The organism is Nocardia altamirensis NBRC 108246 (assembly GCF_001612685.1).
Taxonomy (GTDB): Bacteria; Actinomycetota; Actinomycetes; order Mycobacteriales; family Mycobacteriaceae; genus Nocardia; species Nocardia altamirensis.
Window position 1 is genome coordinate 56,515 of sequence record NZ_BDAY01000009.1, and the last position, 111,450, is coordinate 167,964.

Annotated in this window: 120 protein-coding genes and 4 tRNA genes (1 of these 124 only partly in view); 40 read left to right on the forward strand and 84 right to left on the reverse strand. The window is 67.4% G+C overall.

Features of this window, described 5'->3' with window-relative positions; all coding sequences use genetic code 11:
• The 4 genes from NA11_RS05035 to rplJ form a co-directional block, all read right to left on the reverse strand.
• A protein-coding gene (locus NA11_RS05035; protein WP_245745736.1) for an MlaE family ABC transporter permease crosses the window boundary here: on the reverse strand, window positions 1-280 show its 5' portion. Its footprint begins 419 nt before the window's first position; the window shows 280 of its 699 coding nt (coding positions 1-280); its start codon is at window positions 278-280; its stop codon lies off the left edge, out of view.
• A 107-nt stretch (window positions 281-387) separates the two neighbouring features.
• Complete coding sequence (locus NA11_RS05040; RefSeq protein WP_174567660.1) at window positions 388-1,464, reverse strand: ABC transporter ATP-binding protein; 1,077 nt, start codon at window positions 1,462-1,464, stop codon at window positions 388-390.
• Between the two features lie 242 nt (window positions 1,465-1,706).
• Entirely contained in the window at window positions 1,707-2,087 is a 381-nt protein-coding gene (gene rplL, locus NA11_RS05045; protein WP_069160568.1) for a 50S ribosomal protein L7/L12, read from the reverse strand.
• Window positions 2,088-2,152: 65 nt separating this feature from the next.
• Window positions 2,153-2,698, reverse strand: a complete 546-nt coding sequence (gene rplJ / locus NA11_RS05050) for a 50S ribosomal protein L10 (RefSeq protein ID WP_069160569.1) — start codon at window positions 2,696-2,698, stop codon at window positions 2,153-2,155.
• Window positions 2,699-3,179: 481 nt separating this feature from the next.
• On the opposite strand from rplJ, the gene NA11_RS05055 reads away from it, so the two are divergent.
• Complete coding sequence (locus NA11_RS05055; RefSeq protein WP_069160570.1) at window positions 3,180-4,802, forward strand: MFS transporter; 1,623 nt, start codon at window positions 3,180-3,182, stop codon at window positions 4,800-4,802.
• 10 nt (window positions 4,803-4,812) lie between these two features.
• Here the strand turns inward: NA11_RS05055 and NA11_RS05060 are convergent, their stop codons facing one another.
• From NA11_RS05060 to NA11_RS05110, 11 genes are all read right to left on the reverse strand, one after another.
• Complete coding sequence (locus NA11_RS05060; protein ID WP_069160571.1) at window positions 4,813-5,343, reverse strand: NADPH-dependent FMN reductase; 531 nt, start codon at window positions 5,341-5,343, stop codon at window positions 4,813-4,815.
• Window positions 5,344-5,439: 96 nt separating this feature from the next.
• A complete protein-coding gene (gene rplA / locus NA11_RS05065) occupies window positions 5,440-6,159 on the reverse strand; it encodes a 50S ribosomal protein L1 (RefSeq protein ID WP_069160572.1) in 720 nt (239 codons plus the stop codon).
• Between the two features lie 76 nt (window positions 6,160-6,235).
• On the reverse strand, window positions 6,236-6,670 hold the full coding sequence (rplK, locus tag NA11_RS05070) for a 50S ribosomal protein L11 (RefSeq protein ID WP_069160573.1): 435 nt from the start codon (window positions 6,668-6,670) through the stop codon (window positions 6,236-6,238).
• A gap of 95 nt (window positions 6,671-6,765) precedes the next feature.
• Window positions 6,766-7,566 (reverse strand): transcription termination/antitermination protein NusG, encoded by an 801-nt coding sequence (nusG, locus tag NA11_RS05075; protein WP_069160574.1) that lies wholly within the window; start codon window positions 7,564-7,566, stop codon window positions 6,766-6,768.
• A gap of 154 nt (window positions 7,567-7,720) precedes the next feature.
• A complete protein-coding gene (gene secE, locus NA11_RS05080; protein WP_069160575.1) occupies window positions 7,721-8,107 on the reverse strand; it encodes a preprotein translocase subunit SecE in 387 nt (128 codons plus the stop codon).
• Window positions 8,108-8,137: 30 nt separating this feature from the next.
• Window positions 8,138-8,210: transfer RNA gene (locus NA11_RS05085), tRNA-Trp, on the reverse strand.
• Window positions 8,211-8,457: 247 nt separating this feature from the next.
• Window positions 8,458-9,522 carry a fused (3R)-hydroxyacyl-ACP dehydratase subunits HadA/HadB gene (locus NA11_RS05090; protein ID WP_084654213.1) on the reverse strand — a complete coding sequence of 355 codons (1,065 nt, stop codon included), beginning with the start codon at window positions 9,520-9,522 and terminating at the stop codon, window positions 8,458-8,460.
• A 273-nt stretch (window positions 9,523-9,795) separates the two neighbouring features.
• Entirely contained in the window at window positions 9,796-9,966 is a 171-nt protein-coding gene (gene rpmG, locus NA11_RS05095) for a 50S ribosomal protein L33 (protein ID WP_014988500.1), read from the reverse strand.
• Between the two features lie 42 nt (window positions 9,967-10,008).
• Window positions 10,009-10,084 (reverse strand) — tRNA-Met (locus tag NA11_RS05100).
• Between the two features lie 72 nt (window positions 10,085-10,156).
• Window positions 10,157-10,229 (reverse strand) — tRNA-Thr (locus tag NA11_RS05105).
• Between the two features lie 223 nt (window positions 10,230-10,452).
• A tRNA-Tyr gene (locus NA11_RS05110) sits at window positions 10,453-10,535 on the reverse strand.
• Window positions 10,536-10,703: 168 nt separating this feature from the next.
• Here NA11_RS05110 and NA11_RS05115 point away from each other — a divergent pair.
• Complete coding sequence (locus tag NA11_RS05115) at window positions 10,704-11,195, forward strand: YajQ family cyclic di-GMP-binding protein (RefSeq protein ID WP_069160576.1); 492 nt, start codon at window positions 10,704-10,706, stop codon at window positions 11,193-11,195.
• Window positions 11,196-11,266: 71 nt separating this feature from the next.
• Here the strand turns inward: NA11_RS05115 and htpX are convergent, their stop codons facing one another.
• Entirely contained in the window at window positions 11,267-12,148 is an 882-nt protein-coding gene (gene htpX, locus NA11_RS05120; RefSeq protein WP_069160577.1) for a zinc metalloprotease HtpX, read from the reverse strand.
• A gap of 85 nt (window positions 12,149-12,233) precedes the next feature.
• Window positions 12,234-13,256 (reverse strand): polyprenyl synthetase family protein, encoded by a 1,023-nt coding sequence (locus tag NA11_RS05125; protein ID WP_069160578.1) that lies wholly within the window; start codon window positions 13,254-13,256, stop codon window positions 12,234-12,236.
• A gap of 162 nt (window positions 13,257-13,418) precedes the next feature.
• Between NA11_RS05125 and NA11_RS05130 the strand changes: the two genes are divergently transcribed.
• The 3 genes from NA11_RS05130 to NA11_RS05140 all read left to right on the forward strand — a co-directional run bounded on the left by NA11_RS05130 (window position 13,419) and on the right by NA11_RS05140 (window position 15,695).
• Window positions 13,419-14,684 (forward strand): geranylgeranyl reductase family protein, encoded by a 1,266-nt coding sequence (locus NA11_RS05130; protein WP_069160579.1) that lies wholly within the window; start codon window positions 13,419-13,421, stop codon window positions 14,682-14,684.
• 91 nt (window positions 14,685-14,775) lie between these two features.
• On the forward strand, window positions 14,776-15,204 hold the full coding sequence (locus tag NA11_RS05135; RefSeq protein WP_069160580.1) for a helix-turn-helix domain-containing protein: 429 nt from the start codon (window positions 14,776-14,778) through the stop codon (window positions 15,202-15,204).
• A 53-nt stretch (window positions 15,205-15,257) separates the two neighbouring features.
• Entirely contained in the window at window positions 15,258-15,695 is a 438-nt protein-coding gene (locus tag NA11_RS05140; RefSeq protein WP_069160581.1) for a VOC family protein, read from the forward strand.
• 61 nt (window positions 15,696-15,756) lie between these two features.
• Here the strand turns inward: NA11_RS05140 and NA11_RS05145 are convergent, their stop codons facing one another.
• Window positions 15,757-16,263, reverse strand: a complete 507-nt coding sequence (locus NA11_RS05145) for a DUF2505 domain-containing protein (RefSeq protein WP_069160582.1) — start codon at window positions 16,261-16,263, stop codon at window positions 15,757-15,759.
• A gap of 39 nt (window positions 16,264-16,302) precedes the next feature.
• Between NA11_RS05145 and NA11_RS05150 the strand changes: the two genes are divergently transcribed.
• From NA11_RS05150 to NA11_RS05165, 4 genes are all read left to right on the forward strand, one after another.
• Window positions 16,303-16,785 carry a DUF3592 domain-containing protein gene (locus tag NA11_RS05150; RefSeq protein WP_069160583.1) on the forward strand — a complete coding sequence of 161 codons (483 nt, stop codon included), beginning with the start codon at window positions 16,303-16,305 and terminating at the stop codon, window positions 16,783-16,785.
• A gap of 166 nt (window positions 16,786-16,951) precedes the next feature.
• Complete coding sequence (locus tag NA11_RS05155) at window positions 16,952-18,091, forward strand: glycosyltransferase family 4 protein (RefSeq protein ID WP_084654215.1); 1,140 nt, start codon at window positions 16,952-16,954, stop codon at window positions 18,089-18,091.
• 74 nt (window positions 18,092-18,165) lie between these two features.
• Complete coding sequence (locus NA11_RS05160; RefSeq protein ID WP_069160585.1) at window positions 18,166-18,870, forward strand: demethylmenaquinone methyltransferase; 705 nt, start codon at window positions 18,166-18,168, stop codon at window positions 18,868-18,870.
• 112 nt (window positions 18,871-18,982) lie between these two features.
• Window positions 18,983-23,155, forward strand: coding sequence for a bifunctional nitrate reductase/sulfite reductase flavoprotein subunit alpha (locus NA11_RS05165; RefSeq protein ID WP_069160586.1), 4,173 nt, complete (start codon window positions 18,983-18,985; stop codon window positions 23,153-23,155).
• 4 nt (window positions 23,156-23,159) lie between these two features.
• Here NA11_RS05165 and NA11_RS05170 read toward each other — a convergent pair whose 3' ends face one another.
• Window positions 23,160-24,194: an aldo/keto reductase gene (locus tag NA11_RS05170; protein WP_069160587.1), complete on the reverse strand. Its 1,035-nt coding sequence runs from the start codon at window positions 24,192-24,194 to the stop codon at window positions 23,160-23,162.
• A gap of 83 nt (window positions 24,195-24,277) precedes the next feature.
• Here NA11_RS05170 and NA11_RS05175 point away from each other — a divergent pair, with 83 nt between their 5' ends.
• Window positions 24,278-24,901: a TetR-like C-terminal domain-containing protein gene (locus tag NA11_RS05175; protein ID WP_069160588.1), complete on the forward strand. Its 624-nt coding sequence runs from the start codon at window positions 24,278-24,280 to the stop codon at window positions 24,899-24,901.
• Between the two features lie 73 nt (window positions 24,902-24,974).
• On the opposite strand, the gene NA11_RS05180 is transcribed toward NA11_RS05175, so the two are convergent.
• Window positions 24,975-25,274: a MarR family transcriptional regulator gene (locus NA11_RS05180; RefSeq protein WP_084654182.1), complete on the reverse strand. Its 300-nt coding sequence runs from the start codon at window positions 25,272-25,274 to the stop codon at window positions 24,975-24,977.
• A gap of 83 nt (window positions 25,275-25,357) precedes the next feature.
• Window positions 25,358-25,936, reverse strand: coding sequence for a TIGR03086 family metal-binding protein (locus tag NA11_RS05185; protein ID WP_069160589.1), 579 nt, complete (start codon window positions 25,934-25,936; stop codon window positions 25,358-25,360).
• Between the two features lie 172 nt (window positions 25,937-26,108).
• On the opposite strand from NA11_RS05185, the gene NA11_RS05190 reads away from it, so the two are divergent.
• Together NA11_RS05190 and NA11_RS05195 are read left to right on the forward strand one after the other, a co-directional pair.
• Entirely contained in the window at window positions 26,109-26,345 is a 237-nt protein-coding gene (locus NA11_RS05190; protein ID WP_069160590.1) for a DUF8836 family protein, read from the forward strand.
• A 141-nt stretch (window positions 26,346-26,486) separates the two neighbouring features.
• Window positions 26,487-26,726 (forward strand): Rv3202a family protein, encoded by a 240-nt coding sequence (locus NA11_RS05195; protein ID WP_069160591.1) that lies wholly within the window; start codon window positions 26,487-26,489, stop codon window positions 26,724-26,726.
• A gap of 48 nt (window positions 26,727-26,774) precedes the next feature.
• On the opposite strand, the gene menD is transcribed toward NA11_RS05195, so the two are convergent.
• The 3 genes from menD to NA11_RS05210 form a co-directional block, all read right to left on the reverse strand.
• Window positions 26,775-28,418 (reverse strand): 2-succinyl-5-enolpyruvyl-6-hydroxy-3-cyclohexene-1-carboxylic-acid synthase, encoded by a 1,644-nt coding sequence (gene menD / locus NA11_RS05200; RefSeq protein WP_069160592.1) that lies wholly within the window; start codon window positions 28,416-28,418, stop codon window positions 26,775-26,777.
• Between the two features lie 161 nt (window positions 28,419-28,579).
• Window positions 28,580-29,026, reverse strand: coding sequence for a DUF6918 family protein (locus NA11_RS05205; RefSeq protein ID WP_069160593.1), 447 nt, complete (start codon window positions 29,024-29,026; stop codon window positions 28,580-28,582).
• Window positions 29,027-29,111: 85 nt separating this feature from the next.
• The gene (locus tag NA11_RS05210) at window positions 29,112-29,756 is read right to left on the reverse strand and encodes a PaaI family thioesterase (protein ID WP_069160594.1); all 645 of its coding nucleotides are present in this window, start codon (window positions 29,754-29,756) and stop codon (window positions 29,112-29,114) included.
• Between the two features lie 240 nt (window positions 29,757-29,996).
• Between NA11_RS05210 and NA11_RS05215 the strand changes: the two genes are divergently transcribed.
• From NA11_RS05215 to NA11_RS05235, 5 genes are all read left to right on the forward strand, one after another.
• Complete coding sequence (locus NA11_RS05215; RefSeq protein ID WP_069160595.1) at window positions 29,997-30,890, forward strand: 1,4-dihydroxy-2-naphthoyl-CoA synthase; 894 nt, start codon at window positions 29,997-29,999, stop codon at window positions 30,888-30,890.
• A 1-nt stretch (window position 30,891) separates the two neighbouring features.
• Complete coding sequence (locus NA11_RS05220; protein ID WP_069160596.1) at window positions 30,892-31,272, forward strand: VOC family protein; 381 nt, start codon at window positions 30,892-30,894, stop codon at window positions 31,270-31,272.
• A 436-nt stretch (window positions 31,273-31,708) separates the two neighbouring features.
• Window positions 31,709-32,842, forward strand: a complete 1,134-nt coding sequence (gene menE, locus NA11_RS05225; RefSeq protein ID WP_084654217.1) for an o-succinylbenzoate--CoA ligase — start codon at window positions 31,709-31,711, stop codon at window positions 32,840-32,842.
• A gap of 70 nt (window positions 32,843-32,912) precedes the next feature.
• Complete coding sequence (locus NA11_RS05230; RefSeq protein ID WP_069160761.1) at window positions 32,913-33,902, forward strand: ATP-binding cassette domain-containing protein; 990 nt, start codon at window positions 32,913-32,915, stop codon at window positions 33,900-33,902.
• Window positions 33,899-34,738 (forward strand): ABC transporter permease, encoded by an 840-nt coding sequence (locus NA11_RS05235; protein WP_069160598.1) that lies wholly within the window; start codon window positions 33,899-33,901, stop codon window positions 34,736-34,738. The genes NA11_RS05230 and NA11_RS05235 overlap by 4 nt, the downstream gene beginning before the upstream one ends.
• A gap of 78 nt (window positions 34,739-34,816) precedes the next feature.
• On the opposite strand, the gene NA11_RS05240 is transcribed toward NA11_RS05235, so the two are convergent.
• A complete protein-coding gene (locus NA11_RS05240; RefSeq protein WP_245745723.1) occupies window positions 34,817-38,203 on the reverse strand; it encodes an AfsR/SARP family transcriptional regulator in 3,387 nt (1,128 codons plus the stop codon).
• A 44-nt stretch (window positions 38,204-38,247) separates the two neighbouring features.
• On the opposite strand from NA11_RS05240, the gene NA11_RS05245 reads away from it, so the two are divergent.
• The gene (locus tag NA11_RS05245; protein WP_069160599.1) at window positions 38,248-38,715 is read left to right on the forward strand and encodes an SRPBCC family protein; all 468 of its coding nucleotides are present in this window, start codon (window positions 38,248-38,250) and stop codon (window positions 38,713-38,715) included.
• 51 nt (window positions 38,716-38,766) lie between these two features.
• On the forward strand, window positions 38,767-39,636 hold the full coding sequence (locus NA11_RS05250) for a 1,4-dihydroxy-2-naphthoate polyprenyltransferase (RefSeq protein WP_069160600.1): 870 nt from the start codon (window positions 38,767-38,769) through the stop codon (window positions 39,634-39,636).
• 140 nt (window positions 39,637-39,776) lie between these two features.
• Here the strand turns inward: NA11_RS05250 and NA11_RS05255 are convergent, their stop codons facing one another.
• From NA11_RS05255 to NA11_RS05275, 5 genes are all read right to left on the reverse strand, one after another.
• Window positions 39,777-40,157: a phage holin family protein gene (locus NA11_RS05255; RefSeq protein WP_069160601.1), complete on the reverse strand. Its 381-nt coding sequence runs from the start codon at window positions 40,155-40,157 to the stop codon at window positions 39,777-39,779.
• A 77-nt stretch (window positions 40,158-40,234) separates the two neighbouring features.
• Window positions 40,235-40,813, reverse strand: coding sequence for a Clp protease N-terminal domain-containing protein (locus tag NA11_RS05260; RefSeq protein ID WP_069160602.1), 579 nt, complete (start codon window positions 40,811-40,813; stop codon window positions 40,235-40,237).
• Window positions 40,813-41,034 carry a hypothetical protein gene (locus NA11_RS05265; RefSeq protein ID WP_069160603.1) on the reverse strand — a complete coding sequence of 74 codons (222 nt, stop codon included), beginning with the start codon at window positions 41,032-41,034 and terminating at the stop codon, window positions 40,813-40,815. The genes NA11_RS05260 and NA11_RS05265 overlap by 1 nt, the downstream gene beginning before the upstream one ends.
• A gap of 223 nt (window positions 41,035-41,257) precedes the next feature.
• Complete coding sequence (gene cds1 / locus NA11_RS05270; protein WP_069160604.1) at window positions 41,258-42,340, reverse strand: L-cysteine desulfhydrase Cds1; 1,083 nt, start codon at window positions 42,338-42,340, stop codon at window positions 41,258-41,260.
• Entirely contained in the window at window positions 42,337-42,693 is a 357-nt protein-coding gene (locus NA11_RS05275) for a DUF4229 domain-containing protein (RefSeq protein ID WP_069160605.1), read from the reverse strand. Before NA11_RS05275 ends, cds1 begins: the two co-directional genes overlap by 4 nt.
• A gap of 183 nt (window positions 42,694-42,876) precedes the next feature.
• Here NA11_RS05275 and NA11_RS05280 point away from each other — a divergent pair, with 183 nt between their 5' ends.
• The gene (locus NA11_RS05280) at window positions 42,877-43,089 is read left to right on the forward strand and encodes a BldC family transcriptional regulator (RefSeq protein WP_069160763.1); all 213 of its coding nucleotides are present in this window, start codon (window positions 42,877-42,879) and stop codon (window positions 43,087-43,089) included.
• 118 nt (window positions 43,090-43,207) lie between these two features.
• Complete coding sequence (locus tag NA11_RS05285) at window positions 43,208-43,417, forward strand: hypothetical protein (RefSeq protein WP_069160764.1); 210 nt, start codon at window positions 43,208-43,210, stop codon at window positions 43,415-43,417.
• A 45-nt stretch (window positions 43,418-43,462) separates the two neighbouring features.
• Here NA11_RS05285 and NA11_RS44630 read toward each other — a convergent pair whose 3' ends face one another.
• Window positions 43,463-43,675, reverse strand: a complete 213-nt coding sequence (locus NA11_RS44630; protein WP_141717420.1) for a hypothetical protein — start codon at window positions 43,673-43,675, stop codon at window positions 43,463-43,465.
• A 186-nt stretch (window positions 43,676-43,861) separates the two neighbouring features.
• Complete coding sequence (locus NA11_RS05290; protein WP_084654184.1) at window positions 43,862-45,055, reverse strand: serine hydrolase domain-containing protein; 1,194 nt, start codon at window positions 45,053-45,055, stop codon at window positions 43,862-43,864.
• Between the two features lie 166 nt (window positions 45,056-45,221).
• Between NA11_RS05290 and NA11_RS05295 the strand changes: the two genes are divergently transcribed.
• Window positions 45,222-48,341, forward strand: coding sequence for an ATP-binding protein (locus NA11_RS05295; RefSeq protein WP_069160606.1), 3,120 nt, complete (start codon window positions 45,222-45,224; stop codon window positions 48,339-48,341).
• On the opposite strand, the gene NA11_RS05300 is transcribed toward NA11_RS05295, so the two are convergent.
• The 11 genes from NA11_RS05300 to hemL all read right to left on the reverse strand — a co-directional run bounded on the left by NA11_RS05300 (window position 48,338) and on the right by hemL (window position 57,828).
• A complete protein-coding gene (locus NA11_RS05300; protein ID WP_069160607.1) occupies window positions 48,338-49,132 on the reverse strand; it encodes an ABC transporter permease in 795 nt (264 codons plus the stop codon). The two genes, NA11_RS05295 and NA11_RS05300, sit on opposite strands and share 4 nt — an antisense overlap.
• Complete coding sequence (locus tag NA11_RS05305; RefSeq protein WP_069160608.1) at window positions 49,129-50,079, reverse strand: ATP-binding cassette domain-containing protein; 951 nt, start codon at window positions 50,077-50,079, stop codon at window positions 49,129-49,131. The genes NA11_RS05300 and NA11_RS05305 overlap by 4 nt, the downstream gene beginning before the upstream one ends.
• 179 nt (window positions 50,080-50,258) lie before the next feature.
• On the reverse strand, window positions 50,259-50,534 hold the full coding sequence (locus tag NA11_RS05310; RefSeq protein WP_069160609.1) for a hypothetical protein: 276 nt from the start codon (window positions 50,532-50,534) through the stop codon (window positions 50,259-50,261).
• Between the two features lie 160 nt (window positions 50,535-50,694).
• On the reverse strand, window positions 50,695-51,144 hold the full coding sequence (locus tag NA11_RS05315; RefSeq protein WP_069160766.1) for a DUF4189 domain-containing protein: 450 nt from the start codon (window positions 51,142-51,144) through the stop codon (window positions 50,695-50,697).
• A 142-nt stretch (window positions 51,145-51,286) separates the two neighbouring features.
• Entirely contained in the window at window positions 51,287-52,255 is a 969-nt protein-coding gene (gene ccsB / locus NA11_RS05320; protein WP_069160610.1) for a c-type cytochrome biogenesis protein CcsB, read from the reverse strand.
• A 2-nt stretch (window positions 52,256-52,257) separates the two neighbouring features.
• Window positions 52,258-53,916, reverse strand: a complete 1,659-nt coding sequence (resB, locus tag NA11_RS05325; RefSeq protein ID WP_069160611.1) for a cytochrome c biogenesis protein ResB — start codon at window positions 53,914-53,916, stop codon at window positions 52,258-52,260.
• Complete coding sequence (locus NA11_RS05330) at window positions 53,913-54,755, reverse strand: cytochrome c biogenesis CcdA family protein (RefSeq protein WP_069160767.1); 843 nt, start codon at window positions 54,753-54,755, stop codon at window positions 53,913-53,915. The genes resB and NA11_RS05330 overlap by 4 nt, the downstream gene beginning before the upstream one ends.
• Window positions 54,756-54,783: 28 nt before the next feature.
• Entirely contained in the window at window positions 54,784-55,035 is a 252-nt protein-coding gene (locus NA11_RS05335) for a hypothetical protein (RefSeq protein ID WP_069160612.1), read from the reverse strand.
• Complete coding sequence (locus NA11_RS05340; protein WP_245745724.1) at window positions 55,032-55,673, reverse strand: TlpA disulfide reductase family protein; 642 nt, start codon at window positions 55,671-55,673, stop codon at window positions 55,032-55,034. The genes NA11_RS05335 and NA11_RS05340 overlap by 4 nt, the downstream gene beginning before the upstream one ends.
• On the reverse strand, window positions 55,670-56,314 hold the full coding sequence (locus tag NA11_RS05345) for a histidine phosphatase family protein (protein ID WP_069160768.1): 645 nt from the start codon (window positions 56,312-56,314) through the stop codon (window positions 55,670-55,672). Before NA11_RS05345 ends, NA11_RS05340 begins: the two co-directional genes overlap by 4 nt.
• Before the next feature lie 176 nt (window positions 56,315-56,490).
• A complete protein-coding gene (hemL, locus tag NA11_RS05350; protein ID WP_069160613.1) occupies window positions 56,491-57,828 on the reverse strand; it encodes a glutamate-1-semialdehyde 2,1-aminomutase in 1,338 nt (445 codons plus the stop codon).
• A gap of 190 nt (window positions 57,829-58,018) precedes the next feature.
• Between hemL and NA11_RS05355 the strand changes: the two genes are divergently transcribed.
• A complete protein-coding gene (locus NA11_RS05355; protein WP_245745725.1) occupies window positions 58,019-58,375 on the forward strand; it encodes a hypothetical protein in 357 nt (118 codons plus the stop codon).
• A gap of 10 nt (window positions 58,376-58,385) precedes the next feature.
• Here the strand turns inward: NA11_RS05355 and NA11_RS05360 are convergent, their stop codons facing one another.
• The 6 genes from NA11_RS05360 to hemB form a co-directional block, all read right to left on the reverse strand.
• Complete coding sequence (locus NA11_RS05360; protein ID WP_069160615.1) at window positions 58,386-58,607, reverse strand: hypothetical protein; 222 nt, start codon at window positions 58,605-58,607, stop codon at window positions 58,386-58,388.
• A gap of 156 nt (window positions 58,608-58,763) precedes the next feature.
• Entirely contained in the window at window positions 58,764-58,955 is a 192-nt protein-coding gene (locus NA11_RS05365; protein ID WP_069160616.1) for a hypothetical protein, read from the reverse strand.
• 88 nt (window positions 58,956-59,043) lie between these two features.
• The gene (locus tag NA11_RS05370; RefSeq protein WP_069160617.1) at window positions 59,044-59,292 is read right to left on the reverse strand and encodes a hypothetical protein; all 249 of its coding nucleotides are present in this window, start codon (window positions 59,290-59,292) and stop codon (window positions 59,044-59,046) included.
• Window positions 59,289-59,810, reverse strand: coding sequence for a transport-regulating membrane protein Mce1N (mce1N, locus tag NA11_RS05375; protein WP_069160618.1), 522 nt, complete (start codon window positions 59,808-59,810; stop codon window positions 59,289-59,291). Before mce1N ends, NA11_RS05370 begins: the two co-directional genes overlap by 4 nt.
• 333 nt (window positions 59,811-60,143) lie before the next feature.
• Entirely contained in the window at window positions 60,144-60,671 is a 528-nt protein-coding gene (locus NA11_RS05380) for a hypothetical protein (protein WP_069160619.1), read from the reverse strand.
• Window positions 60,668-61,645, reverse strand: a complete 978-nt coding sequence (gene hemB / locus NA11_RS05385) for a porphobilinogen synthase (protein WP_069160620.1) — start codon at window positions 61,643-61,645, stop codon at window positions 60,668-60,670. The genes NA11_RS05380 and hemB overlap by 4 nt, the downstream gene beginning before the upstream one ends.
• A gap of 213 nt (window positions 61,646-61,858) precedes the next feature.
• Between hemB and NA11_RS05390 the strand changes: the two genes are divergently transcribed.
• The 5 genes from NA11_RS05390 (at window position 61,859) to NA11_RS05415 (ending at window position 66,484) form a co-directional block, all read left to right on the forward strand.
• Complete coding sequence (locus tag NA11_RS05390; protein WP_069160621.1) at window positions 61,859-62,647, forward strand: hypothetical protein; 789 nt, start codon at window positions 61,859-61,861, stop codon at window positions 62,645-62,647.
• Between the two features lie 10 nt (window positions 62,648-62,657).
• Window positions 62,658-63,740: a tetratricopeptide repeat protein gene (locus NA11_RS05395; protein ID WP_069160622.1), complete on the forward strand. Its 1,083-nt coding sequence runs from the start codon at window positions 62,658-62,660 to the stop codon at window positions 63,738-63,740.
• 477 nt (window positions 63,741-64,217) lie between these two features.
• Complete coding sequence (locus tag NA11_RS44635) at window positions 64,218-64,736, forward strand: hypothetical protein (RefSeq protein WP_141717421.1); 519 nt, start codon at window positions 64,218-64,220, stop codon at window positions 64,734-64,736.
• Between the two features lie 554 nt (window positions 64,737-65,290).
• Window positions 65,291-65,671, forward strand: a complete 381-nt coding sequence (locus NA11_RS05410; protein WP_069160625.1) for a hypothetical protein — start codon at window positions 65,291-65,293, stop codon at window positions 65,669-65,671.
• A 540-nt stretch (window positions 65,672-66,211) separates the two neighbouring features.
• Window positions 66,212-66,484 (forward strand): hypothetical protein, encoded by a 273-nt coding sequence (locus NA11_RS05415; protein WP_141717422.1) that lies wholly within the window; start codon window positions 66,212-66,214, stop codon window positions 66,482-66,484.
• Window positions 66,485-66,598: 114 nt separating this feature from the next.
• Here NA11_RS05415 and NA11_RS44640 read toward each other — a convergent pair whose 3' ends face one another.
• The 7 genes from NA11_RS44640 to NA11_RS05445 all read right to left on the reverse strand — a co-directional run bounded on the left by NA11_RS44640 (window position 66,599) and on the right by NA11_RS05445 (window position 72,867).
• Window positions 66,599-66,865: a hypothetical protein gene (locus NA11_RS44640; RefSeq protein WP_141717423.1), complete on the reverse strand. Its 267-nt coding sequence runs from the start codon at window positions 66,863-66,865 to the stop codon at window positions 66,599-66,601.
• Between the two features lie 229 nt (window positions 66,866-67,094).
• Window positions 67,095-67,250 carry a hypothetical protein gene (locus NA11_RS45500; RefSeq protein ID WP_167837575.1) on the reverse strand — a complete coding sequence of 52 codons (156 nt, stop codon included), beginning with the start codon at window positions 67,248-67,250 and terminating at the stop codon, window positions 67,095-67,097.
• 141 nt (window positions 67,251-67,391) lie between these two features.
• Window positions 67,392-68,960, reverse strand: coding sequence for a bifunctional uroporphyrinogen-III C-methyltransferase/uroporphyrinogen-III synthase (locus tag NA11_RS05425; RefSeq protein ID WP_069160627.1), 1,569 nt, complete (start codon window positions 68,958-68,960; stop codon window positions 67,392-67,394).
• Window positions 68,957-70,015 carry a hydroxymethylbilane synthase gene (gene hemC / locus NA11_RS05430; RefSeq protein ID WP_069160628.1) on the reverse strand — a complete coding sequence of 353 codons (1,059 nt, stop codon included), beginning with the start codon at window positions 70,013-70,015 and terminating at the stop codon, window positions 68,957-68,959. The genes NA11_RS05425 and hemC overlap by 4 nt, the downstream gene beginning before the upstream one ends.
• 43 nt (window positions 70,016-70,058) lie before the next feature.
• Window positions 70,059-71,498, reverse strand: coding sequence for a glutamyl-tRNA reductase (locus NA11_RS05435; RefSeq protein ID WP_069160629.1), 1,440 nt, complete (start codon window positions 71,496-71,498; stop codon window positions 70,059-70,061).
• On the reverse strand, window positions 71,495-72,358 hold the full coding sequence (locus tag NA11_RS05440) for a redox-sensing transcriptional repressor Rex (RefSeq protein WP_069160630.1): 864 nt from the start codon (window positions 72,356-72,358) through the stop codon (window positions 71,495-71,497). The genes NA11_RS05435 and NA11_RS05440 overlap by 4 nt, the downstream gene beginning before the upstream one ends.
• A gap of 248 nt (window positions 72,359-72,606) precedes the next feature.
• Window positions 72,607-72,867, reverse strand: coding sequence for a glutaredoxin family protein (locus NA11_RS05445; RefSeq protein WP_069160771.1), 261 nt, complete (start codon window positions 72,865-72,867; stop codon window positions 72,607-72,609).
• A gap of 185 nt (window positions 72,868-73,052) precedes the next feature.
• Between NA11_RS05445 and NA11_RS05450 the strand changes: the two genes are divergently transcribed.
• Window positions 73,053-74,006: an HAD family hydrolase gene (locus NA11_RS05450; RefSeq protein ID WP_069160772.1), complete on the forward strand. Its 954-nt coding sequence runs from the start codon at window positions 73,053-73,055 to the stop codon at window positions 74,004-74,006.
• A 219-nt stretch (window positions 74,007-74,225) separates the two neighbouring features.
• Here the strand turns inward: NA11_RS05450 and NA11_RS05455 are convergent, their stop codons facing one another.
• The 9 genes from NA11_RS05455 to NA11_RS05490 all read right to left on the reverse strand — a co-directional run bounded on the left by NA11_RS05455 (window position 74,226) and on the right by NA11_RS05490 (window position 82,866).
• A complete protein-coding gene (locus NA11_RS05455; protein WP_069160631.1) occupies window positions 74,226-75,251 on the reverse strand; it encodes a lysophospholipid acyltransferase family protein in 1,026 nt (341 codons plus the stop codon).
• On the reverse strand, window positions 75,248-76,282 hold the full coding sequence (locus tag NA11_RS05460) for an NAD-dependent epimerase/dehydratase family protein (protein WP_245745741.1): 1,035 nt from the start codon (window positions 76,280-76,282) through the stop codon (window positions 75,248-75,250). The genes NA11_RS05455 and NA11_RS05460 overlap by 4 nt, the downstream gene beginning before the upstream one ends.
• A 247-nt stretch (window positions 76,283-76,529) precedes the next feature.
• Window positions 76,530-76,631, reverse strand: coding sequence for a 30S ribosomal protein bS22 (locus tag NA11_RS43745; protein WP_003402602.1), 102 nt, complete (start codon window positions 76,629-76,631; stop codon window positions 76,530-76,532).
• A 195-nt stretch (window positions 76,632-76,826) separates the two neighbouring features.
• On the reverse strand, window positions 76,827-77,111 hold the full coding sequence (locus NA11_RS05465) for a helix-turn-helix domain-containing protein (protein ID WP_245745726.1): 285 nt from the start codon (window positions 77,109-77,111) through the stop codon (window positions 76,827-76,829).
• A gap of 267 nt (window positions 77,112-77,378) precedes the next feature.
• Entirely contained in the window at window positions 77,379-78,236 is an 858-nt protein-coding gene (gene proC, locus NA11_RS05470; RefSeq protein WP_069160632.1) for a pyrroline-5-carboxylate reductase, read from the reverse strand.
• Window positions 78,237-78,258: 22 nt separating this feature from the next.
• Window positions 78,259-79,140, reverse strand: a complete 882-nt coding sequence (locus NA11_RS05475) for a thioesterase family protein (protein ID WP_084654188.1) — start codon at window positions 79,138-79,140, stop codon at window positions 78,259-78,261.
• 152 nt (window positions 79,141-79,292) lie between these two features.
• Window positions 79,293-80,159: a sugar phosphate isomerase/epimerase family protein gene (locus NA11_RS05480; RefSeq protein WP_069160775.1), complete on the reverse strand. Its 867-nt coding sequence runs from the start codon at window positions 80,157-80,159 to the stop codon at window positions 79,293-79,295.
• 128 nt (window positions 80,160-80,287) lie between these two features.
• Window positions 80,288-81,838, reverse strand: a complete 1,551-nt coding sequence (locus NA11_RS46135) for an Rv0497 family membrane protein (RefSeq protein WP_069160633.1) — start codon at window positions 81,836-81,838, stop codon at window positions 80,288-80,290.
• Window positions 81,835-82,866, reverse strand: a complete 1,032-nt coding sequence (locus tag NA11_RS05490; RefSeq protein ID WP_069160634.1) for a Ppx/GppA family phosphatase — start codon at window positions 82,864-82,866, stop codon at window positions 81,835-81,837. Before NA11_RS05490 ends, NA11_RS46135 begins: the two co-directional genes overlap by 4 nt.
• Window positions 82,867-83,009: 143 nt before the next feature.
• On the opposite strand from NA11_RS05490, the gene NA11_RS05495 reads away from it, so the two are divergent.
• Together NA11_RS05495 and NA11_RS05500 are read left to right on the forward strand one after the other, a co-directional pair.
• Complete coding sequence (locus NA11_RS05495) at window positions 83,010-83,798, forward strand: DUF3109 family protein (RefSeq protein ID WP_084654191.1); 789 nt, start codon at window positions 83,010-83,012, stop codon at window positions 83,796-83,798.
• Between the two features lie 78 nt (window positions 83,799-83,876).
• Entirely contained in the window at window positions 83,877-84,209 is a 333-nt protein-coding gene (locus tag NA11_RS05500) for a hypothetical protein (RefSeq protein ID WP_245745727.1), read from the forward strand.
• Between the two features lie 74 nt (window positions 84,210-84,283).
• Here the strand turns inward: NA11_RS05500 and NA11_RS05505 are convergent, their stop codons facing one another.
• The 3 genes from NA11_RS05505 to NA11_RS05515 all read right to left on the reverse strand — a co-directional run bounded on the left by NA11_RS05505 (window position 84,284) and on the right by NA11_RS05515 (window position 86,766).
• Window positions 84,284-84,973: a winged helix-turn-helix domain-containing protein gene (locus NA11_RS05505; RefSeq protein ID WP_069160635.1), complete on the reverse strand. Its 690-nt coding sequence runs from the start codon at window positions 84,971-84,973 to the stop codon at window positions 84,284-84,286.
• The gene (locus NA11_RS05510) at window positions 84,970-86,205 is read right to left on the reverse strand and encodes a sensor histidine kinase (protein ID WP_069160636.1); all 1,236 of its coding nucleotides are present in this window, start codon (window positions 86,203-86,205) and stop codon (window positions 84,970-84,972) included. The genes NA11_RS05505 and NA11_RS05510 overlap by 4 nt, the downstream gene beginning before the upstream one ends.
• Window positions 86,206-86,346: 141 nt before the next feature.
• A complete protein-coding gene (locus NA11_RS05515) occupies window positions 86,347-86,766 on the reverse strand; it encodes a winged helix-turn-helix transcriptional regulator (RefSeq protein WP_069160637.1) in 420 nt (139 codons plus the stop codon).
• Between the two features lie 234 nt (window positions 86,767-87,000).
• Here NA11_RS05515 and NA11_RS05520 point away from each other — a divergent pair, with 234 nt between their 5' ends.
• Window positions 87,001-87,660 (forward strand): NADPH-dependent F420 reductase, encoded by a 660-nt coding sequence (locus tag NA11_RS05520; protein ID WP_069160778.1) that lies wholly within the window; start codon window positions 87,001-87,003, stop codon window positions 87,658-87,660.
• A 94-nt stretch (window positions 87,661-87,754) separates the two neighbouring features.
• On the opposite strand, the gene NA11_RS05525 is transcribed toward NA11_RS05520, so the two are convergent.
• The 7 genes from NA11_RS05525 to NA11_RS05555 all read right to left on the reverse strand — a co-directional run bounded on the left by NA11_RS05525 (window position 87,755) and on the right by NA11_RS05555 (window position 97,260).
• Window positions 87,755-89,779, reverse strand: a complete 2,025-nt coding sequence (locus NA11_RS05525; protein ID WP_069160638.1) for a CocE/NonD family hydrolase — start codon at window positions 89,777-89,779, stop codon at window positions 87,755-87,757.
• 203 nt (window positions 89,780-89,982) lie between these two features.
• A complete protein-coding gene (locus NA11_RS05530) occupies window positions 89,983-92,043 on the reverse strand; it encodes a CocE/NonD family hydrolase (protein WP_069160639.1) in 2,061 nt (686 codons plus the stop codon).
• A gap of 468 nt (window positions 92,044-92,511) precedes the next feature.
• A complete protein-coding gene (locus tag NA11_RS05535) occupies window positions 92,512-93,249 on the reverse strand; it encodes a phosphoglyceromutase (RefSeq protein ID WP_069160779.1) in 738 nt (245 codons plus the stop codon).
• A gap of 58 nt (window positions 93,250-93,307) precedes the next feature.
• Complete coding sequence (locus tag NA11_RS05540; RefSeq protein WP_069160780.1) at window positions 93,308-94,213, reverse strand: ROK family protein; 906 nt, start codon at window positions 94,211-94,213, stop codon at window positions 93,308-93,310.
• Between the two features lie 149 nt (window positions 94,214-94,362).
• Entirely contained in the window at window positions 94,363-94,866 is a 504-nt protein-coding gene (locus NA11_RS05545; protein ID WP_069160640.1) for a type III secretion system chaperone family protein, read from the reverse strand.
• Window positions 94,863-96,293: a D-inositol-3-phosphate glycosyltransferase gene (mshA, locus tag NA11_RS05550; RefSeq protein WP_069160641.1), complete on the reverse strand. Its 1,431-nt coding sequence runs from the start codon at window positions 96,291-96,293 to the stop codon at window positions 94,863-94,865. Before mshA ends, NA11_RS05545 begins: the two co-directional genes overlap by 4 nt.
• A gap of 145 nt (window positions 96,294-96,438) precedes the next feature.
• On the reverse strand, window positions 96,439-97,260 hold the full coding sequence (locus NA11_RS05555; RefSeq protein WP_069160642.1) for an alpha/beta fold hydrolase: 822 nt from the start codon (window positions 97,258-97,260) through the stop codon (window positions 96,439-96,441).
• Window positions 97,261-97,323: 63 nt separating this feature from the next.
• Here NA11_RS05555 and NA11_RS05560 point away from each other — a divergent pair, with 63 nt between their 5' ends.
• Window positions 97,324-98,058: an SDR family NAD(P)-dependent oxidoreductase gene (locus tag NA11_RS05560; protein ID WP_069160643.1), complete on the forward strand. Its 735-nt coding sequence runs from the start codon at window positions 97,324-97,326 to the stop codon at window positions 98,056-98,058.
• Window positions 98,059-98,192: 134 nt separating this feature from the next.
• Window positions 98,193-98,645, forward strand: coding sequence for a large conductance mechanosensitive channel protein MscL (gene mscL / locus NA11_RS05565; RefSeq protein ID WP_069160644.1), 453 nt, complete (start codon window positions 98,193-98,195; stop codon window positions 98,643-98,645).
• Between the two features lie 70 nt (window positions 98,646-98,715).
• On the opposite strand, the gene NA11_RS05570 is transcribed toward mscL, so the two are convergent.
• Window positions 98,716-99,948 carry a L,D-transpeptidase gene (locus NA11_RS05570; protein ID WP_069160645.1) on the reverse strand — a complete coding sequence of 411 codons (1,233 nt, stop codon included), beginning with the start codon at window positions 99,946-99,948 and terminating at the stop codon, window positions 98,716-98,718.
• An 83-nt stretch (window positions 99,949-100,031) separates the two neighbouring features.
• Window positions 100,032-101,126: a UDP-N-acetylmuramate dehydrogenase gene (locus NA11_RS05575; RefSeq protein WP_439957043.1), complete on the reverse strand. Its 1,095-nt coding sequence runs from the start codon at window positions 101,124-101,126 to the stop codon at window positions 100,032-100,034.
• Between the two features lie 25 nt (window positions 101,127-101,151).
• Between NA11_RS05575 and NA11_RS05580 the strand changes: the two genes are divergently transcribed.
• From NA11_RS05580 to NA11_RS05590, 3 genes are all read left to right on the forward strand, one after another.
• Window positions 101,152-101,637, forward strand: a complete 486-nt coding sequence (locus NA11_RS05580; RefSeq protein ID WP_069160647.1) for a DUF2505 domain-containing protein — start codon at window positions 101,152-101,154, stop codon at window positions 101,635-101,637.
• A 109-nt stretch (window positions 101,638-101,746) separates the two neighbouring features.
• The gene (locus tag NA11_RS05585; protein ID WP_069160648.1) at window positions 101,747-102,268 is read left to right on the forward strand and encodes a DUF2505 domain-containing protein; all 522 of its coding nucleotides are present in this window, start codon (window positions 101,747-101,749) and stop codon (window positions 102,266-102,268) included.
• A complete protein-coding gene (locus NA11_RS05590; RefSeq protein WP_084654193.1) occupies window positions 102,238-103,035 on the forward strand; it encodes an SAM-dependent methyltransferase in 798 nt (265 codons plus the stop codon). Before NA11_RS05585 ends, NA11_RS05590 begins: the two co-directional genes overlap by 31 nt.
• Window positions 103,036-103,111: 76 nt before the next feature.
• On the opposite strand, the gene NA11_RS05595 is transcribed toward NA11_RS05590, so the two are convergent.
• Window positions 103,112-103,720 carry a type IV toxin-antitoxin system AbiEi family antitoxin gene (locus NA11_RS05595; protein WP_069160782.1) on the reverse strand — a complete coding sequence of 203 codons (609 nt, stop codon included), beginning with the start codon at window positions 103,718-103,720 and terminating at the stop codon, window positions 103,112-103,114.
• Window positions 103,721-103,850: 130 nt separating this feature from the next.
• Between NA11_RS05595 and NA11_RS05600 the strand changes: the two genes are divergently transcribed.
• On the forward strand, window positions 103,851-104,582 hold the full coding sequence (locus NA11_RS05600) for an LmeA family phospholipid-binding protein (RefSeq protein WP_069160649.1): 732 nt from the start codon (window positions 103,851-103,853) through the stop codon (window positions 104,580-104,582).
• Between the two features lie 106 nt (window positions 104,583-104,688).
• Here the strand turns inward: NA11_RS05600 and deoC are convergent, their stop codons facing one another.
• A complete protein-coding gene (deoC, locus tag NA11_RS05605; protein WP_069160650.1) occupies window positions 104,689-105,357 on the reverse strand; it encodes a deoxyribose-phosphate aldolase in 669 nt (222 codons plus the stop codon).
• Between the two features lie 230 nt (window positions 105,358-105,587).
• Between deoC and NA11_RS05610 the strand changes: the two genes are divergently transcribed.
• Both NA11_RS05610 and purU read left to right on the forward strand, forming a co-directional pair.
• Entirely contained in the window at window positions 105,588-106,148 is a 561-nt protein-coding gene (locus NA11_RS05610) for a GNAT family N-acetyltransferase (RefSeq protein ID WP_069160651.1), read from the forward strand.
• A gap of 91 nt (window positions 106,149-106,239) precedes the next feature.
• Window positions 106,240-107,127: a formyltetrahydrofolate deformylase gene (purU, locus tag NA11_RS05615; RefSeq protein WP_069160652.1), complete on the forward strand. Its 888-nt coding sequence runs from the start codon at window positions 106,240-106,242 to the stop codon at window positions 107,125-107,127.
• 18 nt (window positions 107,128-107,145) lie between these two features.
• Here purU and NA11_RS05620 read toward each other — a convergent pair whose 3' ends face one another.
• The 5 genes from NA11_RS05620 to NA11_RS05640 all read right to left on the reverse strand — a co-directional run bounded on the left by NA11_RS05620 (window position 107,146) and on the right by NA11_RS05640 (window position 111,320).
• Window positions 107,146-108,186, reverse strand: coding sequence for an alpha/beta fold hydrolase (locus tag NA11_RS05620; RefSeq protein WP_167837576.1), 1,041 nt, complete (start codon window positions 108,184-108,186; stop codon window positions 107,146-107,148).
• 93 nt (window positions 108,187-108,279) lie between these two features.
• Complete coding sequence (locus NA11_RS05625; protein ID WP_439957045.1) at window positions 108,280-108,585, reverse strand: DUF2516 family protein; 306 nt, start codon at window positions 108,583-108,585, stop codon at window positions 108,280-108,282.
• A gap of 106 nt (window positions 108,586-108,691) precedes the next feature.
• The gene (locus NA11_RS05630) at window positions 108,692-109,378 is read right to left on the reverse strand and encodes a heparin-binding hemagglutinin (protein ID WP_084654197.1); all 687 of its coding nucleotides are present in this window, start codon (window positions 109,376-109,378) and stop codon (window positions 108,692-108,694) included.
• Window positions 109,375-109,878 (reverse strand): helix-turn-helix domain-containing protein, encoded by a 504-nt coding sequence (locus NA11_RS05635; RefSeq protein ID WP_069160654.1) that lies wholly within the window; start codon window positions 109,876-109,878, stop codon window positions 109,375-109,377. Before NA11_RS05635 ends, NA11_RS05630 begins: the two co-directional genes overlap by 4 nt.
• Before the next feature lie 104 nt (window positions 109,879-109,982).
• Complete coding sequence (locus NA11_RS05640) at window positions 109,983-111,320, reverse strand: DUF445 domain-containing protein (protein ID WP_174567662.1); 1,338 nt, start codon at window positions 111,318-111,320, stop codon at window positions 109,983-109,985.
• Between the last annotated feature and the right edge of the window lie 130 nt (window positions 111,321-111,450).

A 111,450-nucleotide genomic window follows, 5' to 3' on the forward strand; every position in this document is an offset into this window, starting at 1 on the left:
CACGGATGGTGCGCGAACCGAGGTCGGCGGCGACCGCGGACCCGGCGGCACCGGCGATGATCAGCGCCGTGACCACCGGCGCGGCCTGCTGCACCGTGGCAAGCACGCTCGTTGCACCGGTGAAGGATTCGGCGCCGAGCTGCTTGATCAACGAGCCGGTCTGCAGCGCGACGACCGCACCGAACGGGATAGCGACGAGTGCGCTGGGCAAGATCGACACACTCGCGATGAACCACGACTGCTCGATGAACTCCCGCCACTCGAAGGGCCGGCGAAACATCTTGCGCAAGACGTCGACGAAGAGCGCGAAGATGTTGCCGGCCTGGGCAAATCCCGACTCCAATGGAGTCCGCAATCGCGCCAGTGTGGAGTTCACGAACGCAGATGTTACCCGTTAGTTGTGTTGTGTCGAGTGGTGGTGTCGTACGCGCCGCCCTGGTAACTACCCAGGTCGCTGTTGTTGTACGCCATCACCTGCGTCTCGTCGTTCTGCGCAAGTGACTCACGAATCGCCACCTGGGCCGCGTGCGGCAGGGTGTGCATGATCTCGCGAACCCGCTCTTTGCGGCGGATGACGGCCTGCCGCACCGGCATGCCGGGAGTTGCCTGCATCTGCGGGATGATGCCCTCGACCTCTTCGGCGCCGCCGTGGTGATGGCCTGCGTCGAACATCGCCTGCTCGCGCGCCATCTGGGCCTCGTCCTTCTCTTCGGACATGCCGATCGGACCCTGCATGCGGCCGTTGAGGAACTGCTTGACCACCGGCTCGTCCGAGGTGAGCAGCACCTCGCGCGGGCCGAACATGACCAGCTGGCGACGGAACAGCATGCCGATGTTGTCGGGCACGGTGCGGGCCAGGTTGATGTTGTGCGTGACGATCAGGATCGTGGCGTCGATCTGCGCGTTGATGTCGATGAGCAGCTGGCTCAAGTAGGAGGTACGCACCGGGTCGAGGCCGGAGTCCGGCTCGTCGACGAGGATGATCTGCGGGTCGAGCACGAGCGCGCGGGCCAGGCCTGCTCGCTTGCGCATACCGCCGGAGATCTCGCCGGGCAGCTTGCCTTCGGCCCCGAGCAGACCGGTCAGCTCCAGCTTCTCCATGACGATCTTCTTGATCTCGGATTCCGTCTTCTTTGTGTGTTCACGAAGCGGAAACGCGACATTGTCGAAAAGATTCATCGAGCCGAACAGCGCACCGTCCTGGAACAGCACGCCGAAGAGCTTGCGAATCTCGTAGAGCTCCTTGTTGGAGCAGGTGGTGATGTCCGTATCGCCGATATAAATCGAGCCGCGTTCTGGACGCAGTAGCCCGATGAGCGACTTCAGGAAGACCGATTTACCGGTACCCGATGGGCCGAGCAGGGCGCTGACCTCGCCGGACGGCAAAGTCAGGGACACATCCTGCCAAATTCGCTGCGAACCGAAGGACTTGGTAACACCCTCGGTCCTGACCTCGACGCCCACGCCTACCTCCACAATTTCTCAGCGAGCTGGCCCACCGGCGAACCGCGTGCTCGGTCCCGCGGTGTGTCACGTCACAGTGGGTCCGGCCACTGTATCCCATGACCCAGACGGTTCACACCCCTACCTGACTGAAGAGTAACCCCGTTTCACTCACTATTTCCGGATTGTTGGCGCAGGTCCACAGAAATAGCAAACGGGCGGTCCCCCGGAGGGGACCGCCCGTCGGCGATTACGGTCGGGAATTACTTGACCGAAACCTTGGCGCCGGCTTCTTCCAGCTTCGCCTTGGCTGCCTCGGCGGCATCCTTGGCGACCTTCTCCAGGATCGGCTTCGGGGCACCCTCGACCAGGTCCTTGGCTTCCTTCAGGCCCAGGCCGGAGACGATCTCACGGACCACCTTGATGACCTGGATCTTCTTCTCGCCCGCACCCTCGAGGATGACGTCGAACTCGTCCTGCTCCTCCACGGCGTCAACCGCGGCGGCAGCGCCACCGACGGCGGCGACGGCGACGGGAGCAGCCGCGGTGACCTCGAACTTCTCTTCGAACTTCTTGACGAAGTCCGACAGCTCGAGCAGGGTCATGCTGCCGAAGGTCTCCAGCAGTTCGTCAACGTTGGCCATGATTGTTGTCCTTTCGGTAGTTGTTGTCTGCGTGGGGCGTTCGCGCGCGAATCACCCGTAGCGGGTTATTCGGCGGCAGCGGCTTCGCCACCGGCTTCGGCCTGTCGCTTCTCCAGCAGTGCGGCGGCAAGGCGAGCCACCTGCGAAGCGGGAGCGTTGAACAGACCGGCGGCCTTCGCCATGTTGCCCTTCATCGCGCCGGCCAGCTTGGCCAGCAGGACCTCGCGGGACTCCAGGTCGGCGATCTTCTCGACCTCGGACACGGACAGCGCAGCGCCGTCCATGTAGCCGCCCTTGATGATGAGCGCCTTGTTGTCCTTCGCGAAGGTCTTGAGGGCCTTCGCCGCGTTGACCGGCTCACCGCTGATGAAGGTGATCGCGGTCGGTCCGACGAACAAGTCATCCAGGCCTTCGACGCCCGCCTCGGCGGCCGCGCGCTTGACCAGGGTGTTCTTGGCGACGGAGTACGTGGCGTCGGCGCCGAGCGCACGCCGCAGCTCGGTGAGCTTGCCGACCGAAAGACCACGGTATTCCGTGACAACGGTGGCGGTCGAGCTCTTGAACTGCTCCGCGATCTCCTCGACCGCAGTGACCTTCTCGGGTTTTGCCATACTTCGCCTCCTCTCTGATGGTCGGTTCGTAGCGAACTACCGATCAGGGACCGCGCTTGCGACTGCTTGCAGGTCGCTCGAAAGGGCCAGCCGACAAAACTAACGCCCCGGACGCAGGGCGTCTCGGGGCGCAAACAGGAATCATCGATCCGGACTCATCACCCGGATCGGGTTCCCCAGCCTCGACTCTCCCTGCGTGGGCCGCCGGCAATGTGGCCGGACCTTCGACTGCACTCGAATGAGCGCAGCGACCAACGGTCTTCGGTAGAACGAATTGGGTAGTCATCGAACTTGTCGATTACTTCCGCCCACTGTACCTGGACCACCCGCCATCTGCCAAAACGGGGTCGGGGCAACGGAAATCGAGGCCGTCGAGATACCTCTGCGTTATGAGCTGGGTCACAGCAAGGTGGCAGATGTGTCCGAGATCGCCCCTTTAAGATGTTACCAACGGTGACAGTTACTGTTTGACTGCTGAACTATGGCAACCTCCATAGTCGATCCACCGGTGCTGCTGGAACGGCGTAACCAGCGCTTTCTCGCCTTGGCCGTGATCTGCCTGGCCGAACTGCTTGTCGTCCTCGACAACACCATCGTCAACGTCGCCCTGCCCTCGATCGGGGTGGAGCTCGAAACCGGTATCAGCGGCCTGCAATGGGTCGTCGATGCGTACACCCTGACGTTCGCCGGACTACTGCTCGCCTTCGGCAACCTGGGCGACCGGCTCGGCCGCCGCCGGGTCATGATGATCGGCCTGGTCGGCGTCGGCGCGATGTCGGTCGCGGGCGCGCTGTCCGGATCCATGGGCGGCGTCATCGCCGCGCGCGCCGCGATGGGCGTGTTCGCGGCGGCGGTCTTCCCCGCGACGCTCGCCCTGATCATCAATATCTTCCACGACCGCCGCGAACGCGGACTCGCGATCGGCGCGTGGACAGCCATGGCGGGCTTCGCCATTGCGATCGGCCCGATCTCGGGCGGTTGGCTGCTCGAGCATTTCTCCTGGCACTCGGTCTTCTGGATCAATGTGCCGTTGGCGCTCATCGCCCTCGTCGCCACCAGGATCTGGGTGCCCGAGTCACGCTCCACCAACGTCGGGCGGCTCGACGTGCTCGGCATCGTGCTGTCCATCGCGGGCATCACGCTCGTTGTGTGGTCCATCATCGAGGCACCGCGCTTCGGCTGGCTCTCGGCAACCACGCTCGGTACCGGCGCGCTCGGCGCCGCACTTGTCATCGCCTTCGTCCTCTGGGAATTGCGCACGCACTCACCGATTCTCAACATGCGGCTGTTCCGCAATCGGCGATTCTCCATGCCCTCCTTGGCCATCGCGATCGGTTACTTCTCGATGTTCGGGTTCCTTTTCCTGATCACCCAGTACTTCCAAGGCGTTCGTGAATACACGCCGCTCGAATTCGGTATCGCCTCACTGCCTTTCGCATTCTCGGTGGCGGTGGGCGCACCGGTCGCGACCCTGCTCTCGCAGCGGTTCGGGACCGCACCGGTCATCGCTTTCGGCCTGTTGATCAGCGGGCTCGGGCTTTATCTCGGCGGTCAGGTCACGGTGGACAGCCCGTACGTCACCGATGTGCTGCCCGCCATGGTGTTCATGGCGATGGGCGTCGGCATCGTTCAGGGGCCCGCGACCGAATCCATCATGGGTTCACTGCCATTGAACGAAGCGGGCGCGGGTTCGGCGGTCAACGACACCACCCGCGAGATCGGCGGCACCCTCGGCGTGGCGGTGCTCGGATCCATTGTGGCGTCGTACTACACGACGCGAATCGCACCGCGGATCGAGACCATCCCCACCACGATGATGTCCACCAAAGAGAAAGAGCTGGTACAGGCGAGCCCGCTCAGCGTGCTCGAGCTTCGCAAGCGCCCGCTCGCCCCGTTCTTCGAGACCCAGCGCGAGAACCTGATCGTCGCAATGAAAACAGCGGCACTGCAGGGCTCGCACACTGCGTCGCTTGTCGCGGCGGGCGCCGTCGTGACGTGCGCGGTCATCGTGGCCGTCTTCCTGCCGTGGGGCGTGCCGGAAGGCGAGTCGGTCCTGCTGGCCTGGCGGGACAAGTCCGAAGCCGACAAGGACCCGGCGGCCTGACGGCCCTTCGTCAGACCGCGACCCTGGCCACCAGCTTGGTCAGCGTTTCGAGTGCGCCGCTACGGAATTCGGTGGTGGCGACCAGGCCGTCCGGTCCTACCGCATCGCGGGCGACGGGCAACCTGGCGCAACTGTCAGGGTCGAAATCGGCTCCCACATAACCGAGCACCAGCGCCAGGGTCGCGGCGGCACCTTCGCCGCGACCCTGTGCGGCGGCATTGATCCACCCGGTCGGCTTCTCGTACAGATCGGCATTGCCGACGGTCCAATCCAGCAGGTTCTTGAGGCTGCCCGGCAGGGTGCCCGCATATTCAGGGGTGCAGAACAACACCGCGTCCGCCTGCGAAAGCTGTTCGCGCAGTGCGAGAACCGAGGGGTGACCGGTGCCGTCGTCGTCGGGGTTGAACGCGGGCAGCTCGGCGAGCCCGTCGAACCACCGGATGTCGACGGTGTCGGGGGCGAGTGCCTCGACCGTGCGCAGTGCGGCGGTGTTGGTCGAAGCACTGCGCGTGCTTCCGGAGATCAGCAGAACAACCGTCACCTTGCAAGCCAACCACTGTCGCGCCTGGATTAGTCCGGAAACGCACAAGGGCGGGAACGCGATTCGCGTTCCCGCCCTTGCGGACTTATTCAGGTGCTACTGCGTCGCATCCTCGTCGAGGAGGTTGCGGGTGCGGTTCGGGTCCACCGGGATGCCCGGTCCGGTGTTCGTCGAAACCGTCACCTTCTTGACGTAGCGGCCCTTGGCGGTCGACGGCTTCACACGCAGGATCTCGTCCAGCGCGGCACCGTAGTTCTCCACCAGTTTGGCATCGTCGAAGGACGCCTTGCCGATGACGAAGTGCAGGTTGGCCTGCTTGTCGACGCGGAAGTTGATCTTGCCGCCCTTGATGTCGTTGACGGCCTTGGTCACATCGGTGGTGACCGTGCCCGTCTTCGGGTTCGGCATCAGGCCACGCGGGCCGAGGACACGCGCGATCCGGCCGACCTTGGCCATCTGGTCCGGGGTGGCGATCGCGGCGTCGAAGTCCAGCCAGCCGCCCTGGATCCGCTCGATCAGGTCCTCGGCGCCAACGGCGTCCGCACCGGCGGCCTCGGCCTCGGCGGCCTTCTCGCCGGCCGCGAACACGATGACGCGGGCGGTCTTACCGGTGCCGTGCGGCAGGTTGACGGTGCCGCGGACCATCTGGTCAGCCTTGCGGGGATCCACACCGAGACGAACGGCAACCTCGACGGTGGCGTCGGTCTTGGTGGTGGCGGTCTCCTTGGCCAGCCGCGCTGCGGCGAGCGGGGAGTACAGCTTGTCGCGATCGACCTTCTCGGCCGCGGCGAGATACGCCTTGCTTCGTTTTGCCATAATTCTCTGTCCTTAGTTGTCTGGTTCAGCCGTGGTTATCGGGCCTGGCCGGCCCTCCCACCTGTGAGCGATGAGCTCAGCCTTCGACGGTGATACCCATCGAGCGAGCGGTACCGGCGATGATCTTCGCGGCCTGCTCGATGTCGTTGGCGTTCAGGTCTTCCTGCTTGGTCTTGGCGATCTCCCGGACCTGGTCCATGGTGACCTTCGCGACCTTCAGGCGATGCGGCTCAGCCGAACCCTTCTGCACACCGGCGGCCTTGAGCAGCAGCCGAGCGGCGGGCGGGGTCTTCAGCTTGAAGTCGAACGACCGATCCTCGTACACCGAGATCTCGACCGGAATGACGTTGCCACGCTGCGACTCGGTCGCGGCGTTGTACGCCTTGCAGAACTCCATGATGTTGACGCCGTGCTGACCAAGCGCGGGACCCACCGGAGGGGCGGGGTTCGCCTGGCCGGCCTGGATCTGAAGCTTGATGATCCCGGCGAGCTTCTTCTTCTTGGGGGGCATCTTTCTTTCCTAGGTGTCTGTTTTCCTTGCTCTTTGCAAGTCCTGGTGTTGCGATCCTCGGCAGAGTTGTTCCACGCTGCCGAGGACGAACAGTCTTAAATCTTCGCAACCTGGGTGAAGCCGAGCTCCACCGGGGTCTCGCGACCGAAGATCGACACGAGCACCTTGAGCTTCTGCTGCTCGGCGTTGACCTCGGAGATGCTGGCGGGCAGCGTCGCGAACGGGCCGTCCATCACGGTCACCGACTCGCCGACCTCGAAGTCGACCTCGATGGCAGGCTTGGACACCGACTCGGTGGTGGACTCGCCCGCGCCTGCGGCGCCGGCCGGTGCCGCGGCCTTCTTCTGCTGCGCGGCCGGGACCAGGAACTTCACCACGTCATCGATGGACAGCGGCGACGGGCGCGAGGTGGCGCCGACGAAACCGGTGACGCCGGGGGTGTTGCGCACCGCGCCCCACGACTCGTCGTTCAGTTCCATCCGAACCAGGATGTAGCCCGGCAGCACCTTGCGGTTGACGTTCTTGCGCTGGCCGTTCTTGATCTCGGTGACCTCTTCGGTCGGCACCTCGACCTGGAAGATGTAGTCCTCGAGATCGAGGTTCTGCACGCGGGTCTCGAGGTTGGCCTTCACCTTGTTCTCGTAGCCTGCGTAGGAGTGGATGACGTACCAGTCACCAGGGGCGCGGCGCAGGGCCGACTTCATCTCGGCGACCGGATCGGCGGGCTCGGCGTCGATCGGAGCGGCCGCTTCGGCGCTCTCGACCTCGGCGTCCACCGAGCCCTCGGAGTCCACGTCCTCGGAGTCTTCGTCGGTCGCGTCAGCCTCGATGGTGGGATCCACCACCGGCTCATCGACCGAGAACTCTTCGTTTGTGTCGTTCTCCGGGGTGCTCACTGGGGCACTCGCTTCCTGTGTCGTCACGTACATCCTCTGCGTGCCGGGGCCGGGCGCGCGGCGGAATTACTTCCACCCGTGTCCGCCCCGGATCGGCCGGCGTCTGGCCCTGTCGAGCGACCTGCGAGAGTCGCTGGCGCCGGGCGGCGTCGATCTAGCCGAACAGCCAGTTGACACCCTTGATGAACGCCACATCCAACCCGCTGATGAACGCGACCATGAAGACCACGAACACCAGAACAACGGTCGTATAGGTGACCATCTGCTTCCGGTTGGGCCAGATCACCTTGCGCAGTTCCGCGACGACCTCGCGCAGGAACTTGATCAAACGCTTGAACGGATTGACCGTCCCACCGCGTTCGGCCCGATCGGTCTTGGCTGCCCTACGCGACGAAGGTCGATCGAGTGTGGCGATCGAACCTGTATCCGACGATGCACCGCGAGTCCGCCGAGCGGAACGCTTGCCGCTCGGCCGAGCCACCGCGGTGCCCTCGTCCTCGGCCGCATGCGAGCCGTGGCGATTGTCCCGCTCGTCGCTCACGTCGATCCTTTCGTCGCTGGCATTCCAGGGCAGGGGCGACAGGACTTGAACCTGCAACCTGCGGTTTTGGAGACCGCTGCTCTGCCAGTTGAGCTACGCCCCTTCGGTCGGATCCGTGTTGGCTGTCCAACCACTGTTCAATGTTCAGTTGTGCGGTTCCGGTGTCGGCCAGCGACATAACACGCGCGCTGCTTTCGCAGTTGCCGGTCCCGTTGGCGAATCCCTTTCAGGCTCGCCTGGAACCAGCCCCACAGAGCAGCGCGCAGCGGCTGGTGACCCCAGAAACCTCAGTGTACGTCACCGTCCACGTCGTTAGCTAATCAGGGTCACTCGACCAGGTCACGCGGTTTTCAGGCCAGCTGCACGGTCGCGGTCGCGCGCCCGAAGATCTTGCGCCCCGCCGACTTCGCCACGATGGCGACGACCGCGGTCCGCGTCTCCGGATCCACAGACTTCACCTTACCGGTGTACTCGATCTCGGCCGCCTCATCGGTGCCGACGTAGACCGGGCTGGTGAAGCGGACGTTGTACTCCTTGACCGCGCCGGGGTCGCCGAGCCACGAGGTGACGAAGCCGCCGCCGAGGCCCATGGTCAGCATGCCGTGTGCGACAACGTCATCCAGGCCGACGAGCTTGGTGACCTCGTCGCTCCAGTGGATCGGGTTGGCGTCGCCGGAGACACCGGCGTAGTTCACCAGATCGCCGCGGGTCAGCCGGACGGTGCGCGCCGGAAGTTCGTCGCCGACGGTGACGTCCTCGAAGCTGTGCGCGCGCTTGCTCGCCACCACCTCGGGCACCGAGGCGACCGGGGTCGGCTCGGCGATGGCCTGCACCGCGCGCGGACGATGCTGCGGCGCGTCTTCGCCGATGCCGTGCATCAGCACATTGCGCACGGCGTCATTGAGATTGGGGTCGATATCGCCGCCGCTGCGGCCGATCAGCGTGGTGTAGGTGGTGAGCACCAGCTCGTCGTTCTGCGCGGTGACGATGTTCTTGGTGACGATGATGTCGCCGCCGAAGGCCTGCCGGAACGAATGCAGGTACACGTCGCAGACCAGCTGATCGCCGACCCTGATCGGCCGGTGGAATTCCAGGATCTGATCGGTCTGCATGATCTGGCTCAGGTCGTAACCGGTGACGATCTGCTCGAACAGCTTGCGCTGCGCGAGGATTCCGACCAGCGAGATGAAGGTGAGCGGCGCGAGCAGGCCGTCGTAGCCGTACTCCTGCGCGAGGTCCTCGTCCCAGTGCACCGGGTGGTAGTCCTGCACGGCGCGCGCGTATTCGCGCACCTTCTCGCGGCCGACTTCGTAGTAGTCGTCGACGCGATAGTGGTGACCCACCATGGAGGCCGCGTGTGCTGCGGGGTCGAACATGTCGGCCACCTGAACCGCTTCGTCTGTACCGGTGTTGATTGTCACTGGAGGACTGTACCTATCTGACTCCGAACCCGGAGTCGGCGGAGCAATCACAAACTCACCGGGCTCATTCGACGCTCGGTTTCGTCGTGACCGCTGTGGCGGCTGTGACGATAGTTCCTCGCTACGCTCACTCACTGACCGCACCCGACCGTGGAAATGCGTCAGGGCCGGACGAATGTCCGGCCCTCGCACTGGCACGTTCCGAGATTGCCGAGTGCGCGCACGCGCTCGGCGCCGATCCACGCGGCAGTATTCACGCGTGGCGGACTAGCGGGATTCTTTGTGTCCCCGGTGCGTGCCGCAGTTCGGGCAGAACTTCTTCAGTTCCAGCCGGTCCGGGTCGTTGCGCCGGTTCTTCTTGGTGATGTAGTTGCGGTGCTTGCACTGCTCGCAGGCCAAGGTGATCTTTGGCCGGACATCGGTGGACTTCGCGGCCACGATATTCCTTCTTTCGGGTCAACCAGATGGTCTGATCGGTTTTGGTAGCGATGGCCGGACTTGAACCGGCGACACAACGATTATGAGTCGTTTGCTCTACCGACTGAGCTACACCGCCACGGGGTCGCATTGCTGTGGTGCCGCGCCCAAGCTTGGAGATGCCGAGTCGGTCACCACCGGCAATCCGGCGAGCCCCCTAACGGAATCGAACCGTTGACCTTTTCCTTACCATGGAAACGCTCTGCCGACTGAGCTAAGGGGGCATGACTACATCCGCACCAGGCTCCGAACACTCGACCCCGGCGCGGCGAAGTCTTGAACGAGGTTACACACTTACTGGTCCGACCTCCAAACCGGGTGGTCAGGAGGCCTTTTCGACGGACCTTCCCGCGCATCCCCGACGGAGGGCGGTGCCAGGACCCCGATGGGTGACCCCGACAACGGGAAAGCCCCCGTGGATCGAAGTCGATCCACGGGGGCTTCGGGTGGCAGATGTAGGATTCGAACCTACGTAGGCTTTCGCCGACGGATTTACAGTCCGCTCCCATTGGCCGCTCGGGCAATCTGCCGTCGCGCTCTCGGCGCGAAAAGCAGAATACATCCAACCCCGGCCCTCAATGCAAACCGGCTGGCTATCGGCCATGCGCGCACACTAGCGTGCTAGTTCCGGGTACAACTGTCGAGTGCCGGTTTTCCGGTGAAGTGACCCGTCGAACCGTGAGGAACAGGAGCGCAGCGTGGCCGATTCGTCTTTCGATGTCGTCAGCAAGGTCGACCGTCAGGAGGTCGACAATGCCCTGCATCAAGCCGAGAAGGAGCTGACCACCCGCTACGACTTCCGCGGCACCGGTGCGGCGATCGAATGGTCGGGCGAGGACAAGATCGTGCTCACGGCGGAGGCCGAGGAGCGGGTCAAGGCGGCGCTGGATGTGTTCAAGGAGAAGCTGATTCGGCGCGACATCTCGCTCAAGGCGTTCGACGCGGGCGAGCCGATCGCGTCCGGCAAGACCTACAAGATCACCGGCACGCTGGTGCAGGGCATCGACACCGAGCACGCGAAGAAGATCTCCAAGAAGATCCGCGACGAGGGCCCGAAGGGTGTGAAGGCGCAGATTCAGGGCGAGGAGTTGCGGGTGAGCAGCAAGAAGCGCGACGACCTTCAGGCCGTCATCTCGCTGCTGAAGGGCGAGGACTTCGGGATCGCGCTGCAGTTCGTCAACTATCGCTGATTAGATTGCGCCACAGGTGATTTCATCGCACTACACGGCAATGAGCTAGGGGCCGTGCGGATTTCGATGATTCAGAGGCGCTTGGGCCCGCCTGCCATCTCCTCCAACCGCGCGATCCGGTCGGCCATCGGCGGGTGGGTGGAGAACCAGCGAGCGGCCCGCTCGCCCGCCCGGAACGGGTTGGCGATCATCAGGTGGGACTGAGCGGTCAATTGCGGCTCAGGAGGCAAGGGGGCGGCCTGCACGCCGCGCTCCAGCTTGCGCAGTGCCGAGGCCAGCGCGAGCGGGTCGCCGGTGAGCTCGGCGCCCGATTGGTCCGCCTGGTATTCCCGCGAGCGCGACACCGCAAGCTTGATCAGGCTCGCGGCGATCGGGCCGAGCAACGAGACGAGCAGCACGCCGAGCATGTTGGGGCCGTCGCCGTTGCGATTGCCGCCGAACGCCGAGGCGAAGAAGGCCAGGTTGGCCAGGCCGGAAATGACCGCGGCCAGCGCGCCCGCGACCGAGGAGATCAGGATGTCGCGGTTGTAGACGTGCGATAGCTCGTGGCCGAGCACGGCGCGCAGCTCACGCTCGTCGAGGATCTGCAGAATGCCGCTGGTACAGCAGACCGCGGCGTGCCGAGGACTGCGGCCGGTCGCGAAGGCGTTGGGGGCATTGGTCGGGCTGATGTAGAGCCGTGGCATCGGCTGGCGTGCGGTGGTCGCCAGCTCACGCACGATCCGGTAGATCATCGGCGCTTCCAGCTCGCTCACCGGCTGTGCGTGCATGGCTTTCAACGCGAGTTTGTCGCTGTTGAAATACGCGTACGCGTTCATGCCTACGGCCAGCAGGATGGCGATGACCAGGATCGTCGGACTACGGAACATTGCGCCGGCAAGAACGATCAATGCCGAAAGTCCGACCATCAGGCCGAACGTCTTCAACCCGTTCGCGTAACCGTGCCCGTGCATAGAGCGTCTCCCTCGCCACTCCCCCGATCGTTGAGTGCTTTACACGGGATCAACGATAGGAGCCCGAACCAAAGTTCCGCTGAACTCAGCCGACACGCTCGATGGTGTAGCGGACCAGGCGCTCGAGGGCATCGTTGGCGGGGCCTGCGGGCAGCGCGGACAGTTCGGCGTGCGCGATGTCGGCGTAGCCCTGCAGCTTCTCCTTGGCCAGCACCATGCCGTGCGAGCGGGACAGCAGATCGAGCGCTTCCTCGACCTCCGCGTCGGTTTCCAGCGGCCTGGCGAGCAGCTTGCGCAGCCGGTCGCCGTCGGCGCCCTCGTCGCGCAGCGCGTACAGCACCGGCAGAGTGTGCACGCCCTCGCGCAGGTCGGTGCCCGGCGTCTTGCCGGACTGCTCGGCGGCCGAGGAGATGTCGATGATGTCGTCGGAGATCTGGAACGCGGTGCCGACCGCGTCACCGAGGCGGGCCAGCCGCTCGACGTGCTCGGCGGACGCGCCGGAGAAGGTGCCGCCGAACCGACCGGAGGCCGCGATCAGCGAACCGGTCTTCTCCCAGACGACGCGCAGGTAATGCTCGACCGGGTCCTGGGATTCGCGGGCGCCCATGGTCTCGCGCATCTGGCCGGTGACCAGTTCGGCGAAGGTCTCGGCGATGATCCGCACCGCGTCGGGGCCGAGCGTTGAGGTCAGCCGGGAGGCGTGCGCGAACAGATAGTCGCCTGCCAGGATCGCGATGTTGTTGCCCCAGCGCGAATTCACGCTCGGGGCGCCGCGGCGCATCGTCGCCTCGTCCATCACGTCGTCGTGGTACAGCGTGGCCAGGTGCACCAGTTCGACCACGGTGCCCGCGGTGACCAGCGCGGGATCGGTGGGGTTCGGGCCGAGCTGGCCGGTCAGCACGGTGAACAGCGGACGGAATCGCTTGCCACCCGCCTTCGCCAGGTGCAGCGCCGCCTCCTGCAGGAATTCCTCGCCGTCGGACAGCTCGTCGACCAGGAGCTTTTCGACCTCTTCCAGGCGGTTACGCACGATTGCCGCGAGCTCGACGTCACCCAGATCGACCCCGGCAACCACGGTGCTCGCCTCACTCACAGCAGATGTGCTCATTTCTTCTCCCAGCGATGCGTCCGACCCCACGGTAGAGAACCTAGCGTGTCCCCAGCCGAAGCCCCATGAACACCGTCACTATGGGGTGTATCAGACACTTTCGCACACGATTTTCTCCGCGCCCCGATCGCCCGCGCGGCCGGTGATGCAAGTATTGATGCCATGGGTTCACCGGAAGTCACCCCCGCGGACGAGGACGCGCTGCCCACCAGAGCCGAGGTGCTCGTCGTCGGTGCGGGCCCGGCCGGGTCGGCGTCGGCCGCCTGGGCGGCGCGGGCCGGACGCGATGTGGTGCTCCTCGACTCCGCCGTCTTCCCCAGGGACAAGACCTGCGGCGATGGGCTGACGCCCCGCGCGACGGCCGAGCTGGAACACCTCGGCCTCGGCGACTGGGTGCGCGCACACATCGTCAACCACGGGCTCAGGATGACCGGCTTCGGCAAGGAAGCCTTGCTGAGCTGGCCCGCCGGTTCCTTCCCGACATACGGAAGTGCCGTCCCACGAACCGAACTCGACGACAAGCTGCGCGAGACCGCGATGAAGTCCGGCGCGCGGATGATCGACGGCACCAAGGTGGTCGATGTCACCCGCGACGGCGACCGGGTCACCGGCGTGTCGGTGCGCACCGCCAGCGGAACACACACCATCGACTGCACGCTGCTCATCGTCGCCGACGGCGTGCGGTCGCCGATCGGGCGAATGCTCGGCCGCACCTGGCACCGGCAGTACGCCTACGGCACCGCCGCGCGGGCCTACATCAAGTCCGGCCGCAGCGACGACCAGTGGATCACCTCGCATCTGGAACTGCGCGACGCCGACAACGTGCTCGTCCCCGGCTACGGCTGGGTGTTCCCGCTCGGCAACGGCGAGGTCAATATCGGCGTCGGCTCGCTGGCCACCGAACAGCGGCCCTCGCACATCGCGTTGAAGCCGCTGCTCGAGCACTACACCAAGCTGCGCTTCGACGAATGGGAGTTCGAGGGGTCGCTGCGAGCGGTGGCCTCGGCGCTGCTGCCGATGGGCGGCGCGGTGTCGAATGTGGCCGGACGCAACTGGGTGCTGGTCGGCGACGCCGCGGGCTGTGTGAACCCGCTGAACGGCGAGGGCATCGACTACGGCCTCGAGGGCGGCCACATGCTGTCCGAGCTGCTCGACGAGCCGGACCTGACCACGATCTGGCCCGAGCTGCTGCGCGCCCGCTACGGCCGCACCTTCTCGGTGGCCCGCCGGATCGCCGGACTCGCCACCCATCCGCGCATGGTTCCGCTCGGCGGGCCGCCGGTGATGCGGTCGAAGTACTTGCAGCGCACCGCGGTTCGGGTGATGGGCAATCTCGTCACCGACGAGGACGTCGACATGACCGCGCGGGCATGGCGGGCCGCAGGCCGGCTGTCCATGCGCGCCGACGACCTGCCGCCGTTCGCCTGACCTGCGATGGAGACACACCGGCCCGCCGAAGTGCCGACGGTAGGCTGAACCTTGTTTGCCGACCATCGACGCACGCGACAGGGTTCCAGCCATGGGCGGACAACAGTCCGGTGGATTACCCGCGCTGTATTTGCTTCCGCATTTACGACGGGCCAAGGATCACGCGGATCGGCACTATGCCGAACCGCTTCGCCTCGATGAATTGGCCGCTGCCGCTGGAGTTTCCAAATATCACTTTCTGCGTGCCTTCGCCGCGGTCTACGGGCTCACCCCGGTCGCGTATCTGACCGAACGCCGGATCGAGCGCGCACAGGATCTGCTTCGGTCGAGCAATGTGACGGTGACCGAGGTGTGCATGCTGGTCGGGTACAGCAGCCTCGGTTCGTTCAGCAGCAAGTTCCGCCAGCTGGTCGGGGTCACACCGTCGGAGTACCAGGCCAAGTTCGCCGCGGGGGCCCCGCATATTCCTGGCTGCTACGTATTCATGCACGGTCTCAGCGACCGGAAACGCGATTCCTGATCCCGCAATTTTGGAGAAGCCGGGCCCGAACACCGGCCCATAGCCTTGGTCGCATGACGACGATTACGAATGTCTCCCTGGTCACCGTGTATGTCACCGACCAGGACGAAGCGAAGCAGTGGTACATCGACAAGCTGGGATTCGTCGAGACCGCGGACGTCACCATGGGCGATAACGGATTCCGCTGGGTCACCGTCGCGCATCCCGCGCATCTGGAGCTCGAGGTGACCCTGATGGTGCCGGGGCCACCGTTGGACGAAGGCCTGACCGAAGCCATCACGCGTGCCCTGGCCAACGGTACGCACGGCGCGCTCGGGCTGAGCACCGAGAACTGCCAGAAGACCTTCGAGGAGCTCACCGCCAAGGGCGTCGAGTTCATTCAGCCCCCGGCCGAGCGGCCCTACGGCACCGAGGCGATCGTCCGGGACAACTCAGGGAACTGGCTGGTGCTGGTGGAGAAGAAGGCGTACTCGCCCGAGGATTTCAAGTAGCGGACGAGGGGTTCCGTTGCCCCGGCGCGCGCCGGGGCAACGGGTCGTGCGTGAGCAGGAGTCAGGCGGTCGCCTGGGCGGCCACCCACTCCTCGATGAACTTGCGCTCGCTGTTGAGCACCCGATGGTGCAGCTGCTCGGCGAGCGGTTCGATGGCGCCGCCGACCAGCGGCACCTTGACCTGCACGGTGCCGACCACCTCGATCTCGGAACCCTCTGCGGTCGAACGCATTTCGTAGGTGCCCGACATCTCGGTGGTGATGCCGCCGGTGGCGCCCTCGAAGGTGCCCTTGGCGACCTCGCCCGCGAGCGCCTGCCAGTTGTCAGTGCGCGAGAGCATGAGCTCGCTCTTGAGTACCTTGCTCACCACGCTGGGAATCTTGTCCTGCGCGGCCTTTTCGGTCATATGGATGCGAATGGTGCCCGCGCCCTCGGGGTGCGAGAGGTCGAGCGTTGCGGTCTCGGCGTCGGCGAAACGCGCCTGCCAGACCTTGTCGTCGGTGAGTGCCCGGTGAAGATCTTCGACCGGGACGGCGTAAGGCACGGTGAAGCTGAATTTTCGGGACATGCGCGACACCGTATCCGAGTCGCTCGGTAGCCTGTTGCGGTGTTGGAAACCAGCCAGTCTGATCGGCGGTCGAACCGGCTGCGGCGGGCCAGGATCGGCGTGCTCTGGGCCGCGGCGGTGATCAGCGTCCTCGTCGTGCTGCTGGTGCTCGCCGCCTGGCGCAACGACTACCTGATCAGCTCGGACAAGGGCGTGACCAGCGCGGAGGTGCTCTCCGCAGGCAGGCTGCGTTCGGCGGTCATGTACGTGACACCGGACGGCGAGACACACAATCCGAAGGTCGGCGTGCTGTATCCGACCAACCTCACCGCCGGCGAGCGGATCCGGGTCGAGTACTACCGCGCCGACCCCGATCTGGTGCGGGTGGAAGGACGCGATGTGCGCGTCGCCATCCCACCCGCGCTGTCGGTGATCGTGGTGGTGTGGGCACTGGCGCTGCCGACGGTCTGGCTGCTGCTGCGGCTGGACCGGCGCCGTTCGACGGCGGCGGGTGCGGGATCGAAGCCTGCCGATCCGAGCTGACCCTGCCGTCGGGCATGGATGCCGTGATCGGGGCCGGACAGGACACCACGGATTCTCGATTCCGCGCGTTCAACCGGTGACAGAGCCGCGAGGAGTTCGCCGGATCTTTCCGTGTCCTTAACGCATGTTTAGCGCCACGGGCCGTCGTGGCGGTCAACCTGTGGGTGTGCGTGTAGCGATTGTCGCGGAGTCGTTTCTGCCGAATATGAATGGCGTGGTCAATTCCGTGCTGCGGGTGCTCGACCACCTGGACCGGCACGGCCACGACGCGTTGATCATCGCGCCCGACACCGTGCGCGGGTTGCCGCCCGCCCCACGCTGGCACGATCGGTTCCGGGTGCACCGGGTGCCCGCGGTGATGGTGCCCAAGATCAGTTCGCTGCCGGTGGGACTGCCGCAGCCGGGAATCGTCTCGGCCATCGACGATTTCGATGCCGACGTGGTGCATCTGGCCTCGCCCTTCCTGCTCGGCGCAGGCGGCCTCGGCGCGGCACTGCGCCTGGATCTGCCCACCGTCGCGGTGTACCAGACCGACGTGGCCGGATTCGCCAAGAGCTACGGGCTTTCGCTGGCCAGCCGGGCGGCGTGGGCATGGACCCGGCGCATCCACGAGAGCGCGACCAGGACGCTGGCACCCTCGCGCGCGGCCGCGGACGACCTGGCCAGCCACGGCATTCCCCGGGTGCACCGGTGGGGACGTGGCGTCGACATCGCCCGCTTCAACCCGTCGGCGCGGCGCACCGAACTGCGCGACGCCTGGCACAGCGACGACAAGCTGGTGGTCGGCTTCGTCGGACGGCTCGCGCCGGAGAAGCACGTCGAACGGCTTGCGGTGCTGGCGAACGACCCGGACATCCAGCTGGTGATCGTCGGCGGCGGGCCAGAACGCGACCGGCTCGCGCGGATGATGCCGCGCGCGGTGTTCACCGGCGAGCTCGGCGGGGACACCCTGGCCCAGGCGTACGCCAGTCTGGACGTGATGGTGCACGCGGGCGAGCACGAGACGTTCTGCCAGGGCGTACAGGAAGCCTTGGCCTCCGGCATCCCGGTGATCGGGCCGGACGCGGGCGGCCCGCGCGATCTGATCGCGCACTGCCGCAACGGCTATCTGCTCCCGGTCGACCGTTTCACCGAGCTGTTGCCGAGTGCGGTTGGGGCGCTGCACGATCCGATCCTGCGCGCCCGATTCGCCGGAGCGGCACGCAAATCGGTGCTGCACCGCACCTGGCCCGCGATCTGCACCGAGCTGATGGGCCACTACGCCGACGTGACCGGCAGCCGAATGCGCTTACCGCACACGGCCTGATCCCCGCCTCGACTGTGACCGAGGAATCTGTGCACCAGGCTCGGCGTGCCGTGCCACGCGCGTTAGGGTCAGGCGTGGCGAAAACAGAATCCACCAGGGCCTCGCTGGACAAGCAGCCGCATGAGGTCGCGTCGATGTTCGACGGGGTCGCGAAGCGGTACGACCTGACCAACACGGTGATCTCCGGTGGCCAGGATCGCTACTGGCGCTGGGCGGTGCACAAGGCGGTGGCGCCGCGGCCGGGCGAGCGGGTGCTCGACCTCGCGGCAGGCACCGGTGTCTCCACCGTCGATCTGGCGAAGTCCGGCGCCTGGTGCCTGGCCGCCGACTTCTCCCAGGGCATGCTCGCCGCGGGCAGGTTCCGCAAGGTGCCGATGGTGGCGGCGGACGCGACCGCACTGCCGTTCGCCGACAACTCGTTCGACGCGGTGACCATCTCCTACGGCCTGCGCAACATTTCCGATTCCGAGGCCGCGCTGCGCGAGATGCTGCGGGTCACCAAGCCGGGCGGCAGGCTGGTCGTCGCGGAGTTCTCCACGCCGATCGTCCCCGGCTTCCGCACGGTGTACATGGAGTACCTGATGAAGGCGCTGCCGAAGGTGGCCCGCGCGGTGAGCAGCAACCCGGATGCCTACGTCTACCTGGCCGAATCCATTCGCGCGTGGCCCAACCAGCGCCAGCTCGCGATGCGCATCGCCGATACGGGATGGTCGTCGGTGAAGTGGCGTAATCTCACCGGGGGCATCGTCGCCTTGCACCGCGCGTACAAGCTCGGCTGAGCTGCGACCTCCGTCACACCTCACCAGCGCGAACGCGGGTGGTGAGGCTGAATGTGACGTGCCGATAACGCAAGGTAAACCTGGCGCAATCGGCGATGGCCATGATCGAGGCATGGTGGACGCACGCACGGATCGCGCAGGGGGCACTGCGAGAACGGCATGCTCGTACTGCGGTGTCGGGTGTGGCATCACCGTGCAGACGCGGACGGGCGCCGACGGCGCGCCCGTGATCGCCAAGGTGAGCGGCGACAAACTGCATCCGGCGAACGCGGGCAGGCTGTGCACCAAGGGCGCCACCCACCTGGAGCTGATGCGCACACCCGGCCGGATGGCGACCGCGTACCGACGGCCCGAGCGCGGTCAGGAGCCGGTGCCGGTGCCGGTCGACGAGGCGGTGCAGGAGGCTGCCGCGCGGTTGCGGGCCATCCTCGACGAACACGGGCCGGACGCGATCGCGCTGTATGTCTCGGGGCAGATGTCGATGGAGGCGCAGTACCTGGCGACCAAGCTGGCCAAGGGATACCTGCGGACGGTGCACATCGAGGCCAATTCCCGGCTGTGCATGGCGAGCGCGGGTACCGGATACAAGCAGTCGCTCGGCGCGGACGGCCCGCCCGGGTCCTACGACGACTTCGAGCACGCCGACCTGTTCTTCGTGATCGGCGCGAACATGGCCGACTGTCATCCGATTCTGTACCTGCGCATGGTCGACCGGCTCAAGGCAGGCGCGAAACTGATCGTGGTCGACCCACGGCGCACCGAGACCGCCGCCAAGGCCGACCTGTTCCTGCAGATCGCACCGGGCACCGATCTGGCATTGCTGAACGGCCTGCTGCACCTGCTCGTCGAAAACGGGGACATCGACAAGGATTTCATCGCCGAGCACACCGAGGGCTGGGACGGGATGCCCGAATTCCTCGGCGACTACCCGCCCGCGAAAGTGGCCGAGCTCACCGGCCTCGCCGAGGCCGACATCCGCACCGCCGCACAGTGGATCGGCGCGGCAGGCGAATGGATGTCGCTGTGGACAATGGGGCTCAACCAGTCCACCCACGGCACCTGGAACACCAACGCGCTCTGCAATCTGCACCTGGCCACCGGCGCCATCGCGCGGCCGGGCAGCGGGCCGTTCTCGCTGACCGGACAGCCGAATGCCATGGGCGGCCGCGAAATGGGTTACATGGGGCCGGGACTGCCCGGCCAGCGCAGCGTGCTCACCCCCGCCGACCGCGCCTTCGTCGAAACCGCGTGGGGCCTTGCGCCCGACACGATCCGCGATCAGGTCGGGCCCGGCACCGTCGAGATGTTCCGCGGGCTTGCCGCAGGACAGATCAAGGCGGCCTGGATCATCTGCACGAATCCCGTTGCCTCCATGGCCAACCGAAGGACTGTCATCGACGGCCTCGAAGCCGCCGAGTTGGTGATCGCCCAGGACGCCTACACCGAGACCGCGACCACCGCGTACGCCGACCTGCTGTTGCCTGCCACCCTGTGGGCCGAAGCCGATGCGGTGATGGTGAATTCGGAGCGCAACGTCACGCTGTTGCAGCGTTCGGTCGATCCGGTCGGCGAGGCCAAGCCGGACTGGCTGCTGATCGCCGAGGTCGCCACCGCGATGGGGTTTGCCGGCTTCGAGTTCGCGTCCAGCGCCGAGGTTTTCGCCGAGATCAAGCAGTTCGCCAATCCGGTCACCGGATATGACCTGCGCGGCATGGATTTCGATCGGCTCAGCGAAGGGCCGATGCAGTGGCCGTGTCCCGACGGCGCGCGGCGACGCAATCCGATCCGCTACCTCAACGATGGGGTCAGCCAGCAGCTTTTCGTGGACGAGACCGGGCGGCAGCCGCGCCTGGCCTTCGCGACGCCGAGCCGTCGGGCCGTGTTCTGGCCGCGCCCGCATCTGCTGCCTGCGGAAATGCCCGACGACGACTTCCCGTTCCTGCTCAATACCGGTCGGCTGCAACATCAGTGGCACACGATGACCAAGACCGGGAAGATCGACAAGCTGACCAAACTGAACGGGCAGCCGTTCGTCGAGGTCCACCCGGCCGACGCGGAACGCCTCGGGGTACAGGCCGGGGACCAGCTCGAAATCGCGTCCCGGCGGGGCAGAGCGGTGCTGGCCGTGCAGGTCAGCGACCGGGTCCGGCCCGGCGATTGCTTCGCGCCGTTCCACTGGAACGACGAGCACGGCGAGTACTTGACCATCAACGCGGTCACGAACGACGCCGTCGATCCGGCCTCGCTGCAGCCGGAGTTCAAGGCCTGTGCGGTCTCGCTGCGCCGGGTCGCGGTGCCGGAGACGGAGACGCCCGTCGAGTCGACACCGCAGCAGGCCGACCTGCATCCCTTGGCGATCGCGCTCGGGCTGGACGCGGCAACCACCCCGACACTGTCCGAGTACGAACGGGTCTACCTCAGCGGGTATCTCGCTGCCCTGCACGCGGTTCCGGTGACCGGTCAGCCGGTGCTCCCTGCTGCCGCGCCGATGTCCGCGCAGGGCAGGCTCTGGATCGACGGAATGCTCGCGGGCATGTACTCCCGTGCGACGACGCCGGGTGCGGCCGCCGCGCCGGTGCGGTCGGTGACGGTGCTGTGGGCCTCGCAGACCGGGACGGCGGAGGAGCTCGCCGCGGCCACGGCGGCCAGGCTGACCGAATGCGGTTTCGCGCCACGGCTGCTCGACATGGACTCCTGCACGCTGGACGGGCTGAGCGGCGATGTGCTGGTGATCACCAGCACGTTCGGCGACGGCGGTCCGCCGGACAACGGCACCGACTTCTGGGAACGCCTGGAGGCAGGCGCGGTGCGGCTCACCGGCATGCGCTACGCGGTGTTCGCGCTCGGCGACTCCAGTTACGACGACTTCTGCGGGCACGGGCGCAAATTGGACGAGCGACTCGCCGAATCCGGTGCGGTGCGGCTGTTGCCGCGCGTCGACAGCGAACCGGACTTCCATGAGCCCGCCGAGCATTGGCTCGACGCGGTGCTCGCTGTGCTGGGCGACACCTTGGAATCCGATGCGACGGACGATGATCCTGGCCTGCCGACGTCGCCGCAAGGACCGGTACGCCTCGGCGGTGCGACGACAGCGGTGCTGACCAGGGCCACCGCGCCAGCTCCAGGACGGACCCGCAGAGAGGTCGCGTCGTTCACGCGAAGCGCGCCGGTGCGCGCACCCCTGGTGCGCAACGAATCGCTCACCCCGAGCAGTGCGCCGAAAGAGGTGCGGCAGTTCGGCTTCGACCTGCGCGGGCTCGAAGCCGATTACGAGGTCGGCGATTCGCTCGGCGTCTGGCCGACCAACGACGCGGCGCTGGTCAACGAATGGCTCACCACCACGGGGCTCGACGGTCGCCGGATCATCGAGGTCGACGATCGGGAACTGTCGCTGGCCGAGGCGCTGCGCACGCACTACGACATCAGCAAGGTGAGCAACGATCTGCTCTCCTTCATCGCCGACCGCAACCCGAACATCCGGCTGGCGAAGCTGCTGCGGCGCGACAATCGCAACGAGCTCGACAACTACCTGTGGGATCGCCAGGCGGTCGACGTGCTGCGCGATTTTCCGGTGCGCGCCGATCTGGTCGACTGGCTCGGCACGCTGAAAAAGCTGCAGCCGCGCCAATATTCGATCTCGTCGAGCCCGCTGGTCAGCCCGCACGAGGTGCAGCTGACGGTCGGCGTCGTCCGCTACGGCGATCCGGTCGCCAAGGGGTCGGCGGCCAGGCGCGGCGGGGTGTGCTCGACCTTCCTCGCCGATCGGGCGGGCGGCGACCCGGCCGCGGTGCCGATCTTCCTGCAGCGCGCGCCGCACTTTCGCCCGCCCACCGACCCGACGGCGCCGATGATCATGGTCGGGCCCGGCACCGGCATCGCGCCCTTCCGCGGCTTCCTCCAGGAACGCAGAGAACTCGGCTGCACCGGCCGCAACTGGCTGTTCTTCGGTGAACAGCACGCCGCCAAGAACTTCTACTACCGCGCCGAACTCGAAGACATGTTCCGCTCCGGCTTCCTCACCCGACTCGACCTGGCCTTCTCCCGTGACCAACGGGAGCGGATCTACGTGCAGCACCGCATGATCGAGCACGGCGCCGAGCTCTGGTCCTGGCTGCGCGACGGCGCCCACCTCTACGTCTGCGGTGACGCCGCGCGCATGGCCAAGGATGTGGACGAGGCGCTGCTGCACATCGCCCGCGTACACGGCAAGCTGGACGACGCTGCCGCACAAGCCTTCCGGAAACAACTGGTCGCGGAGAAACGCTACGTCCGCGACGTGTACTGACCGACTACACCGCGGGCGGGTTGAGCCTGGTGAAATCGCCGAGGCGGTAGTACGGGTAGTAGGGATACGGCGGGGAGGTCGCACTCGCCTTGTCGAGGCGGGCCACCTGGTCCGCGGTGAGCTCCCAGCCGACCGCGCCGAGGTTCTGCCGCAGCTGCTCCTCGTTGCGGGCGCCGACGATGACGGTCGACACGGTCGGGCGGCGCAGCAGCCAGTTGAGGGCGATCTGCGGGACGGTCTTGCCGGTCTCCGCGGCAAGCTCGTCGAGGACGTCCACCACGTCGTAGAGCTTCTCGTCGTCGACCGGCGGGCCCGCGGCGGCGGTCTGGTGCAGGCGGCTGCCGTCCGGAATGGGTTGGCCGCGCCGGATTTTCCCGGTCAGCCTGCCCCAGCCGAGCGGGCTCCAGACCACGGCGCCGACGCCCTGGTCTTGCCCGAGCGGCATCAGTTCCCACTCGTAGTCGCGGCCGACGAGCGAGTAGTACACCTGGTGGGCGACATAGCGGGTGCGGCCGTTCTTGTCGGCCGCGGCAAGAGATTTCATCAGTTGCCAGCCGGCGAAGTTGGAGGCGCCGAGGTAGCGGATCTTGCCTGCGCGGACCAGATCATCCAGTGCGGCAACGACTTCCTCGACCGGGGTGCCCGCGTCGAAGGCGTGCAGCTGGAACAGGTCGATGTAGTCGGTGCCGAGCCTGCGCAGCGCGCCCTCCACCGCGGCGATGAGCCTGGCCCGTCCTGACCCTGCCTGGGCAGGCCCCGGCCCGGTGGGCAGGGAGGCCTTGGTCGAGAGGAGCAGCTGATCGCGCCTGCCCTTGATGGCGGCGCCGAGTACTTCTTCCGAGGCGCCGTCGGAGTAGACGTCGGCGGTATCGAACATGGTGACGCCTGCCTCCAGGCTGATGTCGACCAATCGCCGCGCCTGCTCGGCATCGGTGTCACCCCATGCGCTGAACAGTTCGCCGCGTCCGCCGAAGGTGCCCGCGCCGAAGCTGAGGGCCGGGACGTGCAGGCCGGAAGCGCCGAGCCGACGGTACTCCATGGTGACTCCTAAAAGGGTCTATAGTTCCGTTAACACGTCGAACACTACACGGTTCCGACGCTAAACGAAACTGGAGTTCCGTTATGACTGAAGAGGGCGCCGTCCCCGGCTCGGTCCGCCCCGGCGGACGCACGGCCAGGGTCCGCGAAGCAGTGCTACAAGCCGCGGGCGATCTGCTGGCCGAACGCGGCTTCGCCCATCTCGATCTGGCCGAGGTCGCCGCCGCGGCTGCAGTCGGCAAGACCACCGTCTATCGCCGCTGGCGGCACCCGGCGGGCTTGATCACCGACCTCCTGGTCGAGATGGCCGAGGGTTCGCTGCCGCACGCCGATACCGGCTCACTGCTCGGCGACCTCACCGCGAATGCCCACCTGGTCGCCGAAACATTGGCAAACCCCCGCCAGGGCAAGCTCTTTCAGGCCGTCATCGCGGCCGCCACCTGCGACGAAGCCGCCGCCACCGCGTTGCGCCGGTTCTACGACATCCGCCTCACCGAATGGTCGATCTGCGTCGAGCGGGCCATCGAACGCGGCGAGGCGCCCGCGGGCACCGACGCGCGCGCCGTGCTTTCCGCGGTATCCGCCCCGCTGTATTACCGCCTACTTGCCAGCGGTGACCCCATCGACGAGACCGCCGCGACCACCGCCGCCCTTGCCGCCGTAAACGCAGTCACCGCAGGCATATTCGTCACCTCCGCACCGACTTAGCCGATCCAGGAGCCGTGCTCAACTCGACATCGGCACGCGGCAGCGATCCGACGGGACCGCATCGTTCGCCCACTCACTGCCGCGCGGCGAGCTGATCGGTCTGCGCACGATGCACCTGCAACGCGGTGCGCAGGAAGTCCAGGATCAGCGCGAGCTGCTCGGAGTCGAACTGCGACAGCGCTTTCGCGCCTGCACGACCCACCGGTTCGAAGATGTCCTCGGCCACCTCGCGCGCGGCGTCGGTGGGCGCGACCAGCACTCGGCGCCGATTGGCAGGGTCCTGGGCCCGAGTGACCAGGCCTGCCCGTTCGAGCCGATCGATCACCGTGGTGGTCGCCGCTGGGCTGAGCTTGAGCTCGGTCCCGTCCACCATGTCTCAGCTGATGGGCCGCATCGCGCGCATGCTTGGCCTCGGTAGGCGCTGACCAGAGCATGGTGCCGCCCTTGTGGTTTCGGCTACGCCGTCCAGTGCAGGCTGCGGCCGGTGAGCGCGAGGACGCGCTCGAGCGCGGAGGCCTCGACGGGTACCGGCACGACCGGGCCGAAGAGGCCAGGGGTGCCCTCGGGCGGGGTGGCGCTCAGCATGTCGAGTAGGACAGCAAGGTCGGTGGCGGTCGGGCTGAACGGCTGGCCGGTCGCCTTGGCCAGATCCCAGCCGTGCACGACCACCTCGTCGAGCGCGATCATCGCCATCGCCGGGGCCTGCTCGCTCACGCCGCCCGCCTCGGTGATCCCGTCCCAGGCCGCAGGCTCACGCCAGGCACTGACCAAAGCCTTGAGCTGAGCCGGGATTCGGGCCCGCCAATCGCCGGCGAGCGCGCGCTCCGGCGCGACGTCGGGCGCGACGGAGCCACCGACTGCTTCCTTCGTCGCGGCCTGACGGAACGCCTCGGTCAGATCGATGACGTGGGCGAGCAGGTCACGCACGGTGGTGTCGGCGCATGGCGTTGCGGCGGCGAGCTGTTCGTCGCTGATGCCACAGACCACGGTCTCCAGCGCGGTCGCGGCCGGTTCGAAGTCGAATTCCGGATTCATCGGTTCTCCTGAGCGAGTGGGCGTCTCCAGGTGTGCAGACGAGACAGCGCTCCGGGATTCATCGGCGCGGGGGCGTCCGCCCGCGTTCGACGCCGTCCGATACCCGCTGGCGGCCGCCCACCGCGACCAAGTCGTGACCGCGAAATGCGCTGGAAAAGAGGAGAATTGGTAGATGAAGGGTGATCGTGTGGAGATAGTCGTCGATTTCGGCGACGGCTCGAGAAGTTACGAAGTAGTCGCTACCCGCGCAGGGCGGCGAGTCGAGGTGCGCATCGCGCGCGGCGTCGTCGAAGTCAGCGAGGTGACCCGCACCGGAACCGCGGTGCGCACCGCGCGCTTCATGGCCGGACGCACGCTGGCACTTGTCGAATTTCCCGCCGACGGCACGGCAGCACTCGACGGCGAGTAGCAGGCGCTGGCGGCCGCAGGCGGGTTGCCCGTGCGCCGGGCAGAGCGCATGCTCGACTGTGCCGGACTGTTGTTCACCTCGATTGCGGCGCGCCACGACGGGTAAGCCGTCGACCGAGGCCACAGCGGAGAGGAGCACACGATGACTGATCGCAGCACGTCACGCGAACTGGATCCGGTGCCGGAGGGCGACCTCGCCGAGCAGTCGATGCCCGCATACCCGAATGAAGCCGGGTACGCGGACGACGGGGATGTTCAGGACGACAGCATCGACCGGGAGATTGCCGCGACGTTGGACCGCGACGGGTGGAACGCGAATACGGCCGATCTGATCGAGCAATCGATTCCGGTGCCGCTGGACGACGAGCCCGACCACGCGTAATCCGGTGCAGCACCGGGCAATGCGGGCGCCCGAACGGGGCCGTTCAGCTCAGGGGTTGATCTTCGCGCGCACCGTGGCATGCAGCTCACGCAGACTGGAGCGTTCGGTGGCCACCTCGAGCACCCGCGTGCCGTGCGCGTGCCCGGCCAACTCCACGGCAAGCTGTTCCGGATCGACTTGCCGGTGCGGGATGCGGTAGGCGGCGCACAGCGCGGCCAGATCCATCCCGTGTGGCGTGCCGAAGACCCGCTCGAAGACGCCAGCGTATTGCGGGTCGCCCTGCTCGAGCAGCTCGAAGATGCCACCGCCGTCGTCGTTGGCCACCACGATGGTCAAGTCGGCCGGGCGCGGCTCGCCGGGACCGATCAGCAGGCCGGAGGCGTCGTGCAGGAAGGTCAGGTCGCCGATCAGCGCGACCGTGCGGCCCTCGTGCCACAGCGCGGCGCCGACGGCGGTCGACACGGTGCCGTCGATGCCTGCCACGCCACGGTTGGACAGCACCCGGATGCCCGGCCGCGGATGCGAGACCAACGCGGCGTCGCGCACCGGGTTGGAGGCGCCGAGCAGCAGTTGATCGCCCTCGCGCAGCGCGTTCATCACGACCCCGGCCACGTGCAGGCCGGTCGGCTTCGGATGCCGGTCGAGTTCCGCGCGCACGACCTCGTTCGCCTTCGCGTCGAGTTCGCGGCAGTACGCCAGCCACTCCGGCCGGGGCGCACCGGTGGTGACCGCCCTGGTTCCGGTGCCGACCACATTGCCGGAGACATCGGGCCAGCGCGGACCGGTGGTCAGCGCGTAGACCCGAACAGCCGGATCGGCAAGGACTTTGGACACCTGGCGGTGCAGGGTCGGGCGGCCGGTGATGATGGCCTGGCGTGGCTTCAGCAGCGGCAGCGCGAGCGGATGCAGCGCCGGGCCGTGCATCGGCGCGGTGGGCTCGGCGACGGTGGGCAGCTCGGCCAGTTCCGGTCGCAGCCCGGCGCCGTGGCCGGAGATGACAACGGTGTCCGGGGTGAGGTCGAGATCGAGCGGCACATCCAGCGTCGCGTACTGGGTTTTGGTCCACGCCTGATCGTCCTCGCGGCCGCCGGGGGCCGACTCGCCGGGCGCGAGGTTCGGCACCAGCGGCTCGCGCAACGGGATGTCGAAATGCACCGGGCCCGCGTTGCCGGAGCGAGTGCCGCGCGCGGCGGCGAGCACCCGGCACACGGCCGAGCGCCACTGGCTGTTCTGGTGGCCGTACGGCGCGCACTCGGCGGTGCCCGCCTCCTCCTCGGCGAGGCCGAGGCTGATGGTGGCACGCACCTGGCTACCGAACAGCCCGAACTGTTCGACGGTCTGATTCGCGCCGGATCCGAGCATCTCGTACGGCCGGTTGGCGCTGAGCACCACCAGCGGGATGCGCGCGTAATTGGCCTCGAGCACGGCGGGCCCGAGATTGGCGACGGCGGTCCCCGAGGTCATCACGACCGGAACGGGGAGGCGGCTTGCCACCGAGAGTCCGATGGCGAGGAAGCCAGCGGTCCGTTCGTCGATGCGCATGTGCAGCCGCAGTCGACCGGCGGCGTCGGCGGCCTGCAGGGCGAAGGCCAGCGGCGCGTTCCGCGATCCTGGGCACAGGACGACATCTCGCACACCCCCACGCGCGAGTTCGTCGACGACGACCTGCGCTTGTGCTGTAGACGGGTTCACGCTTCCAGCCTCTCAGACAGTGCGTCGTCCCGCTGCGTCGCCCTGGTCACACCGGGCCGATCGGGGCGGCACGGGTGAACGACAAAGCGCGCCGCACATCGAAAAACGCGGCCGGGTCCGGCCGCTCGATGTGCGACGCGCTCGACGTGCACGGTGTCGATTCAGTTGGCGTGCTTCTGAATCAGATCGCCGACGCGCGGCAGCGCCTCGATGACGTTCTTCTTCGCCGAGGAACGCATCGACGAGTAGACCTTCTTCAGCGCGGGCCGGGTTGAGGCATCGGCACGCGCGTCGGTCACCGACAGCAACGCCTCGGCGACCTCATCGGACTTGGCGACCAGCAGATCGCCGAACTTGCCGGATCCCGAGGCGGTGAATTCCTGCCAGAACGGGTCCAGCTGTGCAACCAGTTTGGGCGCCAACGACTCCAGGGCATCAGGCACGATCGACGGGCTGATCTTCTTGACCGCCGCGTAGCCACCCTTCACTGCCAGGCCGGACGCACCACCCTTGTCCGATACCTCGGCATCAAGAACCTCGACGGCATCGGCAAGGAAAGCCGGGCGCTTGGCGTCGTCGAGCAGGGATTCAGACAGTGCTGCAACCACTTTCAGGTCCTCCGGAATAGGTTTCGATGAACGAGCAGCCGCAACTATACGCATGACATCGCAACTGGTCGCGACACTCACCCGCTCAGGGCTGCCACGGCAGCAACTGCACCATCAGTCCTTCACAATCGGCGAGCACATTGCCCTGCTCATCGACCAATTCGGCGGTGATGAACGTCTTGCGTCCTTCGATGCGGTCGACACGACCTCGAACAGTCAGCGGCGTTTCCAACGGAGTGATCTTGCGGTAGTTCACATGGAGATACGCGGTGCGGCTGATCGGCCGACCGGCGTAGTGCACGATCATGCCGAGCAGATCGTCGAACAGCAGCGGCAGCACGCCGCCGTGCGCCGCGCCGTTGCCGCCGAGATGGAAGCGGCGGAACTCACCGGTCATCGCGATGCCGTCCGGACCTGCCTCCAGCACGCGCCACGGCAGCAGCAGAAGGCTTCCGCGCCCTGGCAATTCGACGGCACGGCCTGCCGGGCCTTGGAGCTCGGGTGCGCGGTACGGCTCCAGCGTGGCGATCAGCTGTTCGGCTTGCGCGAGCGCGTCACCGAAGACGTCGTCGGGCGCGTCCACGGAGACGGCGAGATCCTGCAACGTGCGCATCGCCTCGACGAACGGCCCGAAGTTCTGGCCGATCTTCGCCCGCGACACCTTGGGGAACCCGCCGTGCCGTTCATACCGAGACTCATCCACCGCACTCCGGTCGATAACCGGTTTCACTCGCTCACGCCCTCCCGCCGCCCGGCCGCCACCCCTCATCGAATCGCTGCGCGATGCTCTTTCCATAGATGCACGGTATCGCGTCGTTTTACACCGTCAAGTCAACATCTGATTACCGGCCAGGCAGGGCCCCGTTATCACCCGAGCCAAGGTCTCCATACCCGCCGGGCCAACGTCCCGTTACCAGCCAGGGCAAGAGCGCGCGCAGCGCAAAAGAGACCGAGGGCAATAATCACTGGGGTGACGTTCAATCCGAAGTTGTGGCGGCCCGTCCCCGGGTTCGAGAACCTGACCGACATCACCTACCACCGGCACATCGAACAGGGCACCGTCCGTGTCGCTTTCGATCGTCCAGAGGTGCGCAACGCGTTTCGCCCGCACACGGTCGACGAACTCTATCGGGCACTCGACCACGCGCGGATGACCCCTGACGTCGGCGCCGTGCTCATCACCGGCAACGGCCCGAGCCCCAAGGACGGCGGCTGGGCCTTCTGCTCCGGCGGCGACCAGCGCATCCGCGGCCGCAACGGCTACCAGTACGCCAGCGGCGAGACCGCGGACACCGTCGATCAGGCCCGCGCGGGCCGGCTGCACATCCTCGAGGTGCAGCGGCTGATCCGGTTCATGCCGAAGGTGGTCATCGCGCTGGTGAACGGCTGGGCCGCGGGCGGCGGGCACAGCCTGCACGTGGTCTGTGACCTCACCCTGGCCAGCCGCGAGCACGCCCGCTTCAAGCAGACCGACTCCGACGTCGGCAGCTTCGACGGCGGCTACGGCAGCGCATACCTCGCGAAGATGGTCGGCCAGAAGTTCGCCCGCGAGATCTTCTTCCTCGGCCGTCCCTACACCGCCGAGGAAATGCATCAGATGGGCGCGGTCAACAAGGTCATCGACCATGCCGAGCTGGAGAACGTCGCACTGGAGTGGACCGCCGACATCAACGGCAAATCCCCGCAGGCGCAACGCATGTTGAAGTACGCGTTCAACCTGCTCGACGACGGACTGGTCGGCCAGCAGCTGTTCGCGGGCGAGGCGACGCGGATGGCGTACATGACCGACGAGGCCGTCGAGGGCCGCGACGCGTTCCTGGAGAAGCGTGCGCCGGACTGGGCCCCCTACCCCTGGTATTTCTGACATGGACATTCTCAACAGCCGCGTCATCCTGCGGCCCGCCGACTACGAACGGACCCTCGCCTTCTACCGCGACACGCTCGAGCTGGCGATCGCCCGCGAGTATCCGGGCGGCACGGTGTTCTTCGCAGGGCAGGCGCTGATCGAGGTGGCCGCGCACGGTGGATCCGGTCGGTCCTCGGCCTTCGAGGGCGCCCTGTGGCTGCAGGTGCGCGACGCCGCGGACGCGGCGGCCGAACTCGCGGTGAAAGGGGTTGTCCTCGACCGGCCGCCGGTTCAGGAGCCGTGGGGTCTGATCGAAATGTGGGTGCGCGATCCGGACGGGGTGCGGATCGTGTTCGTCCAGGTGCCGTCGGACCATCCGATCCGCAAGGATCAGCGCTAGGCGGACGGCAGTCGGCAGGGCGGGTAAGCGCTGGTCAACCGACTGACAACGGATTACGACGGGTTTAGCGGGTCTGGACCGAGTTGCCAAGGCCTGTCCCGGCGAGGACGATAGCGCTCGGATGGCCCCCGACCGCCGATGTCCGGCCCGGCCACCGTGCGTAACCCGTCCGACGAGTGAATCGCAGTCTCGATGCCTGGCGTACCTGAGCCCCATTTCCTGGGGGCGGCCGAACATGTCTCGGTCCGCCCCAGCAAACCGACCACCCGTTCCGCGTTCGGCGACGCGGCCATGACACGATCGCTATCGTGAGCAAGCGAGCCAAAGGCACAGCGCCTCTGGGCACGGAGGGGCCGAGCGTCGACCGGGTGGGGTTCGTATGGGGTTGGGGCCTCAGCGAGGTGAGATCGTGAGCCGCACCCTTCGCACACTGCCGATGTCGAGCGGATCCGGAGCGGGCGAGGTCCTGCCGCATCTGCGAGAAGCGTTGGAGGGCAACGGGCCTGCGTGGCTGCCGATCCCGACCAGCGATCGCCGCGAAGCCAGGCGGCTGAGCGACGCGCTCGCCCCCGGCGAAACGATCGATGACGAAGTCGCGCTCGTGGTCACCACGTCCGGCACCACCGGCGTGCCCAAGGGCGCGATGCTCGGCGCCGCCGCGCTGCGGGCAAGCGGCACCGCAACCCACGAGCGACTCGGCGGGCCAGGCACCTGGCTGCTCGCGCTGCCGACGCATCACATCGCGGGCATACAGGTGCTGTTGCGCAGCATCCTGGCCGGCACGACACCGACCATCCTCGACGTGTCGGAAGGTTTCCTGCCCGAGGCGCTGGCCGGCGCGGTGTCGAGCATGCGCGGCGAGCGCCGCTACACCGCGCTGGTGCCGACCCAGCTGATCAAGGCGCTCGACGCACCGAGCGCCGCAGCCGCGCTCGCCGAACTGGACGGCGTGCTCGTCGGCGGCGCCGCCACCCCGCTTCCGGTGTACGAGCGGGCAAAGGCCGCCGGTATCACCGTCGTTCGCACCTACGGCATGAGCGAGACCTGCGGCGGCTGCGTCTACGACGGCGTCCCACTCGACGGCACTCAGATCCGCATCGAAGACGGCAGGGTGCTGATCGGCGGCGCGATGATCGCCTCCGGCTACCGCGGCCAGCCCGACCATCCGGCCTTCGCCGAGCCGGGCTGGTTCCGCACCGAGGACGCGGGCAGCTTCGTCGACGGCAAGCTCAGCGTCAGCGGCAGGCTGGACGAGGCCATCATGACGGGCGGCCTGCTGGTGGTCCCCCAGGTCGTCGAGGCCGTGCTGATGACCCATCCTGGGATCCGCGAGGTCGTGGTGCTCGGGCTGCCGGACGAGCGGCTCGGCCAGCGCGTCGCCGTCGCGGTGGTGCCCACCGACGGCAGCACCCCGACCCTCGACGAACTGCGCGACCATGTCGTCGCCGAACTCGACGCCATCGCCGCGCCACGGGAGCTCACTCTCGTCTCCGAGATCCCGCTGCGCGGCCCCGGCAAACCCGACAGGGAGAAGCTGCGCGCGCACTTGCGCGCAGGCTCGACCAGCTAGGCCGCCACGCAAGTGGGCACGTCATCGCGGTGCAAGCGGCGTGCAAGACCTCGGCCGCAAGGTTGTGGTCATGACTTCTTACACACCAACCGCAGCGCTCGCCGTCGAGGCGAACGAGCTCGTCAAGGTGTTCGGGGAACAGCGCGCCGTCGACGGTGTGAGCCTGGCGGTGCCGCAGGGCTCCGTGTACGGCGTGCTCGGACCGAACGGCGCGGGCAAGACCACGACCATCCGGATGCTGGCCACGCTCTTGCGCCCGGACGCGGGCAGTGCCCGCATCTTCGGCCACGACGTGGTCGCCGAGCCGACCTCGGTCCGCTCGCTGGTCGGCGTCACCGGCCAGTACGCCACCGTGGACGAGGACCTCTCGGCCACCGAGAACCTGGTCCTCTTCTCCCGCCTGCTCGGCCTGAGCCGGATCGACTCCCGGCGTAAGGCCGTCGAGCTGCTCGAGGAATTCGATCTCACCGAGGCGGCCGACAAGCCGCTGAAGAACTTCTCCGGCGGCATGCGCAGGCGCCTCGATCTGGCGGCCAGCCTGATCGCGACCCCGCCGCTGCTGTTCCTCGACGAACCGACCACCGGTCTCGATCCGCGCACCCGCGCCCAGATGTGGGACACCATCCGCAGGCTGGTCCGCGAGGGCGCGACGGTCCTGCTGACCACCCAGTACCTCGACGAGGCCGACCAGCTCGCCGACCGCATCGCGGTGATCGACCACGGCAAGGTGATCGCCGACGGCACCGCCGACGAGCTCAAGGCCTCGGTCGGCGGCTCCTCGCTGCACCTGACCCTGGTCGACCGCGCCCAGCTCGACGAGGCGCGGCGCATCGTCAGCGACTTCCTCGGCGTCGAAGCCATGATCACCCCGGAGGCCGGTCGGCTCACCGCGCCGCTGCAGGACGCCGGGATGACCGCCGATCTGCTGATTCGCTTGCGCGAGTGGGAGATCGGGATCGACGAGATCACCGTCAGCAAGCCGAGCCTGGACGAGGTCTTCCTCACCATCACCGGCCACCCGGCCGAGAACGACAACGATTCCGAACGGAGTGCGGCATGACTACCATCACCGCAACGACCCCGGCGGCACGCTACGCGGCACCCGCCACCATTCCCGAGGTGAGCAACCGCATCGGAGTCGCCAAGTCCGTGGCGAACTCGTTCACCATGGCCTACCGCGGCCTGCTGAAGCTCAAGCACAACCCGGAGCAGTACTTCGATGTGACCGTGCAGCCGATCCTGTTCACGGCCTTGTTCGCCTACATCTTCGGCGGCGCGATCGCGCACAACGTCCACGATTACCTGCCGATCCTGATTCCAGGCATCATGGTGCAGACCGTGGTCCTCACCTCGGTCGTCACCGGAACCCAGCTGCGCGAGGACATGGACAAGGGCGTCTTCGACCGGTTCAAATCCCTGCCGATCGCGCGCATTTCGGCGCTGGCGGGCGCGTTGCTCGCCGATGTGGTGCGCTACACGCTGGCCACGGTCCTCACCGTGGTCGTCGGGCTGGTCCTCGGCTACCGGCCCGACGGCGGGTTCGCCGGTGTGGTCGTCGCCGGGCTGGTGATCATCTTCTGCTCCTTCGCGGTCAGCTGGATCTGGGCACTCGTCGGGGTGACCGGCAAGAGCGCAGCAGGCGTGCAAGGCATTTCGATGATGATCATGTTCCCGCTGACGTTCCTGTCCGGCGCGTTCGTGCCGGTCACCACGATGCCGGGCTGGCTGCAGGGGATCAACCATGCGAACCCGATCTACTACATGGTGAACGCGGCCAGAGAGCTCATGAACAACAACGCCTACACCAGCAACCTGGCCTGGTCGCTGCTCGGCTCGGTAGCGGTGATCGCGATCTTCGCGCCGTTGGCGCTGCGGGCATACATGCGAAGGGCATGACGACCGCCGACCAATGAGGGGCGCAAACGCCGGACGACACCGTGTCGTCCGGCGTTTGCGCCGTTGGCAGTTCGATTGTCAGCGTTCGTCGTTCAGTTCCCGCACGATGGTCATGATCCGATGGGCCGATTCCATCCGGCGGAGGCTGCCCGCCGCCGCCCTGGCGGCCGCCAACCGTTCCTTGCCGAGCAGCCGATCGACGAACTCCGCGTGCGTGCTCCAGCGCATCGACGGGAAGTCCTGGCGGCACAGCACATTCGGCGCCAGCGCAAGCAGCTCGAGGCCGCGCGCCGGATCCGGTTCGGTGGCAACCAGATACGAGCCGAGTGCACAGGCGATGCCACCGATCTGCGGCAGATCCAGGAACTGCGCCATCGTCAGCAGCGCGCGTTCGAGCAGCTGCTTGACCAGCTCGTCCACGTCATCCGCCGCGCCGTGCAGCACCCGCGCGGCCAGCACGGAGGCGCCGACCATCTGCATCCCGGGATCGCCGTCGCGCGGCCAGCCGTGCAGCGCAAGCGACTGCCGATAGCGGTCGAACCCCTCCTCGATATCGCCTCGGGCCAAGGCTATTTCGGCGGCGCTGTGCAGCACGGTGCCGAGCAGCTGATTCTGCGCGGCAGGCAGATGATCGAGGTCGGAGGAACCGAGCGCGATCTGCAGTTCGTGTTCGGCGGCCGTCAGGTCGCCTGCGCCGACGAGTGCGGCGATCAGCATGCCTCGGGTCTCGACGGTGTCCTCGTATGCGCCAAGTCGCTGCAGCATCTCGAGCGCACGCCGGTAGTGCGCTATCGCGTTCGCGTATTCGGCCATCTGCCCGTAGACCTGGCCGAGGTGCCTGGCCACCATGGCAACGCTCCAGACGTTCTCCGCGCCGAAGAGCTCGAGCGCGCGGACCGCGTCCACGGTCGAACCACGCACATCGCCGAGATTTTCCCGGATGTTCGCGCGCAACAGCAGTGCGGCGGCCCGGGTTTCGAGGTCGGCGGAGCGGACGGCGCGCGCGATCAGGCGCGCCAGCCCTGAACCGTCGGGCCGCGTGAGGATGATGCTGGCGATGAAACGATTCTGCTCCGCGAGATCGGTTCGGCTGCGCAGCAATCGACGCACGCGAGTGCGCAGCCGGGCCAGGTCGCGCGCGCTACCCCGGTTGAACGCCACGTGCATGAACATCGTCTGCAGACTCGCCAGCATCAGATCGGCGGACGGCGCGTCCTGGCCACTGTCTTCCGGATGCAGCTCCGCGATCCGCGGCGCCCAGGCGACCACCTCCGCGTGGGCACCGCGCATCATCCACAGCCCGGAGACGACCGGAAACACCGTGTACGCGATGCCGGCGTGCCCCCGATCGAGCGCATAACGCAGTGCCGCAAGGAGATTGTCCAGCTCGGCCGCGACCGAGGAGGCCAGCGCCTCCTGGTCGCCGGCGCGGTACCGCTGCTCGGCAGCGATGGAATAGTCCCTGGCCCACACCATCATTCGTGCTTCGACCAGGTCGGCTTCGCCGGGCAGGCCGGACAACTGCTCCTCGCCGTATTCCCGCACCGTCTCCAGCATGCGGTACCTGGTACCGAGTTTCGCGTCGTCGAGCACGGTGAGCAGCGACTGGTTCACCAATCCGTCCACCGCCGCGGCGACATCGTCGACCTCGACACCCCGCGCGACCGCCTCCGCCGAGGACAGGGTGAAACCCGCTGGGAATCGGCACAATCGGCGCAATGCGACTTGCTGCGAGGTATCGAGCAGGTTCCAGCTCCAGTCGATCACCGCGTGCAAGGTGCGGTGCCGTTCCGGCGAACTGCGATCGCCGTGACGCAACAGCGCGAACCGATCGATGAGCCGCCGGTTGATCTCCTCGACGCTCATCGCCCGGACGCGAGCGGCGGCCAACTCGATGGCCAGCGGCAGTCCGTCCAGCGTGTGACACAACTGGGCGACGACCTCCGGATCGAGCCGGACTCCAGGCCGCACCGCGCGGGCGCGGGCCGCGAACAACTCGGTCGCGGGCGATCCGGCCGCGTCGATGGTCAAGGGCGACAACGGGTAGACGGCCTCGGCGGTGATCATCAGTGGCGCCCGGCTGGTGGTCAGGACCGTCAAACGATCCGCGACGCCGATGAGGTCGGCGACCACCACCGCGACAGCGTCGATCAGGTGCTCGCAGTTGTCGAGGATCAGCAGCATCGGATACGCGGCGAGGGCGTCACGCAGGCGCTGGCGGACGTCGGCACTCGGCGGACCGAGCAACGCCGCCATGTCGGTCCGTAGATCGCTCAGGCCGAGCACCGCGCCGATCGCCGCCTCGACCTCGCTCCTGGCGTCGGCGCCGTCGGCGCGCACCGACGCCAGCTCCACCATGACCACCGGGCGTCCGCCTGCTGTACGGGCGCCGACTTCGTTGGCCACCCTGGTCTTTCCGGTGCCGCCGGGGCCGAGAATGGTGGTCACTCGCGAGACGCGCAGCAGCTCGTCGAGCGCGGTCAGATCGTCCGCACGACCGAGCAGGGCGTTGGGCGCGGCCCGCAACCCGATCGCCGACGGCATGGCGAATTCGACAGCGGTGTTGGAGGATCCGTTGCCCGACAGCGCTTTCGGCGCAGCAGTCGCGGATCCTTCGCTCTGGCCGACGGATTCGCCGCGCAGGATCGCAGTGTTCAACGCGACGAGCGCCGGTCCTGGATCGGCGCCGAGATGCTCGGCGAGCAGCGCGCGGAAGGTAGCGAACGATTCCAGCGCCTCGTTCGGACGGCCCGCGGCGGCGAGCAACCGCATCAGCGTGAGTTGCGCCGGTTCGTCGAGTGGGCTGATCTCGGCGCGGTTCCGCGCCACTTGGAGCGCACCGTCGACATCGCCGCTCGATTCCCGCGCCACCAGCTCGAGTTCGTCCAGTTCGGTCAGTCGGCTCGCCGCCGCGGCGAGCAGCGCGTCGGCGAGCTCGCCCGGCGGCAGGTCGGCACCGGGCTCGCCGCGCCACAGCGCACGGGCCTGCGCGATCGCGTCGAGGCAGCCCGCGTGGTCACCGGCGCTCTGGCATTCGCGGGCGCGGCGCACGAGTTCGGCGACAAGCGTCAGGTCCACCTGGTCCGGCCGCAGCGTCAGGCGGTAGCCGGCGGGACCGATCTCCAGCGCACCGTCCGGCAGCGCCGAACGCAGCCGGGACACCTGAGTGTGCAGCGCGTTCATCGGTGCGCGCGGCGGCTGCTCGGCCCACACGTCATCGATCAGGGCCTGGGCGCTGCGACTGCGGCCTGGCCGCAACGCCAACGCGGCGAGCAGCAGTCGGGATCTCGTGCCGGGCAGCGCGGTCAGCGCCTCGTCCTTGCGCAGCGCGACCTCGCCCAGCAGGGCCACCACCACGGGCTGACCTGCGGGCGCGCGTAAGACTTGAGCGCGGCCATCCGGGCCGCTCCGAGCAGACAACATCCCCCGGTAATCGTAGGCGAGCATCGCTGGCCTGGCCGACATGGTTTTTCCCCGCTCCCTGTGGTCAGTCGCCTACTCTGTTGCGCATGGCTGAGTTCGAAGTGGTCCGGCAGGCCGTCATCTCGGCTGAGCCGTCGCGTATTCACGGGTTGATCGACAATCTGCACGAGTGGACCAAGTGGTCGCCGTGGGAGGATCTCGACCCGCAGTTGCAGCGCACCTACACCGGCCCCGAGTCGGGGATCGGCGCCAAGTACGCCTGGACCGGTGACCGCAAGGTCGGTGCGGGCAACATGGAGGTCGTCGCAAGCGCCGATCGGGAGATCGGCATCCGGCTGATCTTCGAGCGGCCGTGGAAGGCCACCAATCAGGTGCTGTTCGAGCTGAATCCGACCGAATCCGGCGCCACCGAGGTGGTCTGGCGGATGACCGGCGAGCAGCAAGGCCTGATGAAGGTGCTCTCGAAGATCTTCCCGACGGATCGGATCGTCGGTAAGGATTTCGAGAAGGGGCTGGCCAGGCTGAAGGCGGTCGCCGAGGGCAACGGGGCCTGAGCGCGCGGACGGCGCGCGGCCTTCGTCGGGCCGCGACACTATGCTGCGGGAATGGCTACTGCAGCACAATGGATCGAGGGCGCGCGCCCACGCACTCTGCCGAACGCAATCGCCCCCGTGCTGGCCGGAACCGGCGCCGCCGCCGCGCTCGACGCTGCGGTGTGGTGGAAAGCGGTTCTCGCGCTGCTGGTTTCGCTGGCCCTCATCGTCGGCGTCAACTTCGCCAACGATTACTCCGATGGCATCCGCGGCACCGATGACGTGCGCGTCGGCCCGGTGCGGCTGGTCGGGCAGCAGTTGGCCTCGCCCGCCGCGGTGCGCAATGCCGCGATCCTGAGCCTCGGCCTTGCCGCGGTGGTCGGGCTGATCCTCGTCGCGACGACGGCGTGGTGGCTGTTGCTCGTCGGGGTGGCGTGCCTGGCAGGCGCCTGGTTCTACACCGGCGGCAGTAAGCCATACGGCTACAGCGGGTTCGGTGAGATCGCGGTGTTCGTGTTCTTCGGCTTGGTCGGCGTGCTCGGCACCCAGTTCGTACAGGCGGAGCGGATCGACTGGGTCGGCGCGGTGCTCGCGGTGTCGGTCGGCGCCTTCTCCAGCGCGGTCCTCGTCGCGAACAACCTGCGCGATATCCCGACCGACACCCAGTCCGGAAAGGTCACGCTCGCAGTCAAACTCGGCGACCCGCGGACCAGGACCCTGCAGCTCGCCCTGCTCGCGGTGCCGTTCATCGGCACGCTGGCGCTGGTGGCGCACACGCCGTTCGCGCTGGTCGGCCTGCTCGCCATCCCGTTGGCCGTGCGCGCCAACGCGCCGGTTCGCTCCGGCAAGGGCGGCCTGGAACTCATTCCCACCCTGCGCGATTCCGGCCTCGCCATGTTGGCGTGGTCGCTCCTCACCGCCTTGGCGGTGGGTCTCACCTGAGTCCGCTGACTCGACTACTGATCTCGCAAGAACATGGGTAACTCGTCGGGCACCGGCCAACTCTCCCCGCACCCAGACCGTCGGCCGCCAACGTTTGCCTCGCGGCGCCCGAGTCTGGCCAAGAAACTCGGAGAGGCGGACTAGTCGTCGCGGACCAGGATGCCGAGCACCCAGTTCACGATCGAGACGATGACGCCACCGATCACCGCGGCCCAGAAGCCGTCGACGCGGAGCCCGTAGTCGGTGGTCTCGGTGATCTTCGCGGTCAGCCACAGCATGAGCGCGTTGATCACCAGCAGGAACAGGCCGAGCGAGACGATCACCAGCGGCAGCGACAGCAGCTTGATGATCGGCTTGACCAAGGCGTTCACCACCGTGAACACCGCGGCGACGGCCAGCAGCACCAGGATCTTGCCCAGGTTGCCGTTGTCCTCCGGACTGACGATGTCGATCTTGTCGACCCAGGCGGCGGCCAGCCAGATGGCCACCGCGTTGATGATCAACCGAATCAGAAGCTGCATGCGCCCATGCTAAGGCGGGAAGCCGGACAAGTGCGGTCCCAAAACGCCATTCGCGGCGACCGCACCCGTCCGGCACGTCAGGCGGCCCGGTCGAGCAGGGCGTGCACCTTGGGGCGGAGGTCGTGCACGTGACCGGGGCCGCCGAACAGCCGCACCGTGGTCTGGTTGGGGGCGCGCAGGATGCCGAGCAGCACGTGGCCGGACTCGATGGTCTTGTCCTTGCGGCCCAACGCCTCGCGCAAGGACAGCTCGAGCACCTTCTTCGCGTCCTTGCTGAACGGAATGTGCCCCACCGCGACGCGGCCCCAGCCGAACGGTCCGCGCCGTTCCTCCGGTATCGCGCGATCGAGGGCGTCCTCGCCGAAGGTGGCCTCCAGCGATTCGCGCACGGCGTCGAGGTCGATGCCGATCGACCGCAACGCTTCGGCGTCCTCTTCGCCGAGCGGTTCGCTCTTGGCCTGTGGCGCCAGCGCGGCCATCACCCCTTCGTAGGTGAGGCCTTCCGCCGCGAGCAGCGCCTTCAGGTCCGCGTCGCTGTGCGCGAGCACACCGAGCAGCACGTGCTCGACATTGATCGATGAGGAACCCAATTCACGGGCGTCTTCCTGGGCGGTGACGATCGCCGTCTTCGCCGACTTGGTGAACCGTTCGAACATCAGCGGTCCCTGCCTCTCCGGTTGTACTTCTGGTGGACCGCCTGCTTGCTGACCTCGAGCGCCTCCGCGATCATCTGCCAGGACCAGCCCTGTTCTCGGGCGTTGCCGACCTGGATCGCTTCGAGTCGTTCGAGCAGCCGCCGCAGGGCGAGGACCGCGCGCAACCCGACCTTGGGGTCGGGGCTGCCCGCGGCGGCCGCCAGAGTGGTTGCTTCAGTCATGCCGTCAATTTTGATTGACACCCTGGGCAAGTGTCAACAAAAATTGACGAACCGGAGTTCGCTGAGGGAAGAAGGAGGTTCAGCCGATCGAAACAGGACTACTGATTTCGCGCGAACATGGGTAACTCGTCGGGCACGCCCAAAACCCAATCCGATGCCCGACCGCCGGCCCGGCGCCGAACTGTCGACGCTCTTACGACCGGCAAGAAACCCGGAGAGGCGGTCAAGCCCACTCGCCGGTGGCGGCGAACTTGTCGAGGATCGCGGTGGGCTCGGCGAGGCTCAGGCCCTGCGATTCGACCCATGCGTCATCGAAATACGTTCCGGCGTAACGGTCTCCGCCGTCACACAGCAGGGTGACCACGCTGCCGCCGCGACCGGCGGCCAGCATTTCGGCGATGATCGCGAAGACGCCCCACAGGTTGGTGCCGGTGGAACCGCCCACTCGGCGGCCGAGCACCTTGCTGGCATATCGGGCGGCCGCGATGGAGCCCGCGTCGGGCACCTCGAACATCCGGTCGACCACCTGGCCGACGAATGACGACTCCACCCGCGGACGGCCGATTCCCTCTATGCGCGAAGACATTCCGGTCTCGTAACCCGCGTCGGCGGTCTCGTAGCCGCCGAAGAACGCCGAGTTCTCCGGATCGACGACGGCCAATTTCGTTGCGTGCCTGCGATATCGAATATAACGGCCGATGGTGGCACTGGTGCCGCCGGTGCCTGCGCCGACCACAATCCAGTCCGGCACCGGATGCGACTCCAAAGCCATTTGCTGGAAGATGGATTCGGCGATGTTGTTGTTCCCTCGCCAGTCGGTGGCACGCTCGGCGTGGGTGAACTGGTCCATGTAGTGGCCACCGCACTCGGCGGCGAGCTGGGCCGCCTCGGCGTAGATATCCGGCGGGCGGCGCACGAAATGGCAACGGCCACCTTGCGCTTCGATCAGCGCGATCTTCTGCGGCGAGGTGCTCGCAGGCATCACCGCGACGAAATCCAGGCCGAGCAGCTTCGCGAAATACGCCTCGCTCACCGCGGTCGAACCGGACGACGCCTCCACCACCGTCGTGCCCTCGGTGACCCAGCCGTTGCAGATCGCGTACAGGAACAGCGAACGCGCGAGCCGATGCTTGAGACTGCCGGTGATATGGGTGGATTCGTCCTTCAAGTACAGCTCGATGTGCCACGCCGACGGCAGCGGATAGCGGAGCAGGTGTGTATCGGCGCTGCGCTGGGCATCGGCGTCGATCAGCCGCACCGCGTTGTCGACCCAGTCGCGCGACGCGCTGCGGTCACAGGACCTCACGAGGTTGTCCCCTGATTGTCCTCGGCCGCCTCGCCGCGCAGCCTGGCGCGCAGCTGGGCCTTGTCGTGGCGGCGCCGCTCGTCCACCACCGCGATGTCCTCGTTGACCCGGGTGCGCAGCCGCTTGAACAGCGTCAGCGACAGCGGCATCGCGATGATCAGCGCAAACAGGGCCGCGACCACCAGCGGGATATCCACCGAGACCAGCCGGGCGACCAGCATGATCAGCACGGTGATCACGACGACCAGGGCCAGCCTGGCCAGGGTGTAGAGCCCGAGATCACGGGCGAGCCGACGGCCCGCGCCAGGGGTTTGCTGTCCTGGAACACCCTCAGGTGGAGTTGCGTCACTCACGTCTGCCAGCCTATGCGAAGCTGTTGCCCACCCCTGGCTCGCGCCTCGCGCGGAGGTGGAGAGCGTATCCGTTTTGTCTATTACTTCCCCTTTACCAACTGTAGGTGGTTCGAGTACCTAGGGGTTTCAGTGCAACGATGTCGCCATCTGATGAGGGAACTGTCGAGAACGGAGAGGTTTGCTATGAGTGCGATCACCGTCGGCGGCCAGGACACCCTGCTGACACCAGGGCAGGTTGCTGCCATGTTCCACGTTGACCCCAAGACGGTCACCCGCTGGGCCCATGCCGGGCGTCTCGGGTCGTTGCGCACACCGGGCGGACATCGCCGGTTCCGCGAGTCAGAGGTCATGCAGTTGCTCAGGTCGCTCACCACTGAGGCGACGACCGTACGCTGACTGCGGGCTGCGCGGGCCCATCGTGCCGGGGCCCGCGCCCACCCCGTCGTCGATTTTCGCGGCTGCGGTGTGCGGGAGCTACGCACGGGACTACCCTCGTAACCAGGAGGTGAGCGACGTGACGTACCTGTTGGCACTCATCGCGGTCGTGGCAGTCGCGGTGTTGTGCTGGAAAGCGTTCGGCCCCGAGAAGACCGCCGGACCCACCGCCCCCCACTCGCGTTCGCCGCAGCGCAAGCGCATCGTCGGCCCGGACGACGACCCCGAATTCCTCTGGCGGCTGGCCCGCCAGCATCGCGACGGAGACTCCGGCAGCACCGAACACTGACCTAGCTCGAAACAAGTCAGCGTCGGCCGGATTCCTTTCGCCGCTTCACATCTCACCTTCCACGCAGGTGCGCGCAGGTAGCCCTTCGCTCGCTCGAAGTTGGCTCGCGACCCGCGCCAATTGTTGCTGCGCCTCAGCCGAGAGCCCGATCGAGGTCCGCACCAATCTGCGGAAGGCGCCGTCATTCAATTGCTCGATCACTCGCCCGTCTGCCTGAACCACCGCATCAGGGAGATAAGTAAAGAATTCGGAATCCAAACCGCCACTCCTCGACCCCGTGTGCACCCGATCAGCGCATCGCCTGTTGAGAGGACACGGCGAGTCGTCGAACGGCACGCCACGTCGAGGGTGATTTACGCCACTCTCGGACGAGTACATTTCGCCCCAAAGTAAAGAAATGCCCCACCCGGCGGCGCTCGGGTGGGGCATTTGGGCGATTCTGCGCTAAGCGGCTCGGCAGAATTCGGCGGAGGTGATGGCGAGCAAGGCGCCGATCGGGTTGTTCCAGTCGCCGTTGACCGTGGTGACCAGAGTGTGACCGCCGTCACGTGATGCCATGGCGTAGGTAAAGCCGCCTTGAACCGCGCCGCCGGTTCCGTAGACCGTGACGCCGCAGGGCAGTCGCTGTTCGAAGACGCCGCCGCTGCCGTATCGGGTCTGCGGGATCCACCCTGCGCCGTCGGTGCTGACAGTCGTCCACATCAGGTCGTGCAGTGCGGGCGGTAGCAGTTCGCCGCCGGCCATTGCGGTGACGAAGCGGCTCAGGTCGGCCGTGGTGGACACGATCGCGCCCGCCGCCCCGGCCCACGACGGATTCATATCCGTGACGTCGTAGACGGGAGCATCGGGGTCGGCGCTCCACAGCTTCGAGTACAGCCTGCCGTGCGGGCCACGGACCTCGAATTCCGGTCCGGCCACATACGTGTCAGCGAGGCTGAGCGGGTCGATCACCAGCCGCTGTATTTCGTCGGCATAGCCACGGCCCGTTGCCTTTTCGATGATCATGCCGAGCAGGAAGTAGTTGGTGTTCGAGTAGCGCCAGCCCGCACCCGGTGCATAGTACGGCGGGTACTTCATGGTGATCCTGACAATATCCTCGGCGCCGAGGTTGTCGAAGCGGTGCTGCATGTAGTCCTTGCCAGAGAAGTTGTTCAGCATCTCCTGGTCGTCGACGGACGGGTTGGCGAGGCCGCTGGTCTGGTTCAGCAAGTGCCGCACCGTGATCGCGTTGCCGTCGTTGCCGTTGCCGCGCACCACGCCGGGCAGCCATTTCGCCACGGTGTCATCGAGATTCAGCACGCCGGCGTCGACCAGTCGCAACACTGCCGCGGCAGTGAACGCCTTGGTGATACTGCCGACCCGGAATTGATCGCCGCGCTCCGGCAGGCGCCCGGTACCGGTGTCGGCGAGACCTGCACGGCCCCACCAGGTTCCGGTGCTGTCGTGCACCTCCGCGACCGCGCCGGGGAGGCCGCCCGCCACGGCATGATCCAGTGCCTGCTGCACGGCAGGCTTCGCGGGTGCGGCGGCCGACGAGGGCGCACAGGCCGTCACGCCCGCCGCGGTGCCCGCGATGAGCAGGGCCGCAATGCCTGCGCGAACAGTCTTGCTTGTCGATGAGCGGTGGTTGGTCAACATCTGGTTCTCCTCGAACTCCGCGACCGGGGTGGTCGCTGTCGAGAGAAAGAGTGCGGCGCTGCGGATTCATAGTGGTTGCGTCGCGGTTTCACGCGGTTACCTGCACCGTCTCGCCCGCACGGTTGCCAGGTCAGCCGCATTTCCCTGCGCCGACTAGGGTTTGCGGGTGGGAATCGAGTTGACCTTGCTGTCCGGGGTTGCACTACGCGGACAGGACATCGCGGGGCCGCGCGTGCGCAGTGTGCTCGCGCTGCTGACTACCGAGCTGCGCGCGGGATCCAGTGCGGCCCGGTTGATCGCGGGGTTGTGGCCGGACGACCTGCCGGAGAATCCCACCAAGGCCTTGCAGGTGCTGGTGTCGCGGACGCGAGCACAGCTCGGGGCCGACCTCATCGCGAGCACGCCTACGGGCTATCGGCTGACGCTGCGTCCGGATCAGATCGACGCGACCGCGCTGGACGTGCACGCGGAAGCGGCCGAACGCCACAGCAGGGCAGGCGATCACGTGGCCGCCCTCGAGCAGGCCGCGGCGGGGCTCGCCATGTGGACCGGGGTGGTCGAGGACACCGAAGACCCGGATCCGTTGTCGGAGTTGCGTATTGCCAAGCAGCCCGTACACCGGACGCTGCACGTCATGTTCGCGTTGACGCTGTCCCGGTTGGGCAGGTACGCCGAGGCACTCGGTCCGTTGACGGAGATCGTGGAGCGCGAACCTCGCAACGAGGAGGTGCTCGCCGAGCTGCTGCGCGCCGAAGCCGACACCGCGGGCCCCGCCGCCGCGCTCGCCCGCTACGACGACTATCGGCGGGCGCTGCGTGACGAACTGGGATCGGATCCGGGCGCCGCGCTGCAGACGATCTACAAGCAGCTGCTGCGGGCGAACGAACCCGTTGTGCGGCATGGCATCCTGCACGATCCGAACCCGCTGCTCGGCCGCGAGCCGGACATCGCGGCGGTACAAGTGCTCCTGCGGTCCGCGCGGGTCGTCGCCGTCGTCGGCCCCGGCGGTCTCGGCAAGACCCGGCTCGCCCATGCCGTCGGCAGGACGGCCGAGCAGCGGGTGGTGCATCTGGTGCCGCTCGCAGGCGTCGCGGACGACGGCATGGTGGCTGCCGAAGTGGCCGGTGCGGTCGGCGCCGAGGCCGCCGAGGCCGCCGCCATCGCCAAGTCGCTCGGTTCCGGTCCGACGCTGCTGATCCTGGACAACTGCGAGCAGGTGCTCGACGGCGTCAGCGCGCTGGTCGCCCCGCTGGTGGCACTGACCGCGGAGCTGCGCATCCTCGTGACCAGCCGGGCGCCACTGGGATTGACCTCGGAGGCCGTGCATCTGCTTCCGGTGCTGACGCCCGCGACGGCGGCCGAGCTGTTCGCGCAGCGTGCCCGAGCGGTGCGGCCGGACGTCGTGTTGCCGCACGACGACGTCGCGGCGCTGTGCGCCGATCTGGACGGGTTGCCCTTGGCCATCGAACTGGCGGCGGCGCGGGTGCGGGTGTTGTCGGTTGCCGAGATCTCGGCACGATTGGTGGACCGGTTCGCGTTGCTGCGCAGCGGGTCTCGTGATGCGCCGCAACGCCATCGGACGCTGCACGCGGTGGTCGAGTGGAGTTGGAACCTGCTCGACGAGCATGCGCAAGAGGCGATGCGGTGGTTGTCCGTCTTTCCGGCCGGGTTCACCGCCGCGGCCGCACATCGGATACTCCACGGATCGGGCGGAAAAGTCGGCCAGGATACGACATTGGAGATACTCGAACATCTCGTCGACCACTCGCTGATCCAGCTCGCCGAGGTCGGATCCGGCACCAGGTTCCGGATGCTGGAGTCGGTACGGGATTTCGCGGCGACCCAGCGCGCCGAGGCAGGCGAAAACGACCGCGCATTGGCCGAATTCCTCTCCTGGGCTCGCGATTTCGGGATCAGCGTTGACGAGCTGGCGTTCACCGATCTAGGCGAGAAGAACCCTGTCCGCGCTGAGCAGGACAACCTCGTGCGCGCGCTGCGCCACGGGCTGGATCGGTCGGACGGGCCGACGGTCGCCGCCACGTGGGCGGCATTGGGTCCGTACTGGTACGTCGACGCCAACTACGCGGGCATCGCGGAGTTGGTCGGCGAATGTGCCTGGGTGCTTTCGCATTATCGGCCCGAACCCGCCTACGTGGAGGTGACTCGAACGGCTGCGACGGTCTGCGCGCTGAGCGGAGTGACCCAGGGTGGATTCGAGCTGAGGTCGCTACTCGTCTTACACCGCATGCCCGAAGCGCCGCCGGACACGCTCGTGCGCGCCATGGCGGTGCTGTTCCGCGCGGCGTCCGAGCTGCTCGGCCCCGACACCGCGGCGTTGGATCGGTGGTGCGCCAGCGATCAGCCGCTGCTGGCCGGATTGGCCCACCTCGTCGCGAGTTTCCGTGCGGAGCAGACCGGCGATCGAGCGGAGGCGCTCGCGGCGACGCGGCGGATGCTCGCGGCCTTCGAGCGCACCTCGAACACGTGGATGCGGTACCAAGCCCATTGCCGGATAGGCAAACTCGCGCTGCTGTCGGAACAAGGGGAACTGGCACGACAGCACGTGGAACGGGCGCTGCGACAGATCGAGGGCCACGGGCCGCGACCGGATCGCGTCGATCTGATCGTCGGACTCGTCATGGCCGCACTCCAACTCGACGATATCGACTGCGCTGAGCAGTGGTTGGCGCAGCTGCCCGACCACGCCGATCCGTTCGCGCAGCCGTACAAGGTGATCGCCGATGCCGAGATCCGGCTCGCCCGTGGCGAAACCGACGACGGACTGCGGCGGTGGCGGGCGATCACCGAGCTCGTTGCGAGCACCTCACATCCGTACTATCGCCCGGACCCGCGCGGAATTCAGGTGTGGGCGTTGGAGATTCGAGCGGCGGCCGTTCTCGCGCACGCCTACCACGGCAGGCTCGACCTGGTCGCCGAGCTTGTCGCGGACCTGCCAGGGCAGGTGACCACACTGCTGGCACACCCGGCGACCACGCCGGGCGGCCACCTGGCAGAGCTGACCGCCTGCGGCGCAGTGCTTTCCGCACTGGCGGTGGTGGACATCGACCGAGGTCTCGGCGCGGACGGCGCCCGACTGCTCGCGCTGGCCGAGCGATTCGATCCGCCACGACACATTCAGCCGACCATGTCCAGCAGCCGAGCAAGACACCATGCCGAAAACGCCGATGGGGCGGCGTATGCCGAGAGTGTCTCGACATACGCCGCCCTGGACGTACTCGGTCTGCGTTCCGCCGCGCTGTCCGCACTGCGACAGCGGGTGGATTAGCGGCCCGGCTCGCGGTTCAGCAGTTTGGTTGCGCCGAAGAAGCTCACCGCGGTGATGGCCGCGCACCAGGCGATCGCGATCCACGCGTTGTCACCGACCTCCGTGCCGAGCAGCAGGCCGCGCAGCGACTCCATCACCGGGGTGAAGGGCTGGTGCTCGGCGATCCAGGCCAGCCAGGCAGGCATGGACTCGGTAGGCACGAAGCCACTGCCGAAGAAGGGCAGCAACATGAGCAGCATCGGCAGGTTGCTCGCGGTCTCGACACTGTCGCTGACCAGCCCCATGAGCACCGCGACCCAGGTGATCGCCATCGTCAGCATGGCGAGGATGCCCACTGCGGCAACCCATTCGAGCGGATTCGCGGTCGGGCGGAAGCCGATCGCCACGGCGATGCCGAGCACCACAGCGACGCTGAGCAGCGTCTGTACCACGCTGCCGACAACATGCCCGGTCAGCAACGACGGCCGGAAGATGGCCATGGTGCGGAATCTCGCGACGATCCCCTGCGTCATATCCGTGCACACCGACACCGCGGTGGCCGTGGCCGCGCCCGCCACCGTCAGCAGCAGAATGCCGGGGGTGACGTAGTTGACGTAATCACCGCGGCCCGAGCCATCGCCGAGCCCGGCGCCGAGAGTGCCGCCGAAAACGTAGACGAACAGCAGCAGGAACACCACCGGCCCGACGATCAGCGGAATGGTCATGGTCGGGTACCGCACGATGTGCAACAGGCTGCGCCGCACCATCATCGCCGAATCGGTGGCCGCGTATTTGATGGTTGCGGTGCTCATCGCACAGACTCCTTCTGGTTGCCGGTGAGGGCGAGGAAAACATCGTCGAGATCGGGGGTGTGCACGGAGAGTTCGGCGGCGTGGATGGACGCGGCCTTCAGCTTGTCCAGCAGGCTGTACAGCGCGTCGACGCCGCCGTCGCTCGGCACCTGCAGCGTCAGCTCGTCCTCGTCGCGCAGGTCGGCGTCGAGCAGGCGCGCGGCCGCCTCGTGCGTGCGCGGTTCGGCGAACCGCAAGGTGATATGTCCGCCGGGGACAAGGCGTTTCAACGCTTCCGGCGTGCCCTCGGCGACCACCTTGCCGCCGTCGATCAGCGCGATCCGATCGGCGAGCTGATCGGCCTCCTCCAGATACTGCGTGGTGAGGAAGACCGTGGTGCCACCGGCGACCAGCTCCCTGACCAACCGCCAGACCGCCCGGCGGCTGCGCGGGTCGAGTCCGGTGGTCGGCTCATCCAGGAACAGCACCTGCGGGTCCCCCATCAGACCCATCGCGATATCGAGCCGTCTGCGCATGCCGCCGGAGTAGGTCGACGCCGGCTTCTGCGCGGCCTCGACCAGGTCGAACTGTTCGATCAGCCGGGCAACGCGCCGCTTGCGCTCGGCGCGACCGAGATGGTGCAGTGTCGCCATCATGGCGAGGTTCTCCGCGCCCGTGAGCAGGTTGTCCACCGCGGCGAACTGGCCCGTCACGCCGATGGCGGCCCTGACCGCTTCCGGCTCGCCGGCGACATCGTGTCCCGCAACCCGGATCTCGCCGCCGTCGGCGCCGATCAGCGTGGAAAGGATCTGCACCGCAGTGGTTTTCCCGGCGCCGTTCGGGCCGAGCAGCGAAAAGATGGTGCCTGCAGGGACTTCCAGATCGATGCCGTCGAGCACCAAGTGGTCACCGTAGGACTTGCGCAATCCGGTCGCCGTGATCGCCGGCGGCCGTGGGCTGGTCATCATGTACTTCTCCTCGAATCCGCGACCCGTTGTCGCTGTCGAGGAAAAGAATGCGTGCCCCCGGATTCACCGCGGCAACACCGCGGTTTCACCGGGTTTCCGCAGGTGCCGAAGGAGGCCAGCACGGTCGGCTCGACAGAGCCTGCCATGGTTCCCCCTCATGGCGTCCTTCGGCAGGTAGGTCAGCGCGGCACCAGCATCCACGGACCCGCGTAGGGGCCGGGGCATTCGAAGTCCCACCATTCGCCGGCGAGAATGCCCTGATCCCCGCGCTCGACGCAGTCGAGGTGGTTGACGTACGGCCCGCGGAAATCGTCGCCGATCGCGGTGCCGGTTGCGTTGTCTGCCACGGCGATTGCGGTGGACGGGAGTGCACCGGCGAGCAAAGCACCTGCCAGAGCGACGGTTGCCGCCACACGTCGCGAGTTGATGCCCGATGCCCAGGCGTTGCTCTTCATGCGAGCAAGACTGCCAAGCCGGACTTACACCGGCGTCTCACGCGTGTCTCACGGTGCAGGTGTGGGTATTCGGCGGACACCACCGATGTCCGGCCCGGAACATTCCGCAAACCAAAGAGACCCGGTCCCAAAAGGTTCCGGGTCTCCCTAGCTGACGAAGTCAGGACGCGTTCGCAGTGCAGAGCACCTCACTGATCGCTGTCCCCGACTTGTCCGCGGAACCGACATTGGCCAGCATCGCGGGCGGGTGATGCTGAGCCATCGCAGTGTGGGCGGCGAACAGCGCTGCCGAACGGTTGGGTCCCGTGCCTACCGCGACCGCCCAGGTGGTCGACCGAATGGTGCTGTAGACGAGCGCACCACAGCCATCGGACCATTCAGCCAAGACGGCACAGTCGGAGACGCCGACCGGACCGCACGAGGCGAGCGCCTCGTCCAAGGCTTGCTCGCGGCTCCGCGCATTGACACTGCTGCCGTAACTCCAGTTGTCGCCACTGAACGCGATCGCACCGTAGTAACTCGCCGCATTCGCCGTACCAGCACCGATCACGGACCCCACCCCAAGACCCACCGCCGCCACCGCGACGACAGCCTTACCCATGAACCTCATCAACCACTTTTCCTTCGTGAACACCTACGCGAACATTGATCCCACGAATCATGGCCGACTCCACCCCAATCCCCCCAATCCGCCCCCGCAGCATCACATCCCCCCACCCCCGCCTATCACCACATCGACGAAGACGAACTCGCTAGTTCAGTCCGGCGTAGGAGTGGAGGCCGCTGATGACCATGTTGATGATGAAGAGGTTGAAGAGCATGGCTACGAAGCCTGCGACGTTGATCCAGGCGGCCTTGGTGTCGCGCCAGCCGGAGGTGGCGCGGGCGTGGAGGTAGGCGGCGTAGAGGACCCAGGCGATGAAGGAGCAGGTTTCCTTGGGGTCCCAGCCCCAGAAGCGGCCCCAGGCGGCTTCGGCCCAGATGGCGCCGAGGATGACGCCTGCGCCGAAGAGGGGGAAGCCGATGATGGTGGTTTTGTAGGCGAGGCGGTCCAGGGTGCGAGCATCGGGGAGGCGGCGGGCGATGGTCCCGAAGATGCCGGAGGATTCCGCGCCCTCGGGCTGGCGGACGCGGTAGAGGAACAGGAGGCTGGCAACGCCCGCGAACAGGAAGACGCCGCTGCCGATGCTGACGATGGTGACGTGCACGGGCAGCCAGAAGGATTTCAGCGCGGGGACGACCGGGGCCGCGTCGGCGTAGAGCACGGTGCCTGCGAGGAACAGCAGGATCAGCACCGGGACGAGCAGGAAGACCCACATGGCCCGGTAGCGCTGCTCACGCAGGAAGAGCACGCCCACGAGGATCGCCGCGGCCGTCGCCATGGTGACGAACTCGTACATGTTGCCGAGCGGGAAACGGTGGGTCGCGAAGCCGCGCAACACAATCGAGGCGATGTGCAGGGCGATGGCGACGACGAGCACCGAGAACGCGGTGTTGCCGAGGCGCTCCGAGAGCGACTTCTCCGGCGGCCCGACGACCCGGCCCGGCACCGTGGGATCGATGGCGGGACCGCCGACCGAGACGAGTTCACGCTCGGCGACCTGACGGCTGCGCGCGGTGGCGTACTGCCAGATCAGCAGCACGAGCACCAGCGCGTAGACCACGATCGCGGTCTTGAACGAGAAATCGCTGTAGCGCGCGATGGTCTCGTTGATCGGCATCTCTACTCTCCCGTGGTCTTCGCATCGGCCGCCGAGTCGGGCCGCGTGTCCAGCAGGCGCGTGCGTAGCCGGTCGAACTCACTGCCCCAGCCCGCCTGATCGGTTCGTGCCAGCCCGCCGAGTTCTACTACGGTGCGTCGTTTGTCCAAGGTACCGGCTGCGTCTTCGGCAGGGTAGACCCGCACCCAAATACGCCGCCGCTTCACCAGCAGCGACACCAGCAGGCCAACCATCATGGTCACCGCGGACACCAGCACCCACTGCTGCGCCGGATCGTGCGACACCTGCAGGTTCACGAACTCCTGCGCGCCGTCGAAGGTCACCTTGGTGCCGTTGGGCAGGCTGGTCGACTCGCCGGGACGCAGGTTGACCCTGGCCTCCTTCAGCAGTCGCCCCTGTTTGACCTGCTCGGTGTCGAGCGCGAACAGCGACTGCGGCCGTCCGGTGTCCAGGCCGGTGTCGCCACGATAGATGTCGACGGCGACGGCCGGATCGGTCATCGCCGGGTACGACGAGGTCATCAGCGAACCGTGGAACAGCGCGGTCGGCGCGAACAGCCCCTCGATGGCGATCTGGTTCTTGCGGCGCTCCTCGTCGGTGGCATACATGCCGCCGGGCGGGTCGATGCGCAGCACACCGCTGGACAGGAAGGTCATCGCGTCGTCAGGGCGCCACTGAATGGTCTCGGTGCGCGTCTGCCCGTTCGGGAAGGTGACGGTGAAGGTCGGCGCGAAACCGTGGCCCTGCAGATAGATTCGGTCGCCCGCGACGCGCAGCGGATGGTTCACCTGGAGCCGGGTGGACCGCCAGGTGTTGCTCTGCAGGTCGGCACCGGACTGGTATTCGATGTTCGAGGTGAACATCTCGGCCTGGCCGTTGGTCAGATAGTCGGCCTTGAAGTCCTTGACCCGCACGCAGATCGGGGCGAGCCCGGTGCCGTCGTTGACGTTGCCCGCCTTGAACGAGTCGAAGACGGCGGGTGAGGTGGTGCAGAAACCGGGCCCGTTGTTCGCGATGACGATGACGCTGCCCTCGTAACCGAACAGCTTGCCGACCGCGATGGCGATGAGCAGCCCGACCAGCGCAAGATGGAAGACGAGGTTGCCGAGCTCGCGGGTGTAGCCCTTCTCCGCGGCGAGGGTGAGTTCACCGTCGCGGTCGCCCGGCCTGACCTCGGTTCGCCAGCCGCGCAACTCTTTTCGAACATGCGCGAGGACCTCGTCCGGCGTCTGCTCGGCGGTGCCGGAGTAGTGGTGCGGCAGCCGGGACAGGTTGCGCGGCGCGCGCACGGGCGGGGTGCGCAGCGCGCGGTAGTGATCGACGGTGCGCGGCAGGATGCAGCCGACCAGCGAAATGAACAGCAGCACATAGATGGCCGTGAACCAGAAGCTGGCGAACACGTCGAACAGCTCGAACCGGTCCATCCACGGGCCGAGCGTCGGGCGATCGGCGATGTACTGAGCGACCTTCTGCTCGTTGAGACTTCGCTGCGGCAGCACCGCGCCGGGAATGGCGGCCAACGCGAGCAGGAACAGCAGCACCAGCGCGGTCCGCATGCTGGTGAGCCCGCGCCAGGTGTTGCGCACGAACGCCACCATCCGGCCAGGCAGGGATTGGCGCGGCGGGACCGGGGCGGTCACCGGCTTGTCTTGCACGGTCATATCGGGAGCGTCACCTCGGAGACGAACGCGTCGCGCACCCAGCCGACGAACTGATCCCACATCCCGGAGACCAGCGCGATGCCGACGGCGACGAGCAGCATGCCCCCGACGATCTGGATGGTCCTGGAATTGCGGCGCAGCCAGCCGACACCGCGCAGCGCGCTGGCCGACCCGAACGCGAGGATCACGAACGGCAGGCCGAGCCCGAGGCAGTAGGCGACGATGAGCGCGACGCCGCGCACCGCGGTGGTGCCGTCGGTGCCTGCGGCCACCGCCATCACGCCGGACAGCGTCGGGCCGAGGCACGGGGTCCAGCCGAGCGCGAAGACGCCGCCGAGCAGCGGTGCGCCCGCGATGCTCGTCAGCCTGCGCGGCTCCATTCTGGTATCGCGCTGCAGTGCGGGGACCAGGCCGATGAAGACCAGCCCCATCAGGATGGTGACCACACCGCCGATGCGTTGCAACAGTTCACGATTCACGTTCAAGGTCTGGATGACGCCGAAAACCGTTGCGGTGGCGAGCACGAAGACCACGGTGAACCCGGCGACGAACAGCCCGGCCGCACCGGCGACCCGCAGCCGCCCGGCCCGCGCGGCCTGCTTCGCGGCGTCGACCGCGACCGAACCCGGCTGCGCGGCAGTGGCTTGCGCGACGGTGGCGGGCGGCGCCTCGGCGCCGACGAGCCCGGCGAGATAGGACAGGTAGCCCGGCACCAACGGGACAACGCAGGGCGAGGCGAACGACACCAGCCCGGCGAGCACGCACGCCCCCAGTGCGAGCAGCAAGGGTCCGGTCGCGGCCGTCTGCTGAAAGGAATCCCCTACGGCGGCAAGCACCATCACCGGGTCGCCATGGTCACGCGCGAGCTCACCCGGCCTCACCCTCCGCGGGCTCCTCGGCCGGTTCCTGCTCGCCGCGGAACAGGATCCGCGGTTCGGTCGGCTCGGCCGCCGTGCCGAACAGCACGCCGGGGTCGAGCAGCGAATCGGCCGCGACGCTGCGCGGCACGGTGGCGATGCCCTTCCATCGGTCGTCTACGGTCCAGGCCCCGCCGACACGGCGGGCGCCCTGCCGAGGGCGACAGGCACGCAGGGTACGGGTACGACGATCGCGATTCACTGTGCTTCCTCCGAGGCGATTCTTTGAACGATCGGTTGCAGATCGTCGGCCAGCAATGAGCGCAGGAACACCGCGGCGACGCGGTGCTGACGATCCAAGATCAGGGTGGTCGGTATGACGCTGGTCGGGAAATTTCCGCCGAGCGCCAGCAGGGTACGCATGGACGGGTCGTAGATGGACGGGTAGCCGACCTTGTTGTCGACGACGAAGTCCTGAGCCTTGTCCTGCTGTGGGTCGCGCACGTTGATGCCGAGAAACGCGACGCCGCTGTCTTTCGTTGCGGCATAAACCTTTTCGAGCGCAGGCGCCTCGGCGCGGCACGGCCCGCACCACTGGCCCCACAGGTTGAGCACCACGACCTTGCCCGCGAAATCCTCGACCGACACGGTCTTGCCCTGCGTCATCAGGTCGGGTCCGGCCAGCTTGCCGATGGTGCCCCTGGTGCTCGGCGGATCGTAGAAGATCTCGGTTTTGCCGCCGGGCGAGACGAATTCGAAGGTGCCGCCGGAGGCCACCGCGTCCGTGCCACCCGAGCACCCCGCGAGCGCGGCGATCAACGCCACGCACGCGAGCAGGGCCGGAACTACCCGCCGTGCCGAGCGGGCAGGCGGGATGGCAGCAGCGGTGGCCCAGTTCATGCGCCGTGTACCGAGGGGTCCGAACCGCCTGCAGGCTCGGAGTACACGATGTCGACGAGCGTGTCACCGTGGTAGACCAGCGAGGTCAGCGAGGCGAGCGAGCACTGCCGCTGCCGCGGGTCGTGCCAGAGCCGCTGCCCCTGCAGGAACCGGCGCAGCGTCCACACCGGCAGCTGATGCGAGACGAGCACGGCTTCGCGCCCCGCGGCCTCGACCCTCGCCTTGTTGACCGCGGCCAGCATGCGGTGCGCGATCTGCAGGTACGGCTCGCCCCACGACGGGGTGAACGGATCGCGCAGCTTCCACCAGTGCCTCGGCTTGCGCAGCGCGCCGTCGCCGACGGAAACCCGCAGACCCTCGAACGTGTTGCCTGCCTCGATCAGGTTCTCGTCGGTCCGCACGATCAGATGATGTTGTGCGGCAATCGGTTCCGCAGTTTCCTGGGCCCGCTGCAGCGGCGAGGCGATGACGACGGCGATGTCGTGATCGGACAGGGCACGCGCGACCGCACCGGCCTGCGACCGACCGGCCACCGACAAACTGAACCCGGGCAGGCGGCCGTAGAGAATCCCGTTCGGGTTGTGCACCTCGCCGTGGCGCAACACGTGCACGATCGTCTCGACCGGACCACCGTCGGGCACCCGCTGCTCGGCCGACGCCTTCGGCTTCGACTCGGCGGCGGTCGCTTCGACCGCGGGAACCTGCTCGGCCGGACCCGACGCGGCCGCCGCGAACTGCGCGCCCGCATCGATGACGGCATTGGACGTGGGTTCTTTTAGCTCGCGCTTGTCGGCATCGGGCTGATCGTGATCGGAGCTCACGCGCGGGATCCTTCGGGAGTGGCGGCCGCGGCCGCGTGTGCGGCGGCGGGCAGGGCGGCGGCGATACGGTCGAATGCGTCCTCATCGAGCGCCGCGGAGACGAACCACGTCTCGAACGCGCTCGGCGGGCCATACACGCCACCGTCGAGCATGGCGTGGAAGAACGCTGGGTAGCGCCAGGTCTGGGTCGCCTTGGCGGTGGCGTAGTCGGTGACCGGGCGTTCGGCGAAGAACACGCTCACCATATTGCCCGCGAACTGGACCTGATGTTCGACCCCTGCGGCACTCAGCGACTCCGTGAACAACGCGCCGAGTCGCTGCGCGTTGCGATCCAGCGCGGCATACACCGCGTCGTCGGCCGCACGCAGCGTGGCGAGGCCTGCGGCGACCGCGACCGGGTTACCGGACAGCGTGCCGGCCTGATAGACGGGGCCGAGCGGAGCCAGGTGGTTCATGATGTCGGCGCGGCCGCCGAACGCGGCGGCGGGCAGGCCGCCGCTCATCACCTTGCCGAAGGTGTAGAGGTCGCCCGCGACGCCCTCGTGGCCGAACCAGCCCGCGCGGCTGACCCGGAATCCGGTCATCACCTCGTCCATGACGAGCAGTGCGCCGTTGGCTGCGGTCAGCTTCCGCAGTCCCGCGTTGAAGCCGGGTAGCGGCGCGACCGTGCCCATGTTGCCCGCGGCGGCCTCGGTGATCACGCAGGCGATCGCGCCGGGATGCGCGGCGAACGCGGCGGCGACGGCGTCGAGGTCGTTGTAGGGCAGCACGATGGTGTCGGCGGCCTGCGCGCCGGTGACGCCGGGCGAGGTCGGCAGGCCGAGGGTGGCGACGCCGGACCCGGCATCGGCAAGCAGCGCGTCGACGTGCCCGTGGTAGCAGCCGGAAAACTTGATGATCTTGGCGCGCCCGGTGTAACCGCGGGCCAGCCGGACCGCGCTCATCGTCGCCTCGGTGCCCGAGTTCACCAACCGCACCCGGTCCACCGGAGCCACCCGTTCGGCGATGGCCTCGGCCAGCTCGATCTCCGCCTCGGTCGGGGCGCCGAAGGACAAACCACCCACGGCAGCTCGCCGCACCGCGTCGACCACCGCGGGATGCGCGTGCCCGAGGATCATCGGCCCCCACGAGCAGACCAGGTCGACGTACTCGTTGCGATCGGCGTCGACCAGGGTGTATCCGTTGGCGGATGCGATGAATCGCGGTGTGCCGCCGACGGAGTTGAAGGCGCGCACCGGAGAGTTGACGCCGCCCGGAATCACCGAACACGCGCGGTCGAAGAGTTGAGCGGAAACCGGCACCGATGCGCTGGTCACGCGCGGAGAAGAACTCACGACCTCCAGTGTCGCAGCCCGATCGGAACGGGTCGACGACAGGGTGTAGGAGGGGTGACGTAGACCGCAACACGCCGGGACGATGTTTACGCCGTATTCGATCGCCGCAAGATTGCTGGTGCGTAATCTCGGGCGGCAACATTCCTCGGCCGGAAGGGTTTTTATGCGGTTTTCCATGTTCGGTGCGGCAGTGTCAACGGCACTGGTCGGCGCGGCGGTCATCGTCGGCGCGGGAACGGCCTGCGCGGCGGAACCGGTCGCGCTGCCCGATCGCATCGGCCTGCACCTGACACATGAGGAAACCAAGTCCGTCGCCGACGGCCCCATTCCGGCGGTGATCTCCATGATGGTGCCGCTCAACCGGATCGGCGTCGGGCTGGAAGCCGACACCGGGATCTACAAGGACGAGCACGGTGGCGTGCACGCGTCGCTGCGGCAGGCGATCATGGAGGCGGCCAATCATTCCGATGGAACCGTCACCATCTATCTGAATGCCCCTGGTACCCGCAACGGACGCGTGCTCGATATCTACCAGAACTGGAACTAGCCCAGCGGCGCTAGGCGTACATGCACGGCACCGAGGCCGAAATGGTGTGCAGGTAGCACATGAAGGTGTTGTACGGTCCCGCAGAACCCGAGTCCGGCACCAAGACCGGTGCGTCGATGGGGACCGCGGGCTCCAGTGCCAGTCCGGGGTTCGCACCGGCGGGTGCGGCACCGATCCCGATCGCGGCGGCGATCGCCAGTGCGGCACAGACTTTCACGGCAAACCGGTTCATCAAACCCAATCCTTGTCGAGATGGAGCGCCTGCGAGGCGCGAACGTGCGAGGCGCACACGTACGTTTACGGCCGAAATACTAACGGCGGCAGGGGCATTCCTGGCAATGCTCGGGAGCGATACGGCAGTGCCCACTTTGCCTTGCGACAATGCTCGTTAGGTGATCCCCACGCACCACAGCGCGAATCCGGTGGTCATCAGGCAGGCCAGCGGGGTCGGCATGACATGGGCGAGCAGTCCGGAGCCGCTGTCGACGTATACCGGCGTGACCGGCACCGGGGAAACCTCGGCGGGTGCCGCGGCGGCCGGAACCGCCGTCGCCGCGCCGATCAGTCCGGCCGCCGCCACGCCTAGGAGCGTTCGCTTCAGTGGGTCTGTCGGTTTCATGAGGTTCGGATTCCCGGGATTCCCCTGCCGAAACACCTCGCCGCGATGATCAGTTGTCGCGGCTGTGCCGCACCACGCGGCTGACCGCGTTGATCGCGAACACGCCTGCCAGCGCGACCAGTGCCGCGGCAAGCACCAACCACGGCGCCACGTAGCGCGTTGCCACGAATTCCGGTGTCGGACCCGCCGCCGCGAACGTGGTGGTCTGGATGCCGTGGCGCCAGCTCAGCACCGCCCCGACGAGTCCGAGCACGACCAACCCCAGTTCGACGGCGGTCGCCGCGCCCCATCCCCTCATCGGTCCGCTCCGTTCTCGCTGTGTTCGTCCTCGACATCGGACACCGGTTTCGCTACCGCACCACTGGCCAGTGCGCTGCGGAGTGCGCGATGATCCCTGGCCCAAGCTTGCACCAGGGAGCCGTCGGTCAACCGCAGGCCGATGCCGGTGCGTCGGCGCGGCACGCCGCTCAGTTCGCCTAGTGCGCGCGCCGATTCCCAGTCCTCGTCGTCCCAGGAATCCTCGTCCCGTTCAGGCAAGACGGCGTCGATGGTTGTCAGCGGCAGGGTTTCGGTGCCTTCGCGCAGCGTGGTTCCGGTCAGCTCGACGCTGACGTGTCGCTTACCCGCGACCACCTGCAGCGCAACGAATCCCGCGATCAGCGCGGCACAGAACAGGAGGGCGAACCAGTGCGCGGAGCTACCGGTCGCGATTTCGAGAACGAGAATGAGCAGGCACAGGATCGGCCCGTAGGTGACCGTGCGCCATCGGGCGCCCGGTTCGGCGAACACGACGTCCGCGTCCGACGCCTCCGTCATGCGACGCCGAGCAGCGCACGACGACGGTACGACGCAGCGCGAATCACCAAGGTGGCGTGGAAGATCAGCGAGTGAGGCCGGGCAACAACAACACGGCGACGGTGACCACCCCGAACAAAACCAGCAGGCTCAGCACGGCCAATTCCCGCCGAATGCTCTGCGGCTGTTGGATCACCACTCGCATTGATGTCTCCGATTCCCCGGAGCCATCTGCCGATTTCGCTTACGTAACGCAAGACAACGCCTGACAAACAACTTCCGGTTCCCATGTCCACTGTGACAACCCTCACGATACATGCCGAGGTTTCCGGGACAAACTCCGACGCCAAGCGTTCATCGACGGCTCATCTGGAAATACGCTGTCGCTTCCGGCCGGTGGGATAGGTAAATAGCACCACCCGAAAGCACCGCCTGCACGATCGCCGCGCCACCGGCCACCAGCGAGGCCGTCCCGGTGACCGCGTTGAACGCGAACAGCGCGCCGACCCCGATCACCACCAGCCAGACGCCAGCAATGGTCAGCAGCGTGCGCGCCCACAGCTTGCCGCGCGCGAACTGGTGCACGATCACCAGCGCGACCACGGCGACGACCAGCCCGATCAGCACGACGACGACATAGACAAGCGCGACCATCAGCTCGGCGCTGGCCAAGGTGACCTGCGGGTCCTTTTCCCTGGCCTGATCGAAGACCTGCTTGGCGAAGGTATGCCGCTGCGACAGCGCGGCAACCACCGACGCGACCAGCTGCACGACCCCGAATCCGACCACGCCCCACCACAATTGCCGAGCGGTGCCGACATCCACCGGCGTCGGCGCCTGCGGTGGGGGCGGTGCGCCGATCGGTCTCGGTAGGTTCGTCACGACAACCAGTGTGCGGCCTCGGTAGCCCAGTAGGTGAGCACGAAATCCGCCCCTGCACGCCGGATACCGAGCAGCGATTCGAGGATGGCGCCGCGGCGGTCGATCCAGCCGCGTTCGGCGGCCGCGGTGATCATCGCGTACTCGCCGGAGATCTGATACGCCGCAACCGGGACCGTGGAGCGATCGGCGACATCGCGCAGGATGTCCAAGTAGGACATCGCAGGCTTGACCATGACGATGTCCGCACCCTCGGCCAGATCGAGCTCGAGCTCGCGGATAGCTTCGCGGCGGTTCGCCGGGTCCTGCTGGTAGCTGCGGCGATCGCCCTCCAGCGAGGAAGCGACAGCCTCACGGAACGGGCCGTAGAACGCCGAGGCGTACTTGGCGGCGTAGGCGAGGATGCCGGTGTCGGTGCGGCCGACCGCGTCGAGGCCGCGCCGGATCGCACCGACCTGGCCGTCCATCATGCCGCTGGTGCCGAGCAGGTCGGCGCCGGACGCCGCCTGGGCGAGCGCCATCTCCACGTAGCGGTGCAAGGTGGCGTCGTTGTCGACGGAACCGTCGGCGCCGAGCACGCCGCAATGGCCGTGATCGGTGAACTCGTCGAGACAGGTGTCGGCCATGATCACGGTCGAGTCGCCGACCTCGTCGGCCAGCGCACGCAGGCCGCGGTTGAGGATGCCGTCCGGATCGCTGGCCTGGCTGCCGGTGGCGTCCTTGTCCTCCGGCCGCGGCACACCGAAGAGCATCAGACCGCCGACGCCTGCCGTGACCGCCTCGACGGCCGCTTTACGGAGCGAATCCATCGAATGCTGTGCGACACCGGGCATGGAACCGATTTCCCGCGGCTCTTCCAGGCCGTCGGCGACGAACATCGGCAACACCAATTGCCGTGGCTCCAGTGTGGTTTCGGCCACGAGACGACGTAGCGCGGGGGTGCGGCGCAACCGCCGCGGGCGGTCCAATCCGGTCATAACCGCACCATACGCCCGGCGTTATGAGCTGTCGCGAGCGCCCATCGGCTCTGTGTAAGCCCGCTGTCGCGGTGCCATGCGTCGGTGCTGGCGAAACGACACGAGCGTGCGCGACGAAACCCCGCATCGACAGTAACGGTGTGTCAAATCACACCTGTCGCGCAGGCCGATGGCGCATACTCCGACAGAGGGCGAGACCCCCTGGGGGACACCATGACCGAACCGCACACTGAAATCTCGCTGGCCAGAGCCGCCGACTTCGAATCGTGGGTGGCGGTGCTGCTCGCGGACTGGTGGCCGGTCCTCACCGGTGGGCTCACGCCGCCGGAGACGACATTGCGCGCGTGGCGCGCGGCCGCCGACGGCCACGGCACGATCTTCCGCGTCGAGTTCATCGCACGGCAACTGGCCGAACCCGAACTGATGACGGTGGCCAAGCGGGCCTTCGACAACCTCGGCATGACACCGGACGAACGCGAAATGACGCAGAGCCTCGGCAGGCACCTGGTCGGTCAGACCGAGGACGCCACCGTGCAGATGCGGTTCTCCGATACCGCGCACACCGTTTTCGTGCGGCTGCAAAGCAGGCCGTGCCAGGTCTCGGCGGCCGCAGGGCGGCAATTGAGCGCCATGCCGGACGCCAACCTGCCGTTCCCGAACACCACGACCGGACCGATCGACATCCGCGTGGCCCGCAACAGCGCCAGGCATCTGCTCGCACAGCACAGCGAGCGGTTCGCCGTACCCATCGACCCGTTCCAGCTCGGGCCGCAGGGGCACGTCTCGGATGTGGGCTGGGCGTTCGTCTTTCCCTGGTCGACCACGTCCTGGTACACCGACGGCACACCACCCGCGCTCGCACCGGGCACCAAAGGCCCGATCGTGGTCGTGAAGGACACTGGAGACACCTGGCTGCTCGATAGCCTCAGTAGCTACGACTCCCAACTCGCCGGCTACGCCGACACGTACGGTTACCGGCACGGCACGCCCGACCCGGCCTGAAAGGTCCGCGATGACAGATCGTCCGCTGGGCGCCCGTCGGCTGTCCGATGGGCGACTGCTGATCCCGTGGCACGGTAAGCAGCCCGACGGGACCATCGCCCACGGGATGGTCGAAATCGGACCCGAAGACGAGCGGTTCGCCGAATGGAGCGAATCCATCGCCAGGCGCGAGCGCGGCGAACTCCCCGACGATGCACATCCGGTCGATCCCATCGGGCTGCAATCGTTCCGCGATCCGCGACCCGATCCGGTGCCGACCGCGCACGAACGACGGCTCGACACGCTGCGCGCCATCGCCGAGCGCGGCGATCGCGGCGCGATGGAGCAGCTCGGGCATCTGCTGCGTGACGGGAACGAGCTGGTCGAGGCCGAGCAGTGGTTCCGGCGGGCCGCCGAGCGCGGCAGTGCGACCGCGATGGCGGACCTCGGGCTGCTGCTCGGCACGCACGGCCGGATCGCCGAAGCGGTGCGCTGGTTGGAGTCGGCCGTCGCCGCGGGCTGTGCCGGCGCGGATTTGCAGCTCGGGCTGCTGCATCTGGAACGCGGCAAGATCGACGACGCCGAACGCTGGCTGCGGCCCGCGGCCGAGGCAGGCTCGCCGGACGCGCTGTGCAATATGGGCGTTGTCGCCAATCGCCGAGGCAGCAACGAGGAAGCCGAGGAGTGGTACGAGCGCGCGGCCGCCGCCGGAAACCCAACGGCCATGCGCACTTTGGGCCTCTACGTGGCGCGGCGCGGCGAGTTCGGCCGTGCGGTCGAACTGCTCACCGAGGCCGTGCGCCGTGGCCGCACCGACGCCATGGCGATCCTCGGCTCGCTGCACCTCGACCACGGCGACACGGCCGCAGGCGAGTCCTGGCTGCGGCGCGGCGCCGACGCCGAAGATCCCGACTCCATGTTCCACCTGGCCCTTTTTCTTCGCGAACAAGACACTTTCCCGTTCACCGGCGATCTGACCGAGCCCGGCGTCCTGCGCGCCGCCGCCGCGATCGCCACCGGCCGCACCCCAGCCCAGCAGGAAGCCAGGCACTGGCTCGAACGTGCCGCCGCACTCGGCCATCCTCAATCCCTCCAACTCCTGCACGATCTTTGAGGGACCTAGTCGTCAGGCCTGAGCATCGATCCATGGACGAAATCCGGCAGTCGAGGTAGTTGAAGTCGATGAGCGCGAGCATCTGCTCGCGCTCATCGCGCGGGTATTTACCCCTAGCAGCGACGATCAGCACCGACCAGGCCGGCCCGGTAGTGGCGAGTATGCGGCTCGCCGCCACCGCTTCGGCTGGCCAACATCCCGTCCGGACACTTCGCCGCGAATTCCGCGGAGCCCAACCCGCAACATCACCCAGCCTCACAAAGTTGGAATATTTCGAGATTGATGGAACCGATCTCGACCTCGAAGCGTCAAACCCCATAGAACAGAACGCATCTCGATGCGTTAGCACCACGAGGATGAAGCCCGGGTAGCCGGGGTTCTCGAGGCCTGGTGTCGGGGAGCTGCAACTCCCCAACACCCGGAGCTGCACGCACATACAGCTTTTCGCAGTGCACAACCCGCAGATAGGAACTCGCTATGAACCGTTTCCGCAAAGCCGTCGCCGTAGCATCTCTAATTCTCACCTCAACGCTCGCAAGCGGGCTCGTGGCAAGCGGGGCTCATGCAGAGGCGGCACCGCACCCCGAAACAACATACCGTTTCGCCGATCCGAAGGATTTCCTGTGCGCAGGAAACTGGGAGCACCCGGTCGCTTACGTCAATTTCCAACGATCTCACAATGGCGTGCTGATGTGGGCGTTGAAGCTGACCGGCGTCTCGATCCAGAATCTCGGCGGTCCTGTTGCGACCGTCACGATGTCGACAGCCGCCGTAAACGATGTTGCGATCAACCCGCCGTATGGCCCGCACACCGAGAACGGAAGCTACTACAACTTCCATGGAAGCATGAAGGACTACCAGGTCTTCGGCGGTGCCCGCAGCACGATCCAGACCGGCGACAAGCTGACGCTCCAGTGGCTAATCAAGGGTGTCAACAATACAATCGCGAACCGCTACATCACCTGCAAGATCCCGGCCCCTGGCACCGGGTTGTGACCGAATAGCAAGGTAGGCTGCGCATTCCACACGGAGCAGCGATGGCTGGCGGCGTTCCTCGCCGACCATCGAGGGCCGTAGAGCGAGCCACCCACTCAGCGGAGGTGTAATGAACGCTGTTCCAATCGAAATGAATGTTTCGATCACCATATCGCGACTCGAACTCCTGGTTCATCGGCTAACGCGGGATACCGATTGGTTTTCTGTCGAGTACGCCGTGAAACCGGCCCTGTCAGAGGACATTTCGAACGGCGTCCCACTTGACTTGCGCGTGGAAGCTGCTGACGACACAGGCGACACATACACCGACGGAGGCGGGTTCCGGCAGAACAGCGGAGACGGCACGCAAACAAGGGGAACGGCCATATTGCAGCCTGCCCTGGCGATAAATGCCCGAAAGTTGACGCTACGATTTGTCTTTTCGTCCGAGACCACCCAACTCACATGCTCGGTATCCGTCGATCTGCCGAGCCTGCTGTAGTTGGATAGGCGATCGATGCGTTGCTGTCCACGCCTATCGCTCCTTCCGGGCTCAGATACCGAATAATGAACGGATGGACGAGAAGTACGCTGTGGCGCTGGAGCCGGTACTGCGGGATCTGGCAGCGACCTGTGCCGTTCAGCCCGTTGTGCGTGAGGAAACACATCATGGCACGGACTGGGTGATGTTCTATGAGCCAGAAGGGAGCGGCGTGGGGATCGGGCCGCTCATCGGGGACAACTACCCCGAGCAAGTGGCATGCCTGGCCGACAAGGCTCAAGAATGGGCAGTGGAGGCACTGTGGGCGACCGGCGAGCCAGCGGTGTGGCCGCTGTGTCCGAATCACCCGAACGCCCATCCCCTAACAGCGGGCGTGAGCCGCGGAGTAGCCGTGTGGTCTTGCCCGAAGACACATACGACGGTTGCGTCTATAGGGCAGCTCAGCGCCACCTGAGGTTCCTGGTCAAGCGTCAAGATGAGCCCCAAGTGGCCGAAGTTCCCACAGCTGGATGTTGGGGAGCTGCAACTCCCCAACATCCGGAGCTGCATGCACATGCAGCTTTTCGCAGCGCAACCCACAGATGAGAACTCGCTATGAACCGTTTCCGCAAGGCCGTCACCGCGCGCTCGACCGTACTCGCGACTGTCGTAGACAGTACGGCCGCGGCCTTATATACGGACACGACCGTTGAAATCTATCCATGGAAGCGCAGCTATCGGCACCGACCGAGTACTGGCTCCAGCAGGAAACTCAGCGCCGACTGGAACGCGCAGCCGCCCTGGGGCATCCCGCAATCGCGGCAACTGCTGACGATCGTTGCGGGACATCGCACGGTCGTCCGGTGCGGTGCGCACGTGATCGAGGCGGCGGACAACTGCGCAGCGTATCCACCAAAAACCTTGTGGCCAGGGGTTTTTGTCGGTGGGCGGAGGTATAATCGAAGAAGTGTTCGAGGGGATTCGCCGAGTCCCCGATCGCAACGGGAGGAAGCCTGTGCCCGCGACGAAGACCGTCCTCATTGATCGTCCCTATGCCCCGCTGGAGAAGCAGCGGCTGCCCGCGGGACGCCCGCGGTCGTGGTATGTCCGCCACAACCGCAAGCTCAAGGCGATGCGCTTGACCATCGCGCTGCTCGACTCTGGGGTGTACACGCCGAGTTCGGCCAACAACAAGCGGATCCGGCACACCGCCGAAGTGGTTGGCATCCGCCCGCCCTCCGACACCACCTGCAACATGGTGCGGACGCTGATGCGCAAGCGGTACTGACACTTTCGCACCGAGAAAGAAACGAGTCGCGACGCCGAACCCGGTGTCGCGACTCGTTCGGTATTACGCCGCTGCGCGAATGACAGTGCGCTGCTGCGCGAACGGCAAGAAGTGCTACATGACTTGGATGGAGCAGGGCTGGGCGGTGCCGCCGGACATGGTCTTGAGCAGGCAGGCAAGACCACGGGTCACCGCGGACAACGCGCCCGCCGAGCCGGTGGCGCTGCCGCTGGACGCGTCGATGGTGGATGTGCTGACGGCGGCCGGTCCGGCGGGCTCCAGCGATAATCCGGGCGCCGCCGATGCCGCTGCGCTGCCGGACAAGACAATGACCGAGGCAGCGACTGTTGCGGTAACAACCTGCGCTATCGATCGTTTCATCGAAACCAACTCCTCTTGTGGATTGTGCGCTACGCGCCAGGACAAGTTAGCCCCGACAAGAAGAGATGAGATGCCACCATTTCTAGGGGCATCGATGTAACGGAGACCCGGAATCCGTTGCTGGACAACTGATATCGATACACAAACTCGCGACATCGCGAAGGAACGCGCGCGGCGGGCAATCAGTCGCGGCCAGCATCAACGCGAAAGCGCTGCCGACCCTTGCCTTTTACGATCGAACGACGCCGATCTGCAATGGCACCGAGAAATCCTGCAACCCGAAGATGCTGGTCTGCAACGGAATCGAGAAACTCCGCAGACCGCCGGCCTCCACCGATGCCGCGATGGCACCGATCCCCATCCCGATCCCTGTCGAAATCCCCACGGCTGCAACCGCAGTCGCGATGATACGAAACATGACCGCCCATCCTTTCGCGCACGCACGCCGCGTACGTGAGGTCAGGGTAGGCGCGACCGCGACCAGGCAGCTGCCGACAATTCCGGTGCCACCAACATCATGGGCACGTCAGCGGCTGCGACGGCTCTTCTTCCGCGGCGGGGGCAGCAGGCCCTCGGCGCGCAGCCGAGCCGCATGCTCGGCAAGCGCCTCGACCAGCGGACCGACCTGGGCGACCTCGGGCTGCACGTCGACGCGCAGACCGAATTCGATGGCGGTTTCGGCGGTCTTGGGCCCGATGCACGCGACGATGGTGCGCGCGTGCGGCTTGCCTGCGATGCCGACCAGGTTGCGCACCGTGGAGGACGAGGTGAACAGGACCGCGTCGAAACCGCCGGTCTTGATCATCTCGCGGGTCTCCGCGGGCGGCGGCGAAGCGCGCACCGTGCGGTAGGCCGTGACGTCGTCGATTTCCCAGCCGCGGTCGCGCAGGCCCTCGGCCAGCGTCTCGGTGGCGATGTCGGCGCGCGGCAACAGGACTCGGTTGACCGGATCGAAAACGTCGTCGTAGGGCGGGAAGTCGGCGAGCAGACCCTCGGAGGACTGCTCACCACTCGGCACCAGCTCCGGATTGATGCCGAACGAGCGCACCCGGTCCGCGGTGGCCTCGCCGACGCAGGCGATCTTCACACCGGAGAAAGCCCGTGCGTCCAAACCGAATTCGGCGAACTTCTCCCACACCGCGCGCACCGCGTTGGTGGAGGTGAACACCACCCACTGGTAGCGGCCGTCGACCAGACCCTTGACCGCACGCTCCATCTGGGCCGGGCTACGCGGCGGCTCGACCGCGATGGTCGGCACCTCCATCGGGATGGCGCCGTGGGTGACGAGCCGCTCGCTCATCTCCCCCGCCTGGTCCTTGGTGCGCGGCACCAGCACGGTCCAGCCGTACAGCGCGCGGGACTCCCACCAGGACATCTTCGAGCGTGAGGCGACCACCTTGCCGATGGTCACCACCAGCGGACCGACCAACTCGGAGGCGGCGCTGTTCAGCGTGGCCAGGGTCGCCTCGATGGTGCGCTGCTGGCGGGTGGTGCCGCGCACGGTCACCGCGACCGGGGTCTGCGGCGCCATGCCGTGTTCCACCAGGGCGCTGGCGGTTTCGGCCAGGTGGCCGGAGGTCGCGTGCAGCACGAGCGGGCCGGGGGCCGCGGCCAAGGCGGCCCAGTCGACCTCGCCGCGCACATCGGCTTCGGTGTGCCCGGAGCCGAGCGCGATGCCCGCGTAACTCGGCACCGCGGAACCGTTGGGCAGGCCGGGCAGCACCTCGAACACCATGTGCGAGCGGGTCACCGCGTTGACCTCGGCGATCACCGAGTCGGTGGTCAGCGGGTCGTTCGCGACGACGCGGACCACGTCGTGGCCGTTGCGGGCCTCGGCGATCAGCGTCTTGGCCACCTCGGCGGGCTCGCCGAGCGCGGGGCGCACGTCGACCGGGCGGGTACCGTCGGGGCCCGGCTCGACCGCCGTCCCGATCAGGGCAAGCACACCCTTGTCGACATCGGGGTCGGTGAACGCGAGCGTCGCGCGACCGATCACCTCGCGGGCGCGCACCGTGAGCAACGCAGGGTCACCGGGGCCTGACCCGACGAAAAGGATCCGACCGGGATGCTTCTTGGTAGCTGCTCGACCGCTCATTGGTTGTTCTCCATCGGGCTGGGTTGGGTGAAGTCTGTGGCGGGCGCATTCACCGCCTGTGTGGACGAACCGGCAACCGGTTCGGGGGTGCTGAGCAACTCGCGCGCGCCGAGGTCGAGCAGTTCGCGGGCAAGTGCCCGGCCCAGCTCGTCCGCGTGCGCAGGCGATCCGACCACCGACGCCCGGATCACATCGGACCCGTCGATGGCGGCCGCGCAACCGCGCAGCGAAAGCTCGTCGAAGATCCGCCCGTCGTCGTCGATCGACTCGACCACCTCGGCGAGCGCGCCGATCGGTGCGGAACAGCCTGCTTCCATCTCGGCGAGCAGCGCACGCTCGGCGAGCACCGCGGCGCGGGTCGCGGCATCGTCGAGCGCGCTGAGCACCTCGACGAGTTCGCTGTCGCCGCTGCGGCATTCGATGGCCAGTGCGCCCTGCGCCGGGGCGGGGAGCATCTGCACGGGCTCAAGCGCCTCGGTCACCGCGTCGAGTCTGCCGATTCTGGCCAGGCCCGCTCTGGCGACCACGACGGCGTCGAGATCGCCCTCGCTCACCTTGCGCAGGCGGGTGTCCAGGTTGCCGCGCAGCGGCACGATGTCGAGACCGAGGCCGAGCGCGCGCAACTGGGACGCGCGGCGCGGCGCCGACGTGCCGACCGTGGCGCCAGGAGGCAGCTCGCCGAGCACGAGACCGTCGCGGGCCACGAGCGCGTCGCGCGGATCCTGGCGGGGCGGCACCGCGGCGAGGGTGAAGCGCGGGTCCTGCTCGGTGGGCAGGTCTTTGAAGGAATGCACCGCGATGTCGATATTGCCTGCGGCAAGCTCGTCGCGGATCGCGGAGGTGAAGACGCCGATGCCGATGTCCTGCACCGGCTCCGAGGACAGATCGCCCGCAGTCTTGACGACGACGAGTTCGGCGTCATGACCCGCGGCGATCAGGTCGTCGCGCACGGTGCCCGCCTGGGTGAGCGCGAGCAGGCTGCCGCGGGTGCCGATCCGCCACGGCGCGCCGACGCTACCTGCGGTCACGTTGCCCTCTTCCTGGACGAGTGTCATGCAGGCACCTCGCTCGGGCGCGTGGTGTCGAACCGTCCCCGCGTCATGTCGCCTGTCCTTGGTCGTCACCGCGGTGTCCCGCGGTGAAGTCGTCGGCGAGCGCGATGTCGGCGTCGGTCAGCAGCATGCCCGCGTGCTCGCCGATCGTGGTGATCTCCATCGGCGCGGCAACCGCCTGCGCCGCACCGGGTTTCAGCTCGAACAGTTCGCGAAGCGCCTCGGCGTAGCTGTCGCCGCCCGGGGTGGAGGCCAGCTGCTTGACCCGCACCGTCGGCGCGTGCAGCAGCTTGTCGACCACCCGGCGCACCGTGCGCGCCACCTCGTCACGTTCCGGATCGGCCAGGCTCGGCAGCCGCGAATCCAACCGCAGCAGTTCGGCTTCGACCACTTCGGCGGCGCGCTGGCGCAGCGCGGCGACGGTCGGGGTGACCTCGGCCATCCGCTGGCCGGTCAGGTACTTGGCAAGTTCGTCGGCCACGATCGCACGGGCCGCCGCGGTGTCGTCGGCGGCCGCGCCCGCGGCCGGATCCCGTTGCAGCGTCTCGATATCGATGACCGTGACGCCGGGCAGACCGGCGACGGCGTGCTCGACGTCACGCGGCAGGCCGAGGTCGCAGAACACCAAAGGCCGTTCCGCGCCGCCGAATTCGGCGGCACGCTCCCGCTCGGTCAACGCCCGATGGGTGTCGGCCAGCGTCACCACGTTGCCGACCGCGCCGGTGCAGGTGATCACCACGTCTGCCTCGGACATCGCCTCGGTGAGCCGGGACAGCTCGAGCGCCGACGCGGCGACGCCGTGCGTGCCCGCGGTCTCGGCGAGCCGCTGCGCCCGCGCCATGGTGCGGTTCACCACGATGATCCGGCCGATGCCCGCACGCGAAAGATGAGCCACCGCAAGGCCGCCCATCGCGCCTGCCCCGACGACCACCGCGGTGCGGCCCGCCAGCGGGCCGACCACATGCTGGGCCCGATCCAGCGCAACCGACACCACCGAGGCGCCGGCACGGTCGATCCCGGTCTCCGAGTGCACGCGCTTGCCGACCCGCAGCGCGTGCTGAGCCAGCTCGTGCATGGTGCGGCCGACCGCCTGCTGCGCATCGGCGGAGGCATAGGCGCCGCGGATCTGGCTGAGCACCTGCTGCTCGCCGATCACCATCGAATCCAGCCCGCTGGCCACCGCGAACAGGTGCTCGGCGGCGGCCTCGCTGTAGCGGACGTAGGCGTGCTTGGTCAGGTCGGGCAGCGGCAGCCCGGAATGCTTGGTGAGCAGGTCGCCGACCTCGGCGAGGCCGCCGTGGAAGGCGTCGACTACGGCGTAGACCTCGACGCGATTGCAGGTCGACACGATCATCGCCTCGGAAACGTGGCTGGAGGCCAGCATGCGATCGATCAGCTTGGGCCGGTCGGCGTCGGTGATGGCCACCTTCTCCAGCACGGAAACCGGAGCACTCCGGTGTGAAATTCCGACCAGAAGAACACTCATGGGGTAACCACCGATCCCTTGCTGCTTGGCTCCGTTGCCGTATGCGAGGTCGCCGAATGCGCGGCCGCCGAGTGCTTGAGGGCCGGGTGCGCGGCCGAAGAGTGCGCCGTCCGGCTGATCCGATTCGAGACCGGCCGCGCCACCTCGGCCGGGGCAGGCGCCTGCGGCACGGGTGTCTCGGAGGCGTTGTCCGCGTTGCGTACTCGCTCGAACGAGAGCATCTGCAGCTCGACCGCGAGATCGACGCGGCGGACCTCGACATCGGCAGGCGCGATCAGCTCGCAGGGCGCGAAGCTCAGGATGGACTGCAGCCCGGCCGCGACCAGCCGGTCGCAGGCGTCCTGGGCCGCGTCGTCGGGAACGGTGATCACCGCGATGGTCGGCTCCAGCGTGGCGACCGCGGTGGCCAGCCCGGCCACATCACAGACCACCAGCCCAGCCACCGGAAGCCCGATCATCTCGGGGTCGTTGTCGAAGATGCCGACCACGGTGAAGCCACGCCGCTGGAACCCGCCGTAGCCGACCAGGGCCCGGCCGAGATTCCCGGCGCCGACGAGCACCACACGGTGTCCTTGCGACAGGCCGAGCACGTCCTCGATCCTCGCCCGCAACTTGGCTACGTCATAGCCGACACCCCGTACGCCGTTGGGTCCGAGGAACGACAGATCCTTGCGCAACTTGGCCGAATTGACACCCGCCGCGACAGCCAGTTCCTCACTCGATACGATGGCAACACCGTCGTCGGCCAACGTGGCAAGGACCCGGAGGTACGTGGCCAACCTGGCGACGGTGGCCTGCGGAATATCCTTCTGCAGAGCCCTGCCGGAGACGCCGCCCGGCGCCTCATGCTGCTCTGTCACGTCTTCGGCTCCTCGTCCGGCCCGATCGGGTCCGGTTCGTCGCTGGACCTCTGGCCCGGGACGGTCCGGTGCCATGGTCGAAGTGTCGGATGCTGGATGTCTGTACGCGGTGGGTCCGCAGCCTGGGCAAGCGGGTCCGCGTGCCACCACCGTAACTGCTTGTGCAGCCCTTCACAAAGTCGGTGAAATTGGCCTCATTTTCCGCCGCGACCAGCGCTGCGGCGGAAACGAGCGCCCAAAGCTAGCCCTCAGCGCATCAGGTCGGCGCGCAATCGGCCCTCGTCGACGTCGAAATAGCTGTGCTCACGACCGTCGAGCAGCACCACCGGCAACCGGTCGCCGAACTCAGCGCGCAGGCTCGGGTCGGTGCCTGCGGCCACATCGACGTCCACCGTGGCAGGCTCGATGCCGAAGTCGGCGCAGATCACTCGCAGCTGGTCCAGCGCCACGGTGCACAGGCCACAGCCGGATCTCGTCAACAAGGTCACCGAATGTGTGGGATTGGTCATGGCGAACATTAAATCGCCTCGCCACGCCCGAATCGGTGTGCCAGGTCCTGCCGTGACTGTCACCGGACCCAGTTACTGTGGACGTGGTTCGCGCGACGGGCGGAGGTACGGTGCCGGAACGATCGAAGGTGGCAAGGGCCGGATTCATCGCGGGACGATTCGGCGAGTTTCCGGCACGGTGGAATCTGGGCCCACTCGGCCAGGGTCTGCAGGATCAGCTTGCCCGCATCCCTCGGAGCCCCTTCGGCCCCAGCGAGGAAGAATTGCGCGCCAATCTGGCGGGTGAGGCCAGTGCCGACGCGGCGCTGTCCCTGCACGACGCGGAATTAGCGGCGGCGGAAGCGGATACGACCGGACCCGAGGTGCCGCGCGACCTGACCGCGGCGGCGTTCTTCGACGTGGACAACACGATGGTGCAGGGCGCGTCGATCGTGCACTTCGCCCGAGGGTTGGCCGCGCGCAAGTACTTCAAGACCTCCGACCTGGTCGACGTCGCCTGGAAACAGGTGAAGTTCCGAGTCACCGGGCGGGAGAACAGCTCCGACATGGCCAGCGGCAAGGAGAAGGCGCTTGCGTTCATCGCGGGCCGCCCCACCGCGGAGCTGGCCGAGCTCGGCGAGGAGATCTACGACGAGATCATCGCCGACAAGATCTGGCCGGGGACAAGGGCGCTCGCGCAGATGCATCTCGATGCGGGACAGCAGGTGTGGTTGGTCACCGCGACGCCGGTCGAGCTGGCGCAGGTGATCGCCAAGCGGCTCGGCCTGACCGGCGCGCTCGGCACGGTGGCCGAAAGCGTGGACGGCAAGTTCACCGGGCGGCTGGTCGGCGACATCCTGCACGGGCTCGGCAAGGCGCACGCGGTGCGCACGCTGGCGATCCGGGAGGGGTTGAACCTCAAGCGGTGTACCGCGTACTCGGACAGCCACAACGACGTGCCGATGCTGTCGCTGGTCGGCACCGCGGTCGCGATCAACCCGGACTCCGATCTGCGTGAGGTCGCGAAGAACCGGGGCTGGGAAATCCGTGACTTCCGCACCGGGCGCAAGGCCGCGAAGATCGGCGTGCCAACGGCTTTGGCGCTCGGCGCCGCGGGTGGCGCGGTCGCGGCGGCCGTCACTCGTCGCCGTGATCACTGAGTCGATCCGGCACCAAGAGTCGATCCCACGCCAAGTCGATCCGCGCTGAGTCGATCCCGCACTGCGTCGATCATCGGCCCGTCGGTCCGGCGAACGCCGGAAACCAGTGCGGCCGAGGGGTTTACCGACTGGTGTCCGGCGTTCGCCGGGACGACGGTTGGCGGTGCAGCTGCGGTCGGTGTGCTCCGTTCGGTGGGCGATCAGGGAGGGCGCGGCCGGTCAGCCGGTGAACGGGTTGCGCCGCTTGGTGAGCAGCTTGTAGAGCGTCGACTGGATCGTCTCCCGCACCTGATCGGTGACCTCGAACATGGTCATCGGATCGTCGGCGGCCTCCGGCTCGTAACCGGTGGTCGGGATCGGCGCGCCGAATTCGATGTACCACTTCGACGGCAGCGGCAGCGCGCCGAGCGGGCCGAGATGCGGGAACAGCGGCGTCACCGGGAAATACGGCAGGCCGAGCAGCCGCGCCAGCGGCTTGATGTCGGCCAGCTTCGGGTAGATCTCCTCGGAGCCGACGATCGAGCACGGGATGATCGGCACGCCGGTGCGCACCGCCGCGGCCACGAAACCGCCGCGGCCGAACCGCTGCAGCTTGTAGCGATCGGCGAATTGCTTGCCGACACCCTTGAATCCCTCGGGGAAGACACCGGTCAGCTCGCCGGAGCGGAGCAACCGCTCGGCGTCCTCGCGGCAGGCCAGCGTGTGCCCGGCCTTGCGGGCGAGCACGCCGAGCACCGGGGTTTCGAAGATCAGGTCGGCGGCAAGCAGCCGCAGCGCCCGCTGCTTGGGATGCCGGTCGTGGATCGCCAGCTGCAGCATCAGTCCGTCCAACGGCACCGTGCCCGCGTGGTTGGCGACGATCAACGCACCGCCCACCTCCGGAATGTTCTCCATCCCGCTCACCTGCACCCGGAACCACAGGTCGGACATCGGCCGCAGCGCGGGCAGGATCACGGATTCGAGCAGGTGTTCGTCGAAGCCGAACTCGTCCACCTGGTAGTCGCCGGTGATCCGGCGCCTGGCGAAGTCGGCGGTCTTGCCGATCTGCTTGCCGACCAGGTCCCGCAGCAGATCCGACAACGATTGCGGCGCAGGAGGTTCGGTGGCGGCGAGCCGATCGGTCAGCGAAGTCACCGAGCTGGGCGCTTCGCCCAGTGCATGCTCCGGCCAGCGCCGGGTGGTCGGGCGCGGGCGCGCGTCGATCTGCGTGTCGTGGAGGTGGATGACTTTCGCTACATCGTTCATTGCTGTGCTCCCGTACCGGCCCCGAGCAGGCCGAGCAGTTTGGTTTCTGCGGCATCGATCCACGCGGGATTGATGACGGGCCGCGACGCTGCGCCCCCGATGAAGTCGTCGAAGGCCTGCACCGTCGTCCAGCGCGGCACGAACCCGAGTTCGGCACGCATCCTGGTGGTGTCGAGGCCACAACCGAAATGGAAATAGTCGAGTTGTTCGCCGCTGAATTCGCGCATCACCGGGCCCATCAGCACCCGGCCCGCCGTGCGGAACAGCCCGAACGGCACCGGGAACTCGACGCGGCCCGCCCTGCGCACCGCTTGCGACAGGGTGAGGGCGCCGTCACCGGCGATGTTGTACGTGCCACCGCGACCGGCAAGCGCGGCATGGGCAAGGGACGCGACCGCGTCCTCCTCGTGCAGCAACTGCAGCCTTGCGTCGCGGCCGAACACCGTCGGCGTGATCGGTGAACGGAGATACTGCACACCGCGACCGGCCAGCCGCGGCCCGACGATCGGTGCGAAACGCAAAATTGCCGTGGCGATATCGGGGCGCCGGCGTGCAAGACCACGAACGAAACCTTCGATTTCGATCATGTCGTGCGCGAACCCGCCGCGCGGTGGTGTGCGCGCGCTCATTTCCTCGGTGAATTTCGCCGGGTCCTTTGCGCTGCATCCATAGACCGCGGACGAGGAACGCACCACCACCCTGCGCATGGTCGGCGCCTTGTGACAGACCGCGAGCAGTTGCATGGCGCCGAGCACGTTGAGGTCCTTCATCACCGCGCGGGTGGCGCCGGCAGGCGGCCTGGCCAGCACGGCGGTGTGCACAACGGTGTCCACCGCCGAGCCGTCGATCACCTTACGAATCAATGGATTTCGGATGTCGGCGCGGACAAATTCGGCCCGGCCCATGCGTCGCTGCAGCTCACGACTCGGCGTCATGGTGTCGACGGCGAGAATGCGTTCGATGCCCGGATCCTGCGCGAGACGTGCGACCAGGGCGCCACCGAAGAAGCGACTGGCACCGGTCACCAACACGACCTTCGGCGTGTCTCCGTCCCGAGCGTCAGAACCCACCGGCACCGCATCCCACCTTGACAAGCCCCCATTTCAATTATCCCCGTGTCCCAGGGTAGCCGCTGTGTTCGTGGGTTCCGATGTTATTTACCAGGATCTAACGATGACTTCTATCACCAGGCACAACAGGCGATTTCAAAATTTGGTATTTCAAACGAAAAGGCCCGCCACCTTATTGGTGACGGGCCCTCCAGCTATCGCGTAGCGCTTACTTGCCGAGTTTGCGCCGCTGCACGCGGGTGCGGCGAAGCAGCTTGCGGTGCTTCTTCTTCGACATGCGCTTGCGGCGCTTCTTGATCACAGAACCCATAGGGTTGTTCCTCGCGTTCTCTCTACTCGGCGCGCACGCTACACACGTACGCCAACTGACCGGTCGCTCGGCAAGCCTCACGCCCAGTGTCCGCGCCGCCGGATACCACGGGGCACCACACAGGGGCGCCACCGGCGGGCGAACACGAACCGAGGATCTATCGTACCGGCACGTCCGGCTCCCTTCGAAACCGCCTCATCCGGCGTCGAAGTAGGACGTTTCGAGATAGTCGTGCACCGCCTTGGCGTGCACCCGGAACGAACGACCCACCCGCACAGCGGGCAACTCACCGGAATGCACAAGCCGGTACACCGTCATCTTGGACACTCGCATCAGGCTCGCCACCTCGGCGACCGTGAGGAACTGAGTGCCACCGAGTATCGGTTGACCCTGCGACCCCGCGGCGCCTTGCGCCCGGGAACCAGCTCGGGGGCCTGAGGGGCCGGAGCCGCTCGAGCTCCCTGAGCTACTAGCAGACATCTTGTTAGACATCATTGCACCATTGACCTCCGGCACGTCCGCGCCGCCGGCTTCCCCACCGGCGGAACAGACACGCACGTGCTCCTTGAAGCTTAGCGGGACCAGTGGTGTTACTGCGACGGGAGTGAGAAATCAGCTTTTCCCATCGGGAACCGACCGGTCACCTTATGGATGTGCCGTGTTCGATTTGTCGCTTTCTGGGTGCCGTAGGTGAGCCTGCCCACATCCTGCGGGTCCGGGCACGTCGCGGCGTAGGAGTCCCCGCAGTTACGCGCCTGCGCCTGTCGGCCCGTCCACCACGCCGCCCTGCTCCGCCGAGCGATGTTTGGCGGCGTACAGCGCCTCGATGAACGCCGAGCGGAGGCCGCCGCGCTCGAGCTCGCGCACGGCCGCCGCCGTGGTGCCCGCAGGCGACGTGACCGCGGCGCGCAGCTCGGCAGGCGACTGGTCGGAGTCGTCGAGCAAGGCCGCCGAGCCGACCATGGTCTGCACCACCAGCTGAGTGGCGACCTCGCGGGTCAGGCCGAGGCCGACACCCGCGTCCACCATGGCCTCGACGACCAGGAAAAAGTAGGCGGGGCCCGACCCGGAAACCGCGGTGACCGCATCCATCTGCGACTCCGCGACGGTCACCACCTTGCCGACCGCGCCGAGCACATCGGTCACCAATTCCAGCTGCTGCGGCCGGGCATAACGGCCGGGCGCGAGCACGCTCATGCCCTGGCCGACCAGCATCGGCGTATTCGGCATCACCCGCACCACGGGGAACCCGGCGGGCAGCTTGGCCTCCAGCCGCGAGGTCGGCACCCCGGCGGCCAGCGAAACCAGGATCTGATCACGGTCGTTGCCGACGCTCGCGTTGTCGCTGAGCGCGGCCTTGCCGAGCGCGGTCATCACGGCGTCGACATCGGCGGGCTTGACCGCGACCACCAGCAGGTCGGCGCCCACCGACGCATCGGCGACCGAATCGGTCACCCGCACGCCGAACCGCTCGGCTACCTGTGCGGCGCGCTCGGCCACCGGCTCGACGACGACCAGGTCTTTGGCCAGTCGCCCCGACTCGAGCAGACCGGCGAGCAACGCCTCGCCGATGCGCCCGCCACCGATAACCGCAATCCTTGTCATGAGGGTTAAGGCTAGACGGCGCTCATCCCTGCGGAATCAGGGCCAGTTGCCGACTCTGTGCGACGACCGCACCGGTGGCATCGAGGACGAGGTGATCCTCGTCGAACATCCGGCCGCCGATCTCGTGCGTGGTCGCGATGACGCGCAGCCAGCCGGGGGCGGGCTTGCGGCGCAGATAGGTGGTCATCTGCACGGTGGGCGACCAGCCGAAGAGGCCGAGGTTGGCCGGGACCGGCGGGCTCATATCCGCGCTCATCATCGCGAAGTGCATAGCGACTTCCGGGTCCTGCGCGTCGGCGGCGCGGGGGCGGATCCAGAGGCGAAGGCGCGGCTCGCCCTGCTCGCTGTCGAGGAATCGGGCCCATTCCCGATCGATGTAGAGGTCGGCAGCCTCGCCGACGTGCACGATCTTGCCCATCGGGGAGCCCGGCTCGTAGCCGACGGCGTCGGCGGGCGGCGCGACGGGCATGTCGTCGTACTCGCGCGCATAGCGCGGCGCGGTGTCGTCGAGATGGCCGAAGGTCAGCGCGGTGCGCACCAGTGTGCGGTCGTTCTGGACCAGGTTGACGTCGGCCAGGCAGATCTGGCGGCCGACCTTGCGGATGTGCACCTGGTATTCGACCTCGCCCGGATCGGGCGCGCCGAGGAAGTCGGAGCTCGCGGCGATCGGCGCCATGCCTGCCAGCGCCGGATCGGTGGTGCGCAGCCACTTCAGGCCCGCCGCGGCGGTGGCCGCGACCATGGTGCCGCCGTGCACCTTCTTGCCGATCGTCCAGACTCGATCGATGATGCCGAGGTAGCGACCGGTGTCCGGGCTCGTCGACAGCAATTCGGTCAGCGCGAGCACCCTGCTGAACGGCGCATCGGTCGCGCTGGCCTGTTTGAGGCCGAGCTCCGTCGTCATAATCACTCCTCGCTCACCGCCGCGTCGGCGTCGGGTTGCGGGCACGCGGCGTCTTACAGCGTAGAACGAACAGCGCGGCAACTGGCATTCCCCTTGGCCTCTAGGGCCGAACGCGAGATTTATCACGTCGGCGCAGGCCGGGGCTTTTCGCGTCAGGCGTGATGGGCCGAGGTCGGCGTCGGCGCGGTCTGACCGTTGAGATGCAGGCGCGCGAAGGCGAGCGTGCGATGCAGCATGGCCGCACGATCCGCGGTGGTGCGCGCGGTCTGCGTGTTGATCTCGGCGACCGCCTGACCGGCAAAACCGTTGCGCACCAAGGTGTCGCACACCTCGACGCAGGGTTGCGTGCCTTCGCCGGGCACGAGATGTTCGTCGTGCGCGGCGCCGCGACCGTCGGCCAGATGCAGATGGGCCAGGCCATGACCCATCCGGGCGGCCAGCGCCAGCGGGTCGGCGCCCGCGGTCGCGGTGTGCGACAGGTCGAGGGTGTAGTGCGCGAAACCGGTGTCGGTCGGGTCGTAGGACGGGCTGAACGCGGTCAGGCCGAGTCCGGGACCACCGCGGCGCTCCAGCCGCTTCACCGAGCGTTCGCCGCGCCCGAACAAGGTGTCGGCGCGCATCGGGAACATGTTCTCCACCGCGACGATGACCGGGCTCTGCTCCTCGAGCTCGGCGACCTGGGTGGCGAAGTTCTCGGCGTAGCGGCGCTGCCAGCGGAACGGCGGATGCACGACGACAGTGGCCGCGCCGAGCGCCTCCGCGGTCCGCACGCTGCGCTCGAGCTTGGCGATCGGATCCGGGCCCCACACCCGCTGGGAGATCAGCAGGCACGGCGCGTGGATCGCGATCACCGGAACGGCGTACTTGCGGACATAGGACTGCACCGTGGCGATGCTCTGACTGGCCGGCTCGGCCCAGACCATCAATTCGACGCCGTCGTAACCGAGTTCGGCCGCGTATCGGAAGGCCGCCTCGGTGTTCTGCGGGTACACCGAGGCCGTCGAGAGGCCGACGAGGATCTGCCTGCGGTCCGGCGCACCCGCGAGCTCGCCGGGCGACGTCGCCGCAGGACGCCCGCCAACGCCGGGCGCGTGCCGCACCTTGGTCTCGTCCGCCTGCCCGATCTGCCCCACAGCCGCTCCCTGCCTCAGTTCGTACTGAGGAGAAAGGCTAGCGGCCCGAGCGTGACGAAGACGCCTACGACGACCGCGATCACCGTACTCAGCACGTCGTCGGTGCGGCGAAGGATGCGCACCAGCGCGACCAAGCCGAGAATCACGATCATCGCCAGGGCCAGCGCCACCCAGGGGAGCATCTCCCACATCCGCTCGAAGCCCTTGAACAACAACATGCCTGCGACGGCGGCGCCGGTGCTCTGCCCGCCCAGGATCAGCCACTGGCGGCGGTTGGCGTCGTATTCGGCCTTCGCGGCCTTTCGCCCGACTCTGGAGCGGCGCGGCGCGGCGGCGTCCTCGTGTTCGTCGAGGTCGTCGAGGTGGTCGTGCTCGTCCTCGTCGAGGTGGACCGGCGCGAAATAGTCCGTTTTACCGTCATACATTTCGAGCTCGTCGACCGGGGCGCGACCCGAATCACGCTTGCCCCTGCCACGTTTGGCGTCACGCTCGGCGCCCGCGCGTTCCGCGCGCTCGACACCGTCCCTGAGCAGATCACCCGCGACCGTCTGGCCGGAGAGCAACTGCTGATCCTGGCTCGCCAGCGACCACGCCGCGGTCGAGATGCCCTCGGGCTCCGGCTCGGCCTCGACGCGTGGTGGCGCATCGGATTTCCGTCTTCGCGCCGACCAGGCGGGCAGGCCGCCCTCGGCAGCGCCGTTGCGCGGTGATGATCTTCGCTGCGGTTCCGGCGGCGAGACTGCGGGCAGCGGCGCGGACTCCGGCTCGTATCCGGCGGTCGGCGACCACGCCGCGGTCGACGGTGCGACCTCCTCGTCCGCCTCGGCGGCCCTGCGGCGCGCGGCGCGACCGCCTGCGGCGCCGTTGCGACCGTTCGATCCGGCACGGTCCGGCAGTGCGCCGCCCGCTGCCCCACGGCCGCCGGGATCGAGCCTGCCCGCATCGCGGATCGGGCGTACCTCGGTGGTCTCCTCGTCCGGTTCGGCATGCCTGCGCCTGCGGCCGGAACGAGGCTCCGGCGGCGGCTCGACGGGCGCCGGATCGGACGCGTAGGGATTGGGCGTCGGCGCATACGGATTGGGCGACGGCGCATACAGATCGGCGACCGGGGTGCGCGGCGACAGCGGATCGACCGGCGTGCTGTGCCGCGATCCAGGCATCTCACGTCCCGGCATCACCCGGCTCGACCAGCCAGGCAGCGGATCGGCCTGCGGCTCGGGCGGCGCGTACGCGGCGAGCGGGTCGTACATCGAGATCGGGCCGGATATCGGCGAGTACGACGACGGTTCCGGCGCGGGCGGCGCATACGACACCGGCTCCGGCGCGGGCGGTTCGTAGGCAGGTGGCGGTTCGTACGCGGGTGGCGGCTCGTAGGCGGGCTCGTCGGTGTCCGGTGCGGCGTGCGACGACTGTCCACTGCCGATGGCAGGCATGTCACCGGTCAGTTCGGCCACCGAGATGCCGCGACCACCGCGGCGGCGCCTGCCCCCACCGGCGGACGACGCGCCCTGCTGGCCGTTGCGGGCCAGCAGCTCGGCGACCGATAGCTGTTTATCGTCACTCATGATGAGACCGTCCCTATGGGCCCCGGTAGCGCAGCCTCACCTGAGCCCTTGCGACCACTGTTGGCCGCCGGGCCCGGCAAGATCGTCGCCCGGGGTCCGCCATTCATGTCGGTATCCAGTTTGCGCAGGATCAGCCCTTCCCGCAGCGCCCACGGACAAATCTCGAGGGACTCCAGCGATAGTGCCCGCATACTCGCCTCCGCGACCAATGCGCCAGCCACCAATTGCTGTGACCGATCGGAACTTACGCCTTCCAATTCTGCACGGTCCGCGGCAGTCATCCGCGAGATGAACGCAATCAGTTGCCGCAGACCTGAGCTGGTGAGTGTACGACGCACCCGAGGGCCCGCCGCCGAGGGTGCCGCCCCGGTCAGTCTGGCCAGCGAGCGGAAGGTCTTCGACGTGCCGACCGCGAGATCCGGTTTACCCGCTGCGATCAGCTGTTTCGCCGGTAGCGTCAGTTCCGCGTCGAGCCAGTCGCGCAGCACGTTGACGCGGCGCTTGCCCGGCGGATCCTCGCGCAGCCATTCCCTGGTCAACCGTCCGGCACCGAGTTGCAGCGACAGCGCGACATCGGGTTCCTCGTCGCCGCCGTTCGTCATTTCCAGCGAGCCGCCGCCGATGTCGAGGTTGAGGATGCGGCCCGCGCTCCAGCCGAACCAGCGGCGCACCGCGAGAAAGGTCAGCCGCGCCTCGTCGACACCGGAGAGCACCTGCAGATCGACCCCGGTCTGCGCCCGGACACGCCCGAGCACATCTTCGGAATTCGCGGCCTCGCGCAGCGCCGAGGTGGCGAACGGCATCAGCTCGACGCACTTGGAAGTCTCGGCGATGCTGGCGAATTCGGCGACGGTCGCGATGAGGCGCTGGGCGCCCTCTTCGGTGATTCTGCCCTCGCCGTCGATGTTTTCCGACAGCCGTAAAGTGGCCTTTGTCGAGCTCATCGGCATGGGGTGGCCACCCCGGTGCGCGTCCACCACCAGCAGGTGAACGGTATTACTTCCGACGTCGAGTACCCCTAACCGCACAAGAACACGGTACTGGGTGAACCGGCCCTTTAGGCCAGGCGACTGAACTGTTAGCGTTCCGAGGTGTGACGGTAGGCGCATCGACGAGCGGCCAGACCCGGCCCCGACCAGCGGGGAAGATCGATCCGAGTCCTGAGGTCGACATGGATTTCCCCCGCGAGTGGATCGAGTTCGTCGATCCAGCAAACGATGAGCATCTCATCGTCGCGGATCTGACCTGGCTACTGTCGCGCTGGACGTGTGTCTTCGGCACGCCGGCATGCCAGGGCATCCTGCCCGACCGCCCCGACGACGGCTGCTGCTCGCACGGCGCGTTCCTTTCCGACAAGGACGATCGCAAGCGGCTGCAACACGCTGTGAAAATGCTCACACCTGCGGACTGGCAGCTGATGAGCGAGGCGCAGGACGCCAACGGCAAGGTCACCAAGAAGGGCTACCTCGAGCTCGACGAGCTCGAGGACGAACCCGCCTTGCGCACCCGCAGATTCGACGGTGCCTGCATTTTCCTGAACCGCCCCGGCTTCGAGGGCGGCGTCGGCTGTTCGCTGCACACGATGGCGCTGCGCCGCGGCATCGAGCCGCTCGAGGTGAAGCCGGATGTGTGCTGGCAGTTGCCGATCCGGCGCACCCAGGACTGGGTCGACCGTCCGGACGGCGTGCAGATCCTGCGCACCACCGTCACCGAGTACGACCGCCGCGGCTGGGGTCCCGGCGGCGCCGACCTGGCGTGGTACTGCTCGGGCTCGCCGGACGCGCACGTCGGCACCAGGCCGGTCTGGCAGTCCTACGGACCGGAATTGAAAGAATTGTTGGGTGCCCCGGCCTACGAGGAGCTCGCACGGCACTGCAAACGCCGAGAAGGCCTCGGGCTCATCGCGATCCACCCGGCGACGGTGCACGCGAACCGCATGCCGGATCCAGCCGGCGCCTGAGCCCCCGGTATGTCGGCTTGCACCTCGTTCACCTGCACGGCATGCGGACTTCACCTGTTTGCTGTTTGATGTGCGGTCATGTCCAAGAAAGTTTTGACCATGGCCGCCGTTTCGCTCGGCGCCATGCTGTGTCTTCCTGGCGTCGCGCACGCCGAACCGAACGGTGACCCCGCAAAGTACGCCGACTTCACCGCTGACTTCGTCCCCGCCAACACCCCCGACGCGCCGAATGCCGCCGCGCAGGGCAAGAACCTGATCATGAGCCCGTACGGCATCTCGCGCACCATCGCGTGCCGCGGCACCAGCGCGGCCGACGTCTACGACTGCATGCAGGAAGACGACCTCGGCTGGATCACGCTACGCAAGATGGACGTCCCCGGCCTCGGCCCGACGTGGACCTACTTCCCCTGACCTCCGCCGCTGCGGCGAGGCACGACGAAACGGCCGAGGACTCCCGCAGTGTCCTCGGCCGTTTTTCTGTCTTGCTAAGCCTCTAGCTTGTAGCCAAGCCCGCGGACCGTGACCAAGTGTTCCGGCTTCGCCGGGTCGGCCTCGATCTTGGAGCGCAGCCGCTTCACGTGCACGTCAAGGGTTTTGGTGTCACCGACGTAGTCGGCGCCCCAGACGCGATCGATCAGCTGGCCGCGGGTGAGCACCCGGCCGGAGTTGCGCAGCAGGTATTCGAGCAGGTCGAATTCCTTGAGCGGCAACGTGACCGGCTTCCCGTTGACCAGCACGGTGTGGCGGTCCACGTCCATCCGGACGGGGCCCGCTTCCAGCACGCCGCTTTCGTTCGTGCCATCCAGCTCGTCACCGGCGCCGCGCCGCAGCACGGCCCGGATGCGTGCGATCAGCTCGCGCGCCGAGTACGGCTTGGTGACATAGTCGTCGGCGCCGAGCTCCAGCCCGACCACCTTGTCGATCTCGCTGTCCCGTGCGGTAACCATGATTACCGGCACGCCGCTCCTGGTACGCAACTGCTTGCACACGTCGGTGCCGCTCATGCCCGGGAGCATGAGGTCGAGCAGCACAATGTCTGCACCGGACCGATCGAACTCGGCAAGCGCGGACGGTCCGTCACCGACAACGGTGACCTCGAACCCTTCCTTGCGCAGCAGGAACGCGAGCGGATCGGCCAGCGACTCCTCATCCTCGACGATCAACACACTCGTCATCTGCGTGCCTCCACACCATTGGGTCGACCCGGCCCCGGAGGGCGCGGGCTTGTTTCTCTCATGCTCACCGTCGGACCGGCGGAATCCTCTTCTCCGTCGGCCTCGTGGTGCGCAGGTATTCGCAGGGTGAACGTCGAACCGGTACCCAGCTTGCTCCACAGGGTGATTTCACCGTTGTGGTTGGCGGCTACGTGCTTGACGATAGCCAGCCCGAGTCCGGTGCCGCCGGTGGCGCGCGAGCGCGCCTTGTCGGACCGGAAGAATCGTTCGAAGACCCGCTCTTGGTCTTCCTTGGCGATGCCGATGCCGCGGTCGGTCACGGCCATCGCGACGTGGTCGCCGCGCAGCGAGCGGCTGACCGAGACGTGCGAGCCGGCAGGCGAGTACGCGATCGCGTTCTCCACCAGGTTGGACAGCGCCGTCACCAACAGGGTCTCGTCGCCGAGCACCTCGAGCCCGCTCGGCCGGTCGGTGCTGACGGTGATCCCTGCGGCCTCGGCGGCGGTGCGCGAGCGGTCAACCGCCTGCATCACCACGGTGTCCACGTCGACCACCTCGAGCTCGGGCAGCTTCTCCGCGCCTTGCAGGCGGGAGAGCGCGATGAGTTCGGTCACCATCTTGCCGAGCCTGCGGGACTCGCCGAGCACTCGTTGTCCGAAGTGGCGCACCGCCTCCGGGTCGTCCGCGGATTCGAGCATGGCCTCGGCAAGCAGGCTCATCGCGCCGACCGGGGTTTTGAGCTCGTGGCTGACGTTTGCCACGAAGTCGCGGCGGGTCGCCTCCATGCGCGCCTGTTCGGAATCGTCGTCGGCGAAGAGCACTGTGAAATTGGTGTCCTCGCGCGACAACTGGCGGGCGACACCACGCACCGCGATGCGGCCGCGGCCGGGCACCGGGTTCTTGGCGGTGAGGTCGAACTCGGCGGATTCGCCGGTGGCAAGCACCTTTTCCACCGCGGCCCAGGCCCGCTCGTCGAGCAGGCGATTGCGGACAAGGCCGAGCTCCTCGGCGCGCGGATTCACGAGCACCACATCGCGGTACTCGTCGACCACCGCGATGCCGCTCTCGGAGGCGAGCACGATCAGGTCGAGGACCTGCGACATCGTCAGGCCGGAATCCGCCTGTCTGCGGGCCGCCTGTCGGGCATTCATATAGGGGATAAGTAGCCCGCCGACTGCCAGGCCAACGACAGCCGCCAGGACTGCCAAGAGCACGGCCTGCGGAACACTCACAGTTGAATCGTACGGTCGCTACCCCGGTAACCAACTCCGGGTACGCTATGTTTCGCGCAGGTCATAGCCACTTATGCCGTTGTTCGCTCACCGTTTACGTGCCGTTGGGTACGGAAATGCCGGATTGTGATCAGGGCTGGTCTAGGCGAAATTTTCGTCGTTGTCCGGATCCGGGCCCGCCAAGCCTGCGCCGACCGCTCGGCCGTGCTTGTCCACCCACTCGCCGAGGGCGTAGATCGGGACGAGCAGGTCGCGTCCGGCGGCGGTCAGTTCGTATTCGACGCGCGGCGGTGCTTCGGCGTAGCGGTGGCGTTCGATGAGCGTCATCTTCTCCATCCGCCGCAGGGTCTGGGTCAGCATCTTCTGGCTGATGCCGCCGATGGTGGCGCGCAGGTCGCTCGGGCGCATCGGACCGTCGCGCAACATATACACGACCACCGGTAGCCAGGAGTTGCCGAAGACGTCGACGCCGAGCCGGGCCGGGCAGTCCGCCTCGAAATCGCCGTAGGGCGTGAACTCCACCCGTTCGGCGGAAATCGGCTCGGCGGGCGCGGTGGTCATGCGACCAGCTTGCCATCGCGACGGCGGGTCGGCATCCCAAATCGTTCGGCTATGACGAACGGTTCGCGTGCGCAAGCCACGCGGCACTTGTTCGGACGCTGCCGCCGGTCGAACGAAGCGCACCCGAAGGTGCCTATCGGCATTCCTACCGTCGGTGTCGCACACATTCAGGCGAGGCGGCTGCCTCGCACTCGCCCGGCGCCCACCGCGCGGGGTGAACCTCTAGGAGTTGCGATGCGAATCGGAATCATCGGCGCCGGAGCAATGGCGCGGGCGCTCGGCGGCGGCTGGGTCGCGGCCGGGCACGAGGTGCTCGTCGGCGCCAGGTCGGCGGACAGGGCAGCGGACGCGGCGACCGCGATCGGGGCCGAGGCGGGCACCGTCCGCGACGCCGCGGTGTTCGGCGAGGTGGTGCTGCTCGCGTTGCCGGTGGCGGCGCTGGACGAGGTGCTGCGGTCGGTCGGCGAGCTGCTCGCCGGGCGCACCGTCATCGACTGCACCAATGCCTTCGCCCCCGACGCGGCCGCGCCGCAGGGGACAACGGCCTTCGTGTTGACGGAAGACGCTGTCGCCGAACGTGTTGCCGCAGGCGCGCCGGAGGCTCGGGTGGTGAAGGCCTTCAACGTCTGCGCCGCCGAGGTATGGGCGTCCGACGCGCGGGTGTTCGACGAGCGCAGACTCGCGGTACCACTGTGCGGTGACGACGAAGCGGCAATGCGACAGGTGGCCACGCTCACGGAAGATCTGAAGCTGCAACCGGTTTCAGCGGGCGGGCTGCACCGCGCCAAGTATCTGGAGGCGGTGTCGGTGTTCACCGTCGGACTGTGGTTCGCCGGGCACGACGCCAGGGCGGTGTTCCCGCCGCTGGAGGCGGCCTTCGCCGCGGTGGACTAGCGGTGAAACCTGGCCTGAGCATGCACTATTCGCGCATACCCCGCGATTTCGAGCTTTGATGTGCGATAAGTGCACGCTCAGACCGGGTTACGGTTTACCAGCCCGGGTTTCCGCGCACCGGGATATTCACGAAACTTGGCCGGATCGGATCCAGCAACAGGTGTTGCGGGCGCAGGCCGCTGTCCACGACCAGCGGCATCGGCGCCAGGCCGCGCGGGAAGTTGCCCGCGTAGACATCGACACGCAACCGATGCCCCGGTTGCAGCACCGCCTCGATGCCGGGCACCGAAATGTCCAGTGTCGTCGGCTCTCCCGGCACGGGCGGCCGCATGCTGTCCAGCGACAGGTCCGGCACCGGATCGGTGTAGTCACCGTTCGGCGAGCGAGTGCTCAGCCCCTCGTCGATGGCGCGGAGCGAGGAGACCAGCTGCCCCGACGACAGGACCGAGGAGTACCCGTCGGGGCCGACATCGTTCACCGTGACATTCCAGTAGCCGTCGGTCGCGTCGTGAACCGTGTTGAGCCGGACCGCGATCGGGCCGGAGATGCTCGTCGGCTCCGCGACCGGGGCGCTGGTGAAGGTCAGCCCGTTGAGTTCCTGGATCCGCGCGTCCTTGCTGCAGCCGTCGATGATCGATGTCACGCCCGCGGTCTCCTGAGCCATGTCCCGTGAGCAGACACCGGTCAATCCCGGTGCGACAGTGAGCCGGTCCACGGTCGGGCTCGGCTCCGCGAACAGCGAACCGTCGTGCACGCTGGCCGCACCGGTCCCGCTCGGCGCGGCGGACAGGTACATCCGCCGGTGCTCGGTACCCGGCTGTGGGAAGGAGGGTGCGGTGATCCAGCCGCCACCCTGCTGGCGCAGCGTCACCGGACCGTAGTCGTCGATCCCGTTGTCGATGCCCTTGAGCCACTTGTCGAACCAGGCCCGCTGCAGCACGTCCATGCGCGGCGGCAGACCAGGCCTTCCGGATTCGTTGCCGTTGCTGATGTGGTAGCCGGCGCCCATGAAGAGCTGTTTCTGACCGGGCGGCAAGGTCAGCCGCCGGTACACATCGGCCTGCGAGTTCACGAACACGTCGTGCCAGCCGCCGGTGACGAAGGTGGGCACGGTGATTCGGCTCGGGTCGTTCTCCCACGCCTGCCGGAACGCGCTGCCGGAATGCAGCAGCGTCTGCACCTTGGGGTCGAGCTGGTCGATCTCCGGGGTGATCAGGATGTTCACCAGCGCGTCGAGGAAGGTGAACGGATCGGCCAGCCGATCCAGCAACCATTTCATGTCGAACTGCCCGCGCAGCACCGACGCCAGGTCGGGCACCAGCTTGGCGCCGTTCACCGCGAGCAACCAGGCGGGCATGAAGGTGACGCCGATGCCGCCGCCGGGAGCGACCAAGTCGCGGAACGGGTTCCGGCTCGGCACCACCGGGAAGAGCGCCTTCAGCGCGGGCGGATTCTTGGCACCGGCCTGCAGCTGGTTCAGGCCCGAATAGGACACGCCGTTCATGCCGATGTCCCCGGTCGACCACGCTTGCCGCGCGGCCCAGTCGATCACCTCGACGGTGTCTTGCTGCTCGCGCTCGCGCAGCAGATCCCATATCCCTTGGGAGAAGCCGGTTCCCCGGACGTCGACGACGACCTGGGTGTATCCGCTCTTGATCAGCTGCCGGTCCACGGTGAAGTTGCGGATCAGGCCACCGCCGAGCGCCTTGGTCAGATCGGTGATGCCGGAGAACGGCGTGCCTGACAGGTCGACATCGCGCGCCACCTGCATCACCGCGTCGGACAACCACGGAACCGAGATCATGCTGTCCGCGATCATCGAGCCGAGCTTGGTGTAGGGCGTCATGTTGACGATGGTCGGCGTCGGCGTCGAAATCGGTTGTCCCATGGCATCTGCCGGGTGATAGACGTTGCCCTTGAGCACGGTGCCGTCGCTCATGGTGATCGGCACGTCCCATTCGATGAAGACGTTCGGGTACTGCTGCGGGCCGTCTTCGGCCGCGGCCCACGCGGCGCCTGCCGCGCCGCCGTCCGGAGTCGCGGCGGCCGAGGGTGAAAGGAAGGGGGCCGAGGCCACCGCCGCGACGACCAACGCCGCGGTGCGGAGCGCATACCTCATTGGATCCACTCTCTTCGGTAACAGATGTTCTCTAACCGTAGGGAGGGAAGCAGGGGGTGTACCCGGTTCGCTGGAGAACCGCGAAAAATCGTGCAGGCTCACAACTGTTGACCTCGCGCACCCACCTCTCGCCCAAAGCGAAAGGGCGCCACCGCTCGAAGGATTCGAAACGACAGCGCCCTTTTCGGGTCTTCAGCTTGTTGTCACCAGCCGGGGTTGCCACGCACCGGCACGTTGATGAAGCTCGGCCGGTTCGGATCCAGCTGCACGTGCTGCGGTTTCAGCCCGGTGTCGAGCAACATCGGCAGGATCGGCAGGCCCTTCGGAAAGTTGCCTGCGAAGACATCCACCCGCAGGCGGTGCCCCGGCTGCAGGATCGCCTCGGTGGCGGACAACGCGATGTTCAGCGTCGTCGCCTCGCCGGGAACCGTCGGCTGCCGGTTGTCCAGCGACGTGAACGCCCGCGGATCGGTGTAGTCGCCGTTGGCGGACTTGCTGCTGTTGGCCTCGTCGACCTCACGTAGCGACGCCATCAGCTGGCCGGAGGACAACACCGACGACCGGCCGTCGGGCGCGACGTCGTTGACCGTGGCCACCCAGTACCCGTCCGACGCGTCTTGAACGGTGTTGAGCCGCACCGCGATTCGCCCGGAGATGCTGGTCGGCTCGGCGACCGGATCGCTGGTGAAGCTCAGCGCGTTCAATTCCGCGACCCGCGAATCTTCGCCGCAGCCATTGATGATCGACAGCACACCCGCGGTGGCCTGTGCCGCGTCGTTGGAGCACAGCGTGGTCAGACCGGGCGCGACGGTAAGCCTCGCGGTGTCCTCGTTGGCCGCCGCGGTGAGCGAACCGTCGTACACACTGGCCGCGGTGCCGCTGCGGTTGGCGGACAAGTACATCCGGCGATACACCGGACTCTGCGCACCGCGCTTCTGCTCGGTCGGCTCGGCGAACGAGTCGGTGGTGATCCAGCCACCGCCCTGCTGGCGCAGGGTGATCGGGCCGTATCCATCGATGCCGTTGTCGATGCCCTTGAGCCACTTGTCGAACCACGCGCGCTGCAACACATCCAACCGAGGCGGCAGCCCAGGCTTCGCGTACTCGTTACCGGAGTTGAGGTGGTAGGTATTGCCCATCAGCAGCTGCTTCTGGCCTGCGGGCAGCGGAATCTCTTGGTAGATCTTCGATTCCGAGTAGGTGAACAAGTCGTGCCAGCCGCCGGTGACGAAGGTGGGCACTTGGATCCGGCTCGGGTCGCCGAGCCAGGCCTGCCGAGGCCGCGAGCCGTCGGTCAGCAGCTCTTTGGCGCGCGGGTCGAGATCGTCGATGCGCGTCGTGGTGTACGCGTTGAGCAGAACGTCCATGAACGTGAACGGATCTCGCACGCGGTCGGCGAGCCATTGCGTGTCGAACTGCCCGTTGACCATCGACGCCAGATCGGGGACCAGCTTGGTGCCGTTGATGGCGGTCAGCCACAGCGGGATGAAGGCGGTGCCGAAGCCGCCGCCCGGCGCGAGCACATCGTTGACCAGGTCACTGCCCGGCACAACGGGGAAGATCGTCTTCAGTGCGGCGGGCCGCTTCTCCGCGGCCTGCACCTGGTTGATGCCGGAGTACGAGATGCCGTTCATGCCGATGCGGCCGTTGGACCACGGCTGTGCGGCCGCCCAGTCGATCACCTCGATGGTGTCCTGCTGCTCACGGTCGCGCAGCATGTCCCAGGTGCCCTGGGAGAAGCCGGTGCCGCGCACGTCGACGACGACCTGCGAGTAGCCGCTCTTGATGAGCTGGCGGTCGACGGTGAAGCTGCGCAGCTCACCACCGCCGATGCCCTTGGTCAGGTCGGTGACGCCGGACAGCGGGGTGCCGCTCAGATCGATCTGGCGGAGCAGCCCGAACAGCGCATCGGACAGGCCGGGAACGGACTGCGCGTGGTCGGCCAGGTTCGACACCAGCTTGGTGTACGGAGTCAGGTTCACGATCGTCGGCGTCGGCGTATCGATGGGCCGGTTGAAGGCGTCCGCGGGGCGATAGACGTTGCCCTTCAACACAGTTCCGTCGCTCATCGCGATGGGGACGTCCCACTGGATGTTGATGTTCGGATACTGCTGCGGGCCGTCCTGGGTTGCGGCCCAGGCCGCTCCGGCGGCGCCGCCGTCGGGGCCGGTTGGTGCCTGCGCGGCGGAAGCGCCGCTGACGAGGAAGGGGCCCAGCATTGCGGCGGCAACCGCCGCCACTGTGGTGCGCAACGCGTACTTCATCGGACGTGATCTACCTCTCGGACTGGTCGAACGCCCAAAGTCTACATACTTACCTGTCGGTAATGACAAGGGGTAACTTCTGGGCAAATCCGAATGGAGATTTACATACCGTGAGGGCGATGACATCAGGGCAGCCAAAGCCCAGGTAACAGCCGCTACGCGGGAGTTTCCGAATGAGAATGTTCAGTTACGCAACGCGCAGTTGAACTAGCCAGCGAGCACTGGCAAATACACCTACCGGCGTGACGCAAAACACAGAAGGCCAACGCGAACAGCACCGCCCGAATCGGTCCAGCAATCCCACAGCAAGGCTTCGACCTGCGGCGATCGCCACCGCATTTCGCCGGATCGGCACCGCGCACCGATCAACCGGTCGCATGACTGTCACGGACCAGAACGCCGCGCGCACACAGCAACGCGCCGCGGCCGATTGCCTGCCGCGGCGCGTTGATCGAAGTCAGCGAGGAGCTACTTGGCGCCCTGATTCGCGACGGCGGCAGCGCCTGCGGCCGCCGCTTCGGGATCGAGATACTCGCGCGGACGGACCGGACGCAGGTTCTCGTCCAGCTCGTACCGCAGCGGAATGCCGGTCGGGATGTTCAGCTCGGCGATGTCCTCGTCGGAAATCTGATCCAGGTGCTTGACCAGGGCGCGCAGCGAATTGCCGTGCGCGGCAACCAGCACGGTCTTGCCCGTCAGCAGTTCCTTGGAGATGGTCGACTCCCAGTACGGGACCATCCGCTTGACCACATCGAGCAGGCACTCGGTCTTCGGCACCTCGATGCCCGCGTAGCGCGGATCGCCCTCCTGGCTGTACTCGTCGGTCGGGTCGATCGGCGGCGGCGGAGTGTCATAGCTGCGGCGCCACAGCATGAACTGCTCGTCGCCGTATTCGGCGCGGGTCTGCGGCTTGTTCTTGCCCTGCAGCGCGCCGTAGTGCCGCTCGTTGAGCCGCCAGTCCCGGATCACCGGGATCCAGTGCCGGTCGGCCGCGTCGAGCGCGATGTTCGCGGTGCTGATCGCGCGGCGCAGCAGCGAGGTGTAGACGACGTCGGGCAGGATGCCGTGCTCGGCCAGCAGCTCCCCCGCGCGCTTGCCCTCGGCGATGCCCTTGTCGGTGAGGTGCACGTCCACCCAGCCGGTGAACAGGTTCAGGGCATTCCATTCGCTCTCGCCGTGGCGCAGTAGCACGAGGGTGTACGTCATGGCCGCCATCTTTCCATGCTGTCGCCGCAGCGCTCATCGGCCATGACCAGGGCTGGCGTCAGTCGATGGTGTCGGCGGTCGCGTGGCCCGCGGCGAGCACGCCCGCGCCGACGAGGGTGGCGCCGTCGGTGATCCGCGACAGCACGACGTGCAGGTCGTCCAGGAAATTGAGGCGGGCGTGCTTGGCGACCGCCGCGCGCAGCGGATCCCACAGCGGCTCACCGGATTGCGCGAAACCGCCGCCGATGACGACCCGATCGACATCGAGCAACGCGGCGGCCGAAGCGATCGCCTGGCCGAGGGCGGTGCCCGCGCGATGCAGTGCGGCCAGCGCGATCTCGTCGCCGGTGTGCGCCGCCTTGGCCAGCTGGGCGCCGGTCTTGCCGGTCCACCCTTGCGAGACGGCCCAGCGCACCGAGGACATGCCGCTCGCGATCGCCTCGACGCAGCCGACACCACCGCATTCGCAGGGCACATCCCACCCAGGAACGACGATGTGTCCGATGTGCCCGGCATTGCCGGTGCGGCCGAGGACGACCTTCCCGTCCGCGATGAGCCCGCCGCCGATCCCCGACGACACCGTCATCGCCAGCCCGTTCGACAGCCCGCGCAACGCGCCGACATGATGCTCGGCCAGCGCGAGGCAGGCGCCGTCGATCGCGAATCGGATTGCCGCGCTGGGGAACAGCTTCTGCACCTCGGCGACGATCGGGAATCCCGACTTCCATTCGGGGATGTTCAGCGGCATGGTGATGCCGGTACGCACGTCGACCGGTCCGGCCGAGCCGATGCCGACCGCGGTGATCGGCGCGTCCCCCGCCACCTCGAGCAGCAGTTCGCGACACACCTCCCAGACCGACTCCGGTGGCACCATGGCCTGCCGCACGTCACGCACTTTCCGGCCGGTGTGCACGATGCCTGCCGCGAACTTCGTCGCGCCGATATCCAAAGCCAAAACAGTCATCGCGGTGCCTTCTTCACGATCCGAATCACAAGCGATTGTCACCCGTGCTCCTTTCCACCGCGCGCTATCCATCTCGATTCGCCGGGCACGTGCTCGGCAGACAGCCACGAACTACGGGTATTCGACTGACAGCCAAAAGATTTCCGGGATTACGGCTTGTCCGCCGAATCCACCAGATGTTCGAAGGCACGCAGGTTCTTCAGCGATTCGCCGCGCGAGACGCGCCACTTCCATTCCTTGCGAATGGATTCGGCGAAACCGAGTTCGAGCAGCACATTGAAATCGGCGTCGACGGCCTCGAGGATCTGGCCGAACACCCGATCGAGCTCGTCGGCGGTGACGGCGTGCGTGGCAATCCGGCCGACCAGGTAGATGTCGCCGACCCGATCGAGGGTGTAGGCGACGCCGTAGAGCCTGCGGTTGCGCCGCAGCAGGAATTTGTAGACGCCCTCGAAGTTCTCGTCGGGCTTGCGGCAGACGAACGACTCGATGCGCAACCCGTGCTTGCCGACGGTCAGCATCACGGTGGTCTTGAGCTTGCGCTCACCGGGAAGGATGACGACGAACGTCTCTTCACCCGAGCGGGTGTACTCGATCTCCCTGTCGCGCAGCGTGGCGTCGATCAGCTGCGCGGTTGCCTGCGCCTCGCTCATCGACGTACTCCCGTCCTGCGCCGCCACAGCGCCCGCGATCTGGCCTGGTTCGGTTCCAGGTTAATGCGATCACCGGGTACCCCTTCGCGCGCATCGTCACGCACCATGCCGTGGGCGACCGGATCCCCGATCACCCGGCCTGAACGCCGACCCGCCCGCTCGTCCCGGAAATCGGCCAGCGCGGCGGAGTAGCTGGCGAGCAGGCCATCGGCGGTGTGCTCCCAGGAGAAGTTCGCCGCGTGTTCGACCGCGCGGGCGCTCATCCGATGCAGCCGCTCGGGGTTGTCGAGCAGATAGCCGAGGGCGCCTGCCCAGTCCGGCGTCCGGTGACCGGGCACGAGCAAGCCGGATTCACCGTGCCGGACGGCGGTGCCGAGCCCGCCGACATCGGCGGCGAGCACCGGGGTGCCGCTGGCCTGTGCCTCGATGGCGACCAGACCGAAGGATTCGTTGTAGCTCGGCACCGCGACCACGTCGGCGGCCCGGTAGACGAGGACGAGCCGGTCCGGCGGCTGCGGCGGCAGGAAGGTGACGCGATCGGCGATGCCGAGCGCCGCCGCGAGTTCGATCAGCGCGTCCGGCCTGGCCAGGCCGGTGCCGGACGGACCGCCGACGATGAGGACGCGCAGCCGGTGCCCCGGCGCGGTGCGCAGCAGTTCGGCGGCGGCGCGGACCAGCACATCGGGCGCCTTGAGCGGCTGGATCCGCCCGACGAACGCGACGACCTGCTCGTCCGCGGACAATCCGAGGGCTGCCCGTGCCGCCGCCTTGTCGCCGGGCTGGTAGCGGATCAGGTCAGCGCCGGGCGGCACCACATCGATGCGCTCGGGCTGCGCGCCGTACAGGTCGACGAGCTGACGCGCCTCGTCCATGGTGTTGGCGACCAGCCGATCGGCCTCGGCGATCACCTGCTTCTCGCCGATCTCGCGGGTCAGCGGCTCCGGCGAATCACCATCGGCGAGCGCGGCGTTCTTCACCGCGGCCAGCGTGTGCGCGGTGTGCACCAGCGGCACCCGCCAGCGATCCCTGGCCAGCCAGCCGACCTGACCGGACAGCCAGTAGTGCGAGTGCACCAGGTCGTAGTGGCCGGGCAGATGCCTGGCCTCCTGACGCAGCACCTCGGCGGTGAACGGGCAGAGCTGGGTGGGCAGGTCGTGCTTGTCCAAGCCCTCGAACGGGCCTGCGACCACATTGCGAACCAGCACGCCCGGGCCCGCCTCTTGCACGGGCGGCAGGTTGGAGGAGGTGGCCCTGGTGAAGATCTCCACCTCGGTGCCGCGGCGAGCCAGCTGGAGCGCGGTCTGCAGCACGTAGACGTTCATGCCGCCCGCGTCGCCGGTGCCCGGTTGAGCCAGTGGTGAGGTGTGCACCGATAGGACGGCGACACGGTTCGGCCGTAGGTCCAGGCGTTGACTCACACTATCCATAGTGCACGGTGGATTCCCGCCGCCGATGCGCTCACCCCGGCAAGTGAGAGCTATCACAGGCCTGCGGTGACCATGCTCACCCGGCTACGCCGCCCGTACCTGGGACGACCCGAGACCACCTGCCGGAACGCGCTGTGGTCTGGAATCACAGACTGTCCGCGAACATCCCGATCTCGGCGACGAAGCGGGCGCGGTCCTCGAGGAACAGGCCGTGCTTGGCGCCCTCCCAGAACGACGCGCGCGCGTCGGGGACGGCCTCGTAGATGAACCTGGCGTTCTCGATCGGGACAACCTGGTCGTCGGTGCCGTGCAGGACCAGCACCGGAATATCCAGTGCGCGAAGGGTTTCGGTGTTGTCGACGGTGCGGTAGAACAGCGCCTTGCGCACCGAGGGCGCGGTGGCGAGGCTGGTGCCGAACAGGCGCTGGGCGTCGGCGCCCTTGTCCGCGCCGGGGCCGGTGTTCGCGTTGCCGAAGGCGCCGAACGCACGCACCGCGCGGCCCGCGCTCTCCTCGAAGACACCGGGAATCGCCGCCTGCATCGCCGGGCCGGTCGTCCCGCCGGGCACGCCGCGACCGATATTGGCCGTCGCGCCGGTGAAGACGACGCCCGCGATCGCGCCGGTGCCGTAGGCGGTCAGGTAGTCGCTGAGCACGATGCCGCCGTAGGACCAGCCGAGCAGGATCGCGTCGGACTCGATCCCCTCGGCCGCCAGCACCGCGGCGACGTCGGCGGCCCAGTTCTTCGGATCGTCGTAGCCTGCCGCGGGCGCATCGGAGTAGCCGTGGCCGCGCAGGTCGACGGCGAGCACCCGGAACCTGGCGGCGAGGTCGTCGGCCGCCCGACCCCAGCAGCGCAGGTTGGCCGCCCAGCCGTGCAGCAACACCAGCGGGCGAGCCTCGGCCGGGCCGGTGACCCGATAGACGATGTTCGTTCCATCAGCGCTCACCACGTCCCGTACAGCCATGGGATCAGGCTAGCCGTGATCCGGACAACAGCCCGCTCGTGTTGCGGCACCTAGGATCGGGCCATGAGCAATCGCACCGCTGTCGTCACCGGGGCCAGCTCCGGGATCGGTGAGGCCACCGCCCGGGAACTGGCCAAGCAGGGCTACCACGTCTATGTCGGCGCCCGCAGGCTCGATCGCCTGCAGCGCGTCGCCGACGAGATCGGCGGCACCGCACTGGAACTCGATGTGACCTCGGACGATTCAGTGCGCGCCTTCGCCGAGGCGATCGAGCGCGCCGACGTGCTCGTCAACAACGCGGGCGGCGCCAAGGGGCTCGCATCGGTCGCCGAGGCCGACCTTGACGACTGGCGCTGGATGTGGGAGACCAATGTCCTTGGCACGCTGCGCATCACGAAGGCGCTGCTGCCGAAGTTGATCGCGTCGGGCGACGGGCTGATCGTCACCATCACCTCGGTGGCCGCGTTCGTCGCCTACGACAACGGCGCCGGCTACACCTCGGCCAAGCACGCCCAGGCGGTGCTGCACCGCACGTTGCGCGGGGAACTGCTCGGCCAGCCGGTGCGGTTGACCGAAATCGCGCCCGGCGCAGTGGAAACCGAGTTCTCGCTGGTCCGGTTCGACGGCGACGAAGAGCGCGCGGCCAAGGTGTACGAGGGCATCGACCCGTTGGTCGCGCAGGACATCGCGGAGGTCATCGGGTTCGTCGCGTCGCGCCCCTCGCACGTGAATCTCGATCAGATCATCATCAAGCCGCGTGATCAGGCCGACGCCGGTCGGTTCGCGCGGCGCAGCTGATCAGCCATGGCCGCAACGCATTTCCCGAGCTCGACCGGAGATTAGCTGAACGGTAGCCCGTTCCGCGCCATTCGACCGAGCCCTTTACGATCTGAGCTTTGACCTTTGTCTAGTTGAGATCGGAGTTTCTACTCATGCTCAAGGGGTTCAAAGACTTCCTGATGCGCGGGAACGTTATCGATTTGGCGGTTGCTGTCGTGATGGGCACGGCCTTCACCGCAGTGGTCACCTCGGTGACCAAGGGGATCATCAATCCCCTGCTCGCGGTGTTCGGCAACACGAACGAGCTCGGCCTCGGCGTGCAACTGGTCGCGGGCAAACCGGCCACCTTCATCGCGGTCGGCCCGATCATCACCGCGCTCATCGACTTCGTCATGGTCGCGGCCGTGCTCTATTTCGTGCTGATGGTCCCGATGAAGACGCTCAAGAACCGCTTCGGCACCACCAAGGCGGCCGAGCCGACCGAGACCGAACTGCTCATCGAGATCCGCGACCTGCTCGCCGAGCGGCACGAGGCCGTGCGCGCCCAGCAGGCCGCCGACCGCGCCGTCGAACGCGAGGCCGAAGCGGATTCGGTCGGCCGCTAGGCGAATTGACCGGCAGCGGTAGGCAATTCGCCCCGAATGCCCGAGTTCCTCGGTCGGCGCGCCCGGTCGGTCAGCGCCCGCCCGCAGGCTGCGGCGGCACGGGGGTGGCCGTCACCACCTGCGAGGGTGCACCCTTCAACGCGGACATGGTCGTCCAGGTGTTCCAGTCGATGGTCCAGTCGTAGAGGTCGCCGTCGGCCGCCGACAACGGGATCGAGGTGCCGACCACCTCGACCGGATCGCCGTAGAGGGCGGTCGGGAAGTAGGCCTGCGCATCGCCGGGCGACAGGTTGATGCAGCCGTTGGTGACATTCGCGGAACCCTGGGCGGCCACCGATTCCGGGTTGGCGTGGATGAATTCGCCGTTGTTGGAGATGCGGACGGCCCAGCGTTCCCGAACATTCTCGTAGAACGGCGGATTCGTCATCATGAAGTCTTCGTACTTCTCGGTGACCACGTGCACGCCGGAGCGGGTCACGTTGCGCGGCTCGTTGCCCTCGCCGTAGCTGACCGCGAAATCGAAGACGGTCTGGCCGTCACGGACCACCTGCATCCGGTGGCTCGGCGCGTTCGCCTTGACGATTTGGCTGCGGCCGATGCGGAAATCCGTTGTCAGATCGGAGTATCCATAGTTGCCGTTGCCCAGATCGAGCCCGTAGAGCTTGGCCGACACGTGCACGGTGGTGCCAGGCACCCAGTAATTCTTGGGCCGCCAATGCAATCGGGAGCCGTTGTCGTCCGGGAACCAGGCCCACGCGCCCTCGGTGGGCGGGTCGGTGGTGATGCTCAGCGCCTTCTCCACCGCGGACTTGTTCTGCACGGAAGCCTTGAACTGCAAGATGATCGGCGCCGCGATGCCGACCTCCTGGTTGTCGGCGATGTTGACGGTCGCCGGGACGGCGTTCTTCGGCGCGAGCGTCGTGAACGCGCCGTCGATCGGGACAGGCTTGCCGTCGGTGCCGATCGCGGTGCCCGACCAGGTGTACTTCGCGCTGTAGCCGAGCGGCTCGGTGATCGTGTACTTGTGCTTGTCCGGCGACAGCTCGCCGGCTACCTGCTTGCCGTTGGTGTTGGTCAGCGCGACCTGGTCGATAGTGCCGTTGCCGACGGTCACCGAGACCGGCACGGTCGGGTTGACGTCGGCGGCCGCGTTGTCCGGCGCCAGCTCGACCTTGGCGACGGGTGCTTGCGTCGAGGAGGTCTTGGCGCCACCGTTGTCGCTGCCACAGCCTGCCACGAGGGCGACAAGGGCGACCACGACCAACAGCACGGCAGAGACGGCGGCGACCGGTCTGCGAATCACTAGACGGTTGCTCACGCCTTCGAATTTACGCGGGCAAACTCGTTCGGTCGGCTCACGAAGTGTGTGGTGTCGGTTTCACCTGGCTAGAGGGTGACACCAATCGTGACGGGTTCCGGCTCGAGCAGGATGCCGAAGCGCTCGGCCACCCCGTCGCGCACCGTCCGCGCGAGCGCAACCACGTCGGCGGCGGTCGCGGTGCCGCGATTCGTCAGCGCGAGAGTGTGTTTCGTGGACAGCCTGGCCGGGGCGACCGAGCCGGGGAAGCCTTTCGCGAAACCGGCGAGCTCGATGAGCCAGCCCGCGGAGAACTTGACCCCGTTCGGGTCGGGGTAGGCAGGCACCGTGACATCACCCACATAGGCGGCAATCGCGGCACGCACCTCGGGGACGCGCGCCTCGGGGACGATGGGATTGGTGAAGAAGGAACCCACGCTCCAGGTGTCGTGATCGGCGGGATCGAGCACCATGCCCTTGCCTGCGCGCAGCCGCAGCACTGCCTCGCGCACCTGGGCGGCCGGACGGGATTCGCCCCCTGCCGCGCCGAGTGTGGCCGCGAGCTCGCCGTAGCGGAGCGGGGCGCTCGCACCGGACGGGTCGAGCGCGAACTCGACCGCGAGCACCAGCGCGTCGTCGCGATGCTTGAGAACGCTGGTGCGGTAACCGAATCCGAGTTCAGCGGGCTCGACCCAGCGGATCTCGCCGCTCGCCCGATCGAGCAGTTGCACCCGGCGCACCATGGTCGCCACCTCCGCGCCGTACGCGCCGACGTTCTGCACCAGCGTCGCGCCTGCCGAACCGGGGATGCCGGACAGGCATTCGAGGCCGCCGAGCCCGGCCGCCACCGTCGCCGCGACCACCTCGTCCCAGTTCGCGCCCGCTTCGGCGCACACACCGTCGTCGGCGAGCTCGACACCCGTGGTGGCGACCCGCACCACCACACCGTCGAAGCCGTCGTCCCCGATCAGCAGGTTGGAGCCGCCCGCGATCAGCAGCACCGGAATTTCGGCGGCATCCAGCGCCCGCACCGTCTCGACCAGCACGTCCGTCGTCGTGCATTCGGCGACCAGCGCGGGGCCGCCGACCCGCAGCGTGGTCAGCTCCGCCAGCGGCACCGATGCGTGGATCCGGGCGCCGATGGCGGCCAGCACTTCCGACGGCACCACACGTGAAGTTCGCACAAGGCAGACGGTAGCGTGTCAGACCATGGCTACACCGCTGGCGTACACGGCCCGCTACTCGCATCCCGCTGCCGCCGTGCGCGCGGCCTTCGCGAACGACCAGTACTGGAAAGACCGCGTCACGGAGGTCGGCGGGCCGAATGCCCGGCTCGACTCGGTGACCGTCGACGGTGATCAGATCCGGGTCGAACTGGTGCAAGCCATCGCCGCCGAGCTGCTGCCCGCCGCGATCACCGCGGTGCGCCCCGGCGACCTGATCATCCCGCGCGTCGAAATCTGGAACGGCGACTCGGCCACCTTCGACGCCCGCGTCGACGGCGCGCCCGCCGAGGTCCGCGGCACCATCACGCTGACCGACGACGGCGCGAGCTCCACCGCGGCAGCCAACGGCACCATCGAGGTCAAGATTCCGCTCTTCGGCGGCAAGATCGAAGCCGCGATCGCCGAGCACCTGACCGAGGTGCTGAAGAACGAGGAAGAGTTCACCAACACCTGGCTGGCCGCACACTGATGCGCGAGTGGCGCTGCGTGTCGCCGAACACGCAGCGCCGCAACTGCTGACGGCACCACGCCGAAGGCGCTGCCGTTGCGGCACACCCCTCCCAGTAACCTCTTGGTGCATGGCCCGTCGACTGGATTACTCCGCTCGCTACCCGCTGCATACCACCAAGGAGCTGTATGCGGCGCTGTCCAACCGCGACTACTGGGACGCGCGGATGGCCGAGATGTTGAAGTATTCACCCGGGAACGAGGTCGCGCACCTGGAAGCCGGTGACGGCGGCATCGACATCGAGCTGCACCACATCCTGCCGCGCGAGATGCTGCCCGAGATCGCGCAGGCCGTGATGCGCAAGGACATGGTGATCACCCGCAAGGAAGCGTGGGGGCCGTTCGACGCCGAGGAGATCACCGGGAAGTACTCGGCGTCCATCCCGGCCGGGCCGGGCAGCCTCGGCGGCACCATCCGCCTGTTCCCCACCGAGACCGGCTGCACGATGCGGTTCTCCTCGGAGGCGAAGGTTTTCATCCCGATGGTCGGCCCGCGCTTGGAGCAGCTGATGCTGGTGAACCTGATCGATCTGTTCCGCGCCGAGGCCGAATTCACCGCACAGTGGCTCGACGACCACCACCCCACCAGCTGACCAAACCGGTCGGTGCCATCACCCGCGGCACCACCGGCGTCAATCGGCTGCGCCGCAGCGACCGCTGGTTGATGCACGACCAGCTGGTCACCGCACGCCTGTGCGCGGCAGCCGATCCGCTCGTCGTCGACCTCGGTTACGGCGCAAGCCCGTGGACCACACTGGAATTGGCGGCGCGGCTGCGCACCGTGCGACCGGATGTCCGGGTCGTCGGACTGGAGATCGATCCGGACCGGGTGGTGCCCGGCCGCGACGGCGTCAGCTTCGCGCGCGGCGGTTTCGAATTGGCCGGGCTCCGACCGGTGCTGGTGCGCGCGTTCAACGTGTTGCGCCAGTATCCGGAAGCGGCGGTGCCAGAAGCGTGGTCGACCATCCTGTCCGGCCTTACGCCGGACGGCTTGCTGGTCGACGGCACCTGCGACGAGCTCGGCCGCCGCTGCGCCTGGATCCTGCTCGATCGCGCAGGGCCGCGCTCGCTCACCATGGCCTGGGACCCGTTCACCGTCGAGCAGCCCTCCGACATCGCCGAGCGACTACCGAAAGCCCTGATCCACCACAACATTCCGGGCGAACCGATCCACACCCTGCTCACCGCGGCGGACCGGGCCTGGGCGCACGCCGCCCCGCTCGCGCCGTTCGGCCCACGGGTCCGCTGGCGCGCCGCCGCAGAATCCCTACGCCGAGAAGGCTTCCCACTCCGCTCGTACCGCCGCCGCATGCGCGACTGCGTGCTCTCGGTGCCATGGGCCACCGTCGCCCCACGCTGACACCACAGCGATTCCGCACGCCGCACAACACGTCCCGATGCTGTGCGACGTGCGCATCCGCTGTGACCAGCGGGACCTATGCGCTTGCGAGCGCGCGATAGAGTCGCGAAGCCGCGCGCGCGGGTAGTCGCTTACCGGCGTAACGGATTTCGGCGCTGGTGCAGCGGTTGATGGCGATCGCGTCGGCGATCACCTCGTCCAGTGCGGGCTGGCCGATGTCGGCTTCGGCGAGGTCGAGCACCGTGCGCAGCGGGGTCGTCACCAGGAACGGACCGGCCGACTCGATCTCGGCGCCGATCAGCGAACGCCGCAGCACCACCAGCCGCGGCGTCACCGGCGGGCGCCCCGAGCCCACCGACAGGTGCAGGAAGCGCGGCTGCAACCGCCCGATGCCGTGCAACTCGGCGGCGCTGTGATGCGAGACCGCCGCGGCGCCGTCGAACCAGGCCGCCCACATGGCATATTCGTCGAGCGGACCCGGCTGCCATTCGGCCAGGCGCAGCATCCCGACGCCCGCCCTGGTCACCGAGCCGTCGCCGAGCGCGATGCGGACCCGCGCCTCGCACCGGGTGCGCAAGACCTGCCTGGTGGTGAAGAACCCCGCATGACGACCGGCCAATCGGCGCAGCACGCGCCACCCGTGTTCCGCGGATTCGAGCGCTCGGCCCGCCGCATCGCCAGCCATGCGCACCAGGCTACGCCCGATTCTTGTGTCACACGTCACAATCAATCGGGCGGCCTTACTCGCCCCGCAGGCAGCCATCCCCTCAGTGACCCCACAGAGCTGGCACAGAAACGTACGGAAGAATCGCCCCATGTCTACGAAGCCTCCGTCCACCCTGACGATCAACCGGCGGGCCCTGCTGATCGCCCTGACCGTGGTGTCGATCCTGCTCGCCACGGTTCTGGTCGGCGGCGAGGCGTACGCCAGACACATCGTGTCCCGCTGTGTCAGTACGCAATTCGAGAAGGACATGGGCTCGAAGATCGACGTGAGCTTCGGCGCGAAGCCGATGCTGATCACCTGGCTCGACGGCAAGCTGTCGAGCATCAGGGTGGACAGCGACGACACCAAGTTCGGCCCGGCCGTCGGCATGGTGGTTCGCTCGAAGTTCAACGATGTCGAGGTGATCGACAACGGGCGCGGCGGCGGGGTGATCGGCAGCTCCTCCGCCGACGTCACCTGGAGCAACGACGGCATCCGGCAGACACTCGGCGGCCTGGTGCGCGACGTGAAATCGTCGGCAGCGTCGAACATGCTGACCTTGGACGTGCTCGGCGGGCTGGCCCAGCTGCAGGTGCAGCCGGTCATCAAGAACGGCGTCATCGAGGTGGACACGATGTCGGCGCAGCTGCTCGGCGTTGGTCTGCCCACCGACCTGGTGCAGGGCATCGTCGAGGTGTTCACCAAGAGCCTGCAGAACTACCCGTACGGGATGCAGCCGACCGAGGTGAAGGTCACCGACGCGGGCATCGCCGTCAAGCTGAAAGGCGGCCGCGCCGAGCTCCCCGCGGCCACCGGCGACACCGACGCGACCTGCTCCTGAAACAGCAGGGCATCCAGCGCCATTCACCTATCGCGACACCACATCACCTGGTAGCGAGACGCATTCACCGGAGTGTGCCTCGCTGCCAGGTGAATCGCGTTGTCGCTCAGGCGGGAAACCCGTCGAGCACCGTCCGTGACTTGGACAGGCCGAGCCGCGTCGCGCCCGCCGCGATCAACTCCGCCGCGGCCTCCGCCGTCCGGATACCACCGCTGGCTTTGATGCCGAGCTTGCCGCCGACGGTGGCCGCCATCAGCTCGATCGCGTGCACGCTCGCCCCGCCCGCCGGATGAAATCCGGTGGAGGTCTTCACGAAATCGGCGCCGGCGCGCTCCGCGGCTCGGCAGACCTCGACGATCGCCGCATCCGACAGCGCCGCCGATTCGATGATCACCTTGAGCAGCGCCCGGTCCCCGGTCGCCTCGCGCACCGTGATGATGTCGGTCAGCACCGCGTTGTAATCGCCTGCCACCGCCGCACCGACGTCGATCACCATGTCCACCTCGGCGGCGCCCTGCTCGACCGCGAGCCGCGCCTCGGCGCCCTTCACCAGCGAATGATGTTTACCCGACGGGAATCCGGCGACCGTCGCCACCACGAGGCCCGGCGCGCGCACCGGAAGCATCGAGGGGGAAACGCAGATCGCCAGCACCCCCAGTGCGCGAGCTTCGTCGATCAGCGCGGCGACGTCGGCGGGCGTCGCCTCCGGCGCCAGCAGCGTGTGATCGATCATGGCGGCCACTTCGGCCCTGGTCAGCGAGACAGAACGTGCCATGATCGGAAAGTCTGGCATACCACCGAGGGCTGAGCGTCAGCGCCGGAGGAGATAGCGCAGCGTCACCACGTAGGCGCAGCGAAGCCCTCGATAAAGCTCTGTCGAATTCCGTTGCGTGCCTGGTAGCCGTCCCGCACACTCGTAGTGGTGACAGATCGGCGGTATGACGAAGCAGTCGACTGATTAACGTGTGCGGATGAGCCCTACTTCGTTCGGGAGGAGACGTCACCGTGTTGATCCGTCGCGAGCGCGCCGACGACATCGCCGCCATCGCGGCCGTCCATCGCAGCGCGTTCGACGCGCACCACGCGGACAGTGATCTCGTCGAGCTCACCGGTGAACCGCCGGACGACGGCGGCGCCGAGCCACCCGAGGTCGATCTGGTCGCCCGGCTGCGCAGCGACGCAGGCTGGATACCGACCCTCTCGATGGTCGCGATCGAATACGACACGGTGATCGGCCACATCTGCCTGACCAGGGCGGCCGTCGGCCCGTTCCCGGTGCTCGCGCTCGGCCCGATCGGCGTGCTCGCCGAACATCAGCGCACCGGCGTCGGCTCGGCCTTGATGCACGCGGCCCTCGGCGCCGCCGACGCACTCGACGAACCACTCGTCGGCCTGCTCGGTCATCTCGACTACTACCCCAAGTTCGGCTTCGTCCCCGCCGCCCGCCTCGGCATCACCCCGAGCGACCCGTCCTGGATCTCGCACTTCCAGGTCCGCCAGCTCAGCGCCTACGAGTCCCAGATCACCGGCGAATTCCGCTACGCCGAACCCTTTTACGACCTCTGAGTCTCGCGCACGGAGTGTCTGCCACACTGCGCGGCGCATGCGCAGCAAACCTACTGGTCCTTCGTTCAGCAGGGCCTGGGAGGATGGTCGGATGAGTTCTGCTCCCTCCTCCGACGACCGCCGATTCGTGCTGACCCTCGGGTGCCCGGACCGGCCGGGCATCATTGCCGGGATCACCTCGTTCATCGCGGGGTTCGGCGGGTCGATCGTGGAGGCGGGATACCACTCGGACACCGAGACCGGATGGTTCTTCACCAGGCAGGCGATCAAGGCGACGACGGTCCCGTTCGGGATCGCGGAGCTGCGCGACCGGTTCGCCGCGGTCGCCGCCGAATTGGGACCGGAAACCGAATGGCAGCTGCTCGATTCGGGAGCGCGCCGCCGGGCCGTGCTGTTGGTCAGCAAGGACGGGCATTGCCTGCACGACCTGCTCGGGCGCGCGACCAGCGGCGAACTACCCGCCACCATCGAGGCGGTGATCGGCAACCACCCCGATCTGGCCGAGATGACCGAGGCACACGGCGTGAAGTTCCATCATGTGCCGTTCCCGAAGGACCCGGCCGAGCGCGGACCCGCCTTCGACGAGGTCCGCGCGCTGGTCGACGCGCACGATCCGCACGCGGTGGTGCTCGCCCGCTTCATGCAGGTGCTGCCGCCGGAACTGTGCGCGCACTGGGCGGGCAAGGCGCTCAACATCCATCACAGCTTCCTGCCGTCGTTCGTCGGCGCCCGCCCATATCACCAGGCGTTCGCGCGCGGCGTGAAGCTGATCGGCGCCACCTGCCACTACGTGACGGCAGAGCTGGACGCAGGCCCGATCATCGAGCAGGACGTGAGCCGCATCGATCACGCCGACGACGTGCGAGACATGGTCCGTCAGGGCCGCGACATCGAACGGGTGGTGCTGGCTCGCGGCCTGCGCTGGCACCTGGAGGGCCGGGTACTCGTACACGGCCGCCGCACAGTCGTGTTCACCTGACCCGCTGTCAGGTCCCTCTCAACCCGCGATCTCGGCGCGCGGGCGCACCACCGATTCGAGCACGTGCCGCAGTTCCTCGTTGAACCGCTCGTAGGCTTCGGTGTTGCCCATGTGCCCGGTCGGCAGGATCGCGTACCGCGCGAGACTTCCGGTCTCCCTGAGCATCTCGACGATCCGCTCCGAATGCGCAACGGGCGTCATGTCATCGAACGAGCCGGCGAGCACGGTGGTGGGCACCACCAGGTTTCGCGCGGACTGGCCGACGTCCATCGCGGCGAGCAGGCGCCCGAAGGCGGCCCGCACCACGGCCGGACACGACCGGATGATGTTCAAGTTGAAGTCGAGCAGATCGCCCTTGGCCGAGCTGGTCAGGATCTGCCGCGCGACCACCCAGCGCACCGGCGCGATGGGCGGGAAGACCATCGGCGCCCCGAGGCCGAAGCGCCCGAGCAGGAACGGCAACGGCACCTTCAACTGCAGCAGCCGCAGCGGCCGGTTGAACAACGGCACCACGGTCGTCTCGAAGATCAGCCGGTCGGCCGCGGTGTTGGTCAGCAGCACCGCGCTCGCCTGCTTGGCGACCTGGTCCGGGTAGCGGCCCGCCCAGGCCTGCAGCGTCATGCCGCCGAGGCTGTGGCCGACCAGTACGGCCCGCTGGCCGGGGCGCAGCGTCGCCTCGAGCACGGCGGCCAGATCGTCGGCGAGCAGGTCCATGGTCAGCGGGGAGAATCCGCGTTCGCTCTCGCCGTGACCGCGCTGGTCGTAGGCGATCACCCGGTAGTCCCCCGCGAACGCGTTGATCTGGGGGTTCCAGTATTCGATGCTGCAGGTCCAGCCGTGCACCAGCACGAGCACCGGGCGGTCGGCGGGTCCGTATGCGTGCGTCCGCAGCCGGGTGCCGTCCCTGGTGATCACCTGGATCACCTCGTGCGAGACGGTCGGCGGGTTGAACGCCGCGGTCGCATAGGTACGAGCCCGCAGGTTCGCGCGGTGTGCGTCGAGCAGCCCCCGGACTTGTTCCGGCAGGTTCACCAACGCAGACGGCAGCATTGCACGCATCGGACACTCCTTTGTGTTACTGCTCGATACAGTAACTCCGATTCGCGCCGCTTGCTAGGGGCAAGCACTAAGAAGTTATCGATAATTCGTCGCCTACCAGCGCGGACCGCGCTGAATCTCATCCACCTTCGGCCGTACATCGGCCAGATAGACCCCCGTCGCGATGATCGCGATGAACGACAGGAGACCGAGGCCGGCAGGCGAAAGCAGGAGCAGCAACACCGCGACACCGAGGATCGCCAGCCAGATCGGCTTGGTCAGCTTGTCCACCGCGGTGAACGCGTCCGAACGCTGACGGACGGCATGAATCAGCGCGAAGATCGTCGCGCCCAACGCCGCCAGCCACAGGACGAGCAGGATCATCCCGGTCAATCCGTGCACCATGTTCACCTCACCCATCATACGAGCAACGCCCCCGCACACCAGAGTGTGCGAGGGCGTTGCCGGATTGTTCACCAATAGCCTTGCGGCCCTTGTGAATCAGTATTCACGACGGGTCGGCGGATCAGGCCTTCTTCGGCGCGGCCTTCTTGGCGGGGGCCTTCTTGGCGGCAGGCGCCTTCTTGGCGGCAGGCGCGGCGGCGCCGTTCTCCTCGGCCGACGGCTCGGTCTCGGTGGTCACCGTGACAACCTCGGCGTCGACGACCGGCTCCTCGACCTCGTCCTCGACCTTGGCCGGACGGCCGAGCAGGCCGTTGACCCGGCCGAGCACATCCTCGGCGCGGCTCACGGCGTCGGTGTACAGGCTCTCGACGCGCTCGATCTGCTCCTCGACCAGGTGGTTGGCGCGCAGCCGCTCCACGGTCTCCTCGCCGCGAACGGCGAGATCGGCGTAGAGGTCGAGCACCTGGTGGTAGTACTTGTCGGCCAGCGTGCGCAGTTCCTCGGGGGTGAACTTCTCGCGCAGCGCGGCGAGGTCCTCCGGCAGTTCCGAGGGCAGTCCGGTCAGCCGCTCGCGCAGCGTCTCGAACTGGGCCTGCACGTCGGCGGGCACGTTGGCGAAGCGCTCACGTGCCTCTTCGACCCGAGCGGAGACGTCGGTCGCGGCGGCGCGCTCACGCACCTGGGTGACGACATCGGTGACGGCGGAGTAGATCGTGTCGCCCGCACCAACGGTGGCGAGCAGCGGCTTGGTCACCGGCTTGGACACGGCGGTCTTGGTTTCGGTCTCGGTCGGGTTGATCTCTGTCATGGTTCTTCGTTCTCCTGGCGTGGCGGAGTTTCAGTTGGTGTGCTCGGAACGGCGCTGTCCCCGTGTCCCCCCGGCTCGTTCCCTCCGTTTTCCCGGCGAAACGATTCATAGATTTCGAGCAACACCTGCTTCTGCCGTTCACTGATCGATGTGTCGGCAAGCAGGGCGTCCCGGACCGGGCTGTGTGGCCGCTGTTCGAGATAGCCGGCCCGGACGTACAACACCTCCGATGACACCCGCAGCGCCTTGGCGATCTGCGCGAGTACCTCGGCGGATGGATTGCGCAATCCGCGCTCGATCTGGCTGAGGTACGGATTACTCACTCCCGCAAGGGTGGCGAGCTGGCGCAGCGAGACTTGCGCGGCCTCTCGCTGTGCCCTGATGAAGCCTCCGATGTCGTGCGCCGCGTTCACCACGCGGGCCGCTTTTTCGCCGACGCCGGTCGATTGCTCGGCCGAACTGTCGGGGTACTCGGCGGAAACCTCGGGTTGGTCTGCCATCACTCACCTTCTGGCGGTTGTACGAGTTCAATTCTAGGACAGGGTGCTAACTATTGCAAGCAGTCTGTTAGCAGCCCATCGGCAAACATTCGGCGCGCTGCGCCTCAGCCGCCGAACATCAACTGCGAAATTGTGTAAATCGCCAGGCCCGCAAGCGAACCGACGACCGTTCCGTTGATTCTGATGAATTGCAGATCCCGGCCTACCTGCAATTCGATCTTCTTACTCGCCTCGTCGGCATCCCACCTGGCAACCGTGTCGGTGACCAGGGTCGAGATCTCCCCCGCGTAGTTCTGCACGAGATACCTTGCCCCCCGGTCGATCCAGCCGTCGACCTTGGCACGCATGTCGGCGTCGTCGCGCAGCCGTTCGCCGAGTTGCTGCACGTTCTCGCCGACCTTACGCCGCAGCGCGCTGTCGGGATCATCGGCCGAATCCAAGATCATTTGTTTGGCCGCGCGCCAGGTCGCCTCGGCCATGCCGGTGATCTCGTCGCGGCCCATGATCTGGGACTTGATCCGTTCCGCCTTCTTGATCATCGCGTCGTCGTGCTGCAGGTCTTCGGCGAATTCCTCGAGGAACCGATTCGCCGCGAGCCGCACCTCGTGCTCGGGGTTGGACCTGACCTTCCAGGTGAACTCGACCAACTCCCGGTAGATCCGCTCGGAAAGCAAAATATTGACGAATTTCGGAGCCCACTGCGGTGCATCCCGCAAAACGATCCGGTCGATCGTCTCCTGGGAACCCAACGCCCACTGATGCGCTCGCTCGGCAAGCATGTCGATCAGCGGCAGCTGCCGGTTGTCGGCGAGCAACTCGGCAAGCACCCGGCCGATCGGCGGACCCCAGAGCGGTTCGGCGATCCGCTTGATGATCGTCTGATCGATGATCTGCTCGACATCCTCGTCGCGCAGCACCCCGACCACCGCACGCAGCAGGGTCGAACTCTCCTCGGCGACCCGCGCCGCGTGCACCGGGTCGGCCATCCAGCGACCGACCCGCCAGGAGATCTGCGCGGAATTCACCTTCGCCGCAACCACGTCCGGCGACAGGAAGTTCGTGCCGACGAAGGCGCCGAGACTCTCGCCGAGCTGATCCTTCTTCTTGCGGATGATCGCGGTGTGCGGAATGGGCAGGCCGAGCGGATGCCGGAACAGCGCGGTGACGGCGAACCAGTCGGCCAGTGCGCCGACCATGCCCGCCTCGGACGCGGCGCGTACGTAGTCGACCCACGCACCGCCGATGCCACGCGATTCCATCCAGCGACAGAACAGATAGATCGCCGTCGCCAGCGCAAGCAACCCGGTGGCCAGCGATTTCATCCGCCACAGGTCACGCCGTTTGGCTGCCTCATCGAGCACGGAGGCGAAGCCGAGGGGCGCGGCCGCGGGCGGCGCCGTTGGCGTTTCCAGGACCGCGATGTTGCCGGGAGCTTTCTCCATACTTCCCATTCTGCTGTGTGCGCTGCCGCGCGCACGTCAAGCACCGAAGTTGTGCAACCCGTCGCATCGAGACCCAAACGCGCATATCACCGGCGGCCGGGACCTAAGCTGGTGGTGCCTAGAGGGAACG

Excerpts from the sequence above, each read along its gene's own strand:
- rplL (WP_069160568.1), bottom strand. The coding sequence starts at position 2,087 with ATGGCCAACGTTGACGAACTGCTGGAGACCTTCGGCAGCATGACCCTG.
- rplJ (WP_069160569.1), bottom strand. The coding sequence starts at position 2,698 with ATGGCAAAACCCGAGAAGGTCACTGCGGTCGAGGAGATCGCGGAGCAG.
- NA11_RS05055 (WP_069160570.1), top strand. The coding sequence starts at position 3,180 with ATGGCAACCTCCATAGTCGATCCACCGGTGCTGCTGGAACGGCGTAAC.
- rplA (WP_069160572.1), bottom strand. The coding sequence starts at position 6,159 with ATGGCAAAACGAAGCAAGGCGTATCTCGCCGCGGCCGAGAAGGTCGAT.
- rplK (WP_069160573.1), bottom strand. The coding sequence starts at position 6,670 with ATGCCCCCCAAGAAGAAGAAGCTCGCCGGGATCATCAAGCTTCAGATC.
- htpX (WP_069160577.1), bottom strand. The coding sequence starts at position 12,148 with ATGCACGGGCACGGTTACGCGAACGGGTTGAAGACGTTCGGCCTGATG.
- NA11_RS05125 (WP_069160578.1), bottom strand. The coding sequence starts at position 13,256 with ATGAGCACATCTGCTGTGAGTGAGGCGAGCACCGTGGTTGCCGGGGTC.
- NA11_RS05130 (WP_069160579.1), top strand. The coding sequence starts at position 13,419 with ATGGGTTCACCGGAAGTCACCCCCGCGGACGAGGACGCGCTGCCCACC.
- NA11_RS05135 (WP_069160580.1), top strand. The coding sequence starts at position 14,776 with ATGGGCGGACAACAGTCCGGTGGATTACCCGCGCTGTATTTGCTTCCG.
- NA11_RS05140 (WP_069160581.1), top strand. The coding sequence starts at position 15,258 with ATGACGACGATTACGAATGTCTCCCTGGTCACCGTGTATGTCACCGAC.
- NA11_RS05145 (WP_069160582.1), bottom strand. The coding sequence starts at position 16,263 with ATGTCCCGAAAATTCAGCTTCACCGTGCCTTACGCCGTCCCGGTCGAA.
- NA11_RS05165 (WP_069160586.1), top strand. The coding sequence starts at position 18,983 with ATGGTGGACGCACGCACGGATCGCGCAGGGGGCACTGCGAGAACGGCA.
- NA11_RS05170 (WP_069160587.1), bottom strand. The coding sequence starts at position 24,194 with ATGGAGTACCGTCGGCTCGGCGCTTCCGGCCTGCACGTCCCGGCCCTC.
- NA11_RS05175 (WP_069160588.1), top strand. The coding sequence starts at position 24,278 with ATGACTGAAGAGGGCGCCGTCCCCGGCTCGGTCCGCCCCGGCGGACGC.
- NA11_RS05180 (WP_084654182.1), bottom strand. The coding sequence starts at position 25,274 with ATGGTGGACGGGACCGAGCTCAAGCTCAGCCCAGCGGCGACCACCACG.
- NA11_RS05185 (WP_069160589.1), bottom strand. The coding sequence starts at position 25,936 with ATGAATCCGGAATTCGACTTCGAACCGGCCGCGACCGCGCTGGAGACC.
- NA11_RS05190 (WP_069160590.1), top strand. The coding sequence starts at position 26,109 with ATGAAGGGTGATCGTGTGGAGATAGTCGTCGATTTCGGCGACGGCTCG.
- NA11_RS05195 (WP_069160591.1), top strand. The coding sequence starts at position 26,487 with ATGACTGATCGCAGCACGTCACGCGAACTGGATCCGGTGCCGGAGGGC.
- NA11_RS05220 (WP_069160596.1), top strand. The coding sequence starts at position 30,892 with ATGGACATTCTCAACAGCCGCGTCATCCTGCGGCCCGCCGACTACGAA.
- menE (WP_084654217.1), top strand. The coding sequence starts at position 31,709 with ATGTCGAGCGGATCCGGAGCGGGCGAGGTCCTGCCGCATCTGCGAGAA.
- NA11_RS05230 (WP_069160761.1), top strand. The coding sequence starts at position 32,913 with ATGACTTCTTACACACCAACCGCAGCGCTCGCCGTCGAGGCGAACGAG.
- NA11_RS05235 (WP_069160598.1), top strand. The coding sequence starts at position 33,899 with ATGACTACCATCACCGCAACGACCCCGGCGGCACGCTACGCGGCACCC.
- NA11_RS05240 (WP_245745723.1), bottom strand. The coding sequence starts at position 38,203 with ATGTCGGCCAGGCCAGCGATGCTCGCCTACGATTACCGGGGGATGTTG.
- NA11_RS05245 (WP_069160599.1), top strand. The coding sequence starts at position 38,248 with ATGGCTGAGTTCGAAGTGGTCCGGCAGGCCGTCATCTCGGCTGAGCCG.
- NA11_RS05250 (WP_069160600.1), top strand. The coding sequence starts at position 38,767 with ATGGCTACTGCAGCACAATGGATCGAGGGCGCGCGCCCACGCACTCTG.
- NA11_RS05255 (WP_069160601.1), bottom strand. The coding sequence starts at position 40,157 with ATGCAGCTTCTGATTCGGTTGATCATCAACGCGGTGGCCATCTGGCTG.
- NA11_RS05260 (WP_069160602.1), bottom strand. The coding sequence starts at position 40,813 with ATGTTCGAACGGTTCACCAAGTCGGCGAAGACGGCGATCGTCACCGCC.
- NA11_RS05265 (WP_069160603.1), bottom strand. The coding sequence starts at position 41,034 with ATGACTGAAGCAACCACTCTGGCGGCCGCCGCGGGCAGCCCCGACCCC.
- NA11_RS05280 (WP_069160763.1), top strand. The coding sequence starts at position 42,877 with ATGAGTGCGATCACCGTCGGCGGCCAGGACACCCTGCTGACACCAGGG.
- NA11_RS05290 (WP_084654184.1), bottom strand. The coding sequence starts at position 45,055 with ATGTTGACCAACCACCGCTCATCGACAAGCAAGACTGTTCGCGCAGGC.
- NA11_RS05300 (WP_069160607.1), bottom strand. The coding sequence starts at position 49,132 with ATGAGCACCGCAACCATCAAATACGCGGCCACCGATTCGGCGATGATG.
- NA11_RS05305 (WP_069160608.1), bottom strand. The coding sequence starts at position 50,079 with ATGATGACCAGCCCACGGCCGCCGGCGATCACGGCGACCGGATTGCGC.
- NA11_RS05310 (WP_069160609.1), bottom strand. The coding sequence starts at position 50,534 with ATGAAGAGCAACGCCTGGGCATCGGGCATCAACTCGCGACGTGTGGCG.
- NA11_RS05315 (WP_069160766.1), bottom strand. The coding sequence starts at position 51,144 with ATGAGGTTCATGGGTAAGGCTGTCGTCGCGGTGGCGGCGGTGGGTCTT.
- ccsB (WP_069160610.1), bottom strand. The coding sequence starts at position 52,255 with ATGCCGATCAACGAGACCATCGCGCGCTACAGCGATTTCTCGTTCAAG.
- resB (WP_069160611.1), bottom strand. The coding sequence starts at position 53,916 with ATGACCGTGCAAGACAAGCCGGTGACCGCCCCGGTCCCGCCGCGCCAA.
- NA11_RS05330 (WP_069160767.1), bottom strand. The coding sequence starts at position 54,755 with ATGGTGCTTGCCGCCGTAGGGGATTCCTTTCAGCAGACGGCCGCGACC.
- NA11_RS05340 (WP_245745724.1), bottom strand. The coding sequence starts at position 55,673 with ATGAACTGGGCCACCGCTGCTGCCATCCCGCCTGCCCGCTCGGCACGG.
- NA11_RS05360 (WP_069160615.1), bottom strand. The coding sequence starts at position 58,607 with ATGAACCGGTTTGCCGTGAAAGTCTGTGCCGCACTGGCGATCGCCGCC.
- NA11_RS05370 (WP_069160617.1), bottom strand. The coding sequence starts at position 59,292 with ATGAGGGGATGGGGCGCGGCGACCGCCGTCGAACTGGGGTTGGTCGTG.
- mce1N (WP_069160618.1), bottom strand. The coding sequence starts at position 59,810 with ATGACGGAGGCGTCGGACGCGGACGTCGTGTTCGCCGAACCGGGCGCC.
- hemB (WP_069160620.1), bottom strand. The coding sequence starts at position 61,645 with ATGACCGGATTGGACCGCCCGCGGCGGTTGCGCCGCACCCCCGCGCTA.
- NA11_RS05390 (WP_069160621.1), top strand. The coding sequence starts at position 61,859 with ATGACCGAACCGCACACTGAAATCTCGCTGGCCAGAGCCGCCGACTTC.
- NA11_RS05395 (WP_069160622.1), top strand. The coding sequence starts at position 62,658 with ATGACAGATCGTCCGCTGGGCGCCCGTCGGCTGTCCGATGGGCGACTG.
- NA11_RS44635 (WP_141717421.1), top strand. The coding sequence starts at position 64,218 with ATGAACCGTTTCCGCAAAGCCGTCGCCGTAGCATCTCTAATTCTCACC.
- NA11_RS05410 (WP_069160625.1), top strand. The coding sequence starts at position 65,291 with ATGGACGAGAAGTACGCTGTGGCGCTGGAGCCGGTACTGCGGGATCTG.
- NA11_RS44640 (WP_141717423.1), bottom strand. The coding sequence starts at position 66,865 with ATGAAACGATCGATAGCGCAGGTTGTTACCGCAACAGTCGCTGCCTCG.
- NA11_RS05425 (WP_069160627.1), bottom strand. The coding sequence starts at position 68,960 with ATGAGCGGTCGAGCAGCTACCAAGAAGCATCCCGGTCGGATCCTTTTC.
- hemC (WP_069160628.1), bottom strand. The coding sequence starts at position 70,015 with ATGACACTCGTCCAGGAAGAGGGCAACGTGACCGCAGGTAGCGTCGGC.
- NA11_RS05435 (WP_069160629.1), bottom strand. The coding sequence starts at position 71,498 with ATGAGTGTTCTTCTGGTCGGAATTTCACACCGGAGTGCTCCGGTTTCC.
- NA11_RS05445 (WP_069160771.1), bottom strand. The coding sequence starts at position 72,867 with ATGACCAATCCCACACATTCGGTGACCTTGTTGACGAGATCCGGCTGT.
- NA11_RS05455 (WP_069160631.1), bottom strand. The coding sequence starts at position 75,251 with ATGAACGATGTAGCGAAAGTCATCCACCTCCACGACACGCAGATCGAC.
- NA11_RS43745 (WP_003402602.1), bottom strand. The coding sequence starts at position 76,631 with ATGGGTTCTGTGATCAAGAAGCGCCGCAAGCGCATGTCGAAGAAGAAG.
- NA11_RS05465 (WP_245745726.1), bottom strand. The coding sequence starts at position 77,111 with ATGTCTGCTAGTAGCTCAGGGAGCTCGAGCGGCTCCGGCCCCTCAGGC.
- proC (WP_069160632.1), bottom strand. The coding sequence starts at position 78,236 with ATGACAAGGATTGCGGTTATCGGTGGCGGGCGCATCGGCGAGGCGTTG.
- NA11_RS05475 (WP_084654188.1), bottom strand. The coding sequence starts at position 79,140 with ATGACGACGGAGCTCGGCCTCAAACAGGCCAGCGCGACCGATGCGCCG.
- NA11_RS46135 (WP_069160633.1), bottom strand. The coding sequence starts at position 81,838 with ATGAGTGACGATAAACAGCTATCGGTCGCCGAGCTGCTGGCCCGCAAC.
- NA11_RS05495 (WP_084654191.1), top strand. The coding sequence starts at position 83,010 with ATGGATTTCCCCCGCGAGTGGATCGAGTTCGTCGATCCAGCAAACGAT.
- NA11_RS05500 (WP_245745727.1), top strand. The coding sequence starts at position 83,877 with ATGTCCAAGAAAGTTTTGACCATGGCCGCCGTTTCGCTCGGCGCCATG.
- NA11_RS05505 (WP_069160635.1), bottom strand. The coding sequence starts at position 84,973 with ATGACGAGTGTGTTGATCGTCGAGGATGAGGAGTCGCTGGCCGATCCG.
- NA11_RS05515 (WP_069160637.1), bottom strand. The coding sequence starts at position 86,766 with ATGACCACCGCGCCCGCCGAGCCGATTTCCGCCGAACGGGTGGAGTTC.
- NA11_RS05520 (WP_069160778.1), top strand. The coding sequence starts at position 87,001 with ATGCGAATCGGAATCATCGGCGCCGGAGCAATGGCGCGGGCGCTCGGC.
- NA11_RS05525 (WP_069160638.1), bottom strand. The coding sequence starts at position 89,779 with ATGAGGTATGCGCTCCGCACCGCGGCGTTGGTCGTCGCGGCGGTGGCC.
- NA11_RS05530 (WP_069160639.1), bottom strand. The coding sequence starts at position 92,043 with ATGAAGTACGCGTTGCGCACCACAGTGGCGGCGGTTGCCGCCGCAATG.
- NA11_RS05535 (WP_069160779.1), bottom strand. The coding sequence starts at position 93,249 with ATGACGTACACCCTCGTGCTACTGCGCCACGGCGAGAGCGAATGGAAT.
- NA11_RS05540 (WP_069160780.1), bottom strand. The coding sequence starts at position 94,213 with ATGACTGTTTTGGCTTTGGATATCGGCGCGACGAAGTTCGCGGCAGGC.
- NA11_RS05545 (WP_069160640.1), bottom strand. The coding sequence starts at position 94,866 with ATGAGCGAGGCGCAGGCAACCGCGCAGCTGATCGACGCCACGCTGCGC.
- mshA (WP_069160641.1), bottom strand. The coding sequence starts at position 96,293 with ATGGATAGTGTGAGTCAACGCCTGGACCTACGGCCGAACCGTGTCGCC.
- NA11_RS05555 (WP_069160642.1), bottom strand. The coding sequence starts at position 97,260 with ATGGCTGTACGGGACGTGGTGAGCGCTGATGGAACGAACATCGTCTAT.
- NA11_RS05560 (WP_069160643.1), top strand. The coding sequence starts at position 97,324 with ATGAGCAATCGCACCGCTGTCGTCACCGGGGCCAGCTCCGGGATCGGT.
- mscL (WP_069160644.1), top strand. The coding sequence starts at position 98,193 with ATGCTCAAGGGGTTCAAAGACTTCCTGATGCGCGGGAACGTTATCGAT.
- NA11_RS05580 (WP_069160647.1), top strand. The coding sequence starts at position 101,152 with ATGGCTACACCGCTGGCGTACACGGCCCGCTACTCGCATCCCGCTGCC.
- NA11_RS05585 (WP_069160648.1), top strand. The coding sequence starts at position 101,747 with ATGGCCCGTCGACTGGATTACTCCGCTCGCTACCCGCTGCATACCACC.
- NA11_RS05595 (WP_069160782.1), bottom strand. The coding sequence starts at position 103,720 with ATGGCTGGCGATGCGGCGGGCCGAGCGCTCGAATCCGCGGAACACGGG.
- NA11_RS05600 (WP_069160649.1), top strand. The coding sequence starts at position 103,851 with ATGTCTACGAAGCCTCCGTCCACCCTGACGATCAACCGGCGGGCCCTG.
- deoC (WP_069160650.1), bottom strand. The coding sequence starts at position 105,357 with ATGGCACGTTCTGTCTCGCTGACCAGGGCCGAAGTGGCCGCCATGATC.
- purU (WP_069160652.1), top strand. The coding sequence starts at position 106,240 with ATGAGTTCTGCTCCCTCCTCCGACGACCGCCGATTCGTGCTGACCCTC.
- NA11_RS05620 (WP_167837576.1), bottom strand. The coding sequence starts at position 108,186 with ATGCGTGCAATGCTGCCGTCTGCGTTGGTGAACCTGCCGGAACAAGTC.
- NA11_RS05625 (WP_439957045.1), bottom strand. The coding sequence starts at position 108,585 with ATGGGTGAGGTGAACATGGTGCACGGATTGACCGGGATGATCCTGCTC.
- NA11_RS05630 (WP_084654197.1), bottom strand. The coding sequence starts at position 109,378 with ATGACAGAGATCAACCCGACCGAGACCGAAACCAAGACCGCCGTGTCC.
- NA11_RS05635 (WP_069160654.1), bottom strand. The coding sequence starts at position 109,878 with ATGGCAGACCAACCCGAGGTTTCCGCCGAGTACCCCGACAGTTCGGCC.
- NA11_RS05640 (WP_174567662.1), bottom strand. The coding sequence starts at position 111,320 with ATGGAGAAAGCTCCCGGCAACATCGCGGTCCTGGAAACGCCAACGGCG.